Origin of the sequence: Streptomyces sp. NPDC059816 (assembly GCF_042732055.1) — a bacterium.
GTDB lineage: Bacteria > Actinomycetota > Actinomycetes > Streptomycetales > Streptomycetaceae > Streptomyces.
The window spans coordinates 121,026-225,841 of sequence record NZ_JBHWIQ010000014.1 but is presented as its reverse complement, the minus strand read 5'-3'; the positions used below and the strand labels follow the sequence as shown (position 1 = coordinate 225,841).

Below are 104,816 nucleotides of genomic sequence, written 5' to 3'. Positions count from 1 at the left end.
CCCGAACCCCCACCACGACCCCCGCCACATGAACGGGACCGACACACCCAAAACCGACAGCACGGGATTGACGAACGACATAGAGGCACCCCCCCGACACTGATCGATGTAGCGTGCATCGATCCAGGGTGCCCGGTCGGACCTCCACCGCATCGGACCGCGGTGCCCGAGAGGCACGCACCCGACCCCAGGAGCCCCGCCCATGACCACCGAACCCGTGCCGCGGTACGCCGACCGACTCGACCTGGGGGAGGGCCCCCGATCCGTCGACGGCAGGGTCGTCCTGGTCGACATCCCCACCGGGCGCCTGCTGGCCGTCCCCGACGACCCCGCGGCACCCTTGGAGACCGTCCTCCGCCTCGACGTGCCCCTCGGCGCGGTGGCACCCGTCGCCGGCCGCCCCGGCACCTGGATCGCCGCCGCGGACACCGGGATCTGCCTGCTCACCCCGGACGGCGTCCCCACCTGGCTCGCCCGCCCCGAGGACGGCTCCCCCGAGCGGATGCGGATGAACGACGGCACCGCCGATCCGCACGGCCGCTTCTGGGCCGGCAGCATGGCCCACGACGCCGTGGTGGGCGCGTCCTCCCTGTACCGGGTCGATCCGGACGGCACGGTGACCCGGGCCGTCACCGGACTGACGGTCCCCAACGGCCCCGCCTTCACCGCGGACGGCACGCTCATGTACCTCGCGGACAGTACGAAGGGCGTGATCCGCCGCTACCCGGTCGACCCGGCGACCGGCCACCTCGGCCCTCCGCAGCTCTTCGCCACCTTCACCGAGGGACTGCCCGACGGCATGACCGTCGACATGGAGGGCGCCCTGTGGGTGGCGCTCTGGGGCACCGGGGCCGTGCACCGCTACCGGGCCGACGGCAGCCGCAGCCATCTGCTGCGCCTGCCGGCCGTCCAACCCGCCGGGGTCTGCCTGCACGGCGACGTCCTGTACGTCACCACCGCCCGGGCCGGCCTCGCGGACCCGGGCCCCTACGACGGGGCGGTGTTCACCGTCCGCACCGCGGTGCCGGGCACCCCGGCCGCCGCCTACCGGCCATCCCCAACTGCCGTGTAACAACTGGGCGTCGGGGCTCCCGGTACGCCTGCGGCGCAGGGGGTGCCCCGGAGTACGGTGCGCTGGTCGTCACCCCCGCCCAGGGGGAACACGGACCGTTCGTGGAGGCTTCATGAAGCAGACAACCCGTGCGTGGCAACGCTCGGGCGTACTGGTGGCCGGTACAGCCGTCGGGCTGTTGGGGGTCGGCCTCGCGGCCGCCCCGGCCACCGCCCACACCCCGGTGTGGAGCGTGACCTGTTCGGAGGTGACCGTCGACCTCACCGACTACGCGGACGACGAGAAGGTCACCAACACCGTGACCATCACCGCGGACGGCAAGGACGTACTGCCCACCAAGAAGTTCGGCAAGACGTTCTCGGACCGGCTGACGCTGCCCGAGCACACAGCGGAGATCGAGGTCAGGCTGGTCGTCAAGGCCGGCGACGGCAAGCAGTTCGACGTGGACGAGACGAAGACCGCGCCGGTGTGCGCGTCCCCGTCCCCCTCGGGCTCCCCCGAGCCGTCCGGCAGTTCGAAGCCCTCCCCGACGCCGACCGTGACCACCTCGACCAGCGCCGAGCCCACCGAGCCCGGCTCGTCCGAGTCGGCGCGGCCCTCGCAGCCCCCGGCCTCCGCGGAGCCCACGGAACCCGAAGGCTCCGACTCCGCCCGGCCCGCACCGCGGACCAGCGAGCCCGCGGACGAGGACCTGGCGGCCACCGGCGGCTCCAGCACCACCCCCTGGATAGCCGGCGCGGCCGTTCTCGTGCTGCTCGCCGGCGGCGGCATCGTGTTCGCCGCCCGCAAGCGCCGGACCCCCCGCGGCTGAGGCCCCGCACCCATCCACCGGTGCCCCGCGGCCCGTGCGGTCGCGGGGCACCGTCACGTCCGGACCACGAACCCCGCCGGGCGCCGGGCCGGTCCGTTTCCGGAAATCACGTTGCACGAAACCGCGGTGCGACGGAGCATGCTGCGCGGACCGCAACCACCGACGGACGGAAGTCAACGCGTGACGCTGAACGACGAAGAGCGGCAGGTCCTCACCGACGCCGAGGGACAGCCGTTGCTCACCTACGTGCGGGGCGAACGGGCCGGACGCCCCTGGGCCGACCTGGTACGGGTGACCGGCGCCGCCGACCCGATACCGGTGGTGCTCGCCGCCCTGTCCGGCTGGGTGGTGTCCGGCAGCGTGCACCTGGGCGAGGAACTGATCCGCCACGGGGCACGGACCCTGCGGCACGCCCACGGCATGCGACGCGACCTCACGGCCGAACCACCCACCGCCGTGCCCCTGCCGCACGGGGCGCGCGCGGTCCCCTGCGACCGCACCCCCCGCGCCCTGCTGCCCGCCTGGCGGGCGGCCTTCGGCCCCGACCACCCCGACCACCACCCGGGCACCGACGAGGAGGCGTACGCGGAGCGCCTCGTACCGCTGCTCGACGGCACGGTGCTGGGCCCGGTGCTCCCGAGCAGCGTCCTCGCGGTGGACCCCGAGGACCGGGTGGTGGCGGGCGTCATCGTGACCGACCGCGGCGGACAGCCGTGGATCGCCGAGGTGTTCCGCGCCCCGGGCGACCGGTACGCGGGACTCGGCGCCGCACTGTTGCGCCACGCCTTGGCCGATGCCGTCGACCGCGGTCTGACGAGCGTCGAACTGGCCGTCACCGACGGCAACCCCGCCCGCCGCGGGTACGAACGCCTCGGCTTCGTCCGCACGTCCACCGCACTCACCGTCGTGGTCCCGTAGCCGACGGGTGCCCGGCGCCCGCGGACCGCCACGAACCGCGGCGTCGGTCGTTTGACCGGGCACGTCCCACCGACCGAACCGGGAGAGCACCCAGTGAAGTTCCGCCACGCCACGTTGGCCGCCGCGACCGGCGCCCTGATGATGTGCGGTGCCGTGACCGCCGAGGCAGCCGACGGCACGCCCCGCGTCACCACCAGCGACAACGACCGGGGCCGGTTCGTCGACCTGAAGAAGGAGACGGCGAACCTGACCCGCGACATGGACCGCAAGGCCGTCGCCCCGGTCCACATGGCCGGATACCTGCTGACGCCCCGCCCGTCGCGGTGACGGCCCCGCGGTACGCAGTGACGACCGGCACTTAGGACGGCTCGGGCAGCGGTTCCCCGGTCTCCACCAGCGTCTTGAGGCCCGACAGCACCAGCGGCCAGCCCTCGCTGACCATCGCGACGACCGTGCTGTCGGGCACCGGTCCCTCATGGACGACCGTCAGTCTCACCACCTCGCCCAGGGGTTCCAGGGCGAACGACACCGTCGAGCGCCCCTCGGCGACCAAGCGCTCGTGCACCGTGCTGCCCAGACCGACGGATGCCGCGAACGCGGGGGTGAACGTGTGCCAGGTGTACGCGAGCCGGCGGTACGGGGTGGCGTCGATGACCACCTGCTCCGGGTCCTCGATCACCGTGCCGTCCGCGAGGACCCAGGTCATGGGGGAACCGGTCCGCCAGTCCGACCGCAGCTCCACCTGCCAGTAGCGCCGGGTCAGGGCCGGATCGGTGAGGGCCCGCCACAGCTGCTCGGCTCCGGCCCTGATGTAGGTGGTGTGGACGAACCGGTCGTTCTTCATGGCGTCTCCGTACGGCCCGGGAACTGCATCGTAAGGACGCGGACCCCGCCCCGCACGTCCGGTGCGGGCGCCGTCGCGCCTGCGGGTGCCGTCGCCGTCGGGCCGCCCTAGGCTGGTGCCGCTCGCCCCGGGCGCGCCCGGGAACGGAAGCGGGAGCAGGGCCAGGGAGGTTCGTCATGCCGCGTCCCGTCTGGTCGGGAGCCATCACCTTCGGCCTGGTCACCATCGCGGTCAAGGTGCTGCCTGCGACGGAGAGCCACACCATCGCCTTCCACCAGTACCACCGCACGGACATGGCCAGGGTCCGGGTCAAGAAGGTGTGCGCGGTCGACGGGCAGGCCCTGACCGCGGACGAGATCGGACGCGGGTTCGAGACCCCCGACGGCGACACCATCGAGATCACCGACGAGGAACTCGACGCGATTCCGCTCCCCACGGCCAAGGCCATCGAGATCGCCGGCTTCGTGCCCGCCGCGAGCATCGATCCCCTGCGCATCGGGGAGGGCTACTACCTCCAGAGCGGCGGCGAGGTGGCGGCGAAGCCCTACGTACTGCTGCGCCGGGCACTGGAGCGCAACGCCAAGGTCGCCGTCGCGAAGTTCGCCTGGCACGGCCGGGAACGCCTCGGGCTGCTGCGGGTCAAGGACGACGTCCTGGTCCTGCACGCCATGAAGTGGCCCGACGAGATCCGCTCCCCGAAGGAACTCGCGCCCACCGACGTGGAGATCGACGACCGGGAGATCGACGCGGCCGTCAGCCTGGTCAACGCCATGCCCGCGACCGACCCCGCCTCGTTCACCGACGCCTACCAGGAGGCCCTGGAAGAGGTCATCAGGGCCAAGTCCGGCGACGCCGGGACACCCGCCCCGAGCACGGCCGCGCCGGAACCGGGCGGCGAGGTGCTGGACCTGATGTCCGCACTGGAACAGTCCCTGGAACGGACGGGCACGGCGGGCCGGGGCGAGGGGCGGGCGGCGACGGTCCACGAACTTCCGCGTCGCCCGACCCGTGGCGGCGGGAAGCGGCGCAAGGCCGCCGGCTCCTGATCCGAGCCCCCCGCGCGGGTGCGGTACACCGCCCGAACGGGCGCATTTCCCGCAACTCGTAGCGCCGTCCGTGGCCTCCCGTGCCTATCGTCGAAGGGCCGTCGCACGTCCGACGGCCCGTTGGACAGGTGCCGGAGATCCGTCCCGGAAACGGAGGTCCCCGGCGGACCCCTAGGTCAGGAGGCCGGTGCTCATGGTGAAACCCGGGTGGCGGAACACCATGGTCGGCGAACTCTCGGCCGAGTTCGCGGGGACCTTCATCCTCATCCTCTTCGGCTGCGGCGTCGTCGCCCAGGTCGTCGCGGCGGGCATCGGTGACCACGACAGCATCGCCTGGGCCTGGGGGCTCGGCGTCACGCTCGGCATCTACGTCGCGGCCCGCCTCAGCGGTGCACACCTCAACCCCGCGGTCACGCTGGCGCTCGCCGCGTTCAAGGGGTTCGAGTGGCACAAGGTGCTGCCGTACGCACTGGCCCAGACCGCCGGTGCGTTCGTCGCCGCGCTGCTCGTCCGGTGGAACTACAGCGAGGTCCTGGCCATGGCCGACCCCGGGCACACCCTGAAGACGCAGGTCGTCTTCTCGACGCTGCCCGGCAACGGCGTGCTGCCGATCAGCGAGTTCGGTGCCCTGCGCGACCAGATCATCGGCACCGCGATCCTGCTGTTCGTGATCTTCGCGGTCACCGACCTCCTCAACACCCCGCCGGGCGCCAACCTCGGCGCATTGATCATCGGACTGCTGATCGTCGCCATCGGCATGGCCTGGGGCACCGACGCCGGGTACGCGATCAACCCGGCCCGTGACCTCGGACCACGGCTCGCCAGTTTCCTCACCGGCTACGGCGACGCCTGGCGGGACCAGTACGGCAACTTCTACTTCTGGGTGCCCATCGTCGGCCCCCTCATCGGCGGGGTGCTGGGCGCCGCGTTGTACAAGGTCCTCGTCGGACGCTACCTGCCGCAGGCCGACGAGGAACCCCAGGAACCGGGGCAGGTCCCCGCGGCCGAAGGTCCTGGCTGAGCCGTTAGGGTGGCTCCCGCGGGCGGCCCGCCCGAACAGCGGCACCACCGCCCCCGGCGGGCGGTCCCCGCTCGTACGGGTACGCACGGCGTGCCCGTGGCCCGCCGACCAGGAGCAGCGCGTGATCGCCCCGCCCGCGCGTGAACCCGTCGACCCGGACATCGCCCCCGCGGACCGCGCCGCGCCCGTGCGCCGGGTGGTCGCGGCCGTGGCGTGTGGCGGAGCCGTCGGTGCCGGTGCCCGGTACGGTGCCGTGCTGCTGTGGCCGACCCCGGCCGGTGCGTTCCCCTGGACCACCCTGACCGTGAACGCGGTCGGTTGCGCACTGATCGGCGTGCTGATGGCCGCGTTGACCGCCGCCCGGACGCCGGGGCCGTTGGTGCGGCCGTTCCTCGGGACCGGGGTGCTGGGGGGATTCACCACCTTCTCCGCGTACGCCGTGGACGTACAGCAACTCGTGCGGCAGGGGGAGGGCACACGGGCGGCCGGGTACCTCCTGCTCACCCCGCTGTGCGCGCTCGCCGCGGTGTGGGCGGGCGCCCGGCTCACCCGGTGGGCGCTGCGACGGGGGCGGTCGTGACGGGGTCCGGGGGAGCCGCGGAGTGGCTGCTCGTCCTGCTGGGGGCCGCGGTCGGTGCGCCGCTGCGCTATCTGACGGACCGGGCGGTCCGGGCCCGGCACGACACCCTCTTCCCCTGGGGCACCTTCGCGGTGAACGTCGTCGGCTCGCTGGTGCTCGGGCTGCTGACGGGAGCGGTCCTCGCCGGGGCGGGGGACTCGCGCCTGTACGCACTGCTCGGAACCGGATTCTGCGGGGCACTCACCACGTACTCCACCTTCGCCTACGAGACCCTGCGGCTCGCCGAGGAGGGTGCGTCGGGGCGGGCCGTCCTCAACGTGCTGGGGAGCACGGCGGCCGGGGTGGGCGCGGCCTTCGCGGGGGTGGCGGTGGCGACCGCGCTCTGAGGAAGGCCCCCACCGGCACGTCGACTCCCCGTGTGGTGTGAGGAAGGTGACGCTCCGCCAAGTGAACCATTCGCGTTCCGTGCGCGTATGAGCAGGTGAGACCGGACCGCACCAGCGGCCACGGCCGGGTGCGGTACCCGGCCGGGACCGCCGGCACGATCGTTCCGGGTGGACGCGCCCCGCGGAGGCCCGCATGCCCATCAGTCGAGACACCGACGTCGCCGTGCCCGAACCGGAGGGCGGCCCGCCGCTGTCGGTGCCGAGTGCGCTCCAGCGCTGGGCGGTCACCGCGCGGGACAGAGCGGTCGTCACCGCTCTGGTGGAAGAAGGCGGACTCCTGTCGCGCGAGGACGTCTGCCGGGTCCTCGTCCGGGACGACGGGCCCGGCGGCACCCGATGCGACTGGGTGCGACTCGCGGGACATCTGGACAGCCTGGAACTGGCCCCTTCGGAGCGGGTGTTCCTCGCCCTGCTGCTCTCCATGGCGGGCGCCCGGCAGGTCGAGCTCTCCCTCGTCCAGGACCTCGACGAGGGCCGGCTCGCGATCGTGCTGCGCGCACTCGTCCGCCTCTCCGGCAACAGCCGGATCGCGGTGGGCACCCGGGTGTGACCCGACCGGAACAGGACAAGTCGCCCTGAGCACGGGGGAGATGGGGTGGCCCATCCCACAGGAGGCGATCTGAACGCCCCACGCGTCCCCTGCGTATCACACGGCGTTCAGACGTCCCGCGGTCCGTCACCGCCACCGCAGTTTCGGTGGCCGTGCCGACCGCGTTCCCCAGGAGGTCACCCCGTTGAATCACCGACGCATCCCCCCGCGCAAGGCCGTACTCGCAGGAGCCGCGGTGGTCGCGCTCGCCGCCGCCGCCGTCGTCCTGCCGAACGCCAGCGCCTCCCCCGAGGCGGCGCCGCCCGCTCCCGGCCCCAGACAACTCACCCCCCTCGCCGCCTCGGAGCTCGCCTCCCGACTCACCGCGACGCTCGGCGGGGACCACGGCGGCTCGTACTACGACGTGGACCGGCAACAACTCGTCGTCAACGTCGTCCGTGCGGACGACGCCGCCGTCCAGGAGGCGCGCGAGTCCGGCGCGGTCATCCGCGGCGTCGACCACAGCATCAACCAACTGAAACGGGCATCGGGAGAGTTGAAGGAGCGGGCCACCATCCCCGGCACCTCCTGGGCCGTTGACCCGGTGACCAACCGGATACGCGTCACCGCCGACCGCACCGTCACGGGCGAACGGTGGGACCGGCTGACGCGGGCCGTCGCCGGGCTCGGCGACTCAGTCGCCCGGATCGAACGGTCGACGGGCGAGTTCGCCCCCTTCGTCGAAGGGGGCGACGCCATCTTCGGCGGCGGTTCCCGATGTTCGCTCGGCTTCAACGTCACCACCAGGGAGGGGACCCCGGGCTTCCTCACCGCCGGCCACTGCGCGGTTGCCGCGGCCCGGTGGAGCGACGACAACGGCACCGTGCTGGGCAGCGTCCGGGCGGCCACCTTCCCGGGCGCCGGCGACCTCGCCCTCGTCGGGTACGACGACCCGGGCGTCCGGGCGCCGAGCAGCGTCAACACCGGCCAGGGGCGAAGCGTGGCCATCGACCGGGCCGCCGACGCCACCGTGGGGCAGTCGGTGCAACGGATGGGCAGCACCACGGGGTTGCGCAACGGTCGGGTGACCGGTCTGAACGCCACCGTGAACTATCCCGAGGGCACCGTCTCCGGGCTCATCCAGACCGACGTCTGCGCAGAGCCCGGGGACAGCGGCGGCCCGCTGTTCACCGGGGAGGGCGCCGCCGTCGGACTCACCTCGGGCGGCAGCGGCAACTGCACCAGCGGCGGGGTCACCTTCTTCCAGCCGGTCACCACGGCGCTGGCGGCGTTCGGGGCACGGATCGGTGCCCCGAACGGCAACGAGGGACAGCAGCCCGGCGACCCGACCGACGCGGCGAGCCCGCCGAACCAGGAGACGGGTCCGCCGCCCGTGGACGAGGAGCCCGCCCAGGACGACGACTGACCAACGCTCCACCCGGACGGCGCCGCGGACCCGGCCGCACGTGTCAACTCCCGGCGCCCGCCGTGACCCGACGCAGGACGCGCAACAAGTACCCCTTGCGATCGAGGGGGTTGAGGTCGGTGCGCTCCCGGCCCGGGGGCGCACCCGCGACCGGCCGGTAGTGGCCGAACGCCGACTCCAGGACCCCCTCCCCGCCGGTCAGGGTCGGCAACTGCCGTTCCAGATGGTGGAGTCCGGCTGCCGGCACGTCCCCCTCCAGCACGCACTGGGCGTCCGTGAGGCGGGGCGTGTCGGGCCGGGCGCCGAGCCCGGTCAGCAAGCCCCACACCGGGGCGAAGGCGTCGGCCGGAACCTCCAGCCGGAACCGGTGCACCGGCTCCAGGACCTCCGTCCCGGCCCGGCGCAACGCCGCGACCAGGACCAGCGGGGTCAACTGGCGGAAGTCCCCGGCGGTGCTCGACATCGCCTTGTCGAAGGTGGCGTGCGCATGGCTCTGCCGTGGTGCGTAGGCCGAGGTCGTGAGGACGACGACAGCGTCCGCGACACGCCACCCGTGCAGACCCTGGAGCAGCGTCTCGCGCACCGACTCCTCCACCGCCTTGATGAAGGCCAGCGGCAGCGAACCGAGTTCGATCCCCAGCCGGAACTCCACCCCGGTGCCTTCCGGGGCGGGCTCCACCCGCAGCCCCACGGTGGCCAGGAAGGGGTTCCCCTCCGGTCCCGCGCTCCTGCCCTGCTCCCGGTCCAGCCGTTCGACGGCCTTGCCGGTGCCCAGCAGCCGCTCCCGATGAATCGTCGTGGAGTCACGGAAGGTCACCGCCACCCCGAACTCCTCGGCCAGCGTCGCCTGGATGACCTCCTTCTGCACCTCGCCGTAGAGCGAAACGGACACCTCGTGACGGATGTCGTCCTGCCGGAGGTTGATCAGCGGGTCCTGTTCGGCCAGCAGGGTGAGGGCGCTGTGCAAGGCCCCCCGGTCCCGGTCCCGCACCGGCGTGACCACCGTCTCCAGGGTCGGCGGGGCGAACTGGTGGCCGTGTCCCCCGGCGGGCGACGGGCCCGAGCCGTGGGGCCCGGGGCCGGCGGCGGTCAGACGGTCGCCGACCCGGACGCCGCTGAGCCCCCGTAGCAGCGCGATCCGTCCCGCGGTCGCGTCCGCGCCCCGCCGGAACCCACCCTCCTCGAAGACCTCGACGGCCGTCACCTTGGCCTCGGTGCTGCGCCCGTGCGCGTCGGCGCACACCAGCCGGTCCCGGCCGCGGACCGTTCCGGAGAACAGCCGGGCGTAGGCGATCCGCTCCCCGGCCGGCCCGCGCTCCACCTTGAAGACCGTGCCCGACACCGGCCCGTTCGAGGGCCCCTCGGTGGCGGGCAGCAGTTCCGGCAGGGCGTCGACCAGCGCGTCGATGCCGGTGCCCGTCACGGCCGAGCCGAAGAACACCGGATGGACCCGGCCCGCGCGGGTCTGGGACGCGAGGGACCCGCGCAGCAGGTCGTAGGGGACACCGCGCTCGTCGTCGACGTACCGGGCGAGCAGTGCGTCGTCCCGTTCGGTGAGGAGTTCCAGGAGGTCCGCGCGGAAGGGTGCGTCCGCCGCACCGAACGCCCGCACGCGAGCCCGTCGGGTGCCCGGCGCGCTCACGGTGGCCGCCGCGACCGACGAGGGCGTCAGTCGCGCGGACACCTCGTGCAGCACCCGATCGGGGTCGGCGCCCGCGCGGTCCACCTTGTTCACGAAGACGAGCGTCGGGATGCCGAGCCGGGTCAGGGTCCGCATCAGCACCCGGGTCTGTGCCTGGACGCCCTCGACGGACGACACGACCAGCACGGCCCCGTCGAGCACGCCGAGCACCCGTTCCACCTCGGCGATGAAGTCGGGGTGACCGGGGGTGTCGAGCAGGTTGACCGTGACGTCCCCGAGGGTGAAGGAGACCACCGCCGACTTGATGGTGATGCCGCGCCGGCGCTCCAGCTCCAGCGAATCGGTCTGTGTGGTGCCGTCGTCGACGCGACCGATCTCGTCGATGACCCCGGCGGCGTACAGCAGCCGCTCGGTCAGGCTCGTCTTACCGGCGTCGATGTGCGCCAGGATTCCCAGGTTGAGCGTACGCACGGAGCTTTCCGTCCCTGTGGTCGTTGGACATGACCTTCTCGCTGGACGTGAGAGCTCCTCGCATGACCGCCTCCTGGGTCGACCGGTGGTGAGGACCGAGTTCAGCAGTCCGCCCGGGGACCGGGCAACCGGTTTTCCGCCCGGCGTCCGCGTGCTGCCGGGCCGGCTCCGGACAGCGGAAGGTGCCCGGTGGGACGTGTGACCCCGTCCCACCGGGCACCGGCGCGGCGCGCCCGAGTAGCGCGTGCGGACCGTCAGTCGTCGTCGAGACCCCGGTCGATGGCGCGGATCCCCTCACCGTCGGCCGTGTCGCCGTCGAGCGACCAGACCATGGCCCCGCCGAGCCCCCGGTCCACCACGTACTCCGCCTTGGTGCGCAGCACCTGCGGGTCGTCGTACGTCCACAGGGAGTTGCCGTCGAACAGCCAGGCGTGGCCGTTCTTCTTGTCCCGGTACACCTTGTACGTGCCCGAGGCCGCGAGCTTCTTGAGCTCCTTGTAGTCCTCGTACCCTGCCTGGTGCTTGGCGGGCGCCGGACCCGTGTTCGGCTGGTGCAGGCCGTCGCCGCCGCCCGACACCCCGGTCCAGCCCTGGCCGTACAGGGGCATGCCGACGACCAGCTTGTCGGCGGGTGCCCCGCGCCGCAGCCAGTCGTTGACCGTCTGGTCCACGCTGAAGTCGTCCTTGGCGTACAGGGCGGACTGCTGGTTCGTGGTCTTCTCGCCGGACACGTGGAAGTCGTAGCCCTGGAGGTTCACGAAGTCGAAGTCCCGCATGATCTTGCGGACCTCGAAGCCCGCGTCGATCTTCGCCGGAGCGGTGGGCACGAACGCCGACAGCTCGTAGTGCTTGCGCTGCTGGCCCTGCTTCTGCTGCGCCTTCGCGTATCCGTCCAGCTCGGTGCGGAACTCGCGGATGAGCGCGGTGAAGTTCTTCTTGTCCTCGGGGGTGTAGGGCGTGTCGTCCTCGCCCGAGGAACCGGGCCACTCCCAGTCGACGTCGATGCCGTCGAAGACGCCGGCCGCGGCCCCCTCGCCGCCGCGGGTGCCGTCCTGCGGCAGGTTGCCCTTGATGTAGAGGTCGACGCAGGACTTGACGAACGCCTTGCGCTTGGCCGGGGTGCTCACGGCGTTGGAGAAGTGCGTGGACCAGCTCCAGCCGCCCAGCGAGATCATGACCTTGAGGCCCGGGTGCTTCTTCTTCAGCTCGACGAGCTGGTTGAAGTTGCCGGCCAGCCGCTGGTCGTAGGTGTCCGCGACGCCGTCGACGGAGTTCGCCGCGTCGATGGGACGGACGTAGTCCGCCCACGGGTCGCCCTCACCGGGCACGCTGTCGAGGAAGCACTTGCCTTGGGGGGAGACGTTCCCGAAGGCGTAGTTGATGTGGGTGAGCCGTGCCGCCGCACCGCTCTTGTCCAGGTCCTGGACCTGGAAGTCGCGCCCGTAGACGCCCCACTGGGTGAAGTAGCCGATCCGCCTCAGCTCGCTCTGCTGGTTCTTCTTGTCGTTCTGCGAACTGCTGGAATCGGCCGAGGCGGGGGCCGTGACCAGCAGCGAAACCGGAAGAGACGTGGCGCAGGCGGCTATCGCCAGCCGCGCGAGAATTCTTCGACGCATGCCGGGAAGTTATTGGTCTGGACCATCAGGGTCAAGAGGTTGAACCAGTGAACCGCGGCCGGAGTCGGATCGTCCGCTCGCCGGGCCGCACGAACACCGACGTCCCGCCCGACCTACCCCAACCCCGTTGCCGTCATGCCGATGTGACGCCTCATCAGTTTGAATGCGGTGTTCGGCGGCGGTGTGCCGGGCGGGCAGCAACGACCACCGGGACCTCCCCGGCGAGGGGCCGGCACACCGTGCGGGGCCGGGGGCGGGCGACCGTCGCGCCGGTTCACGGGGCGACGCCCAGCAGGAAGCGGAGAACCCTCCTACGATGGAGCGTGGCGCCCGGAAGGTGCCGCGGTCATCAACCGGGGGGCGGGAGACGCATGCCGGAACCCTCCGCCGTGACACGCACCGTGATCCTCACCGTGGACGACGACCCGGGAGTCTCCCGGGCGGTCGCTCGTGACCTGCGGCGACGCTACGGCGCGGACCACCGCATCGTGCGCGCCGAGTCCGGCGAGACGGCCCTGGAAGCGCTGCGCGAGCTGAAGCTGCGCGGGGACCAGGTCGCCGTACTGCTCGCCGACTACCGGATGCCCCAGATGAACGGCATCGAGTTCCTCGAACAGGCACTCGACGTCTTCCCCGCCGCCCGCCGCGTCCTCCTCACCGCCTACGCCGACACCGGAGCGGCGATCGACGCGATCAACGTCGTCGACCTCGACCACTACCTGCTCAAGCCCTGGGACCCGCCCGAGGAGAAGCTGTACCCCGTCCTCGACGAGCTGCTGGAGTCCTGGCGGCACGCCGACCACCGCACCGTTGCGACCACCAAGGTCGTCGGACACCGCTGGTCGGCGCGGTGCTCCGAGGTCCGGGAGTTCCTCGCCCGCAACCAGGTCCCCTACCGCTGGTACTCCTCCGACGAGCCCGAGGGGCGCCGGCTCCTCGCGGCGGCCGGGGTCGACGCCCTACGACTGCCGCTGGTGATCACCGCGGACGGCACGACCCTGGTGGAACCGCCGGACCAGGAGCTCGCCGCCCGCGTCGGCCTCGCCACCACCCCGGCCGCCGACTTCTACGACCTGATCGTCATCGGCGGCGGTCCCGCCGGCCTCGGCGCCGCCGTGTACGGCGCGTCGGAAGGGCTGCGGACCGTCCTCGTGGAGCGATCGGCGACCGGCGGCCAGGCCGGACAGAGCTCCCGCATCGAGAACTACCTCGGCTTCCCCGACGGGGTCTCCGGCTCCCAGCTCACCGACCGGGCCCGCCGCCAGGCGACCCGGTTCGGCGCCGAGATCCTCACCGCCCGCGAGGTCACCGCCCTGGAGGTGACCGGAGCCGCCCGGTCGGTCCGGTTCTCCGACGGCAGCGCCATCGCCGCCCACAGCGTGCTGCTCGCCACCGGCGTGTCGTACCGGCAACTCGACGCGCCGGGCGTGGCCGACTTCACCGGCCGCGGCGTCTACTACGGGTCGGCCCTCACCGAAGCCGCGGCCTGCCAGGACCATGACGTGTACGTCGTCGGCGGCGCCAACTCGGCCGGTCAGGCGGCCGTGTACCTGTCCCGCAGCGCCCAGTCCGTCACCCTGCTCGTCCGGGGCGCATCGCTGGCCGCTTCCATGTCGCACTACCTGGTCCAACAGGTCCAGGACGCCCCGAACATCTCCGTGCGCACCGGCACCGTCGTGGAGTCCGCCCACGGCACCGGCCACCTCGAAGGGATCACCCTGCGCGACACCCGTACCGACCGCACCGAACGGGTCGACGCGCAGTGGCTGTTCGTGTTCATCGGCGCCGCCCCGCTCACCGACTGGTTGGACGGCACCGTCGCCCGGGACGCCCGCGGGTTCATCCTGGCCGGACCGGACCTCTCCCCGGACGGCACCCCGCCGACCGGCTGGGAACTCGACCGCCCGCCCTACCACCTGGAGACCGCGGTGCCGGGCGTGTTCGTCGCCGGGGACGCCCGCGCCGAGTCAGCGAAACGCGTCGCCTCCGCCGTGGGCGAGGGCGCCATGGCCGTGATGCTGGTGCACCGGTACCTGGAGCAGTCATGAACGAAGGACCGACCCCCCTGCCGTGCGAGACGGAGGAACTGCGCGGGCTGTTCCTCTTCGAGAAGCTGACCCCCGGACAACTGGACCGGCTGTGCGACGAAGGCACGGTCGAACGCCACCCGACGGGACCGGTGTACACCGAGGGGGAGCCGGCGACCTGCTTCTACGTCCTGCTGGACGGCACGGTGGTGCTCTCCCGGCGGGTCGGCGCCGACGACGTCGAGATCACCCGCACCTCCGCACCCGGGGTCTACGCGGGAGCCTTCCAGTCCTATCTGGGGGACCGGGTGCCGCAGCGGTACAACAGCTCGCTGCGGGTCACCGAGCCGTCCCGCTTCTTCGTCCTGCCCGCCGACACGTTCGCCGCGGTCATGCACGAGTGGTTCCCCATGGCGGTGCACCTGCTGGAGGGCGTGTTCTTCGGCAACCGCACCGCCCAACAGGCGATCGGACAGCGGGAGCGCCTGCTCGCCCTCGGCTCCCTGTCCGCCGGTCTCACCCACGAGCTGAACAACCCCGCGGCGGCTGCCGTACGCGCCACCGCCTCCCTGCGCGAACGCGTCGCCGGAATGCGGCACAAGCTCGCCGTGCTCGCCGCCGGCCCGTACCACCGGGACACCCTGGCGGCCCTGGTCGGACTCCAGGAGCGCACCGCCGACCGGGTCGCCAAGGCCCCCGCCCTCACCCCGTTGGAGGCCACCGACCGCGAGGACGCCATCGGCGACTGGCTGGACGAGCACGGCGTCCCGGACGGCTGGCAGCTCGCTCCCGTCTTCGTCCAGGCGGGGCTGGACACCGACTGGCTCGACGAGATCGCGGCCACGGTGCAGGAGGGCGCCCTCGAAGGCGCCGTCCGCTGGCTGAACTACACCGTCGAGACGGAACTCCTGATGAACGAGATCGGGGACTCCGCGACCCGGATCTCCGACCTCGTCGGGGCGGCCCGACAGTACTCCCAGCTCGATCGCGCACCGCACCAGAACGCCGATGTGCACGAACTCCTCGACTCCACCCTGCTGATGCTCGGCGGGAAGATGGGCCCCGGCGTCACCGTCGTCAAGGAGTACGACACCACCCTCCCGAGGATCCCCGCCTTCCCCGGTGAGCTGAACCAGGTGTGGACCAACCTGATCGACAACGCCGTCGCCGCGATGCGCAGCGCACACCGGGAGGACGACCCCGACCAGGGGCGGTTGACCGTGCGGACCGCACGCGACGGGGACCAGCTCCTCGTCGAGTTCGCGGACACCGGCCCGGGCGTCCCGCCCGAGATCAGGGACCGGATCTTCGACCCGTTCTTCACCACGAAGCCGGTCGGGGAGGGCACCGGACTCGGCCTCGACATCTCCTGGCGGATCGTCGTCAACAAACACCACGGGGACCTCAGGGTCGCCCGCGCGGAACCGGGCGACACGCGGTTCCAGGTGCGGCTGCCCCTGACCCCGGCGGAGCCCGACACGCCGGGTACCCCCCAGCCCCCCGAGGAGACACCATGACCGTGCCCGAAGGAATCGACCCCACCGCGGAGCCGTCCGGCACCGGCTGCGCCGAATGCGAGGACAGCGGCGGCTGGTGGTTCCACCTGCGCCGGTGCGCCCGGTGCGGACACATCGGCTGCTGTGACAGCTCCCCCGCGCAACACGCCACTGCACACGCCCGGGCCACCGGACACCCCCTGATACGGAGCTTCGAGCCCGGCGAGCAGTGGTTCTGGAACTACAAGACCGAGCAGATGTACGAGTCGGGGCCGGCGCTCGCACCGCCCGAGTCCCACCCCGAGGACCAGGCCGCGCCGGGCCCGGCCGGCCGCGTCCCCCCGAACTGGGCCGACACGCTGCGCTGATCCGTCATCCCTTGGGTGCTGCCCAGCGGGCGGGTTCGCCGCCCGCACACAAGGATGGGGGTGACGGCCGGTCGCCCGGGCAGCCGGAGCGGCGTACGGACGAGCGGTCCAGGAAGGACGGTCACCGTGGCACGACCCAGGATTCTCGTGGTGGGCGCGGGTTTCGCCGGGGTGGAGTGCGTCCGCAGACTGGAGCGGCGGCTGACGCCCGGGGAAGCGGACATCACCCTCGTCACCCCGTTCTCGTACCAGCTGTACCTGCCCCTGTTGCCGCAGGTCGCCTCGGGGGTCCTGACCCCGCAGTCCATCGCGGTGTCACTGCGGCGCAGCCGTAGGCACCGCACCCGGATCATCCCCGGTGGCGCCATCGGGGTCGATCCGGCGGCCAAGGTCTGCGTGATCCGCAAGATCACCGACGAGGTCGTCAACGTGCCCTACGACATCATCGTCCTGGCACCGGGCAGCGTCACCCGCACGTTCGACATCCCCGGACTGGTGGACCACGCCCGCGGGATGAAGACCCTGGCCGAGGCCACCTACATCCGGGACCACGTCATCGCCCAGCTCGACCTCGCCGATGCCAGTCACGACGAGGAGGAACGGGCCTCCCGACTCCAGTTCGTCGTGGTCGGCGGCGGGTACGCAGGCACCGAGACCGCCGCCTGCCTCCGACGCATCACCACCGGCGCCGTGCGACGCTACCCACGGCTCGACGCCCGGCAGATCAAGTGGCACCTCATCGACATCGCGCCGAAGCTCATGCCCGAGCTCGGCGACAAGCTGGGGCTCGACGCCCTGGCGATCCTGCGCCGACGCGGGATCGAGGTCTCCCTCGGCGTCTCGGTGGCCGAGGCGGCGGCCGACAAGGTGACCCTGACCGACGGCCGGGTCCTGCCGTGCCGCACCCTCATCTGGACCGCCGGGGTGGCCGCCAGCCCCCTGATCGCCACGCTGGGCGCCGAGACGGTGCGCGGACGGCTCGCCGTGCGCGCCGACATGACCCTGCCCGGCACCGACGGCGTCTTCGCCCTCGGTGACGCCGGCGCCGTCCCCGACGTCGCCAAGGGCGGCGACGCGGTGTGTCCCCCCACGGCGCAGCACGCCTCGCGCCAGGGCAGCAAGGTCGCCGACAACGTCATCGCCACGCTGCGCGGCCAGCCGCTCAAGCCCTACGAACACCGGGACCTCGGGCTCGTGGTCGACCTGGGCGGCAAGGACGCCGTGTCCAAGCCGCTCGGCGTCGAACTGCGGGGCCTGCCCGCCCAGGTGGTGGCCCGCGGCTACCACTGGTCGGCGCTGCGCACCAACGTGGCCAAGACACGGGTGCTGACCAACTGGGTGCTCAACGCGGTCGCCGGGGACGACTTCGTCCGCACCGGATTCCTCGCGCGGACCCCGGCCGCCCTGCGGGACTTCGAGCACACCGATGCGTACCTGACCCCGGAGCAGGTCCGTGAGCACACGGCCGCGCTGCGGGCGACCGGGGCGTGAGCACCCGCCGCGGGGGCGTTCGACGCCCTGCACCGCGGCAACCGCCCGTCCTGCCTCAGGCGCCCGGCACCCGGTCCAGGAAGCCGAACACCGACCGGATCCTGTCGTCCTCGTCGAGCACCATCACATCGGACCCGGCGGCCGGCGCCGACCCGTCCACCGGGTTCACCAGCTCCCAGGAGAACCGGGCCGTGTCGTGGTGGCCGTCCACGGTGCCCGTCTGCCGGAACACCAGCCCGGGGAACTGCGCGTGGACCCCGTTGATCGCCGCGGCCAGCTGCTCGTGCCCGGTCACGTCCGCCAGCGGGTCCGTGTAGGTGCCGTCCTCGGTCCAGGCGGCGGCGACCGCCCGGGCGACCTCCTGGGGCGAGCCCGCGTTCCACGCCTCGAAGTAACGGGCGGCGGCGGTCTCGTAGCGGTTCGCGGTCATCGCGGGGCCTTTCGTCGGGCCCGGTCCCAAGGTCGGACCGGGGTGTGCCGTGCGGTGGTCCCCACGATGCCCGCCGCGCACCCCGGGGGCGATTACCCGCGAGGTAATCGCCCCCGGGCGCAGGGCCGTTCGCTCAGTGGTCGCCGCCGAGCAGCCACTCGCCCGGCAGCGCGGAGCGGACCGCGTCCAGCGCCGCGGCGTCCCGGGCGCGGGCCCACAGCCAGTCCGTGCCGTCCGCGCGCAGCAGCACTCCGTCCCCGGTGAACCAGCGCACGGGCGGCCCGTCCGGCACCGCCCACACGGGGTACGGGACGAGGGGGAGCGGGGTGAACCGTTCCGCCAGGGCCGTGGTCGTGGGCGCGTCCAGATGACGGTTGTCGGTGGGCCCGTCGGGCGCGAGGAGCCGATCGGACAGCACCATCTCGACGCAGGCCAGCGAGAACCGGTCGAGGAAGGGCCGCCACTCCTGCTCGTCGGTCGCCCGGAACCACACCGGGGGGTCGGCGTCCGCCGGGCCGCCGGACGCCTCGGCCTCGCGCGACACCGGTACCCCCCATTCGACCGTGTACTGGTTCTCCACCCGGACGATGAGTACCGAACCGCTCTCGTCGGTCTCCCACTGTGCGGGCCGCAGCAACCGGTCCTGTGCGCGGACCAGGTCGTCCCGGCGCCCGAAGAGCGCGTACGCCGCGTGCACGGCGGCCGGTAGCCGGATGTCCAACCGGCCGGCGTGCTCCCGGAGCTCACCGGCGGGCCAACCGTCGTCGGGCGTGAGGGGGACCGCCCACCGCTCGGCGAACCACCTGATGAAGTCCCAGGCCCCCTCGGCCCCACCGGCCGCTGCGGCGAGCGCGGGCCGCGGGTCGTAGTCGTCTCCCATGATCGTCAGCCTAGTAGCGGGCGATCATGACACGGGGCCGGATGCCGGGATCGTTCCGAGGACCGTCGGACCCGGCGGGGCCACCCGATCGTGCGGGAGGGGCGGGGCGTCGGTCAGTGGGCCGCGGGCTCACCGATGGGCGAAAGCGGACAATCTGCATAGACTGGCGAGGTCACAGCCAGGACCGGACGTGCGGCGGAGTTGAATCATGGCGTCGAACCGCCCCGCGGACCCGCCGGACGACCTGTTGGCCCGCCTCGGCTCCCTCACGGCCGAGGCGAGGACGCGGGCGGAGGCGCACCGCACCCAGGTGGAACTGGCACTCGCCCTCCAGCGCGGCATGCTGCCCGGTGAGCTGCCCGCCGCCCCGGGGCTGAGCGTGGCGGCCCGCTACGCCCCCGCCTTCGCGGGCCTGAACGTCGGGGGCGACTGGTACGACGGCTTCGTGCTGCCCGACGGCAGCATCGGCTACTCCATCGGCGACGTCCAGGGGCACACCATCGAGGCCGCCGCCTTCATGGGGCAGGTCCGGGTCGGTCTGCGGGCGCTGGCGTCGGTGACCAGTGACCCGGGGGAGCTGCTGGGCCGCACCAACGACCTGCTGCTGTCGCTCGGCGGCTCGCTCTTCGCCACCTGCACGATGGTCCGCTTCGACCCGGTCGCCTGGGAGCTGGACAGCGCCCGCGCCGGCCACGTGCCGTTGGTCCGGGCCACCGCCGACGGCGCCTCCGGCGTGGTCGAGGACGAGGGAGGGCTGCCGCTCGGCATCGAGTCGGGCGTCACCTATCCGGTCACCCGGTACCGGCTCACCGGGCGGGGCGCCTTCGTCCTGGTCACCGACGGGGTGGTGGAGGGCCCTTCGCTCGCCGTCGACGAAGGACTGGCCCAGGTGGCCACCCTCGCCGGGGTGGGCGTCGGCGCCGCTCTGGGCGCCGAGTCCCTGGCCACGTCGGTGATGCGGATCGCCGACTCGATCGGCCATGACGACGACGCCGCGGTCCTGGTCATCAGCCACGACGCTCCGCCGCAGGGGGCGGCGCCGGGGGGCGGGGAAGGGGAGGGGCGCATCTGACGCCCGGGGCGCCGGCTCCGAGCGCTGGTCCGGACGGGTCCGGGGCGGACCCGCCGGGGCGGACGAGCCGGGGTGGGCCCGGTCCGCGGCCCCTCGTGGGGTGGGCCCGCTGCGGGCCGAGCGTGTCACGACGGGCCGACCGGCGGCGCGCGGTGTCTCATGGCTGGCGTGGCGAACAACCAGTCCAAGGGCCGACGGGCCGTGGTGCTCGTACTCCAGAACCTCGCCGTCGCGGCCTGCTACTACGTCGGTGGACGCCTCGGTCTGCTGAAGGCGCTGGTGGTCGAGGGCTCCGTGGTCAGCCCCATCTGGCCGCCGACCGGCATCGCACTCGCGGCGCTGCTGACGTTCGGACCGGCGGTCTGGCCGGGCGTCGCGCTCGGTGCCCTGCTCGTCGTCGAGTACATCAGCACCCCGTTGCAGCCCAGTGCCATCGGCATCCTGGCCGGGAACACGCTCGCCCCGCTGTGCGCGTACGTCCTCCTGCGCGCGGTCGGCTTCCGCAACGAGCTGGACCGGCTGCGGGACGGCTTGGCGCTGGTGTTCCTGGGTGCGCTCGTCGGCATGCTCGTGAGCGCCACCGGAGGGGTGGGACAGTTGCTGTTCAGCGGCCGGATCCACGCCTCGGACTTCTGGCCGGTGTGGTCGGCGTGGTGGACCGGGGACGCGCTCGGTGTGCTCGTGGTCACCCCGGTCCTGCTCATCCTGTGGCGGGCCCGCTGGCCGCTGCCGTTCGACCGCTGGCCCGAGGCGCTCGCACTGGCGGTCTGCGCGGGGTTCGTCGCGCCCTTCGTGGCGACCAGTGAGCTCAGTCTGCTCTTCCTCGTGTACCCGCTGCTGATCTGGGCCGCGGTGCGCTTCCAACTGCCCGGTGCCGCCCTGTGCGCCCTGTTCGTGTCGGTGGTGACGGCGATCGCCGCGGCCGACGGCGACGGCCCCTTCGAGGGCCACAGCCAGTTCGAGGTGATGATCAACCTCCAGGCGTTCAACGGCTCGGTCGCCCTGACCGCCCTGCTGCTGGCCGCGCTCGTCACCGAGCAGCGCACGATACGGCTGCGCGTCGAGCAGGCGGTCGTGGAGCTCGCCGAGGTGGTCGAGCAGCTGGCGCCCGGCTGGGGCGGCGGGCGGCGGCGACCGCCCAGGGAGGAATGAGCGCAGGTCGGGCGAAGTGCCGCAGCTCACCACGAGACCGGAACAAAGCCGGCGGGTGCATCGTTCACCTAGATGTGGACGCGGAGGGAGCAGTGTCCCCGGGCCCAACCTTTCGCCCACGAGGACGATCGTTCGGCTGAAGCCTCGTGGAGCCCCCCGCCGAGAGGCGACCGCCCTCCGTGTCCCCCTTGGTCCGCCCCGGCTGGTCCCCCCCCCGTCCAGTCGGGGCTCCCTTTTGCGCCATCCCGGTCGGGTGGTGGGTGCTGTGTGCACCGTTCGCGTCCCGGCTCAGGTGCGTCGAGCCCCGGTGTTCGAGGTCTCGCACGGGGGGTCGCTACGCCCCGGACGGGCGGTCGCGGTCCTTCGCTCCTGCAATGACGCACAGCGTGCGCCCGTGGCCGGAACTTGTCTGTGTGCGGGGTCAGTTCCCCGGCGGTCGACCGGTCTTCGACCCGTCTTTGTCTAGACCTATTTTGTCTAGACCTCTTGCCTAGCCGATGATCCGCGGGCTACGTTTCCGGCTGTTCGGAAGTACTTCAAGTTTCCTTCAATTCCCTTGACGAGCAAGGCTGGAAGGAGCATGTCCGCATGCAGGACCGGAGTTTGTCCAGACGAACCGTTCTCGCCTCCGCGACCGTAGTCGCGGCGGCAGCCACGGGCGTCGTGGGAGTAACGGCCACCCCCGCACTCGCCAGCAAGCGTGACGCGGGCCTCAAGACGCTCATCTCGAAGATGAGCGTAGAGGCGAAGATCGGCCAGCTGTTCGTGCCGTACTTCTACGGTACGTCGGCCGACAACCCCAACCAGTTCGACCGGGAGCGCAACCTCCGGGAACTGGGCGTCGCCACCGCCGCGGAGCTCATCGCCAAGTACCACATCGGCGGTGTCATCTACTTCTCCGGCTGGGCGAACAACATTCAGGACCCCCACCAGGTCGCGGAGTTGACGAACGGCATCCAGCGTGCCTCGCTCGGCCTCGACACGGGGATCCCCTCCCTGATCTCCATCGACCAGGAGCACGGTGCGAACGTCCGCATCGGCAGCGGCGCCACCCAACTCCCCGGCGCCATGGCGCTCGGCGCGGGCCGGAGCCTGTCCGACGCGCGCACCGCCGGCCGGATATCGGGCACCGAACTCGCGGCGCTCGGCATCCACCAGAACTACGCCCCGGTCGCCGACGTCAACGTCAACCCGGCCAACCCCATCATCAACGTGCGCTCGTTCGGCGCGGACGCCAACGCCGTCGGACGCATGGTGGCAGCCCAGGTGAAGGGCTACCAGGGGGCCGGTGTCGTGGCGTGCGCCAAGCACTTCCCCGGGCACGGCGACACCGGCGAGGACAGCCACACCGGGCTCCCCGTGATCACCCACACCCGCGAGGAGTGGGACCGGATCGACGCCCCGCCGTTCAAGGCGGCCATCGCCGCCGGCGTCGACTCGATCATGACCGCGCACCTCCAGGTCCCCGCGCTCGACCCGAGCAACGAGCCCGCGACCCTCTCGCCCAAGATCCTCCAGGGCGTGCTGCGCGGCGAGCTCGGCTTCGACGGGGTGATCGTCACCGACGCCCTCAACATGCGGGGCGTGCGCACCAAGTACGGCGACGACCGCGTCCCCGTCCTCGCCCTCAAGGCCGGCGTCGACCAGCTCCTGTTCCCGCCGAACATCGACGTGGCCTACAACGGCGTCCTGGCCGCCGTGCGGTCCGGCGAGATCACCGTGGCACGGCTCGAAGAGTCGGTGCTGCGCATCCTGCGCCTCAAGCACAAGGTGGGCCTGCTCGACGGCAACCCCTACATCTCCCCGCGCGAGGTCGACCGCGTCGTCGGTGCCGCCAAGCACAAGGCAGCCGCCGGCCGGATCGCCGAACGCACCACCACCCTGCTCGTCAACAAGGACGAGACGCTCCCGCTGCGCCGCAAGCAGAAGAAGCTGCTGGTGGTCGGTGCGAGCCCGGCCTTCCCCACCGACGCCAACCGCACCTCGGTGCCGGAGCTGGCCAAGGCGTTCGACGAACTCGGCCTCACCACGACCGCCCTCGCCACCGGCCGGGCCCCGGACGCGGCGAAGATCGACGAAGCGGTCGCCGCGGCCCAGGGCCGGGACGCCGTGGTGGTCCTCACCGACAACGTCAGCGCCACCAGCGCCCAGCGCACCCTGGTGTCCCGACTGATCGCGACCGGTGTCCCCGTGATCCACCTCGCGGTCCGCAACCCCTACGACATCGCCCACCTCAGCGGTGTCCGGGCCTCCCTCGTGTCCTACTGCTGGGCCGAGGTGGAACTGCGGGCCGCCGCCCGGGTCATCGCGGGCCGTGTCGAACCGCGCGGCAAACTGCCCGTGCCGATCCAGCGGGCCGACGACCCGACGAAGGTGCTCTTCCGCTCCGGCCACGGTCTGTCGTACGACGACTGACCCGGCACGGTCGCCACGGGTCGACCACCGGGCGCCGGACGGCGCTCCACCCCACGGGCGGAGGCCGGTGACACGCACACCGCGTCCCGTACCGCCCCCCACTGCCGTGCCCCACCCCCGCACGCACGCCTGACCCGGCGGAGTCGGAACCCCCACCGGGGACTCCGGCTCCGCCCAGGTCGTTCCCGGCCCGCCGCACCGCGAGGCCCGGCGCCCGCGCCGGCCCGGACAGCGCTCGGCCCCGGCACCCTTCACGGGTACCGGGGCCTCGTCGCTGGCGACGGCCGGTGCTACGCGGCCGTGCTCGGCTGGAGGTAGCGCTCCAGCAGGTCGTCCAGACTCACCAGCCCGGCGAGCCCGCCCGACGCGTCCCGGACCACCGCCAACGATGCGCGACGCCTGCGCAACTGCTCCACGGCGTACGCCACCGTGTCGTGCTGCGCCAGCTCCGGCAGCGGCCGGGCCAGCTCCCGTGCGGTCGTCGCGCGCTCCCGGGCCCGGGCGACCAGCGCGTCCCGGGTGTGCACCGACCCCACGACCCGATCCGCCTCGCGGACCAGCAGCCGCGTCCGGTCGGCCGCCGAGGCCACTCCGAGGATCGTGCCGGGGCCGGCGGAACCGTCCACCCAGGTGATGTCCGCCGCGGGCACCAGCAACTCCGCCACCGGTGTCAGCGGCTCCGTGAGCGACCTGGTGATCAACTCCGAGTCGGCCGCACTGATGAGACCCGTGCGCCGCGACTCCGCGACCAGGTCCGCCAGCTGTTCGCGGTCGTGCACCGGAACCAGCTCGTCCCGCGGGGTGACCCGGCACAGCCGCACCAGGGCGTTGCTGACCGCGTTGAGCACCCGGATCAGCGGACGCACGGCCTTCACCACCGCCCGGAAGGGCGGCGACAGCAGCATGGCCGACCGCTCGGGGTGCGCGATGGCCCAGGACTTGGGGGCCATCTCACCGACCACCATGTGCAGGAACACCACCACGACGATCGCCACGGCGAAGGACACCCCGTAGCTCAGGCCGGTCGGAAGGCCCCAGCCGGTCAGGACCGGGTCCAGCGCGTGGGACACCGCGGGCTTGGAGATCGAGCCCAGGCCCAGGGTGGTCACCGTGATGCCGAGCTGGGCGCCCGCCAACATCAGCGACAGCTCCCGCATCCCGGCGAGCGCGGCCTTGGCGCCGCGCCGCCCCTCGGCGGCGGCCTTCTCCATCCGGTGCCGCTTCGCGGCGACCAGGGCGAACTCCGCGGCGACGAAGAACCCGCTGCCGATCAGCAGCAGCAGGGTCAGGAACAGGGCGACGGACAGACTCATGCCGTCACCTCCTCATCCGAGTGGCGCAGGGCGGCGCCGTCGTGGCCGCCCCGCTGCGGGGCGTTGCCGGACGGCGTGGACTCCTGCGGTGCGGGCCGGTGCTCGATGCGCACCCGCTCCGGCACGTGCCGGTTCAGGGTGCGCACCTCGATGAGCGCGGCGCTGCCGTCCGGCAGGGCCACGTCCACCCGGTCACCGATCGCGGGGAAGCGCCCCAGCCGGTCCACCACGAGGCCGGCGACCGTGTCGAAGTCGTCCTCCTCGGGCAGCGGCACGTCGATGACCGGCGCGACCTCGTCGATGCGCCGACCGGCGTCGACCAGCCAGCCGGACCCGTGGGGCACCGCGAGCGCGGTGACCCGGTCCGTCTCGTCGGCGATGTCACCGACGAGCTCCTCGGCGATGTCCTCGTAGGTGACGACACCCGCCACCCCGCCGTGCTCGTCCAGCACGACGGCGAACTCGTCGTCCGCCTCCCGCATCCGGGTCACCGCGCCGGGCAGCGGCAAGGTGTCCGGCAGCAGCAGCGGACGGCGGGCCAGCTCGCCCGCGGTGAGCACCGCGAGCCGCTCGGCGGGCAGTCGGGACAGCTCCCGCACCCCGAGGACCCCGGCGACGTCGTCCGGGTGGTCACCGAGCACCGGATACGTCGAGTGCCCGTGGCGTGCGATCAGCTCCACGGCGTCCGCCCCGGAGGCGTCCCGGCGGATGAAGACGGTGTCCGCACGCGGCACCATCACCTCGCCCATGGTGCGCTCGGAGAACTCCAGGGCGTGATCGAGCAGCTCCGCCGTGTCACGGGGCAGCGCGCCCCGCTCGTGCGACTCGTCGATCAGCTGACCCAGCTCCTCCAGCGTCGCCCCGTGGTGCAGCTCCTCGACCGGCTCGATGCCGATCCGGCGCAGCAGCCAGGCGGCGGCCCCGTCGAAGACGTGGATGACCGGGCCGACCACCTTCAGATAGGCGAGGGTGGAGGGCGCCAACGACTTCGCGAGCCGCTCGGGCACCGCGATCGCCAGGTTCTTCGGGGCCAGCTCGCCGAGGACCATCTGCACCACGGTCGCGACCACGAAGGCCAGGGCGACCGAGATCCCGTCCACGGCGGCGTCGGGCACCCCCACCCCCGAAACCAGGGGCCGGATGACCGCCGACACGGACGGCCCGGTGAGGAAGCCGACGATCAGGCCCGTCACCGTGATGCCCAGCTGGGCACCGGAGAGCATGAAGGACAGCCGGCTCATGACCTTCAGGGCGCGCGCCGCGCGCCGGTCACCCGCTTCCGCCTCCCGCGCCAGCGCGAGCCGGTCGGCGGAGACGTAGGTGAACTCCTGGAGGACGAAATAGCCCGTGCCGACGGTGAGCAGGAGTACCGCCAACAGGCCGAGTGCGGCATTCATCGAACACCACCCCGCCGGGTGCCGCGATCACGCGTGAGAGGGCGGGATGGTTCGGGACTGTGTCCCGGAGGGTCGGGGTCCGTCGTCTGGGCGGACAAGTGGCCACTCCTCATAGGTGGTCGTTCTGTGGGTGCTCCCTACAACGAGCACCTCACGATCATTGTTCCCGAACCCTCCGAGAACCGATGAGGGACCCCCGCCGGGGTACCGAAGAGCGGCCCTGACCTGCGCTTCAGTACCCCGCGGGAGCCGTCGGCGGGGTCAGCCGGCGGGGGTCGGCCCCGGTTCGACGGCGTCGGGCACCGGGGTGGCGGCGCTCGCGGATGCCCGCTGCCGCGCCACCGCGAGCGCCACCGCCCCGGTGACCACGGCCGCCGCCAGCAGGGCCGCGCTCACCCATACGGGGGAGCGGTAGCCCAGCCCGGCGGCGATCGTCAGCCCGCCGGCCCAGGGGCCGAACGACGCGCCGACGTTGAACGCCGCGGTGGCGCTCGCCCCCGCCAGCATCGGCGCACCGGCCCCCGCGTAGAGCACCCGGGTCACCAGCGTCGAGCCGATCGCGAACGCCAGCGCGCCCTGGACCAGCACCAGGACCAGCACCACCGCCGGCCGGCCCGCGCCCAGCGCGAGCACCACCCAACCGGCGAGGTGCACCACCGTGCCCACCGCCAGGAGCGGCACCGGCCGGGTGTCGGCGAGGCGACCGGCCGCAGTGACCCCCGCGAAGGAACCGATGCCGAACAGCACCAGCACGGCGGGGACCCAGCGCTCCGGGATTCCGGACACCTCGGTGACCAGCGGCGCGAGGTAGGTGAAGCTGCCGAACGTGGCGCCGTTCACCAGGGCGCACAGGGCCAACAGCACCAGGGGCTGACGGCGCCCCAGGACCCGCAGCTCGGCCCGGACGTCCCGGAACCCGGGGACCTCTCCGCCGCCCCGTCCGGCCGGGACGGAACGCCAGACGGCCACCACCGCGGGCGCCGACAGCGCCACCACGGCCCAGAACGCCGAGCGCCAGCCCCAGTGCTGGCCGAGCAGCGCCCCGCCGGGCACCCCCGCCACGCAGGCCAGGGTCACCCCGCCGAGCAGGACCGCCGTCGCCCGGCCCTTGGCGTGCGGCGGGACCAGGGCGGCGGCGGCCGTGAACGCCACGGCCAGGAACCCCGCGTTGGCGAGCGCCGCGATGACGCGGGTCACCAACAGCACCGGGAAGCTGACGGTCAGCGCCCCCACGGCGTGCGCGGCGAGGAAGACCACCAGGAACACCAGCAGCGCGTCACGGCGGGACCAGCGCATGGCGGCGACCGCCATCAGGGGGGCGCCGATCACCATGCCCACGGCGAACGCCGAGGTCAGCGCCCCGGCGGCCGGGAGCGTGACGCCCAGGTCACGGGCGATGTCCGCGAGGAGGCCGGACAACATGAACTCGGACGTGCCCATGGCGAAGACCGCCAGTCCGAGGAAGTAGAGAGCAAGAGGCACCGCAGAACTCCACAGCCGTTTCGAGATCCAACAGGAAACGAGACCGGCGGTCCGCGGGGTGGCGTCGGCGCCCCGGCACCGGGGGTGCGGGGGGCGCGGCGGGAAGCCACCGGGGACGGCCGGTGGCTAGCCTCTGTCGGACTCGGGGCTGTTCACGCGGGGCAGCCTAGGAGGACGCGCGGCCTCCCGTCCACCGCATTACCCGGCTGTCCGGGCGACCGCCCCGCGATCCGCCGGCCCCCGGTGCGGCGGTTGTTCGGGTGCGGGCCGCACCGGCGCGGGCCGGATGCCCCGACGCTCCGGCGAGCCGGGCGTCACCAACACCGGTCGGCCGTAGTGCCGCACGCCCAGCGGCTCACCGGACAGCAGGGTGTAGGTGGCAGCCTCCCCGGTGATCTCCACCCGAAGCCGTCGCCCCACCACCTCCAGCGTGAACGCGAGCCGGCTGAACCGCTCCGGCAGCCGGGGCGAGAAGTTCGGGGTGCTCCCCAGCAGCCGCATCCCCCCGAACCCGGCCACCAGCGCCATCCAGGTCCCGGCGAGGGAGGCGATGTGGAGTCCGTCGCGGGTGTTGTTCTCCAGGTCGTCCAGATCCATCAGCGCCGCCTCCGCCACGTACTGGTAGGCGAGCGCCAGATGTCCCGCCTGGGCGGCGATCACCGCCTGGCAGCACGCCGACAGCGACGAGTCCCGTACGGTCAACGGCTCGTAGTAGGCGAAGTTGCGGGCCGTGTGCTCCTCGTCGAAGTACTCGCTGCACTTGTACATCGCCAGCACCAGGTCGGCCTGTTTGACGACCTGCTTGCGGTAGATGTCGAAGTACGGGAAGTGCAGCATCAACGGGTACTGGTCGGCCCGGGTGTCCGCGAAGTCCCACACCTGGTGCCGGGTGAACCCGGACGACTGCTCGTGCACCCCGAGTTCGTCGTTGTACGGGACGTGCATCGCCTCGGCCGCGTCCCGCCAGGCGGCACTCTCCTCGTCGTCCACCCCCAGCGCCGCCGCCTGCTGCGGATGGCGCTCGACCGCGTCCGCCGCGGCCAACAGGTTCGCCCGGGCCATCAGATTGGTGTACGTGTTGTCGTCCTGCACGGCGCTGTACTCGTCCGGGCCGGTGACCCCGTCGAGGTGGAACGCGCCGTGGTGGTCGTGGTGGCCCAGCGAACGCCACAACCGGGCCGTCTCCACCAGGAGTTCCACTCCGGTGTCCCGTTCGAAGGGCTCGTCGCCGGTGACCGCCACGTACCGGCTGACCGCGTCCGCGATGTCCGCATTGACGTGGAACGCCGCCGTACCGGCCGGCCAGTACGCCGAGCCCTCCGAGCCGTCGATGGTGCGCCAGGGGAACGCGGCGCCCTGGAAGCCCAGTTGGGCGGCCCGCTCCTTCGCGGCCGGTAGGGTGTTCTGCCGCCAGCGCAACGCCTCCGCCACCGCGAACGGGGAGGTGTAGGTGAGCAGGGGGAGCACGAAGATCTCGGTGTCCCAGAAGGCGTGGCCGTCGTACCCGGAGCCGGTGAGCCCCTTCGCCGGGATCGCCCGCTGCTCGGCCCGGGCGCCTGCCTGGAGGACGTGGAACAGGGCGAACCGCACCGCCTGTTGGATCTCCTCGTCCCCGTCGACCTCCACGTCCGAACGCGCCCAGAAGTCGTCCAGGTAGGTGCGCTGTTCCGCGACCAGCCCGTCCCAGCCGACGTTCATCGCCGCGGCGAGCGCCGCGTCGACCTGGTCGCTGACCGCGGGGAGCGAGCGGGTGCTCGACCAGCCGTACGCCACCACCTTGTCGAGCCGCAGGGTGTCGCCGGGCGCGAGCGTGGAGGCCAGGGTGAGGCGGGCGACGTCCTCACGGCTCTCCCTGCTCGTCGTGGTGGGCCGCGGCCCGGTGACCACGTGGTCGGCCGCCGCCCCCACCCGCAGGTCACTGGTCCGGGTGCGGTGCACCAGGCCCAGCCGCGCGCCCGTCGCGAAGTGCGACTCGGGTTCGAGCGGGGACTCCAACGCCACCGAGGCCCGCGGGTCGCCGTTCGCCCCGGGCAGCTGTTCGTTGGCGACGAGCTCGGACTGGATGACGATCCGCACCTCCGAGTCGACGGCCTCGACCTCGTAGCGCACCGCGGCGATGGCCCGTTGGGTGAACGACACCAGACGCGTCGAACGCACCCGGACCGAGCAGCCCGCCGGGGACACCCACTCGCACACCCGCGTCAGCACGCCCGCCCGCAGGTCCAGGGTCCGCTCGTGGGACACCAGCCGCCCGTACCGCAGGTCGAAGGGTTCGTCGTCGACGAGCAGCCGGATGACCTTGCCGTTGGTGACGTTGATGACGGTCTGGCCGGACTCCGGATAGCCGTATCCGGCCTCCGCGTACGGCAGCGGGTGCAGTTCGTACACCCCGTTCAGATACGAACCGGGCAGCCCGTGCGGTTCCCCCTCGTCCAGATTGCCCCGCCAGCCCACGTGCCCGTTCGACAGGGCGAACACCGATTCGCTCTGCGGCAGCACGTCGAGGTTCAGCGACCGTTCGCACAGGGACCAGGGCTCCACCGTGTACGAGGAATGGGTGATCATGCGCGCGTCTCCAACTCGGCGAGGTCCCGCACCACCGTGTCCGCCCCGTGGGCCCGCAGCGCGTCCGCCTGGCCGACCCGGTCGACCCCCACCACGTACCCGAAGTGACCCGAACGGCCGGCGTCCATTCCGGCGAGCGCGTCCTCGAACACCGCCGCACCGGCGGGCTCCGCCCCGAGGTCGGCCGCCGCCGCGAGGAACGTGTCCGGCCGCGGTTTGCCGGGCAGTCCCCGCCGCGCCGCCACCACTCCGTCGATCCGTACGTCGAACCGGTCCTCCGCGCCGACCGCCCGCAGGACGTCCCGACAGTTGGTGCTGGAGGAGACGACCGCGGTGCGCAGCCCCGCGGAGCGCACCGCGTCGAGGTAGCGCAGCGAACCCTCGTACGCCTCCACCCCACCCGATCTGATCCTTGCCAGCAGGAGGGCGTTCTTGCGGTTGCCCAGCCCCTGCACGCTCACTTCCCGCGGGGCGTCCCCGCCCGTGCCCTCCGGCAGGGTGATGCCGCGGGAGGCCAGGAAGGACCGGACGCCGTCGGCCCGGGGGCGGCCGTCCACGTAGCGGTCGTAGTCCTCCTGGGTGAAGGGCCGGAAATCGGGCCCGTCGCGCTCGCGCAGGAAGGCGTCGAACGTCTCCCGCCACGCGGCGGCGTGCACCACGGCGGTCTTCGTGATCACGCCGTCCAGGTCGAACAGACAGGCGACGATGGTGTCCGGGAGACCCAGCCCTGCACGTGTCCCCATGGCGAGAACCTCCGGGTCCGGAACGCCGAAGCGGTGGTCGCCGCCATCGTAAGGCGGTCCCCGTCCCCCCACCCGTCGGCGGCCCGGACCGTCGCCCCGTCTCAGCCCGCGCCGGCCGCCCGGGGCGCCGCCGCGACCGGACACCCGCCCGCACCGAGGAAGTGGAAGTCGGGACGGGGGTGCATCAGGAACTCGTGGTGCGAGATGTTCCAGGCATAGGCCCCCGCCATCTGGAACACCACCCGGTCCCCGGCCCGCAGCCCCGCCGCGGGGACCCGCCGGGCGAGCACGTCCTTGGGCGTGCACAACTGGCCGACCAGGGTGACCGGGCCGCGGCCCGCGGCGGGCCGCGGCCACGGGTGCGGCCAGGGCCCCACGGGCAGCACCGTGCACGGCTGGTCGTGCCCCTTGGTGGCGGGGGTGCGCAGATGGTGGGTGCCGCCGCGGACCACTGCGAAGTCCTCGCCGTGGCTGTGCTTGACGTCCAGCACCTCCGTCGCGTACCAGCCGCAGTACGCGGTGAGCGCCCGGCCGGGCTCCACCCGCAGGGTCAGCCCCGGATGCTCCGCGAGCAGCGCGGCGAGGGCCGTGCCGTACGCCGTCCAGTCGAACCGGACCTCGGGCCGCGCGTAGTCGACGGCCATCCCACCGCCGACGTTGACCTCGCGCAGCCGCACCCGGTGCCCGTCGGCGAGCGCCGCGGACCAGCGCACCACCTCCCGGGCGACCGAGGCGAGGGCGCCGGCGTCGAGGCCGCTCACCAGATGGGCGTGCGTCCCCCACCACTCCAACTGGGGGAACGCGCCCCGGGCCAGGAGGCCGAGGACCGCATCGGCCTCGGCGGGGTCGATGCCGAAGGGGCTGGGGCCGCCGCCCATGGTGAGCGAGCTGCCGGTCAGGGCGTCCTCGGCGACCGCCAGGTTGAACCGCGTCAGCACCGGCACCCGCACCCCGGGCGCGGTGCGGGCGGCGAGGGCGGCGAGCATCCGCAGTTCGTGCGCGCTCTCGACGTGGAACCGCGGCACTGGCCCGCCCGTCGCCGCGCCGGCGAGGGCGGCCGTCACCTCCGCCGGGGTCTTGCCGGGCCCGCCGAACGCCAACGGGCGGTCCGGCACCGCTGTCGCCACGTGCGCGAGCTCACCGCCGGAGGCCACCTCGAACCCGTCGACCAGCGGGGCCAGGGCACCGAGGATCGCGGGTTCCGGATTGGCCTTCGCGGCGTAGTACAGCTCCACCCGCTCCGGCAGCGCCGCCCGGACGGCGGCCGTGTGCGCGCGCAGCGCGTCCAGGTCGTAGAGGTAGGCGGGCAGGCCGTCGACGGGCAGGTCCAGGACCCGTTCGCGGACCGCCCTGGTGGGGGCGGTCACCGGGCGCTCCAGTCGGTGTCGGTGCGGCTCGCCCCGGACAGGACGTCCTCGGCCAGCGGTGAGGGCACGTGCACGTACCCCGCGTCCCGGTCCGCGGAGCGGTCCCACCGCGCCAGCAGGTTCGCCTTGGCGGGCAGCGGCACCCCGGCGAGGAGGGCGCGCAGCCGCGGCGGGCAGCCGTGTTCGCGGGCGTACTCCTCGACGGTGGCGCGCAGCCGGGCCCACAACGCCCGCTCCCGGTCGGGGTGGAGGTCGGCGAGGGCGGCCAGCACCTCCGCCGCGTGGTTGACGAACAGGCAGTACACGACGCGGTCCCAGCCGCGGTGCGCCTCGTAGGTCAGCGGGCCCGCGACCTCCGGCGGCAGCTCGGCGAGGGTCCGTGCGTGGTGCTCGGGGACGAGCTTGGTGCCCTCCAGGTCCCGGAAGAGCAACTGCACGGGCGTGCCGTCGCCGTCCACGCAGACGATGACGTTCTGGAGGTGCGGTTCCAGGACGACGCCGTGGTCGAAGTAGGCGGCCAACACCGGAGGCACCAACAGCCGCAGGTACGCGGACCACCAGCGCAGCGCGGTGTCGGGGTCCGAGTCGGCCAGCAGACGGGACACCTGCGCCGGACCGGTCGGGTACTCGTCGGCGACGGCCGCGGCCAGCAACGGGGTGGCACCGGGGCGCAGGTGGTGCTCCAGGCCCTCGCGGACGATCACCCCGAAGCCCTCCAGCAGCGACCGGTCGGGGTGCCCGTCGGGCCCGGGCAGGGCGAGCGAACGGTACGCGGGTTCCCGGAGCACCGCCGTGCCGGGGAAGCGGGCCGCCAGGTCGGCGAGGACGGGGGCGAGCGCCCGGGTCAGGGCGACCGCGCCGGTCAGCTCGTAGGCGGCGTTCTTGCGCAGGCAGTTGGTGATGCGGACGTTGAGACTGAACTTCAGGAACCCGTCGTCGGTGTGCAGGGTGCGCACCGACGCGGTGGGCCGCACGTCCACGGCTCCGGGGCCGAGGTCCACGACGTTGCCGCGGTCGAGGGCGGCGCGCAGCACCGGGTGGTCGGCCAGCATCTCGTACTGCCAGGGGTGGGCGGGCAGCAGCCGGAATCCCTCGGGCACGCTCCGCAGCCGGTCCAGCGGGTCGGTCGCGGACGGCTCGGTCCGTTCCTCGGCGACCAGTTCCTGACGGACGGCCAGCATGCGCAGCGGGAAGGCCGCCCCCGCTTCCGGTGCGTAGGCCGCCCAACGGGCCGGATCGCCGCTGTGCGCCTTGGGCGTGGGGTGGAAGCGGTGGCCGAGGAGCAGGGACTGCTCGGAGTCGAGGTACACGGCGAGCGGATCGTCGCCCAGGGCCCGGGGGGTGGGGCGCGGCGCGGCGAGGGCGGCGCGGACTCCGCGGTGGCTCGCGCCCACCTGGGAGAGGAACTCGTCGTTGTGGGCGCCGGTGCGCAGGGACAGCTCGGCCCGGGTGTACTCGGCCAGGCGCAGCCAGTCGACCTCGGACCAGCCGTCTCCGGTGTCCTCGCCGCCGCGGGCGAGCCGTTCGGTGACGGGTCCGGTGAAGCGGTGCGCGCCGAGCAGGGAGGTGCGGCGCAGGGCCACGCGCAGCAGGACGCCCAGCCGGGGGAGCCGGAGCAGCAGGTGGTCGCCGATGACGGACGCCTGCCGTTCGGGCCCCGACACCTCGCGGAGCAGGCAGTTGAGGAGGGTGTGCGCCACGGCGAGGTCCGCGCCGGGCAGGTCCGGGACGGGCTCCGCGGTGCGCGGCAGGCCGGAAAGAGTGCTGGGCATCAGCGGATTACGCCCCTCGCAGGAGGTAGTTGGGACCGGTGGTGTAGTGCTTGTTGATGTCCTGTGCGCCCGAGCGCTGTTTGGTGAGCAGCGTCCCCGCGGTCACCATCGCCTTCACGGGCAGGCGCGCGGCGTCGAGTATGTGGGCGCGCAGGGCCGCACCGGGTTGTCCGGGGCCGGTGCCGAGACGTTCGACGGCTTCGCCGAGCCGGTCGCGCACCAGGGCGAGGAGCCGGTCGAGCGGGGCGCTGCCGTGCCGGGCCAGGGCGAAGGCGGGTGCCCCCGCGCACAGGTGGACGGTGATGGTGGTGAAGAGGTCGAGCACGGCGCGGTCGTCCTGCCCGGTGATCCGGGTGTCGTCGAAGCCGCTCAGGTCATGTGCACCGAGCGTCGCCCGGAGCCGTCCGGTGTGGACCCGGGGACCGTCGTTGTCCTTGAACAACAGGCGTAGGGGCGGCCGTTGCGGTCGGTCGTCGAAGGCCAGGGAGATGTTCTGCTGGTGCGACTCCAGCGCTATGCCGTAGCCGAAGAGGGTGGTCTGCCAGTCGAACAGCAGGGTGAGGACGGCGTCGAGGAGGGCGACGGGGTCACCGCCGTGGAAGCGGTCGGCGAGCCGGTCGATGACGAGCCCGCCGCCGGGCGCCGGCGCCGTGAGTGCGGCCATCGGCACCACCACCGAACCGTCGAGCCCTTCCGGCCAGCGCCGTCGCAGCACGGCCAGCATCTCGTGGCCGGCATGGGCGTAGCGGGTCTCGTCGGCGTGCAGCACGGTGGTGTCGAAGCGCGGCTCGCGCGCGGCGACGGCCGCCAGCAGCCGTTGGCAGGCGGCGCCGTCGCGCAGGGTGCCCGGCTTGATGGTCCGGCGGTTGAGCCGACCGAGGGTCGCCGTGGCCAGCGGCACCTTGAGGTGGGTGCCGGGGTGCGCGGTGAGGGCGACGGTCCGCATCGACAGGGTGGGCACCACCTCCGCGTACGGCTGCTCGGCGAGCACCGCCCGGTCGTCCAGGCCGGCCTCCTTGAGGGCGCCGTGCAGCGGGGCGCCCGCGGTGAGGGGGTGCACCGGCAGTGCGATGTGGTCGGCGTCCAGGGAACGGGGCAGTCCGAGCGTCGAGGGCGCCGGCCAGCCCGGGGCGGCCGTGAGGCCCTCGTCCACCACGTCCACCCGGGGTAGGGCCAGCCATCGCAGCCGGAACTTGGGGTGGAACTCCGGCGCGTACGTTCGCACATGACGGTCCGTCAGGCCGAGCCGGCCGCGTCCGGTCGGGTACACGGGGTGGTCGAGTCGGGCGGCCAGGGTGTCGAACGGCAGCGGGTCGGTCCAGTGGGCGGGGTCGGGGCCGTACGCGCCGGCGAGCCGGGTGACGACCTCGGTCCGGGTGTCTCGGTGCAGCAGTTCGGCCGCGAGGCACTGGCGGCACTCGTCGGCGAAGGCGTCGAAGCCGGGCCGGTCCGCCGGGTCGGCGAGGTCCCCGAGGGCGGCCAGTACGGCGTCGGTGGTGTCGAGGTCCGTGGCCGGGCCGGGTTCCTCGCGGCGCAGCAGGGGCAGCCGGGCGGCGAACTCGCACTGGAAACCGTCGGGCTCCACCGGCAGGGCGAGTGCACCGCCGGGGTGCTCCCGACGGAGCCAACTGCCGTCCGGGCGCTCCACCCGGGTGCTGCGGGTGCGCAGCCCGACCACGTCCTCGCGCAGCAGCGCGGTCAGGATCCGTAGGAGGTGCCGGTCGCGGTGCGCGCGGGTCCCTGCGGTCACGGTGTGATCTCCCAGTGGTGGTGGGCGAGGAAGTCCTCGACGGCCCGGTCGACGGCGCCCTGGTCGCGCCCCGTGGCGCGGACCACTCCGAGGAGGTCCCGGTTGGTGTGGTGGACCTCGTGGCGTTCCCCCAGGGCCCGCAGCGGACGGTACGTCAGCCGGACGCCGTCGGCGTCCAGATCGATCCGCCGGGGGGCGGCGGTCAGGGTGCCGGCACGGCGCGCGTACGGGTAGTCGAGCCGGGCGGCGCCGTCGGTGCGGGCCCCGAGGTCGGCGGGGAGCGGTTCACCCAGATGGGTAAGGAGGACGTGGGCGAACAGGGGAATCCCGAGGAGGTCGGCGAGCAGGAGGTCGCACTGGTCGCCTATGGCCCGGTAATTCACCTCGATGATGCGGGCCCGGCCGCTGCCGTCCACCACGAATTCGGTGTGGCAGGCGCCGAAACCGACCCCCAGCGCATCGAGCTGCGTCAGTATCTGCTCCACCACGGCCGGGGGGTGCGCCGGGACGTAGGTGAGGCGTTCCTCGATGAAGTACGGGGCGGGGGACAGGCCGGTGCGGAACCCGCCGAGCACATGGCGGGTGCTGCCGTCGCCGAGCGTCTCCAGGGTGTACAGCTCGCCTTCCAGGTACTCCTCCACCACCAGCGCGGTGCCGGGGCGGCGGGCCCGGATCTCCTCGCAGCGGGTGAGCAGCTCGTCCGGGGTCTCCACCCGGACGACGTCCTCGCTGGCCACCCCTTCGCGCGGTTTCACCACACAGGGGTAGGGCAGTGCCGCGGCGCCGCGCAGGGCGTCGGCGGGTGTCGTCCTCGCGGGAACCTCCAGGCAGCGCACGCGGTCGACCCCGGTGGTGCGCAGATGGCGTCGCAGCAGCGCCTTGTCCTTGGTGCGCAGGGCGGTGCGCCAGTCCTTGGCCGGGAGCCCGAAGTAGTCGGCGGCGAGCGCGGTCTGGGTCTGGAGGTGGTCGCTGTTGGTGAAGATCGCGTCCGGCCGTTCGTGGGCCGAGACCACGCTGATCACCTCCCGGAAGTCCCGGACGTCGCACGGGAGGACCTCCAGGTCCGGGTGGCGCGCGCGATGGGCCTCGGGCTGGTCGGTGAGAACGGTGACGCGCAGTCCCAGGGAGCGCGCGGCCGGGAGGAATCCCTCGGTCACCGAGTCGGTGGGATTCAGTGCGAGCAGGTACATCCGCATCATCGGGAACACGAGCCGAGAGCTTAGGTTAGGCATGCCTAAGGGTGTCAATTCGTCCGGGCGCCATGTCGATTGGCTTTCTACCCTGCTGGTGCTAGTAAGGTGAGCCTTCCCTAAAAATCCTTGCGGGTCTGCCGCCACCCCGCGGTGATTTTCTCATGCCCCCACCCCGTATTCCGTACGGTGTTCTAGGAGTACCCGTGTTCCTGGCCCCGGCGTCGGCCCCGACCGCCCCTGCCGTGAGCTCCTCCGTTCTGCTGGCCGCCACGTACCGGCGTCTCGCCGCCGCGTGTCCCGCCCTGGACGTGACCTGCGCCGAACCCTCGTCATCAGCCGGCCAGGGCTGGATCGACGGTGCCGAACTCGCCTGCCGCGAAGACTTCCTGAACGCCTGGTTGGAAGGGCACGCGGCCCGCATCCGCACCCGCTACGCCCACGAGCCGCGGCCGGACGTCGTCGCCTCCCGTGCGCTGCACGCCTACCTGTGGTCCGCGGCCGTCCTCATCAGCGGTCCCTGGTACCTCGAACGGCGGGTGCCGAGGGTGAGTCCGCGCGATCTGCGGATCAGCCGTACGAGTGAGGCGTACGAGATCGTTCCCGCCTCCTTCAGCTGTCTGTCCGACGACCCCGCCGCCGGGCTGCCCGGGGTCCGCGTCCTGCCCCACGAGGAGGCGCTGCGGGCCGAGTTGCGCGCCGCCGTCGCCGATCACGTGCGTCCGCTGCTGGCCGCCACGGGCCCCCGCGTCCGTCGCGGTCCCCGGGCCCTGTGGGGGATGGTCGGCGACGACCTGGTCTCGGCCGTCTGGTACCTGGGCCGGATGCACGGTGACGAGGCCCGCGGGGTGCGGGAGGCCGAGGAGTTGTTGCCCTCGGCCGTCAGCCCCTACCCCGGCGGCGCGGCCTTCCGGACGCTCACCACCCGCAACGGACGTGAGCACCCGACGCGCACCCGCCTCGGCTGCTGCCTCTACTACGCGATCCGTCCCGCCGAGGCGTGCGCCACCTGCCCGCGCACCTGTGACGCCGAACGGGTGCGCAGGATCGAGGACGGGGTCTGACGCCCGGGCGGGAGCGCGGGTCCGTTCCGCCTCCCGCCCGACCGGCTCACTGTCGGGCCGTCAGTCGTTCGTCGTCGGTCTTCGCCGCTGGCGCGTCCCGCCGCCCGCTTCCGGTGACCGGGTCGGCCGGGGGCCGGGTGGCCGGCAGGCGGCGCAATCGCGTCAGCACGAGGACCGCGAGTGCGGTGGTGACCGCTCCGCTGAGCGCCGCGGTCGTGTGCAGTCCGTCCGCGAAGGCCGCCCGGGCCGCCGCCAGCAGGTCGTCGGCGAGCAGGTCGGGTAGGGACTCCGCGGCGCGGACGGCCCCGCCGAGGGTGTCGCGGGCGGCCCGGGCGGCTTCGTCGGGCACGGCCTCGGGGATCGTGTCCGCGACCTCGGACCGGTAGACGGCGGTGCCGACGCTGCCGATGACGGCGATGCCCATGGCCAGCCCGAACTCGCTGCCCGTCTCCGACAGGGCGGAGGCCGAGCCGGCCCGCTCCGGGGGCGAACTGCTGATGATCAGGTCCGTGGTGAGGGTCATCGCCGGGCCCAGGCCGAAGGAGAGCAGCACGAATCCGGTCACCACGAGGGGCAACCCGTCGCCCGGTCCGTCGGGGGAGACCAGGAACAGGGTGACGAACGCCGCCGTCGAGACGAGCAGCGCCGCGGCCATCACCACGGCCGGTCGGACCCGTCGTACGAGGAGCGGCGCGAGCATCGACCCGGCGATGCCGAACACGGTCGACGGAAGGGTCCACAGTCCTGCCCGCAAGGGTGAAAGGCCCACCACCAGTTGGAGGTACTGGCCCACGAACAACTGGGTGCCCGCCATGGCGAAGATCGCGAACGCCTGGGTCGACATGGCCAGCGAGAACGTGCGGTTCTTGAACAGTCCGAGGTCCAACAGCGGCTGACGGAGGGTCCGCTGTCGCCGGACGAACGCGGAGCCCACCAGCGCCCCGCCCGCGAGCGCGGCCAGGGCCGCCGCATCGGGACCGTGTTCGGCCAACCGCTTCACCCCGTACACGGTGGGCAGGACCGTCGCCAGCGACAGGGCCACGCTGATCAGGTCCGTCCGGCCGGCGCCGGGCTCGCGGTACTCGGGCAGGAACCGGGGGCCGAGGACGAGCAGCACCAGCATCACGGGGACGCCGAGCAGGAACACCGAGCCCCACCAGAAGTGCTCCAGCAGCGCCCCGCCCACCAGGGGGCCGAGGGCGCCGCCGGCCGTGAACCCGGTCATCCAGACGCCGATCGCGACGGTCCGCTGACCCGGGTCGGGGAACAGCTGACGGATCAGCGACAGGGTCGAGGGCATCAAGGTGGCGCCCGCGATGCCGAGGAGGGCCCGGCTGAGGATCAGCAGCTCCGCGGTGGGGGAGAAGGCGGCCAGCACGGAGACGACACCGAAGGCCGCGCCGCCGATCAGCAACAGTCGCCGCCGCCCGATCCGGTCGCCCACGGCGCCCATGGTGATGAGCCATCCGGCGATCAGGAACCCGTAGATGTCCAGGATCCACAGGAGTTGGGCGCTGGAGGGGTTGAGGTCGGCGGTGAGCGACGGGACCGCGAGGTGCAGCACGGTCAGGTCCATCGCTATCAGCAGGGTGGGCAGGAACAGGACCGCGAGCCCCGTCCACGCCCGCCGTCCCGCCCGTGGGGGTGCCGGGTCGATCGGGGTGGGTGTCGTGCCGTCCATGGACGTGCGCCTCCTTGCGTCGGGATGCGGGCGACGCTAGGGGCTGAAGTTAAGTTGAGGTCAAATACGGCCGGCTGCCGGCTGTCGGATGCGGTCCCTCGTTCTGGCCCGCGTTCGGGATGCGGAATTCCGGCCGCCCGTGCAGTGGTGAGTCGTACCGCCCGCCCCGATGTTGTAAGGTAAGCCTTACCTTAGTGTGTATGGGGGTTGCGGTGCGCGCGGCTGCGTTCGTGCTGCCCGATGAGTCCCTCTGGAGCGCTGGGCGATCCGGAGCCGTCGACGAGCCCGCCCTGACGTTGCGTCAGGGCGGGCCGACGCTCCGGACCACGAACCTGCGGCGGGGCGTCCTCCTGTTCGGTCCCTGAGGAGGGCCCTCGCCGTAGTGGAACCGTCAGCGGGCGGGGTGTCCGCGGTCACGTCCCGTCGGCGCCCCGCCCGGCCGCGCGGTCCGTGGCCATCCGGGCGGGGTCGCCTCGGAGCGGGTCAGACGCCGAACGCCGCGGGGTACCGGATGGTGCCGGTGGGAACTGCTCGGGTGTCGTCCAGGACCAGGGCCATCATGGCCTCGTCGGGCACCTCGAACGGGGCGCGGATGTCGAAGCGGGACGCCGGGGTGAAGCCGAAGCGCGGGTAGTAGTCGGCGTGCCCGAGGACCAGCACGAGACCTTCACCCGTGGCTCGGGCGGCATCCAGGGCGGCGCGGACGGCGGCGGATCCGGCGCCGGTGCGCTGGGCCGAGGGTCGTACCGCGCAGGGCGCCAGGGCGAGGGCGGGCCCGCCGTCGACATGGCACCGGGTGAGCAGTGCGTGTCCGACCGGGGTCCCGTCGGGGCCGGCGGCGATCATGGACAGGCCGTCGATCCACGCCTGCGGATCGGCGCGCAGCGCGTCGACGAGGTCGGCCTCCGCTGCGGTGGGGAAGGCGGCCAGGTTGATCTCGCGGACGGCGGCGACGTCCTCGGTGCTCCGGGAGTTCTCGGGGCGGGTGGTCCAGGTGGTCATGGTGTTCTCGTTCTCGAAGAGGTGAGGGGTTTCGTCGAGGGCGCCCGAGGTGTGGGCGGCGCGGGTGCGGCTGCGATGTCCGCACGGCACGTCGACCGCCGGCCGGAGTGCGGCCGGGGTCTCGGGCGCGCCGGGCTGCGGAGCGGTCGGCGCATCGGTGCGAGGAGCGCGCTCCGGCGTTTCGGCCGTCCGCGCGGCTGGCGCTCCCGGAATGCCGGGCGGCCCGGTCGGAGCGTGGAAGGAAAGGGGCGGGGGCAACGTGGAGACCTTTGAAAAGGGGACCCCGGTGACCATGAGGTCGCACCCCGTGGGCCGTGGGGCCGGGGGTGGGTGTCAGGTCAGACCGGGACCCGGGACGTGAGGATGGTCCGGCGGGCACTGCACACGGCAGTGGCCTCTGCGACGGTCATCAACTCACCTCCCTCTTCTGCTCCCGCAGTCGACGCGGTCGTCCCTGCTCGATCAACGCTAGCACGCTTGTTCCCCCGTGCCGGGCGGAGCCGTGGTGGGGAACGGGCCGGTCGCGGGGGGTCGGCCCCGCCTCGTGACGCCCGACAGGTTAACTTAGGCTTACCTAAGTTCGCATGTCCGCTCCTGGCGGTCAGCGTCCGCGGTAGCCATTCCTCTGGGGGAGTTGACACACATGTATCAGGATCCGGACGAGTTCGCGCTCCTCGCCGCACAGGCGGGTGTTCCTTTCGCTGACCGGCTCGCCCCGGGCTCCGCCGCGTTCCAGACGGCCGACGTGGTGGAGATCCACGGCCCGTTGGACGAGGAACTGTTCGGCGCCGCGCTCACTCGCGTCGTGGTGGAGGCCGAGACCCTGCGGACCGTCGTGCGCGAGCACGCCGGCGGGCCCCGGCAGTGGGTCGCCCCCGCCCCCGCCGACGCCCCGCTGCACCGACTGGACCTGCGCGCGGACCCCGCCCCGCTCGCCGCCGCCCGGGCCTGGACCCATGCCGACCTGACCCGCCCCGGCGCCGCACCGAACCCGACCGCCGGCCCCGCAGACCACGCGGCCGGTGCCCCCGGGGCGAGCGGTACGTCCGTCGCCCCGGACGGCCGAGGAGCGGACCCCGCCCCCCTGATGACCCAGGCCCTCATCCGCCTCGCGGACGACCACTACTGGTGGTACCAGCGGGCCCACCACCTCGCCGCCGACTCCCATGCGCTCCACCTCGTCGGACGCCGCACCGCCGAGGTGTACACCGCGCTCGCCACCGGACAGGAACCCCCGCGGACCCGCTTCGCCCCGCTGCGCGAGGTGGTCGAGGAGGAATCCCGCTATCTGAACGGCGAACGGTACGCCGCCGACCGGGAGTTCTGGACCGAACGACTGGCCGGGACGGAGGTGCCCGTCACCCTCGGCGGCCCGCCCACCGGCGGGCCCGCGACCGTCCTGCGCGGTCACACCGACCTCCCGCCCGGAACCTTTCACCGGCTCGCCGAGGCCGCGGCGACCAGCAGGGCGACCTGGGCCGAACTCGTCGTCGCCGCGACCGCCCTGCACCTCCACCGCGGCACCGGCGCCCGGACCGTCGTCCTCGGCCTGGCGCTGGCCAACCGGCGCGGTCCGGCCGCCCTGCACACCCCCGCCACGGCGGTGAACGTCCTCCCGCTGCGGCTCGCCGTCCACCCGCAGGACACCGGCGCCGAACTCCTGCGCCGCGTCGTCCTGGAGATCCGGGCGGTCCGCCGTCACCAGCGCTACCCCCACTCCGACCTGCGTCAGGACCTCGGCCGCACTGGCGCCGACCGCCCCCTGACCGGCCCGGTGATCAGCATCAAACCGGGCGGTACCGCACTCGACTTCGCCTCGTCCCCCGGCACTGTGCACCACCTGGCCAGCGGGCCCGTGGAGGACCTGACGATCGGAGCCGCCCCCGGCGTCGACGGCAGACTGCACCTGTCCGTCGACGCCCATGCCGGCCGGTACGACGAGCCGGCGGTCACCCGGCACCGCGCCACCCTCGGCCACCTGTTGGCCGCCTACGCCGACCTGCTGCTGACCGACCCGCAGCGGCCCGTGGGCACGCTCGACCTCCTGCCCCGCGACGAGGTGTGGGCCGTCACCCGCGGGCGCGCCGAAGCCCCCGCCCGGCGCACCCTCCCCGCCGCACTCACCGACCGCGTCGCCCGGACCCCCGACGCCATCGCCGTACGCGCGGTGGACGCCACCCTCACCTTCGCCGAACTGGAGTCCGCGGCCAGTGGCCTCGGCGCCGAACTCGCCCGGCTCGGGGGCGAGCACGGGCAGCCCACCCCGGCACCCCTGCCTGTGGGATGGGCACCTCCGCCGGCCGCGCCGAAGGCGTCCTCGTGAGCCACGCCGCCCTCGCCAACCGCTACGAGGGCCACGGGACCGACCACATCGCGCCCGCGGTCGCCCGCACCGGACGGGCGCGACTGCGGCTCGCCCACAGCGCGTCGTTCGCCTCCGACGCGGCCTGGGACCCGCTGCTCTGGATGGTCCACGGGCATGAACTGCACCTCCTGGACGAGGCCACGCACCGCGACCCGGCGGCCCTCACCGCGTACGTGCACCGCGAGCGCATCGACCACCTGGCCGTCACCCCGTCCCAGGCCGCCGCCCTGATCGCCGAGGGGCTGCTTGACGAGGGCCACCACCGGCCGGCCGTGCTGACCATCGACGGCGAGCCCGTCCCGGAGCCGCTGCGGCAGTGCGTCCCCACGGTGGCCGGGCTGCACACGGTGCACCAGTACGGCCCGACCGGGGCCCCCGGCGTCGCCTACTCCTGGCGCGTCGGCGAACCGGGCGACGCACGGGGGCCGGTGCTCGGGCGGCCCGTGCGGGGCTCCCGCGCCTACGTCCTCGACGCCGCGCTGCGCCCCGCCCCGCCCGGGACGACGGGAGAGCTGTACCTCGCGGGACCGTGCCTCGCCGTCGGATTCCTCGGTCGACCCGACCGCACCGCACAACGGTTCGTGGCCGACCCGTTCGGAGCGCTGCACGGCCACCCGGGCAGCCGGATGTACCGCACCGGCGACCTGGCGCGCCGCCGCGCCGACGGAACCGTGGAACTCCTCGCCCCCGAAGCCCCCACAGTCCCCGGAACCCCCGTCGCCCCTGACGCTGCTGATGCCCTCGGAACCCCCGTCGGCCGTGGCGACCGTCGCGCACCGACCCGGTCGGTCCCCGAATGCGGCACCGAGCTCCGGCGGCGCGTCCTCGGCGCCGATGCCCCCCCGTACCGAGGCGGTGCTGCACCAGGCCCCCCTCGGGTGCACCCTCCCCGAGGTCTACGACGCGGTCGCCCGCCGGTACCCGGACCGCGTCGCCGTCTCCCATCGGGGTGCCACCCTCTCCTACGCCCAACTGTGCGCGCGTGCACGCCCCTTGGCCCGCATGCTGGCCGTCCGGGGCATCGGGCCCGGATCGGTGGTGGCGCTCGCCCTGCCCCGCTCCACCGACCTGGTCACCGGAATCCTCGCGGTGACCTACGCCGGGGCGGCGTACCTCCCCCTGGACCCCGACCACCCGGCCGGTCGCCTCTCCTGCGCGCTGGCCGACATCGCCCCGGCGGCCGTGGTCACCGATTCGGTCACGGTGCCCCGGCTCCCCGACCACGACCTGCCGATCCTCTGCACCGACTCCTCCTTCGTCGACCGGTACGCCACCCGGCCGCTCACCCAGGCCGAACGGACCCGTCCGCTCACCCCGGACGACCCGGTGTGCGTCATCCACGCCCCGGACTCCGCCGGCGGACCGGAGGGCGTGACCGTCACCCATCACGACGTCACCCGACTCCTCGCCATCACCGACCACGGCTTCCGCCCCGACGACGTGTGGACCCGTTTCCCCTCCTACGCCTTCGACTTCTGCGTGTGGGAGTTGTGGGGAGCCCTGCTGAACGGCGGCCGGGTCGCCGTCGACGCCGCCGTGACGGTCCGCGCCGATGCCACCTGTTCCCGCCGGGACACGGTCGCCCCGTCCGCGCCGTCCGCCCACCTCACCCGCGTGCTCAGCGAGCGACTGACCGAACTGGAGAAGTGACCCCGACATGAGCGACCCCGACCCGAGCAACGCCCCCACCCACCCCTTCGGCGCCGAGGGCGAGCCCGGCGGCGCGGGGCCCGCGGAGTTCACGGTCCTCGCCAACGACTGGGGTGAGCACTCCTTGTGGCCCGTCTTCGCCGAGGTCCCGGACGGGTGGCACACCGTGTACGGGCCCGCCGTCCGGCAGGACGCCCTGGAATGGATCACCGAGCACTGGATCGGCCCGTCCACGAACTGAGCTGCTGTCGCAGGGGGATGGGGGTGGTACGGGGCGCACGCGTCCCGCCCCATCTCGTACCGGCCGCCGACGGGTCCGGTCATGAGGGTGCGTCATGTGGTGCACCCCTTCGGGATGTGGTGCGCGCTCCGGCAATTCGCCCTCGATCGGGCCGGATCGAGGGCCCACCCTCGCTTCGGCCGAGGGTTTCACCCCTACCAAGTGAGGTTAGCCCAACCGAATATGTGTGCCGGTTCACTGGGGGATCGGTCGGGTGTTCAAGCGTAATGAGTTAGGTTAGGCTCGCCTAAGTGAGGGGGGAGATTGCTCATGCCTGAACACCGACCCGAACACCGTACGGACTTCGTGGGCCGCATCGCTCTCGTGACCGGCGCCGGACAGGGTATAGGGGCCGCCGTCGCGGTCTCGCTGGCGACGCTGGGAACCGAAGTGATCGCCACCGACCGCTCCGCGCACGGGGTCGACGAACTCGCCGCCTCCTGGCGGGAACGAAGCGGTGCGGACGGGCCGGAGGGGCCGCACGCCCGCCCCGGATCGATCACCCCGATGGTCCTCGACGTCACGGACGGCGCCGCCGTGGACGCCGCCGTCAAGGTCATCGAGGACGAACACGGCCCGCTCGGCCTGCTCGTGAACGTCGCCGGCGTACTGAGGCCGGGCCCCGTCGCCGAACTCACCGACGACGACTGGGCGCAGACCTTCGCCGTCAACACCACCGGTGTCTTCCACACCTCCCGCGCCGCGGTCGGACCCATGACCGCCCGCGGCAGCGGATGCATCATCACCGTCGGCTCCAACGCCGCCGGCATTCCACGCACCGGCATGGCCGCCTACGCCGCCTCCAAGGCCGCGGCCACCATGTTCACCAAGTGCCTCGGGCTGGAGGTCGCCCGCAGCGGTGTCCGGTGCAACATCGTCGCCCCCGGCTCCACGGACACCGCCATGCAGCGCGCCCTGTGGACCGACGGCGACGCCCCCCGGCGGGTCATCGCCGGGGACCCCCGCACGTACCGCACCGGGATACCCCTCGGACGGATAGCCGAGCCCCAGGACATCGCCGACGCGGTGGTCTTCCTCGCCTCCGACCGCGCCCGCCACATCACCATGCAGGAGCTGTACGTCGATGGCGGCGCCACCCTCAGGTAGCCGGCGCCCCGTCCCCCCACCCCACCTCCGTGCACGCACGGAGCACCCGAGAAATGGAGCCCCCGTGTCGACGGCATCCGAAGTCGCCACGCACGTCCCCCTGGCCGGACAGGCCCTCACCGTGACCGCCGACGCCGCGGTCCGCCCCGGCACGTCACCCGACCCTGCGTACCCCACGCTCGGTGCGGCGACCTCCCTGCTCCACGCGTACCGCACCGGGTCCAGATTCCTCGCCACCCCCACCCGCACCCTCCTCGGCCACGGCACCCGCGCCGAAGTCCCCCACGACGACAGACCGTTGCCCGTCAGGGTCGCCGAGGCGCTGACCGCGGGCCGAGCCGACGGCCACGGCACGCCCCTGGTGCTCGGCGCCGTCCCCTTCGACCAACACGCCCCGGCCGCCCTCGCGATCCCCGCGGAACTGCGCACCGGACCCGCCCTCGCCTCGGACCCGATGATCGCGCTGCCCGCCGAGCGCCCCGACCCCGTCGACTGGGGGATACGCCAGGTACCCGAGCCGGACGAGTACGCCGCCGGGGTCGCGGACGCCGTCGACCGCATGTGGCAGGGCGAGTTCAGCAAGGTCGTCCTCGCCCGCACCCTCGAACTGACCGCGCCCGGCCCGCTGGACCTGCCCGGCATGGTCGACCGGCTGGCGCGCCGCGACCCCTCCGGCTACACCTTCGCCCTGCCCGTCGGCCCCGGCCGCACCCTGCTGGGTGCCAGTCCGGAGCTCCTGGTGTCCCGCAGAGGGACCCGGGTCGTCGCCAACCCCCTCGCCGGGTCCACCCCGCGCGGCGCCGACCTCGCCGAAGACGTCCGCAGGGCCGCAGCCCTCCTCGAATCCGCCAAGGACCTGCACGAACACGCCGTCGTCGTCGACGCGGTGTACACCGCGCTCGCTCCCTTCTGCCGTGACCTCGTGGTCCCCGAACGGCCCACCCTCGTGCGGACCGCCACCATGTGGCACCTGTCGAGCACGGTCACCGCCACCCTCGCCGACCCGACGACCTCGGCCCTCGAACTGGCCTGCGCCCTGCACCCCACCCCCGCCGTCTGCGGCACCCCCACCGCGCTCGCCCGCCGCGTCATCGCGGACACCGAGCCGTTCGACCGGGGCTACTTCACCGGGATGGTCGGCTGGGGCGACGCGGACGGCGACGGCGAATGGGTCGTCACCATCCGCTGCGCCGAGGCCGAGGCCAACCGGCTGCGCCTGTACGCGGGCGCCGGAGTCGTCGCCGCCTCCCAGCCGCAGGCCGAGACGGAGGAGACCGGAGCGAAGTTCCGCACCTTCCTCAGCGCCGTCGGGGCGGAGCTATGACGTCACGTCACCCGATGTACCCGGCGGCCGAGTTCGCCGCCCGGAATCCGACGGCGGAGCGGTCGCACTCCGTGTCCGCCCGCTGATCCCCGCCGCTTGCCTCCGCTTCCCTCTGCTCCCTGTCGCTCACTCGAACGGAACCACCGACACCATGGCCCTGCCCGCCATCACCCCCTATCCGATGCCCACCCCGGGGGAGTTGCCCGCCAACCGGGTCGACTGGAAGATCGACCCCGACCGCGCGGTGCTGCTCGTGCACGACCTCCAGAACTACTTCCTCTCGGCCTTCGACACCTCCGCGTCTCCCGTCACCGAACTCCTCGCCCACACCGCGCGGTTGCGCCAGTGGGCCGCCGAGGCATCGGTCCCCGTCGTGTACACCGCCCAGCCGGGCGGCCAGACACCTGCCGAGCGAGGACTCCAACAGGACTTCTGGGGGCCCGGTCTGCCCGCCGACCCGCACGCCGCCGCCATCGCGGACGCGGTGGCTCCCGGCCCCGGTGACACGGTCCTCACCAAGTGGAAGTACAGCGCCTTCGTCCGTACCGACCTCCTGGAGCGACTGCGGGAACTCGGTCGCGACCAACTCGTCATCACCGGTGTCTACGCACACATCGGCGTCATGATCACCGCCTGCGACGCCTGGATGCAGGACGTGCAGGCGTTCGTCGTCGCGGATGCGGTGGCCGACTTCTCGGCCGACGATCACGCTGCCGCGCTGCGCTGGGCAGCCGGAAAGTGCGCGGTGGTCACGACGACCGGGGCGGTCCTGGGAGAGGGCTGACCGCGGTGCGCACCGCTGGGGGCACGGGGCCGGCCCGCTTCGGCGGCTGACCCCCGTGGCCCGGACCGGCCCGCCGGACGATGCCGGAGGTACCCGTTCCACGGCGGGCCGGTCCGCGGCCCGTTGCGGGCCCGAAGGGGGGGCGTTCGGGGGTGGGGCCGCGGTCTTGACCGTCCCTGGTGGTAAATCTGACGAGATCCTCACACCCATAAACGTATGATTCACCGTATGTCCACGATCCCCGACCCCGCCCGGTCCGGCGCGGCCCTGCGCTCCGCCGACGACATCAACGAGGACATCCGTGCGCTGTGGGCGCGCGCGGGCGGCAGACTCAGCACCGAACAGCGACGGCAGTACCAGTGCCTGGTCATGGAGTGGTCCGCCGCTCGGCAGGCAGCACGCCAGTCCCCGCCCGCCCGGGACCCCCGGGCCGTGACCGGCGACATCGCCGTGCCGGGGTGCGGGAGCCACGCCGCCTGAGCGTGCCCGCCCCGGGCCGCCCGTCCTCCGGGAGCACCCGGATGCCGGACCGGGCTCCGGGGGGCGGGTCGCACGGCGCTCCCGTTCCGCTCCGGCGATGAACTTCCGCCGGAGGGCCCAGGGCAGTGCCCTGTCCCCGGTGCAGACCACGTAGGTACGGGGCACCGAGCCCCAGCCGTCAGCGGTCAACCGGGTCGTGCCGCGGGCGATGCCTGCCGGCGCGTCCGGTGCGCCCCTAAGACGGCGGCATCGGCCCTGAAACGGCCCCGATCAGACTGCCCGCGTTCTCGGGCGCCCCTTGGTACGCGTCCCCAGCTATGTCCGAGCCCGACATGAACGCGGCCAGGTACACGGCACGGCCGGCCAACTCCGGCGCCCGTTGTGCGGCTCGGGTCAGCACCGCGCCGCCCATGCTGTGGGCCACCACCGTGACCGGGCGCCCGCCACCGATCCGCGCCGACCGGGCGACCGGCAACGCACCCGCCGGCAGCGGTGGACGGGGTGGGAGGGGCGCGAGGGACCCGAGCGTCAGCCTGGCCTGCGGGTAGCTGGTCGACCGGGACGACTTCCGCCGAGTAGCGGTGGGCACCCGTGCCCTCGCGCGCACCGTCCGAGCCTCCTGGTGCACGCGCGGACGCACGGATCGGGCGTGCGGTTTGCACGGGGAAGGCGGGGCTCCGAATGGTGACAACCGCGACTGGCCGCCCCGGATCGGGCTGTGGAAACGTTTCTCCTGTCCCCGCCGAACGAATCCGTGAGGAGCGTGTGTGAACCCCGAGTACGCCGCGTACACCCAAGCGGACGCCGACTTCTACGACTCCCCCCGGCACGGTGCGGGGAAGTCCACCGAGGGACCCGAGCTGTTCGCCGCAGCCCGGGCTGCGGCGCCCGAGGGCTGGCAGGCCGAATGGCACGGGGACTGGCTCTCGTTCAGCCCGCAGGGCCTGCGGTTGCCCGCCCAGGGCTGGAAGATCCACATATCGGCCGCGGCCGACAACGCCGAACGCGTCCTCGACCGGGTCATCGCCCACTGCGTCGAACGACGGCTCCCCCTGAAGTTCGTCCCCGGCCCCCGTCTGCTGCTCCTGCGCAACGCGAAGTACGCCGACCGCGCCGGCAGCGGCAAGTTCATCACCGTCTACCCGCCCTCCGAAGAGCAGTTCCCCGTGGTGGCCGACGCCTTGGTGGACCTGCTTGCCAAAGAGCACGGGCCGTACGTCCTCAGCGATCTGCGACTGGGTGACGGACCGGTGTACGTCCGCTACGGCGCCTTCGCCCGACGCTTCTGCCTCGACGCCGAAGGCCGTACGGTGCCCGCGGTCGCCGACCCCGACGGCACCCTCGTCCCGGACCTGCGCGGACCGTCCTTCCGGGTCCCGCCGTGGGTGACCCCGCCGCCTTTCCTCGCACGGCACCTCGCCGCCCGCACCGGCGCCGACGCACTGCCGTACATCGTGGAGGGCGCACTGCACTTCTCCAACGGCGGAGGCGTCTACCGGGCGCGCGACCCCCACACGGGCCGGCGGGTCGTCCTCAAGGAGGGGCGCCCGCACGCCGGCCTCGCCGCCGACGGGGCCGACGCGGTGCAACGCCTCGACCGGGAGCGCACCGCGCTGGAACAGCTCGCCGGGCTCGACTGCGTGCCCGAACTGCTCGGCTCCTTCACCGTCGAGGGACACCGCTTCCTCGCCCTGGAGTACGTACCGGGCACCACGCTGAACACCGTCCTCGCCCGACGCTTCCCGCTGTCCCGGGCCACCGCCACCGCCGCCGAACTCGCCGAGCACGCGGCCTGGGCCCGCGACATGCACGCACGGGTGGCCGACGCGGTGCACGCCGTGCACGAGCGCGGGCTCGTCATCAGCGATCTGCACCTGAGCAACATCATGGTCTCCGAGGACGGCACCCGCGTCGTCCTCCTCGACTTCGAGGCTGCCTCGCCCGCCGTCGAGCGACGCCGTCAGATCGTCGCCAATCCCTCCTTCGTCGCCCCACCGGGCCGACGCGGGACGGACATCGACACCTATGCGCTCGCCTGTCTGCGGCTCGCCCTGCTCACCCCGTTGACCGTGCTGTTCTCCATCGACCGCGCCAAGGCCCGCCACCTGGTACGGGAGATCACCAGGATCTTCCCCGTCACCGAGGACGAACTCGCCCCCGCGCTCACGGAGATCCTGCGCGACCCCGACCCCGACCCCGACGCTGCCACCCGTCCGGTGCGCCCGCTCAGGTCCGCCGGACCCGCCGCGGCACAACCCGACGCCCCGGACGTACCGGAACCGGCGGACTGGCCCCGCAGCCGGGACTCGATGGTCCGTGCCCTGACCGCGGCCTGCACACCCGATCGCGAGGACCGGTGTTTCCCGGGCGACATCGCCCAGTTCCTCACCCCGGTCGGAGGCCAGAGCTTCGGCTACGGCGCCGCCGGCGTGCTGCACGCCCTGCACGAGACCGGAGCCACGCCCTGCCCCCAGGCCACCGAGTGGCTGCTGGACCGCGCCAAGGAACCCGTGTCCGGCACCCCGATCGGCTTCTACGACGGACTCGCCGGCATCGCCTGGACGCTCCACCGGCTCGGCCACCGCGAACAGGGCCTCGCCCTGGCCCGGCTGATCGCCCGTGAGCCGCTCGACGGCAGATCCGCCGACCTGCACGGCGGACACACGGGCCTCGCCCTCGCCCTCGACGACCTCTGCCGCGCCACCGACGGGGCCGAAGCCGCGGCCCTGCGCACCGCCGCCGAACGCTGCACCGAACTCGCCGCGCGCACCGTCCGGGACGCCTCCCCGACCCGCCGCACCGGACTGCTCCACGGCGCCAGCGGCCCGGCCCTCCTCTTCGTGCGCCGCTACGAGACCACCGGCGACGCCGGGTACCTCGACCTGGCCGCCACCGCACTGCGCCAGGACCTCGACCGCTGCCGCACCGGCACCGACGGCGCCCTCCTCGTCCTCGACGGCAAGCGCACCCTGCCCTACCTCGGCGGCGGCAGCGCCGGCATCGCGATGGTCCTCGACGACTTCCTCGCCCACCGCGACGACCCCGAACTGCGCGCCGCCCGCGAGCAGATCGAACCGGGACTGCGGTCCGCCTTCTACATCCAACCCGGACTCTTCCGGGGCGTCGCCGGACTGTTGCTGCAACTCGCCCGCACCCCCTGCGGCGATCCGGCCGAACGGCAACGGACCCGTGAACGGCACGCCCGACTGCTCGGGCTGCACTCCGTGCCGTACGCGGGCGCACTCGCCTTCCCCGGCGAACAGATGATGCGCCGCTCCATGGACCTGGCCACCGGCACCGCCGGCTGTCTGCTCGCCCTCGGCGCCGCCTTCGGCGACCGCCCCGCCTCGCTGCCCTTCCTCCCGCCGCTCACGCGGCCCACAGACCGGCCCCCGCCAGGGGCCGTACCCCAATGAGATCCATCCGTCCCCAGAAAGGACCCGTCATGGCGCTTCTCGACCTCCAGGCCCTGGACACCCCCGAAGAGGAGTTCGAGGGACCGGCCACCGGCAGCCAGGTGAGCCTGCTGATCTGTGAGTACAGCTCGCTGAGTGTCGTCCTCTGCACCCCGTGACGCTCCGCCGGGAGACCGCTCGATGAGCCGACGCGCCGGTCCGGCCGACGCGACCGCCCGTCCCTCCCGGCCATGAGTCGCCGGTCCCGGGCCCACCAAGGCCCGGGACCGGTCGTCGTACGGCGGTCCGACGGCGGAGCGCCCCACCGGCGCTCCGCCGTTGGACCGTTGCGGCCGACCCGGCACCGCCTCCGCACGGCGAACGCCATCCGCGGCGAAAGGACCCCGGCGTGCCCCCCAGCCACCCCCCGGACCCCGACGGTCCCCGGGCCGCCCTCCCCCCGCCCGCCCGGTCGCCGCTCGCGGTGGTCCTGCTCTGCTCCCTGGGCGGCGCCCTCGCCGCGCTCGCCCTGCCCGCCGTCCTCGGGCACGCCCTCGACCGGCTCCTCGACTCCGGCCGCGTCCCCTGGCCCGCCCTGCTGCTCGCCGCGGCCCTGACCGCGACCGAGGTACTGCTCGACAGCACGGTCGCCGTGGTGGGCGGCAGCACCACGGCCCGGTACGCGGCCCGACTGCGGATCGACGTCCTCGACCGGGTGCTGCGCGCCGAGCCCCGCCGCGCCCAGGAGTTCCCGGCCGGCGACCTCACCACCCGACTCACGGCGAACGCCGCCGAGGCCGCGGCCGTGCCGGTGACCCTCGCCACCGCCGCGGGCACGGTCCTGCTCCCGCTCGGCGGCGTCCTGTGCCTGTTCCTCATCGATCCCTGGACCGCACTGGCGCTGGTCACCGGGCTGCCGCTGTTCGTCCTGCTGTTGCGGTCCCTGGTCAGGGACACCGCCAGCGCGGCCACCGACTACCAGCGGGAGCAGGCCGCGATCGCCGCCCGGCTCACCGAGACGATCGACGGCATCGACACGGTGCGCGCCGCGGGGACTGCCGACCACGAGCGGACCCGCGCCCTCGAACCCCTCCGACGCCTCGCCCGGCACGGCCGGCGGACCTGGCGCGTCCAGGGCCGCGCCGCCGCCGGCGCCGGGGCACTGCTGCCGCTGCTGACCCTGTTGGTGCTCGCCGTCGGCGGGCTGCGCCTGGCCCACGGCGCGCTCAGCACCGGTGACCTGCTGGCCGTCGCCCGCTACGCCGTCCTCGCCGTGGGCCTGGGAGCCCTGACCGGCGCGCTCGCCGCGGTGTCCCGGGGCCGCGCCGCCGCCACCCGCATCACCGCACTGCGGGACCTGCCCGCACCACCGCACCGCGGACTCTCCCTGCCCCCCGGGGGCACCGGGGAACTGCGGTTGCACGGGGTCGGCGTCGTCCGCGACGGCCGGCCGCTGCTGGACGGCGTCGACCTGATCGTGCCCGGTGGCACCACGGTCGCCGTCGTCGGCCCCTCGGGCGCCGGGAAGTCCCTGCTGGCCGCGCTCGCCGGCCGCCTCCTCGACCCCGACACCGGGACGGTCACCCTCGACGGCGTCCCCCTCGACGGAGTCGATCCGCGCGCCCTGCGCAGCGAGGTCGCCTTCGCCTTCGCCCGGCCGGCCCTCCTCGGCCCGACCGTCGCCGCAGCCATCGCCTTCGGCACGGAACCCGAACCCGACGCGCACCGGGTGCACACCGCGGCCCGCGCCGCCGCGGCCGACGGTTTCATCGGCCTCCTCCCGCAGCGCTACGACACGCCCCTCGACCAGGCGCCCCTGTCCGGCGGCGAGCGCCAACGCCTGGGCCTGGCGCGGGCCTTCGCCCGCCGCGGACGGCTCCTGATCCTCGACGACGCCACCTCCAGCCTCGACACCGCCACCGAACGCCTCGTCCAGCGGGCACTGGCCGGCGAGAGCGGACACCGCACCCGGATCGTCGTCGCCCACCGCATCTCCTCGGCCGCCGCGGCGGACCGGGTGCTCTGGTTGGACGGCGGCCGGGTCCGTGCCCACGGCCACCACGCCGAGCTGTGGCGCGACCCCGCCTACCGGGCCGTCTTCCGCCCCGGCACACCGGCCGCGCCGCCCGCCCCCACCACCCCCGCCGCGCCGCCCGCCCGGCACGCCCCGTCGGGGGACGCGCGGTGAGCGGCCGGGGCGCGCTCGCCCGGGTGAGCGCGCAGGCGCGGCCGTTCCTGCGCGCCCGGCTCCCGGCAGTGGCCCGGCTGTCCGCCTGGTCCCTCCTGGAGTTCGCCCAGACCTTCATCGGCGGTTACGCCGTCGCCCGCGCGCTCGACGGCGGATTCCTCGCCGGCACCCCCACCACCGGACTCCTCTGGCTCTCCCTCGCCGCACTGGCCGTGCTGCCCGCGGCCCTCGCCACCCGCGGTGTCTTCCGCGGACTCGCCGACCTGGTGGAACCCCTGCGCGACGGACTCGTCCGCCGCGCCGTCACCCACGGCATCGCCGGGGCGCTCACCGCCCCCGCCACCGCGACCACCACCCGGTCCGTCTCCCGGGTGACCCACCAGAGCGAGATCGCCCGCGACGGCTGGGCCGGACTCGTCCTGTCCCTGCGGTCGTTCGTGTTCACCGCCGTCGGTGCCCTGGCGGGCATGGCGGTCCTGTCGCCCCGACTGCTGCTCGTCGCGGTGCCACCGGTGCTCATCGGATGCGGGTTGTTCCTCGCCACCCTCGCTCCCATGGCCGTGCGGCAGCGCACCTACCTCGACACCGACGAGGCGTTCGCCGCCCACACCGGACGCACCGCCTCGGCCGTGCGGGACATCGCGGCCACCGGAGGCGCCCCGACCGTCCTCGACGGGGCCGGTCGCCTCAGCCACGAACAGAGCCGGGCGGCCCGTTCCCTCGCCCGTTGGGCCGCCGTGCGCATCATCGCGCTCGGGATCTGCGGAGCCCTGCCGCCCCTCCTGCTGCTGCTCACCGCCCCCTGGCTGCTGCGCCACGGGCTCACCACCGGGGGACTGGTCGGCGCGTTCGCCTACCTCACCCAGTCGCTGGCCCCGGCGGTGCACGCCTTGCTCACCGTCCTCGGCACCGCCGGTGGACGCCTCGTCGTGGTGCTCGACCGCTTCACCGCTCCCGATCGGCTACCGCCCTCGCCGGCCCGGCACCCCGCGTACGGCCGCCCGCTGCCCACGGGCGGGGCCACCGCGGAACTGCGGGCCGTCACCTTCGGCTACGGGCCCGCCGCCCGCACCGTCGTCGACCGGCTCGACCTCACGCTGCGCCCGGGCGAGCGGCTGGCCGTCGTGGGCCCGAGCGGCAGCGGCAAGTCCACCCTCGCCGCCCTCCTCGCCGGGGTGCTCACACCCGATCGGGGCGAAGTGCGGTGGCTCGGACGCCCGTTGACGGCACCCGACAGCCCCGAGCCCGGTGCGGTGCGCACCCTGTTGCCGCAGCGCGGGTACGTCTTCACCGGGACGGTCCGCGACAATCTCAGATACCTGTGCCCGGGGGCGGCCGACCGGGACCTCGTCGAGGCCGCGGACCAGCTGGGCGCGACCCGGCTCCTGGACCGACTCGGCGGTCTCGACGCACCCCTCGATCCGGCCCGGCTGTCGGAGGGCGAACGCCAGCTGCTGGCCCTGGTGCGGGCCGGGCTGTCCACCGCCCCGCTGCTCATCCTGGACGAAGCCACCAGCCAACTGGACCCCGCGGCCGAGATCCGGGCCGAGGAGGCGCTCGCCCGTCGTCCCGGCACCCTGGTCGTCATCGCCCACCGGCTCGGCTCCGCCCAGCGGGCCGACCGGGTGCTCGTCCTGGACGGGGGAACGGCGGTGTGCGGGCCGCCGCACGACATGCCGCACCGCTCCGCTTTGTACCGGGACCTGACCGGACACTGGACGCCCGCACCGACGGAGGCGGACGTCGTGCCTCTGACCGGCGGGGCGCCGACCTGCGACCGGGCGGGGTGAGGGCGGTCGGACGGGAGGACCCGCGGCGCACGCCGGCCCGGCCGCCCCCGGCCGACGAGGAACGGGTGGTGGTGCCCGGACCCGGCGCGGTCCCCGACCGGTCACAGCCAGCCGAACTCCCTGGACAGCCTGATGGCGTCGAGCCGGTTCCGTGCCCCGGTCTTGCGGATCGCCGCGGCGAGGTAGTTGCGCACCGTTCCGCTGGCCAGACACAGGGAACGGGCGATGGAGGCCACCGACTCCCCGTCCGCCGCCAGGGCGAGCACCCGCAACTCCCGTGCGGAAAGGGGGACGTCAGTGGCCTGGAGGAGACTGAACGCGAGCGATTCGTCGATGTGTCGACCACCCGCCGCGACCTTGCGCACCACCTCGCAGAGGTGGTCGACCGGACCGCACTTGTCGATGTAGCCGGTGGCGCCCGCCTCGAACGCCCGCCGCAGATCACCGGTGCGGTTGCTCCGGGCGAGGACGGCCAAGGCCATCTCGCTCTGCGTGCGCGGGGTGCGCAACGATTCCACGAGTCTCAGGACGTCCCGGGAATCCGGACAGTCCAGGTCCGTGACCAGTATGTCCAGGGACGCCTCCGCCAGTGCCGAGGGCACTCCGCCCTTGTCCGTGGCGTGTATGTACAGTTCGCTGTCCTCGCTGAGCAGGGAAACCAAGGAGGCGCGCCACAGGGACACCGCGTGCACCAGCAGAACCTTCGTCATGAGCTGCTCCTCAACGCCGTTCCCACCGAACGCCGCGGCCGGGCCCGCCGCGCGCGTGATCCCGATCATCCGCACCCAGCACACCAGGGGCGCGCGCCGGGCATCTCCCGTTTTCGGCGAGTGGCCAGATGACTGGATGCACGAGGGCGCAACGAAAGAGCGTGCCCGACCAGGCCGTGCGCCCCTACGGTCACCGCCTGCCCCGAATGGGCGGGGGTGCGCATACTGCGGCGCTTTTGGCGGGAACTCGATTCCGGCCGGTCACGGATCACCCGAGGTGGCCGGTGCGATCGTCGAACGAACGGTGCCGAGTCAGGGCGAACCACCCTGCGGAGAGTGGCGAATTGACGAAGGTGCGCCCCTGCGGCGGCGATGGTACGGGCTGCTGCCGCCCGGGCCCCGGGACGCGGAACCGCCCCGTGCCGGCCGGGTGGGCGGAACGGGGCGAGCAGCGGGCGACGACCCGGTGGACCCCGGCTTCGTCGGCGGGGTCCCGCGGGTCGGGGGTCGGGGGCGCGCCGCGTCAGTCGGTGGCGGTGAACGCGAGCCGGGCCGCTCGGCGCCAACGATTGGCGGGTATCGCGGGGCGCAGTGCCGCGAGCGCGCCGCAGTACTTGGTGAAGACCGCGGGGCGGATGCCCCGTGCGTGCAGGAACCGGTCGGCCTCGGTCAGCTTGCCCGCGTTCTTCGTCTCCACCAGGACCAGTCCCGGATCGCAGCGCACCGCCGTGCCCGCGCGCACGTCCGTGCAGCGCAACCCGGCGTCACAGGTGACCCGTTCCCCCCGGGAGACCAAGGTGGCCCGCCGGTAGTCCGTCGTGATCGACGGATGGAGTCGCCGCGGAGCCTCGATGCCGTACGCGGAGCGCAGCCGGTCCGCGAGGAAGTCACGGAACGGGGCGTCCAGCGGGGTGGCGCCCTCGCCCAGCGGACGGCGGTGCTTGACGGTCTCGCCGCGTCCGCTCTTGAGTTTGATCTCGAACTGCCGTTCCCCGGAGTCCTGGTAGACGCGCTCACGGATCTTGAAGCGCAGCCGGCGCCCCCGACGGTGGTCCTCGAAACAGCGCAGCTCCGGAGTGTCGTAGTAGACGGAGTGGTACCGGAACCAGCGGCGGCCGTCGATGGTGAGGGCGCGGAACGGTCCCCCGGTCCGGTCCGGTGCGGTGAGGTGGGCGGCCAACTCGGCGAACACCTCGACGGGCACCAGATAGGCGTGGTCGAAGCGGGCGAGGAGTTCGGCACTCGCCAGCACCTCGGGCAGGGAGATGGACGCGGCGGCGAGCACGGGGTCCGCCACGAGGGCCAGTTCGGGGGCGGGTGTGTCGTCGCGGGGGCGCGGGGCCTCCCGGATGGTCACGGCCTCCTCGGCGGGTCCGTACACGCCCAGGGTGTCGGTGTTGTAGCGGCTCGGGCGGAACGTGCCCGCGTTCGGTACGACCTTGTTGCGGGTGACGGCGCAGGGGTCGCCGGCCGCCAGGGTGACCGGGGTGGGCAAGGGGGCCAGGGGCGGGGCCGGCGAACTCACGCGGCCTCCAGGGCGGACTCCGGGGCGGGCGCGGCGGCGATCTTCCCGCGGGGCTCCAGCGGCTCGCGGTAGCGGACGTCCACGACGGTGAGGTCCCGCACGTAGTCCACCTCCATCACGGTCCAGTTCATCGGTTCGCCGAGTCTGCTGACGAGTGCGGCGCGCAGTTCCACGGGCCCGTCGTACACGGCGTCCAGGACGACGACGGTGCGGCGGGAGCGGGCGAACAGTCGGGGGTGGTCGGCCAGGTAGACCACGGCGAGGAGCACTGCGGCGAACGCCGCCGCGTGGGTGAGCCGCAGGTTCGGCAGTCCGCAGATGAGGCCGAGCACCAGGGTGGTGAAGTAGTAGGCGACTTCCTCGTGCTGGATGGCGTCGGACCGCAGTCGGATGATCGAGAGCACGCCGAAGAGCCCGAAACCGAGGGCCATGCCCCCCGATCCGCCGACCTGCGCGAGGGCCGCGACCACGGTGAACAGGGCGACGTTGAGGGCCAGGTACGCGGGCAGCAGATCACGGCGCCGGTGTCTCGGGTAGTACACGGCGAACGTCAACAGGCTGACCGCCGCGAGGTCCACGGCGAGATGAACCGCCAGATGTCGTAAGGACTCCATGGAAACCTTCCAGCAAAGGGAATGTGAGAGGGGTCGGAATGCTGGAACTCTAAGGGAACATCGGGTAAACGAGTCGGCAAGGGAGGTTCTGTCTATGGAAAAGAGGTGGAACTCGAATCGCGATATGCGGACGCCCTGCTATCGACCCGGCGGGTGAGAGGATTCTCATCTACGTGGCGAAATCCGCTACGCTTTTCGGCCGGTTGTCGACAAGTCGCAGGAAATTCCGTCGTGAAAGTGAAGGAGTTCGACTCTGATATCCTGCGAAGATTTCGCGACTCGATCTGGGAATTTCCGGGTGGCCCTCCCGGACCGTCGTGGCGGCGCTCGTATCAGGCCAGCGGCGCCACCACGACGGCCGCCCGGTCAGGAAGCGGTGAACGGCACCGTCCGCCAGGGTCCTTCCGGATGGGCCGTCAACTCGTGGTGCGCGGCCAGCACCGTGGTGTACCAGGAGCCGAACGCCTCCTCGTCGAAGTGCAGGCACCGCCCGAGCACGTAGCCCGCGGAGAACTCCGCCCAGGAGCGGTACATGCTCCGGGCGGCCCGGGCGACCCGTTCCAGGGCCGTGTGCATCTCCGCTTCCGCCGCGTAGCGGGCGCCCCGCCCCCAGCGCGCCATCTGGGAGGCCCGCCCCAGGTCCCAGGCGGCGACGGTGCGTACCGTCCCGTCCGGCGGCAGCAGACCGTCCGCCCGGAACCTGGCCTCGTAGCGGAGTACCGAACCGACCAACGACCGCATGCAGGTCACCAGTTCGGTGAACTCGGAGCCTTCGGTGTCCCTCCCTTCCTGGGCGGCGCCGGACCGTACCGCCCGTTCCACCTCGTCCCGCCACCGGGACGGATCGACCAAGCCGTCCGCGCGGTCGGCATGCAGGGCGGTACGTGCTTCCAGGACGAAGTCCCACACCCAGGGGCTCACCTCCCGGGCCAGCAGCCGTTCCTGCATCGCGAGCCAGTCCTCCCGGCCCCGGACGCCCCAACTGTCGGCGATCCGGTCCACCTCGCCCGAGTACCCCGTACCGCCGTGCCAGTGCGCGGTGTTCCAGGCGTCGCCGTTCTGGAAGCACAGGTGGGCCCCGCACGCGAGTCCGTGCAACAGGTCGCCCGGGCCGGGGCCGCCGGTGCGCAGGGTCACCACGCGGTCCGCCAACGCCGTCGGTTCGAAGAGTTCCTGGTGGAGATCCAGCCAGGTGTCCCGCTCCTCGGAATCGGTGGAGAAGTACTGCTCGCACGGAGTCGCGGCATTGACCGCGAGTACGTCGACATGGTCCGGCAGGTCATAGGCGAGGGCACCCAACGTGGTGTGCTCGTAGACGAGGAACGGATGCGTGCGCGGCAACAGGCCCCCCGTGTACACCTGGGCCACGGTCCGTCCGTCCGGTACTTGGAACGTCAGCAGCGGCAAATCCCCGGTGCCGCATTTCGGTTGCGCCATCGCCGCGTCGAGTCGCACCGGGTAGTACACGCCCTCCAGGGCCAGCGTGCGGAGATACGCGTAGCCGTTGTCCGCCCGGCTCAGTGCGTACAGTCGCTGCTCGACGTCGGTGGGAGCGATCCATCGTCTCCCGTCGGACGGTGGTTCCACGTTCGGGAAGAACTCCTCGTGGATCTCCTCCTCGAATCCCGTGAGTTCGGCGACGCTCGTGGCGCCCGACTCCTCGGGTGCTGCCCCCCTGCTCATGCCCAACCCCTCTTCCCGGGCGCTCCCCGCGCCCCCGCTCCGGTCGCTCACCTGGCCGTTCGTACGCTAGCGGCCCGTCCACGGCGGTTGGCCCGCACGGCCGCCGGACGGCGGGGTCCGGACCGCCGTCGACCCGTCGCCCCGGGGGTGGTCGGCCGTCCGTCCGGCGGCCGGATGCCCCTTGTATACGATCTTCACGACGCGGGCGCGGTGGTCGGCGGGTCGGGCGGGCCGGCCCGGGTGACGTCCGCGCCCCGCCTGACCTTCGACGCCCCCCCACGCACCATCGGAGAGTTCACCCCCATGCAGGTCACCGACCGGAGGTCCGTGCGTGTCACGGTCCGCTGCCTCGTCGCAGCCGTCCCCCTGGCCGCCGTCACCGGCACGTCATCGCCCGCCCTCGCCCACCCGGGGTTCGTGCACGGCACCCCGGGCTCCGGCGCGGTGCTCGCCACCCCTCCGGACCGGGTGACCCTGACCTTCAGCGGCCCCATGAGTCAGGACTACGCCCAACTCGCCGTCTCCACCCGGCACGGCGGTTCGCTCGCCACCAGCGTGCCGCAGGTGTCGGGGGAGCAGGCCACGGTGGAGCTGGAGGGCTTCGCCCCCGCCGGGCACTACCGGGTCGGGTACCGGGTGCTGTCCGCGCAGGGCCACCCCGTTTCCGGCTCGTACACCTTCACCGTGCGCTCCGCCCGTCCCGGGCCCGGTGCGACCACGCCCAGCGGCTCCGCTGCGGTCGCGCGGACCGCGAGACACCACGCACTGGGCGAAGGGGCGTCCCCGGCCCGGTCCGTCCCCCTCCTCGCCGGGGTCGGCGCGGCGTTGGTGACCGTCACGGCGGTGGGTGTCCGCGTGGCCCTGCGGCGACGGTCGGACACCCCGGGCGAGGGGCCCTGACCGCATCCGTGTCCGACAACCGTCGGCCGAGGAGGCTCCGTTGTCCCCGTCCGCCCCACGTGTCACCGTCGGTGCGAACACGGTGACCGCCGGTGGGGCGGCCCGGTCGGGGAGGAGTCTCGATGAGGACACGCAGGTCCGGATGGATCGCGACGGTGGCACTGATCACGTCCGGGGCGACGCTGGCCGTCGGCGCACTGGCTTCGACGGCCCAGGCGGCCGAGTCCCGCCCCGGTGCGACCGCCGGCACCCGGGTCGAGGTGGGCTTCCAGAGCGATCCCACACCGGAGGAGCAGCAACGGCTGCGGGAGATCGCGGGTGCGATCTGGACCCCGCAACTCGCCGCCGGCTGGAACATGAACGCCGAGGTCGCGAACGTGCTTTCGCAGGCGACGGAGCGCATCCTCACCTGTTCCGCCGCGTTCGCCCTGGTGCCCCGGCCTCCGGGGTTCATCCCGGGCCTCGGCTATCTGGTGCAGTACTGGAAGAACCTGAAGGACTACTTCCTGGCGGTGAAGGACAACCGCACGTACCGCGCCTGCGTGGTGTCCACCGCCGCGTACTACCGCTCGATCATCGAGATGGCCTCCGCGGGCATCTGACCCGGGGCCGCGCGACACCCGGTGCCGCGCGGCCCGCTCGCTCCGGCCACTGAAGGGCCACTCGGCTACTTCACGGCCACGATCATCGACTCGGGCCCCGACAGATGGGTCACCCGGCTCTCGGTGAACCCGGTGGCGGCCAGCCACTCCTGGCACTCGGGGCCCGTGTACTCGAAGCCGCCGGGGGTCTCCAGCAGCATCGTCAGGCTCATCAGGAGGCCGTGCACGTTCTCCTTCCGCTCGTCGTCGAGCAGGGACTCGTAGACGATGAGGCTGCCTCCCGCCGGCAGCGCCTCGTACGCCTTCTCCAGCAGGCTCCGGGCCTTGGACCGCGAGAACCCGCTGATGATGTGGCCCAGGATCAGGACGTCGGCGCGGGGGAGCGGCTCGGCGAAGAAGTCGCCGGGCCGAAAGTCCAGCCGCTCGCCGAGCCCCGAGGCGTCGAGGCGGCGCCGGAATCCGGAAGCCACCGCAGGGAGGTCGAAACCGATGCCGTGCAGATGCGGGTGGCGGTGCAGCAGATGGGTGAGCACCGCGCCCTCGGCGCAACCGACGTCCGCCACGGTCCGGTACGGGGACCAGTCGAAGGTCTCCGCCAAGGCGTGCGCGGAACCCATGGACAGGCCGGTCATCGCCTCCTGGAAGACGGCGAGGCGCTCGGGGTCCGCGTAGAGGTGGGCGTACATGCCGTCGTCGTTCTCGGTGCTGCCGTTCTGCGGCTCTCCGCTGCGCAGCGCCGCTTCGAGGTTCCCCCACAGCCCGTACGTCCGGCTGTCGTTCATCTCCAGGAAGCCGCCGGCGTACGCCGGTCTGCCCCGGACGAGGTAGTAGTCGGCGGCCGGGGCGTTGCGGTAGCCGTCCGTACCGCGTTCGAGCGCGCCCAGGGCGACCAGGGTGTCGAAGAAGTCGTGTGCGGAGCGCGGATGCAGGTCCAGCCGGTCCCGCAGTTCGTCGCCGCTCACGGGGCCTTCGGCCAGGGCGGTGAAGAGGCCCACGCGGGCGGCGACGAGCAGCACCTTCGAGGCCATGAATCCGGAGGCGAGTTGCATCAGGTGGTCGATCGGCGGGGCGTCCGCGGGATCGGCGAAGGGGTGGGTCACGGTCGGCTCCTCGTGGCGGTCGTCGTGCGTCAGGCACCGCACGCACAGGCCCTTGCCTACCCCGTCGAGTGAGCAGTCAGGCACGCTCCGTGATGTGCTCTGGTGTGCGTGGGGTCGTTGTGCGCCGCTGGGGCGAGCCGTGGGCGCCGACCGCCGCCCACGCCCCGGCGGGCGCCCCGCGCTCCGGCGCAGCTCAGTCCCGGGGTGCGTGGCACCGCTCTGACCTGCTGTTCGGTGTCGTCAAACAGCAAGTAACGGTTTGACTTTTACCCTGCCTTTACGATTGTGTGCGGGTCTCACCATCAAGACCCCGGGGGTTTCACCATGCGTCGCTCCATCCGTGCCACGGCCGTGTCGGCCGTGACCGTCGCCGGCCTCGTGTTCGGACTCGGCGCCTGCTCCGAGGCCGCGGACGCGGTCAAGGAGAAGAAGGACCAGGCCGTCGACGAGGCCGTCGACAAGGCGATGAACGAGGAGTACGAGGTCACCTACGAGGTCACCGGGAAGAGCGTCGACTCCATCAAGTACGCGTCCGGCGGCGGCACCGCGGGCAACCCGAAGACGACGACGGAGAAGAAGCCGTCCCTCCCCTGGACGAAGACCGTGAAGCTGCGCGGCATCATCCCGCCCTCCGTGCTGCCGCTGGCCCTCGACGCGGGCGGCGACGGCGCCGTGACCTGCAAGATCCTCTACAAGGGCAAGCCGATCGCGGAGGAGTCCGGCAAGGGCGTCGCCAGCGCCGCCGGTTGTGTGGCGATCTCGCCCCTCGTCTGACGACACGCCCCCGCCCCGGGGGCCGGGAGAACCGCCCGCGGCCGGGTACCGGAACGACTCCGGTACCCGGCCGCGTCGTTGTGTCGTCCCTGTGAAATGTCCGGCCGCCCCGTTCACCCGGCACCGGCCCGATGGGATGCTGACCGCCCCTCCGGCACGGTGCCGGCACCGTGCCGGAGGCCCGCGAACACCGTGACGTCAGGGGTGCTGCCGTGTCCGTCGTGCTCGACCAGGAGACCCGCAGGTTGCTGGACGGGAGGAACTTCGCCACCGTCGCGACCCTGAACCCCGACGGCGGGCCGCACACCTCGTTGGTCTGGGTCACCAGGGACCTGGACACGGTGCTGCTCTCCACCACCGCCGGGCGCCGCAAGGCGCGCAACCTCGCCCGCGATCCGCGGATCAGCCTCACCGTCTTCGACCAGGCGGACCCGTACCGAACGGTGGACATCCGGGGAACGGTCGAACTCGTCGAGGACCCGCACAAGGACCTGCCGAGGGAACTCGCCCGGCAGTACCTCGGTACGGACCCGCCGCCGGAGTCGGACGACGTGCTGCGGCTCGTCGTCCGGGTGACCCCGCTGAAGGTCACCTCCTTCTCGGTCTGACCGGCACGCCCGGCCGCCCGCGTTCCCCGTACGGGTGCGACCGCCCGGTTACGTCTCCCGGGCCCTGACCCCCCACCGGGCGTACACCACGGCCCCCACGGCGAAGAGGACGACGGCCGTCACCCAGGCGCCGCCCCGTTCGCCGTGCGACACGGGCCAGTTGACGGCGTCCCAGACGCGTCCGCCGCCCGACCGGTCCAACAGGTGCACCCCGCACAACCAGACCAGCGGGGGCAGCCAGCTCAGCCGGGCACCCAGGAACACCGCGGACAGGGCCGCCACCCCCGCCGTCCCCAGCGTGTTGCGGGCCATCACCGCCGTCCCGTACTCCTGCGCCGGGCCGTGGACGGCGACCGCCAGGAAGAGCGCGGCGACGGCGGACAGCAGGGTGACGTGGGCGAGCCGGCGCGGCCACCAGGGACGCGCCGCGGTCCGGTCCAGCCCGTCCGCGTACACGTGCAGGCTCGTCCCGACGACACTCGCCGCCGCCAGCGGGCCGAACAGCGCCAGGGCCATCCGCACGTCCAGGTGGTGATCCGCCCACCGGACCCCGAGGGTGATCAGGACCAGGGCACCGAGACTTCCGGGGAGCTTCCGGGAGCGGGCGTACAGCCATCCGCCGGCCGGAGCGCCGCGCCGAGGAACGGGCGCCGCGGAGTGAAGGCGTGCGCTCACAGCGGCGGCACCCGCCCCGGCGCGCACGCTGCCCGCGCGGCGAAGTAGCCGGCCAGCCAGGTGCGTCGATCGGCCGGCGCCATGGCGTCGAGTCGCGTCACCGCCGCCTCGCGCGCATCGAGCGCGGCCAACTCCTCCGGCGCGCCCGCCGACCAGCCGCGCTGACGCTCCGTCTCCCGGGCCCGCGCCGGGTTCGGCAGGAGCCACAGCGCCACCGTCGAGCCCGCCGTCGCCAACCGGTCCTGACGACCGGCCCGGCACGACGCCGGGTCACCGGTCAGTTCGTAGGTGACCGTGGTCAGGTATCCCTCGGGGTCCGACAGCCGCCCGCGCACCACAGTGTTGCCCGACTCCAGACGCGGCAGCACCGCGTCGTCGGAGCGTCCCCCGCCCCGGACGTCCCACAGCCGGGGCACTCCGACGACGCCGCGCAACCGCCCGTCGAGCGGCGCGAGGGCCTGCTCCACCTCCGGCAGCACCTGCGCGTACAGGCGGTTGGTGCAGATCCGGGGCACCGTCGCGGTGGCGCACACCGCCTGCCGGGACAACGGATCGGGCTGCCACACCCGGTCACCGGTCCGCACCAGCGGCACCGCGGCCACCACCACGGCGACGAGCGGCACCAGCGCCAGGTACCGGCGCCGGGCGCCGCGGGCCAGTACGGCGGTCAGCACGAGGCCGCCCCAGCACACGGTCACCACCCACGGCTGCCACCCCACGGCGACGGAGTCCGCCGGCAGTTGACTCCCGCCCAGCGGCGCCAGATGACGCGCCCCGGACGGCACGGACGAGACGAACAGCACCAGCACGCCGAAGAGCGGGGGAGCCAGTCGGTGCGGCAACAGCGCTCCGCAGACGTGGCCGAGCACCGACACCGACACCAGGAACACCGCGTCCGTGAGGGCCGGGCCGAGCTGCGGTGCGCCGTCCCCCGCGTACGGAAGGGTCGCCAACAGGCACCCCAGCGCAGCGACCAGGTAGCCGACGGCCGCCCAGAGCGCACCGGGCAGCGCCGCGAGGGCCAGTTGGGGCAAGGGCCCCCGGGCAGCCCCGGCCCGCAGTTCGACGGTGCGCCTGCGGTGCTCCCGGGCGCCCTGGAAGCAGCCCGCGGCCCCCGCCAACGGGGCGGCGAATATGGCCGCCGCATGCCGCAGCACCACCTGGGTCTCCCACCAACTGCCCTGCCACGAAGAGGAGGTGAGCAGCAGGGCGAGACCGGTCGCCGAGGCGACCGTGAGCCCCGTCCACGGGGCGATCCCGCGCAGCGACTCGACCCGCAGCGGATGGACGTGCCGGGGCGCCCGGCGCCCGGCGGGAGGTCCCGCAGCCGGTCGGGAACGGGTGTCGACGGCGCTCACCGGCGTCCCCCGATCCGCCCTCGGAGCCGCCCGCGCTCCGACGCTTCGCCGTGCTTCGCCACCCCGGTCGCCGACCGTTCCCGGTGGCGCCGCAGTGCCGCGGTGTACCCGCGTTCCCACGGGCTGGCCCCGCCGGGTTCCGCGCGCCCGGACCCCCGCGCCCCGTCGCCCGTCACCTCGGACGTACCCAGCGCGGCCAGGCCCTGTGTCGTTCCGCGGTGCGCCACCCGGCCGGACTCGATCAGCGTCACCTCGGTGCACGCCGCCGCCACGTCCTCGACCAGGTGCGTCGACACGATCACCGTGGCCGACCGGCCCACCTCCATGAGCAATGCGCGGAAGTCCACGCGCTGTTCGGGGTCCAGGCCGGCCGTCGGTTCGTCGAGCAGCACCAGCGGGGGATCGTTCACGATGGCCTGCGCGATGCCGACCCGACGGACCATGCCGCCCGACAGCGTCCGCACCTTGTCGTCGATGCGGTCGCCCAGCCCGACCCGGTCCACCGCGTCCTCCACCGCCCCCGCGACCGTGCGCCGCGGCATCTCCTTCAGCCACGCCACATAGGTGACGAACTCACGGACGGTGAACCCGGGGTAGTAGCCGAACTCCTGCGGTAGGTACCCCAGTCGGCGCCGCACCCAGGTGCGTCCCGCGGAGTCCGACACCTCACGGCCCAGCAGCTCGACCCGGCCGGTGGAGGCCGCGGCGACGGTCGCCAGCACCCGGATGAGGGACGTCTTGCCCGCTCCGTTGGGGCCCAGCAAGCCGTGCACTCCGGTACCGAATTCCAGGTCCACACCGTCGAGTGCCACCGTGCGGCGGTGCCGCACGGTCAGCCCGGTGGTCACGACCGAACGGGTCGCCGACCCGTCCTGCGCCTCGCTTTGAAGGGTGGCGTTCATGTGCGCTCCAGATGGTCGAAGGACGAGCGGCGTACGGCGACCAGAGCTGCGCACAGCAGCGCCGCCACCGCCCAACCGGCTTGCTGCGCGGGATCCGTGGCGTACCGCGACAAGGACAGGGACAGTCGATCGGTGACGCCGTCGGAGCGGTACGACAGCGACGGCAGGAAGGCCGCCGCCAGCCAGGCGCCGCCCAGCACCGCCGCGGCCGGACGGCAGCCGGTGAACGAGCCGAGCGCGAGGGTCGCCGTCGTCAGGGCCAGCGCGGGCAGCAACCAGGTCGCCGCCCCCGGGACCCCGGGGGCGGACGGCAGCAGCGCCCCCACGGCGGTCAACAGCGGCACGCTCACCACGAGCACCGCGACGGTCCGGGTCAGCAACAGCCGCAGTCCCCCCGAACCGGTCGCCACGGTGATCTCGTGGAGCGGATCGCTGCGCGGGCCGTAGGACAGGGCGACCCCGATCACCGGCAACGCGGGCGCCAGGACCAACAGCAGCGGACGGGCCTGTGTCGCGAGTCCGGCGCCGTGCGCGAGCACCAGCGCCGCCACCGCGACCAGGACGACCCCCACGAGCCACGAACCGCGCACCGCGGGCCCCGCCGCCCACAGGATCCGGGTCGTGGCCCGTGCCCCGCGCAGCGGCTGCGGCAGCCGCTGCGGTGCCCGGCCCGCTTCCGCGTCGTGCACCTCGGTCCGGGTGCCCGCCTCGGCGAGTGCCGTCGAGAGGAGCTCCGCACGGACGTCGGCGAGCAGGGCCGCCGCGGAGCCTTCCCGTGCCGCCGCCGAAACCCGCGCCGCGCACCCCGGGCACCCTTCCACGTGCTTCTCCACGGACCACGCCTCGGCGTCCAGGACGCCGCCGTCGACGTACCGGGCGGCGAGCGCGCCGCTCACGTGCCAGGTGCCGCCGTGGTCCGACCGCTGCCCGTGTTGTTCCTGTCCGCCGTTCATGCGGTGCCTCCGATCGGTCGGGACTGCGGGGCGCACTCGGCCAGTGCGGCGCGCAGCGCGCGGCGGGCCCGGGACGCCCGGGTCTTGACGGTCCCTTCGGGGATGCCGAGCAGCCGGGCGGTCTCGCGCACCGTCAGCCCGTCGACCACGGTGGCGCGCAGCACCTCGCGCAGTTCGGGGGAGATGCGCTCCAACGCCGCGCCGACGTCGCCGTACTCCAGCCCCGCCAACACCCGTTCCTCGGCGGACGGTGCGCGGTCGGCGCGGGGCGCGGGGTGCGGCTCGACCCGTTCACGACGCGACTGTGCCCGCTGCGCGTCCACCAGTCGCCGCGCGGCGATCACCCACAGCCATCCGCCCGCCTCGCCCCCGCGGTGGGAGCGCGCCGAGCGCCACACCGTGACGAAGGTGTCCTGGAGCACCTCCCGCACGGTCTCCGCATCGGCACAGCGGCGGCTCAGTCGGGTGTGGAGCCAGCCCGCGTGCCGGTCGTACAGCATGCCGAGGGCGTCGGCGTCCCCACGGGCGACGGCCCGCAGCAACTCCGTGTCGTCCTCGGTTCCGGCCCCATCGGGGCGCATCGACCTCATGCCCTCCCTATCGCTCGCGGCGCCCCCTTCGGTTCACCCGCCCGCCGACGCCGGCACCCGGGGTGTCCGCGGGCCCGCGTCCCCGCACGTCACCGGCCCGGAGAGGGACCACCGACCGGTGGTTATGCTGCGGCACATGGACATCGTGATACCGCTCTTCGACAACTTCGAGCCGCTCGACGCGATCGGGCCGTACGAGATCCTCGGTTACGTACCCGGAGCCATCGTGCGGTTCGTCACGAAGGAACCCGGTTTGGTGCAGGACGTGTTGGGCTCCCTGCCGGTGCACGTCCCGACCGGTTACGCCGAGGTGGAGCGGTGCGACGTCCTGCTGGTCCCGGGCGGGGGCAGCTTCCTGACCATGGTGGACGACACCGCGTTCCTGGACTGGGTGCGCCGGGTCCACGCCGGCACCCGCTTCACCACCTCGGTCTGCACCGGCTCCCTGGTGCTCGGCGCGGCCGGCCTGTTGGAGGGCCTGACCGCCACCACCCACTGGGACGCGGTCGCGGATCTGGAAGCGTACGGCGCCCGTTACACCGCCGAGCGGGTGGTCCGGCAGGACAGGGTGATCACCTCGGCCGGGGTCTCCTCCGGCATCGACATGGCCGTCCAGCTGGCCGCCCTGCTCACCGACGAGCTGACCGCACAGGCGATCCAGCTGTACACGGAGTACGACCCGCAACCCCCCTTCGACACCGGCTCGGTGGCCAAGGCCCCGGCGGCGGTGCTCGAACGGGCCCGCACCCTGGGCTAGCCCGTGGGTGGTGGTGCGCTTCAGCCGGCGAGCGCGGCGGTGATCTGACGGGTGGTCTGCGCCGCCACCCGGGGGTCGTGTGCGGCGTACGCGGTGTGGGCGTTCAGTCCGGTGGCCAGGGCCCAGCCGCGGCCCCGCGTCCAGGTCGCATCGTCGACCCCGAGTTCCGTGCGGAACACGGCTCGGCTCCGCGCGGACAGCAGGGTGAAGGCGACCATCAGGTCACAGGCCGGGTCGCCGACCCCCAGCCCGCCGAAGTCGATCACGGCGCTGAGGCGTCCCGCCGAGGTCAGCAGGTTTCCGGTGTGGAAGTCGCCGTGGAACCAGACCGGCGGACGGTCCCAGCCGGGTGCCGCCAGCGCCGCGTCCCACAGCGCGGTCATCGCCGTCCGGGCCGTCCGGTCGAAGGATGCGGACACCGCGGCGATCGCGGCGCGGGTCGCCCGGTCGCGGTCCGTCAGGGACCAGCCGGGAAGGTCGGGGTGCCCCGCCTCGGCCGGCACCCGGTGCAGCGCCTTCAGGAACCGGGCCAACTCGGCGGCCGCCCCGGTCGAGTCCCCGAGCGCGGTCACCGTGGCCACCTCGCCGTCCAGCCAGCGCGTCACCGACCAGGGCCACGGATAGCCGAGGCCGGGCGTGCCGAGCGCGACCGGCACGGGTACCGCCAGCGGAAGTCGTGGAGCGAGCCGGGGCAGCCACACGGACTCCTTGGCCCCCTGGCCGACGGCGTCCTGGTGCCGGGGCAGACGTACGGTCAAGGCGTCGCCCAGTCGATGGATGACATGGTCCGAACCGGCGGGTTCGTACGGGACGAGCGGTAGTCCGGCCCACTGCGGGAACTGCGTGTCGACCAACTGCTCGACCAGCGCGGTGGTGATCAGCGGGCGGGTGTCCGGGTCGGCGCCGAGGCCCAAGGACTGCTCCTGTCGCGGGCCCACTCCAGGCGGTGGGCGATGCCTTCATGGCACCACCTCGCAGGTGCGCCCGTCGAGCGCATTTCCCGGAGCCGCCCGGTCGAACGCTGTGCCGCCCGGCCGAACGCCGCGCCGTCAGGCCGTTTCAGGGACGGCGTCGGCCGTCGATGGCCAGGGGGTGAGCGTCGTGGAGCCGCACATCAGGGCCGCCACGTCGTGCCACCGTGCGATGGGCCCGGCCCGGGCCCCGGCCGCGGAAGCCCTCCGCGTACGACTCGCACGCACCGCACGGCGGGTGCTCGACGAAGGACGCCGAGCTCGACGTTCGCGCCCTGCGAAGTGCGCGGAGCGTACAACCATCAGCGGGTCCCGTTGGTCTCCCCAGTGATCACATGGTGATCACGTACACGAGGAGATCGTCATCAGCACCGTCCGCAAGACCCTCGCCGCCACCGCCGTCGTCCCCCTCGTTCTCGTCGGGTCCGCAGCCTGCGGCACCATGGAGAACCTGTCGGCAGGTCAGAAGCTCGACCGCGCCTTCGACCGGCTCGGCAAGGAACACTCGCTGTCCTTCGAGCTCGACCTCGACACCGACGTCGCCACGCTCAAGGGCCTCGACGCCGCCGAGACCGCGCCGGAGGACCGGATACCCGACGAGATCGCCGAGCTGATCAGCGGCGGGCGGATCTCCGTTTCGGTGGAGTCGAAGAAGCCGCTTGCCGAGTCCGGCGAGAAGGACCTCAAGGGCTTCGCCATGGAGGTCAGCGGTCCCGACAGCACCCTGCTGGAGTACCGCATGATCGGCGACTACGTGTACGGCCGCGCCGATTTCGAGCAGTTCGGCCAGCTGACGGGCTCCGCGATGCCGTCCGTGGAACTGCTGTCCCCCGGCGCTGAGCTGCCCAAGGGTGCCGAGGACCTGGAGAAGTTCCTGGGCGGGGACTGGGTCAAGGTCTCCACCAAGGAGTTCAAGGAGGCCGGCCTCTTCGCCGGCGGGCCCGACACCGGCGGTGCCCCCGACTCCGGCCGCCCCAGCGACCTGCCCACCTTCGACGCCTCGACCCAGAAGAAGCTGCTCAAGGCCGTGGGCGACGTCATCTCCAACGAGGTGGGCTTCACCACGGCGGACGGCAAGGACGGTGCCGAGCGCATCACCGCCACGGCCTCCCTGCGCACCCTCGCCACCTCGCTGATCGACGAGATCCGCCCGTTGGCGAAGGAGTTCCCGGCGGGCTTCGAACTGCCGACGGCCAAGGAACTCAAGGAACTGCCCCGGAAGAAGGGTTCCGCCGACTTCACCCTGAAGAACGGCGACCTGACCGAGGTGTCCTTCGACCTCACCCAGCTCGACAAGAAGCTCAAGGGCGAGAAGCTCGGACTGGTGCTGCGCCTCGGCGAGGGCGAAATGCCGACGGCCCCGTCCGGCGCCACCGAGCTGGACCTGGCCGAACTGCAGAAGGCCATGATGCCGGACTTCGAGGCCGACACGCTTCCGCTGGACGCCTGACCGCGCACGGCCGAGCCCGCCCCCGGTGACCCGCCCGGTGCCCGCGGTCACCGGGCGGGCTCGCGGCCGACGCCGCTCGTCCTGCCGGGACAGGGCCGTCCGCGGGTCGCTCACCGTCGTGCCCCCCGGTCGAGCCCCTGCGCGCCCCCGCCGGACCGGGCGAGCCTCCGGCAGCGGGGACCGGGGCCGCGCGATCGTGTCCTGCGGGCCGGGAAGCCCGGTCCCCCCACTCTCCGCAGGAGGCACCACCATGCGTCGAATCGCGCGCCTCGCCGTCGCTGCCGCGCTGACCTCGGGGTTGGCCGCAGTGCCGGCCCCCGCGTCCGCCGCACCGACGGCCCTCAGCCACTTCACCGGCTCCCACTGCCCCTCGAAGAGCCTCTGCCTCTACCGCGACCACGACTTCAGCGGCGGTGGCGTCGCCATCCGGGCCGGGGACCACATCGGATTCCTCGGGGAGCACGGCGTCAACGACCGGATGTCCTCCTGGTCCAACGACAGCGGAGCCACCTGCACCTGGTGGTCGGACGCGCACCAGCGCGGCGCGCCGCACCTCATGTACCACGGCTACCGCGTCAACGTCCGCACCGCCGAGAACGACACCGCGTCCTCCGTGCACTGCTGACGGGGGCGGGTTGCGCGGGGCGTCAACGGTCCTGCCGCCGACGTCCCGCGCCCGTCCGGTCGTACCCGTCCGTCGGGACGACAGCCGTTCAGTGCTCGGTGAGCATGCCGGAGCGGAGCTCCTTGAGGGTGCGCGAGAGCAGCCGGGAGACGTGCATCTGCGAGATGCCGAGCCGGTCCCCGATGGCGGCCTGCGTCATCTCGCAGCCGAAGCGCATTTCAAGGATCAGACGGTCCCGCTCCCCGAGCTGCTCCAGGAGCGGAGCGAGTGCCCGGAGGTCCTCCACCAGCTCCATCGCCGGATCGGTGTCCCCGAGGACATCGGCGTAGGAGCGGGTCTCCTTGCCGCCCCCGGGGCCGTCCTCCGTCTCGGTCCGCGGCGTGTCGAGGGAGCTGGCCGTGTAGCCGTTCGCGGCCACCAACCCCTCGACGACCTCCTCCTCGTCGAGGTCGAGCGCACCCGCCAGTTCCTGCACCGTCGGTTCCCGGTCGAGCACGCCGGCGAGTTCGTCCCTGGCCCGGGCGATCTCCGTGCGCCGTTCCTGGAGCCGGCGCGGGACGTGGACGGCCCAACTGGTGTCCCGGAAGAACCGCTTGATCTCCCCGACGATGTAGGGGATCGCGAACGAGGTGAACTCCACCTCACGGCTCAGGTCGAAACGGTCGATCGCCTTGATCAGGCCGATCATGCCGACCTGGACGATGTCCTCCATCTCCCCGCCGCCCCGGTTGCGGAAGCGGCCCGCCGCGTAGCGGACCAGGGAGAGGTTCATCTCGATGAGGGTGTTGCGTGCGTACTGGTACTCGTGGGTCCCCTCCTCCAGGATCGCGAGCCGGTCGAAGAAGACCCTCGACAACTGCTTCGCGTCCCGCGGCGCCACCCGGGCCGGGTCGGGGACGTACGGCAACTCCTGCGTCTGCTCCGGAGCCGTCCCGTCCGTGGCGGCGGACCGGTCGGTGGCACGGTACGCGGTCGGGGTGCTGCTCGGCATCTTGTGGATCCCTTCGCGGAAGTCGGCGGGCCGGACGTGAGGCTGCGCCTGCCCCCGTGCCCCGATCGCACACCTCGGTATGGCACGGTTCACAGCACCGGCACCCCGGTCCGCCTTCAGGACGGGACGTCAGCGGGGTCCGCGTCGGGCCGCTGGAACCGGAAGTACCGTTCGTACAGGCGCTGGTACGCCCCACCGTCCGCCAGTAGCGTCGCGTGGTCACCTTCCTCGACGATCCGGCCGTCCTCGACGACGGCGATCCGATCGGCCTTGCGGACCGTGGGGAGCCGGTGCGCGACGACGAGGGTGGTGCGGTCCGCCGCGAGTGCGTCCAGCCCCTCCTGGACGAGAGCCCCGGTCAGCGGGTCGATGCTCGCCGTGGCCTCGTCGAGGATCAGCACCGGCGCGTCCTGGAGGAAGACCCTGGCCAGCCCCACGAGTTGGCGTTGACCGGCCGACAGGTTCCGCCCGCCCTCGTCGACGAACGTGTCCAGCCCTGCGGGCAGTTGGGCCAGCCAGTCACCGCCGGCCACCGCCCGGGCCGCCGCCTCGACCGCGTCCCGTCCGGCCCCGGGCCGCCCCCGGGCGATGTTGTCCGCGACGCTCCCCGTGAACAGGAACGGGGTCTGGGTGACCACACCGAGGTGACGCCGGTACTCCACCGGATCGAACCCGCGCACGTCCCGGCCGTCGACGGTGACGCTGCCCCGCTGGAACTCGTAGGCGCGGGTGACCACCCGGACCAGACTGGACTTCCCGGCCCCCGAGTGGCCGACCAGGGCCACCGTCTCCCCGGCCCGTACGGTGAGGTCGACCCCCTTGAGGACGGGACGCGTGCGGTCGTACCCGAAGTGGACGTCACGCAGCACGATCTCCCCCCGCAGCCGGGGCACGGGCGCGCCACCGGTCCGGTGCACCGTCGGGTTCCGGTCCAGGAGGGCGAACACCCGCTCGCCCGCGGCCAACCCCTGCTGGAGCTGACTCCAACTGGCCGCGATGCCGGTGAGCGGTGCCCAGAACAGTGCCAGGGCCTCCAGGAACAGCACCCACTCACCGACCGTCACCCCGCCCCGGCCCACCAGGTGGCCCCCCACCAGCACCACGGCGACCGTGCCCAGCCCGGTGAGGGAGATGAGCAGGGGGAACACCCCGCTGAACAGCCGGTTCAGCCGTACGCTCGCACGGAACCACCGTGCGTCCACCGCGCGCAGCCCGGCTTCGGCAGCCCGCTGCTGCCGGTAGTTCCGTGCCACGGTGACCCCCCGCAGGGTCTCCTGCACGAAGCCCTGGACGTCGGCCAGGGCCTGCTGCTGGCGGCGGGAGGCGTCACGGGCGGCACGCCGGAAGATCAGGCTCACCACCACGATCAGCGCGGCCACCGCGGTCGTCACCAGGGCGAGCGGCACTTGGATGACGAACAGCGCGCCCATCAGCAGCAGGACCGTCAACACCTGCCCGAGGGACCCGAGGACCAGGGTGGTGAGCTGCGCGAACGCCTGGGTGTCGTTGACGACCCGGCTGACCACCGCACCCGTGGGACGGGCGTCGTGGAAGGCCATGCCCTGGCGCAGTGCCGCGGCGAACGCGTGCTCCCGCAGCCGCAGCACCACCGCGCCGACCACGACCGCGGTCCGGCGTTCCTGGAGGAACGTGCACAGCCAGGACACACCACCCGCGCCGACCAGCGCTCCCACCAGCAGGCCGACGGCCCCGTTGCCGCCGTCCGTCCAGGCCGCGTCCACGGCCCGAGCCAACAGGACGGGCAGGGCGCTCCCGGTGACCGCGGCGGCGACCACGGCGAACGTCACGAACACCACCGCGGAGCCCTGCCCGCGGAAGTACGGAGCGGTGCGGCGCACCAGTTCCCGATCTCCGTAGCGCCGGCCGTCGTCGCCGGTGCGCCGACCGCCCGGAGCGTCGGAACGTTCCCGGCCGGCGCGGGTCTCCTCGGGCGCGTCGATGCCGTCCAGCAGATGTGCCATCAGGGGGCCTCCTCCGTGGTGCGGGCGGGGAGCGGGTCGCTCGGCGCCGGGACGTCGGGGTCGTGCGGTGCCCGCGGGTCGTGCGGGGTGCGCGACCAACTCGGTTCCTCGCGGTACGGCGCGAAGATCCGCCGGTAGTAAGGGCACTCCCGGATCAACCGGTCATGGGTGCCCTGGCTGACGATCCGGCCCGCGTCCAGCACGAGGACGTGATCGGCCGCCCGGATCTGGGACAGCCTGGGGGTGACCAGGACGGTGGTGCGCCCCGCCGAGGCCTGGTGCAGTGCTCGCTGGAGTTCGTGTGCGGTGGTGCTGTCGACGGCGCTCGTCGCGTCGTCCACCGCGAGGACCCGCGGATCGGTCAGCAGGGCGCGGGCCAGGGCGAGGCGTTGGCGTTGCCCTCCGGACAGCGTGCCCCCGCGCTCCCCGAGGACGGTGTCGTAACCGTTCTCGGTGGCCGTGACGAAGTCATGGGCGCGGGCCGCCCGCGCGGCCGACTCCAGTCGGTCCCGGTCGACCTCGCCCTCCACCCCGATGCCGATGTTCTCGGCGATGCTGCGGGAGAAGAGCACCACGTCCTGTTCGACGACGGCGACCTGGGCGCGCAGTGAGGTCGTGTCCCAGTCGGCGGTGCTCACCCCGTCGACCAGCACCCGCCCGGAGTCGGGTACGTAGGTGCGGTTCAGCAGGTTCAGCAGGGTGGACTTGCCGCTGCCCGTGGCGCCGACGACGGCCACGGTCGTGCCGGGCGGCACGCGGAAGGACACCCGGCGCAGTACCGGCCGGGCGGGGTCGTAGCCGAAGCTGACGTCCTCCAGGGCGAGTGCGCCGATGACCGGTGCGCTGTGTGCACCACCCCGTTCGTCGTGGTCGCCGGGGTCGTTGACGACCTCCAGGATGCGCCTGGCCCCCGCGGCGCCCAGGTGGAGGAGCCCCAGACTGAAGGAGGCGAGTTGGCTCGGGTCCCGCAGGGTGCCCATCAGCCCCAGTACGGCGACGAGTTCACCGAGGCTGAGGGTGCCCGCGCGCAGCAGCGTCACGGAGTGCAGCAGGGCGCCCGCGGTGGCGAGGGTCAGCAGCAGCGGCGGCAGGGACAGCGCTTGGACGCGTGCCTGGCGGACCGTGGCCCTGCGGTGGTGCGCGGCCAGTTCGGCGAACCGGGCCCGTTCCCGGTCGGCGCCGCCGGTCGACTCGACCACTTCGATCCCGGCGAAGCTCTCGGTGGCCTGCGCGGTCAGCGCACCGAAGGACTCACGGGCCGCATCAGAAACGGGCCCCAGCCGCCGCCCGTGGGCGACCACAAAGAGGGCGAACAGGGCGACGAACGCGACGGGGGACCACAGCAGACGCGGGTCGATCAGGCCGATGAAGACGATCGGCAGGAGGACGTTCAGTGCCAGGTCGACGGCGAGGTCCCCGCCGGGCGACACCATCAGGTTCAGCGACTCGGCGTCCGCGGTGGCCCGCGCCGACAGGTCGCCGACCCGCCGCCGGTTGAAGTAGCCCTGCCCCTTGCGGAGCAGACTGCCGAAGACCTGGGCGCGCGCGGCACGTTCGAGGCCGCTGGCGAAGGACTCCAGTGCGTAGGTGGATGCGATGCCCGCGACGCCCCGCACGACCACGAGGGCCAGGAGCACCCAGACGACGGTGGTCAGGTCGTCACCGGCTCCGGTGCCCGCCCGGTCGGGCGCCACCACTGCGTCGAAGGCCAGACCGGTCGTGACGGGGATCGCTGCGGTGAGGGACTGCCAGAGCAGACTGCCCGTGAGGTGGACGGCGATGAACCCGCGGAAGGGCCGTGCGCGGGCGAGGAGCCAGCGGCCCACTCCGTCCCGGCGGCCGGGAGGGGCGCCGGCCGGGGCGGGGCCGACGCGGTGCGGGGAGGTTAATGACGGAGTCGGGAAAGCGTTTTCGTCGGTCGTGGTGCATCGATCATCGGTCATGGTCCATCGATTTCCTTTCGCCCGTGCCATCGAAATTCCCGACAGCACGAAAAAGGGTTCGGGAAAGTGAGTCGAGTCGACCCGGATGAATTCGGGTCGGTGCGTGGCATGCCTGGGTGGGCGCCGGCGCTCATGTCGGCGAGCGGGCGCGGCCCGCGCCAAAAGGCGGCCTGACCAGCGAATGTGTGGCCTCGGCGGTATGGGGGCGAGCCGGTGCGAAGGGGTCTGGGTGGTCTCCTGGGCCAAGGGTCGGGGTGCCGAAATGCTCCGCGGATTCGACGGGCGGCCGGGTCGTCGCCCTAGGGAAAGTACTTGTTTTCAGCGAAAAACAAAAGCCGGACCTCATGGTGAATCCGGAGGTGAATTCAATCAGTGCCGTGAGCGGTCGGCCGAGCCCACCGATCGGCCGAGCCGGCAGAGCGACGCGGGCCCGCCACACGGCCCCGGGCCCGCCGGACGGGTGGGCGCGATCCGGCCGGGCCGGTCCCGGCGCACGCCACCTCACCCATACGCCGTCTCACCCGAACGGCTCCTCGCCCTTTGACGCGCCCCGTACCCGGCCGGATCGTGGCGAGTGCCCCCTGCGTGGGCGGAAGGGCTGGTCGGCAATGGCGGACAAGCGGGCCGAACGCATCGCGCGACTCATCGCACCCCTCCGGGTGCCGCCGGGCACCGAGGTGGACCTGGCCAGGGACTACGACCCCCGCTACAAGGCCCACCTCAAGAAGCGGGAGGGAAGGGAACTGCTGGCAGTCGGGGTGGAACTCCTGGCCGAGTACCAGGCGCGGTTGGCGGCCCAGGACACGTACGGCGTCCTGTTCTGCCTCCAGGCGCTGGACGCCGGCGGCAAGGACGGCACCATCCGCCATGTGATGAGCGGGATCAACCCGCAGGGCGTCCACGTCAGCAGCTTCAAAGTGCCCTCCGCCGAGGAACTGGACCACGACTACCTGTGGCGGTACGCGCGGCGACTGCCCGCCCGCGGGGACATCGCGGTGTTCAACCGCTCGCACTACGAGGAGGTCCTCGTCGTCCGGGTGCACCCCGACGTCCTGGACCGGCAGCAGCTGCCGCCGAAGGCGCGCGGCAAGGGCATCTGGAAGCGGCGCTACCGCGAGATCAACGACTGGGAGCGCCACCTCACCGACAACGGGATCGCCGTGGTGAAGATCTTCCTCAACCTGTCCCGGGAGGAGCAGCGCACCCGCTTCCTCAAACGCATCGACCTGCCGGAGAAGAACTGGAAGTTCTCCGCGGCCGACGTCCGCGAACGCCGGTACTGGGACGACTACCAGCGGGCGTTCTCGGAGATGCTGTCGGCCACCAGCACCAAGCGGGCGCCCTGGTACGTGGTCCCCGCGGACCGCAAGTGGTTCGCACGGATCTGCGCATCGGCGGTGCTCGTGCACACCCTGATGGAGATCGACCCGCAGTACCCCGTGATCGGTGAGCGGGCCCGTGAGGACCTGCGCACCGCCCGCCGCGAGCTGGAGGAGCAGGCGCCCGAGGGGGCCCCGGCGGACCCGTACGCCGCCGGACGCGACCGGCGCGCCCGGACGAAGGAGTGACGATGGCCGCACAGCCGGAACCCGTCGGCCCGCACCCCGTCACCGCGTCGGGCTGGTACGCGCGCTCCCCGCAGGAGGTGGTCGCGGCGTTCGACGTGGACCCCGCGGTCGGGCTCACCGCCGACCGGGCCGCCGGACTCCTGGCGGCGAACGGGCCCAACGCCCTGCCGGAGGAACATCCGCCGCCGGCCTGGCGACGGTTCCTCGACCAGTACCGCAGCTACATGCAGATCATCCTGGTGGTGGCCGCGGCGGTGTCCTTCGCGATCGCCCAGTGGAGCACCGCGATCCTGCTGGTGCTGCTGACCCTGCTCAACGCGGTCGTCGGCCTGCGGCAGGAGGGCAAGGCGGAGAGCGCGATGAACGCGCTCAAGTCGATGATGAAGGCGACCGCCCGGGTGCGGCGCGACGCCGCCGAATCGGAGATCCCCGCCGAACAGCTCGTCGGCGGGGACATCGTGCTCATCGCCGCGGGTGACCAGGTTCCGGCCGACGGACGGATCCTCACGGCGAACTCGCTCCAGATCGACGAGTCCGCCCTCACCGGGGAAAGCGTGCCCGCGACCAAGGACGCCGGCACCCTGCCCGCCGGCAGCCCGGGGCCGGGCGAACAGTCCAACATGGCCTTCATGAACACCCCCGTCACCCACGGCAGCGGCGTTCTGGTCATCACCGGCACCGGCGCGGACACCGAACTCGGCAAGATCTCCGGGATGCTCTCCGCCACCCGGACGGAGGACTCGCCGCTCACCCGGCAGCTGAACAACCTGACCCTGTGGATCGCCGCGGCAGCCGGCCTCACCATGATCGTGATGTTCGCCCTCGGACGCACCCGGGGGCAGGCGTGGGACACGCTGTTCGTCAGCGCGGTCTCCCTCGCCATCGCGGCCATCCCCGAGGCCCTGCCCACGGTGACCCAGGTGATCCTCTCCGTCGGCGGCCTCAACCTGGCCCGACGGCACGCCATCGTCAAGGAACTGCCCTCGGTCGAGACCCTGGGATTCACCTCGGCGATCAACTCCGACAAGACCGGCACCCTGACCATGAACCAGATGACCGCCGTGGAGGTGGTCACCGCGACCGACCGGTACACCGTGTCGGGCACCGGCTACGGACTGGAGGGCAAGGTCCACCACGCCGTCGGTTCCAGTGCGACCATCGACGACGCGATCCTCCCGTTCCTGATCGCGAGCGACGCGCAACTCGTCGACGGCACGGTGGTGGGCGACCCCACTGAGGGCGCCCTGCTCGTCCTGGGACACAAGGCCGGGCTCGCGATCGACGACACCCGCGCCCGGTTCCCCCGACTGGCGACCCTGCCGTTCGATCCGGACTACAAACTGATGGCCACCTTCAACTCGGCGGTCGACGACACCGGCCGCCCGGTGGTGCGCTGCTTCGTCAAGGGCGCCGCGCCGGCCGTGACCGCGCGGGCGGCCAGCGCGATGGTCACCGGCGGACCGGACGTGCCGTGGGACGCGGGGCTCGACCGGCGCGCCCAGGAGGAGACCCGTCGCATGGGGGACGAGGGCCACCGGGTGATGGCCGCCGCCACCCGCGACCTCGACCCCGCCGCCTTCGACCCCGGCGGCGACCTCCTGGACCACGTCACCGACCTGCGGATGACGGCCCTGGTCGGCATGGTCGACCCGCCGCGCGCCGAATCCAGGGCGGCGGTCGCCAGCGCCCAGGACGCCCACGTCCGGGTCCGCATGGTCACCGGTGACGACGTCACCACGGGCGCCGCGATCGCCCGGCAGCTCGGCATCCCCGGCGAGGCGGTCCTCGGCGCGGACTTCGCGGCCCTCCCCGAGGAACAGCGGCTCGCCCGCATCGAATCCATCGGCGTCGTGGGACGGGTGGCCCCCGAACACAAGGTGCTGCTCGCCGAAACGCTGAAGAAGAAGGGCGACGTGGTGGCGATGACCGGCGACGGCGTCAACGACGCACCCGCCATCAAGGCCGCCGACATCGGCATCGCCATGGGCAGCGGCACCGACGTCGCGAAGAACGCCGGCCGGATGATCCTCTCCGACGACAACTTCGCCACGATCGTGTTCGCCGTGGAGGAGGGCCGCAAGCTCTACGACAACCTCACCAAGTACATCCGCTTCGTCCTCCTGCTGCTGGTCGCGTTCGTGCTCACCTTCCTCGGCGCGACCGTCCTCAACATCGCCGCCGGCCAACCCTTCACCCCCGCCCAGGTGTTGTGGATCCACTTCATCGTCAACGCCCCGTTCGGCTTCGCCCTGGGCTTCGACCGGGAGAGCCCCGGACTGATGCGCAGGCTCCCGCGCCCCCGCGGCGAATCGGTGCTGACCGGGCCGCTGCTCGTCACCGTCGCTCTCGCCGGGCTGGTCGTGACCGTCCTGCTGCTCGCCCTGATCAAGCTGGGCGAGCACCGGTTCGACAGCGTCGCGACCGGCAGTTCGATGGCGTTCACGGCGTTCGCCCTGTGCCTGATCGTCGCCGCCTTCGAATGCCGCAGCGAGACCGCTTCGGTGGTGCGCGCCTCCACCTTCGACAGCAAGCAGATGAACTGGGCGGCCCTGGCCGAGTTCGCGCTCGCCGTGCTGGTGACCCAGATGGACGGCTTCCGCCGGCTCCTCGGCACCACCCGGCTCGATCTCGGGCAGTTCGGTTGGGCGCTGCTGGCCGCGCTCGTCCTATTCGTGGCCTGGGAGACGGGCAAGCTCATCGCCCGCGCAGTGCGCCGCCCCTCCCGGACCGGGCCCACCGACCGTCCCGCTCAGCGTGGTTCCGCCACCGGACCGTAGGTGTCGTCCAGGGTCCGGCGGGCCGTCCACCCCTGTTGCTGCGCCTTCTGGACGTCGAGCACCACCGACCGGGCGAGCTGGTCCACCGCGTACCGGGTCAGCGGCGGCTCGGAGTGCCGACGCACCCGGGACAGCGTCTCGCCCGCCAGTGCCGCAGCGTGCGCCAGGGGCAGCGGAACCCGGCCGATCCGCGCCCGCACGCCGTGCGCGCGCAGCACCCTCGCGACCGCCTCGTCCCGTCGGTACGCCACCGGGTCGGCGATGTTGTAGGCGCCCGGCGGCCACCCGGCCGCCACCACGCACGCCTCGGCCAGGTTCTCCACCGCGGTCAGACTGAGCGGTACGTCGTCACCCGGCAACAGCAGCAGACCGCGCCGTACCCGGGCCAACAGCCGGGGCACCAGATGCGGGTCCCCGTCCCCGTAGACCGCGCGCGGGCGCAGCACCACCGCCCCCGCGGCGAGGGCCAGGGCCTCGCCGGCCGCCTTGCTGCGCCCGTACGCGTTGAGCTGTCCGCGCACCGGGTGGTCCTCCGTGATCGGGGACCGGGTGGCCCGCGGTTCGTACACACTGGCGCTACTCACCCAGACCACCGGGCGTCCCGCAGCGGCCTCCAGCAGCCGGGCCGTGCCCTCGACGTTCACCGCGTGCATCAGCCGCTCCGCGGGCGAGCCGGGCACCGGATCGCCGACCGCCGCCGCACAGTGGACGACGACCTCCGCGCCGCCGAGGTCGGGAACCCCGCGGGTGGCGTCCCAGGGGAGGTGTCGACCGACCGGCCCCGGGCGGCGTCCCACGCACCGCACCGCCATCCCCAAGGCCGCGGCGGCGACGGCGACGTGCGAGCCGCAGAACCCACTCGCCCCGGTCACGGCGACCACCGTCACGACTGCTCCCCGCGCCCGTCGTGGGCGCCGGACCGGACGGTGAGCGACCGCCAGCCGGGCAGTGCGGCCCGCCGGTCCACCCGGGCCCGCACCACGGTGGGCCGGTGCGGGGCCAGCGCGGCGAGCACGTCGTCGAGTTGGGTCCGGGCCAGCCGGGCGCCCGGGCAGGCGTGCGGGCCGGCTCCGAACACCAGCTGCGCCACGGCGGGTTCGACCGGGTGGTGGGCATCGGGCGGGGCGCTGTGTGCGCGCACCGCGTGCCGGGCCACCAGGAGCAGCCGGTCCCCGGCCCGTACCGGTCGGCCGCCCAACCGGGCGTCGGCCGCCGCCACTCGCGGCAGCAGTGGGGAGGGCGCGGTGACCCGGAGCAGTTCGGTGACCAGGGCGGGCCGCAGCCGGTCGTCGGCCGCCTGGTCCCACAGCCGGGCGTCCGCGCACCACGCCGCCGCCCGGGGCAGAGCGGCGACGGTGGTGGTGACGGCGGCCACGGCGAGCACCGACCGGAGCGCGGCGTCCGACCGGTGCCCGCCCGGGTCGAGCAGGGACTCCAGCCGGGCGGCGGCCTCGGCGGCGGCCCGCGTCCGATGGGGGAACCGGGGCCCCGGGAGGTGGTCGCGGACCGCGGCGGCGGCGGCGACCGTCGCCGCCGCGGCGAGGTCCCGTGGGTCGGCGGTGCTCCCCAGCAGGGCGCACACCGTCGCCCCGGACAGGACCCGGGCCACCTCCACCAGGTCCACGGCCCCACCGGCACCGAGCGGGGCCAGCTCCTGTTCCAGCAACTTCCGCCATACGGGCCGTAGTTGCGCCACCCCGGCCGCGCCGAGATCCGCTGCGACGGCCCGGCGGGCCCCCCGGTGCTCCGCCCCCGTCTGGTCGAACAGCGTTCCGCCGTCGGAGAGTTCACGAGCGGCGCCGCCCGTGGTGCCGGCGGCGGTCCGGTCCAGGGGGACGCGCGTCAGCGCCTCCCGGTAGGGGACGCCGTCCTGGACGAGGACCGCGCGGCCCAGGCGGGTGACCGGGCGGCCACGGGTGGCGGCCAGCAGCGCGAACAGCACCGGATGGGAACGGGTGTAGACGCGCCGGTCACGTCGTCGGGCGGCGCGGGTTCCCGGGGGAGCGGCGGTCGGGGGAGCGGTCATCGGACGTCCGTCTCGTACGTTTCGGTGGGAACCGTCCGGTCCCCGCGGGGCGGACGGTCGGGGTGCCGGCGCCGTCATCGGACGGGCACCCCGGGGTGGTCGGCGGCGAGCCGGGCGGTGGCCGCCCGGTCGGGTTTGTGGGACCGGCCGGACAGCGGGACCTCGGTGAGCAGCAAGGTGTCCGGGCGGGCGGTCCCCATCCGGTCGAACACCTCGGCGAGCGCGGTGCGCACCCGGCGCGGGTCGGCCCCCCGCCCGCTCTGCACGACGGCGACCAGGCGTTCGTCGCCGTCCCCCGCCGGAACGCCGACGAGGAGGGCGAGTTCGACGCCCGGGACGTGCAGGGAGGGCTCGTACAGTCCGGGGTAGATGTTCTCCGCCCGGCGCAGCACCATGTCCTTGCAGCGCCCCGCCAGCACGATCCGTCCGCCTTCGATGCGGGCCCGGTCCCCGGTGGCGACGCGGGGGTCGGGCTCCGTACCGAGGTAGCGGTGTCGTGCGGCGGGGCCGGCCAGCAGCAGTTCCCCGTCGGCCGAGACGGTGGCCGACACTCCGGGCAGCGGCGCCCCCACCAGGTCGCCGGAGCCGGTGAAGGCTGCCTTGTCCGCCTGTTCCACGGCCGCGGCGGGGAACAGTTCGGTGAGCGCGTACACCCCCCACGCCTGGTGGGCTCCGGCGGCCTTGACCCGGGTGAGCAGATCCTCGCTGGCCGGGGCCGAGCCGGTCCACACCCGCCCGCCGAAGCGGGCCCCGGCAGCGAGCGCCGCTCGCAGCTGAGGTGGCGTCAGATAGGTGGACTGGGGGTCCAGTCGGCGCAGTTGTCGGGCCAGCGCCCGGGGCCCGCGCACGGGCAGTGCGACCGGTGCGCCGGCGGCCAGGGACGGCACGAGAACGAAGAACGTCCCGCCGAGCACCGGCGCGCCGGGCACGGGGCGCACCAGGTCCGTGACCGCCGCCATGCCCGCGGCCAGCGAGGACCGGGTGTGCACCACGGCCCGCGGACGGTCGGTGGTGCCGGAGGTGAAGACGATCACGGCGTCCCCGTCGCCCCCGTCGTGCCGGGGCGGTCTGCTGCTGCCGGACGTTCCGCGCAGGGCGGGTGCGCAGCCCGGTAGGCGGGGGCCGACCGTGGCCACCGGACCCCACTGGGCCAGGTCCGGCAGGACGAGACGGGCCCGGCGGGCCAGGGCCCTGCCCCACCCGGCGGCGGCCTGCGCGACGGCGTCGGCCAGGACGAGGTCCGGGCGGGCCAGGGCGAGCCGGGCCCGCAGTACGTCCGGACCGGCGCCCGGATCGAGTACGGCGACGCGTGCTCCGACGCGGTGCGCGGCCAGCAGTACGGCCAGGGCCCTCGGCCCGGGGCGCACCGCGACCCCGATCGTGCCGCCGCGCCCGACGCCCCGGGCCCACAGGCCCTCGGCGTACCGGTCGGCGAGGTCCGCCAGGTCACCCCGGGTGATCCGGGTGCGGACCGTGCCGCGGCGGGTGGTGCCGAGCACGGCGGGGCGGTCCGGGGCGGCCCGCAGTGCGTGATCGAGTCGGTCGAGCATCAGCGCGGGTCCTCTCCGTGACCACCGGGACCCCGGTCGAGGTACCAGCGCGCGGTGCCGAGGACGCCGTAGGCGCGCAGCCGTCGGGTGGAGTTCTCCACCACCATGTCGCGGGCGTGCACGATGGCCGTGGTGTGGCGCCGCACCCGGTTGAGGAAGAGCCGGTCCGTGGGGGAGGGCCGCCGGGGCATCCCACCGACCGCCTCGTACAGCCGGGCGGTGACGGCCATGTTGTTGCCCGCGTGCATCCGGTACGCACAGCGGTAGCCGTGGCTGCGGCGGTGCGCGGGACGCACCCGGCCGAAGAACGCGGCCGTGACGACCAGCGCGCGGAACGCGGTCCGGCCGAGCGGTCCGTGTTCGTCGCGCCGGGCCTCGATCCGGCCGCAGACCAGACCCGCCCCGCGGTCCGCCGCGGCCCGGGCGGCGGCCGTCCAGCCGGGGTGCGGCAGACAGTCGGCGTCGGTGCGGGCGAGGAGCCGGGCCCCGCGCTCGATCGCGAACCGGAAGCCGGTGTCCACCGCGCAGCCCACGCCCTTGTCCGGTTCGTGGAGCACGTGCACGGGGAACGGCGCGCGCCGGGCGAAGGCGCGGGCGATCTCGGCGGTGTCGTCCCCGGAGGCGTTGTCCACCACGACGAGGGTGAAGTCCCGGTGGTGTTGGGCGGCCAGCGCCTCCAGGGTGTCGCCGATGCGCGCGGCCTCGCAGTAGGCGGGCACCACCACCCACAGGTCGCTCACGCCTTCTCCCAGACCATCGTCATGATGCTGACGCCACCGCCCAGGCCCACGAAAAGCACCCGGTCGCCGGGCGACAACCCGTCGTGCACGCGGTCGAGTTGGACGCCGAGGGTGGCGCTGGCCAGATTGCCGAGTTCGCCGACGGTGACCACCAGTCGGTCCCGGGGGACCCCGGTCAACTCCGCGAAGCGTTCCAGGTAGGGCGCGGTGACCTGGTGGACCAGGACGTGTCGGAAGTCCGTCCACTCCAGTCCGGTCCGGGCGCGCATCCGGTCCAGCACCTCGGTGCCGACGTCCTCGAACACCTCCCGCAACGCGCTCCCCTCCCCGCGGAAGTAGGTGTGTTCGTCGCCCCGCGGGTGGCGTGAGCCGCCGCCCGGTATGCCGCCGACCCGCCAGTGCTCGGAGTGGGTGACGGTGTCCACGTCGAGGATGCCGCCCGAGGCCACCTCCTCCAGGACGACCGCCGCACCGGCGTCCCCGAAGGTGTAGCCGGCGAACGCGTCACGGAACCCGGCCAGGTCGGCGGGGTCGTGGCGCACGGCGCGGCTGGGCGTCTCGCCGGTCACCACCAGGGCGCGCCGGGCCCGCCCGGCGAGGATCATCGCGCGGGCGGTGTCGATGCCGTTGACGAAGCTGTTGCAGGCGTTGGTGAGGTCCAGTGCGTGGGCGCGGGAGCCCAGTTCGTCCTGCACGATGTGTGCGGTCGCGGGCTCGGCCATGTCGCGCGAGGCGGAGGCGAACAGCAACAGGTCGATGTCCGCGGGGTCCAGGGCGGCCCGGCGCAGGGCGACCCGGGCGGCGGCCGAGGCCAGGGTGGAGGCGAACTCGTCGGGGCCCGCGGCCCTGCGGGTCGCGATCCCGGTGGCCCGGGTGAAGACCCCGTCGGGCAGCGGCAGTCCACTGGCCGCGGCCACCCGCTGCCGCAACTGCTCGGATTCCACGACCCGGTGCGGGAGGAAGGCGCCCACGGAGGTGATGCCCACCCGCGGTGCCCCGGCCCGGTGGGCGTTCGGTCTGTTCATGGCGGGAACGCTACGGAGCGTCCGGGGCGGGGCGCGTGAGCTGTCGTACTCAATCCGCCCTGGGGGAATCCGCCAGTCCGCCTGGGGGCCGGCGGGTGGAACCGGTCGGTCAGCGGGAGCCGCTCCAGGGGGCCGGCACGAAGGTCCAGGTGACCTCGGCGGGCCCCGGGCCCGCGTTGCGCCAGGTGTGCGGTTCGCGGCCGGAGAAGGTCAGGGTGTCCCCGGCCGCCAGGGTCTCCGTGCGGTCCGTGAACTGCACCGCGACCTCGCCGCTGACGATGTGCAGCACCTCGACGTCGCAGTTGATCGTGTAGAGCCGTTCGCCCCCGTGCGCGCCCGGTTCGAGGCGGGAACGCAGGATCTGGATCTTCGACTGGGCACGGGGCGTGACCATGCGGTCGACGACGCCCTGGCCGCCCATGTTCAGGTGCGGGGCATCCGCCAGTCGGACGACCTCGGTGTCGGCGTCCTCGAAGAGCGAACCGACCGGCAGTGACAGCACCTGACACAGGGTGACCAGGGTGGTGACGCTCGGCGAGGTCTCGTCGCGCTCGACCCGGCTGAGGAATCCCCTGGTCAGGCCGGTGGCGGCGGCAACCTGCTCGATGGTGAGGCCCTGGGCCTTGCGGGATGCCCGCAGGCGCGCTCCCACGCGGACCGGATCGCCGGACGGCGTCGGGTGCAGCGCTCTCATCGAACTCCTCGCGTCGCTCGGACGACTCACGGACGACCCTTGACAGGGTGGTGACCCAGGGCAACACTACCCGGAATACAAGTTGCCTAATAAGCATTCTTTGTTGTGTATAGGTAACTTCCCTCCTGGAACAGATCCGAGATCCCGATGAACTCCGTCGAACCCCCGATCGGCCCCCCGGACGCGAGTGCCAGCCCCCGGTACGCGGGCCTCGCGACCTTCGCGCGGCTCCCCCGCCTCGAAGACGTACCGCGCGCGGACATCGCCGTCGTCGGTGTCCCGTTCGACAGCGGCGTCAGCTACCGACCGGGCGCGCGCTTCGGACCGGCACACATCCGTGAGGCGTCCAGGCTGCTGCGGCCGTACAACCCGGCGCAGGACGTGGAACCCTTCGCGGCCCAGCAGATCGCCGACGCGGGCGGCATCGCCGCCAACCCGTTCAGCCTCGACGAGGCGGTCACCCAGATCCACACCGCCGCCCGGGAGCTGACCGCGGACGGCACCCGCCTGCTCACCCTCGGCGGCGACCACACCATTGCGCTCCCGCTGCTGCGCGCCGTCGCCGAACGGCACGGCCCGGTCGCCGTTCTCCACTTCGACGCGCACCTCGACACCTGGGACACCTACTTCGGTGCCCCGGTCACCCACGGCACGCCCTTCCGCCGCGCGTCCGAGGAGGGGCTCATCGACCTCACCGCGAGCCTCCACGTGGGCACCCGCGGACCCCTGTACTCCCGCCAGGACCTCCGGGACGACGAGCGCCTCGGGTTCGCCGTCATCTCCAGCCCCGAGATCGAGGCCGAGGGCCTGGCCCGCGCGATCGAGCGCATGCTGGACCGCCTGGGCGACCGCCCCGTCTACCTGTCCATCGACATCGACGTCCTCGACCCGGCACACGCCCCCGGCACCGGGACCCCCGAGGCCGGCGGCATGACCAGCCGCGAACTCCTCGCGATGATCCGCGCCCTGCGCGCGGTGCGGCTGGTCGGCGCGGACGTCGTCGAGGTGGCCCCCGCCTACGACCACGCCCAGCTCACCGCCGTCGCCGCGGCCCACGCCGCGTACGAGATCCTCTCCGCGATGACGCCCGACCACCTGCCCCCGCCGGACGCCCGGCACCACGAGCGATAGGGGATGGCCATGTCCTCCTCGGAAACCGCGACCCAGCGCGAATCCGCGATCGAGCAGCACTCGATCGACTACGTGCCCAGCTCCGAGCGGCACGGCAAGGTGTGGCACCAGGGACCGTTCTGGTTCACCGGGAACTTCGTCCTCCCCACGATGGTCGCCGGGTTCGTCGGCGCCTCGATGGGGTTGAGCGTCTGGTACAGCGTGCTGGCCATCGTGCTCGGCGTCGGCGCCGGCACGTTCTTCATGGCCTTCCACGCCAACCAGGGCCCGCGGATGGGCCTGCCGCAGATGATCCAGTCGAGGGCCCAGTTCGGTAGCCGCGGCTCCACCGTGCCGTTCGCCGCCACCGTGTTCGTCTACGTCGGCTTCCTGGTCTTCGACACGGTCCTCGCCGAACAGGGCCTCGGCCTCCTGCTGCCCGACGGCAAGCTCTTCTGGTACCCGGTGCTGATCGCGGTCTCCATCGTCATCGCCGTGGTCGGCCACGACCTGCTGCACTTCGTGCAGCGTTGGCTGACGTACCTGCTCGTCGTGGTGTTCGCGATCCTCACGGTCGTGGCGATCGTCCACTTCGGCGGCAACCCCGTGGGCGCGGACGTGCCCGCCGCCACCGCGGGCTGGGACCTGACGGCCTTCCTGGTCCAGTTCTCCCTCGCCGCCGGCTACAACATCAGCTACTCGGTCTACGTGTCCGACTACACCCGCTACCTCCCGGCGAACGCCCCCGCGCGCAAGCTGATCACCGCCGTCTACGCGGGCGCCGCGTTCTCCGCCGTCTGGTTGATGTCACTCGGCGCGATCCTCGCCAGCTACCTCCCCGACCCGGACCCGATCCTCGCCCTGCGCGAGGTCGGCGACCTGCTCTTCCCCGGCTTCGGCCTGATCGTCGTGATGACCTCGGTGCTCGCACTGATCTCCATCATGGGCGTCAACGCCTACGGGGCGATGCTCACCGGAGCCAGCGCGCTCGACGGCTTCCGCAAGGTGCGCCCGACGGTGCGGCTGAGGATCATCGGACTCGTGGTCGTCGGCCTCGTGTCCCTGGTGGTGGCCCTGCTGATCCCGGACGACTACATCGGCAGCTTCAACAACTTCGTGCTGATGATGCTGTACTTCCTCGTCCCGTGGACCGCGGTGAACCTGGTCGACTTCTACTTCGTGCGCCGCGGCAAGTACGCCATCGCCGAGATCCTCAAGCCGGACGGGATCTACGGCCGCTGGGCCTGGCGGGGCGTCACCGCCTACGTCCTCGGGTTCGTCGCGATGATCCCGTTCTTCTCCACCACCTTCTACGTCGGCCCGGTCGCGGACGCACTCGGCGGCGCGGACTTCTCGTTCGTCGTCGGTCTGACCGTCTCCGGCGTGCTGTACCTGCTGTTCTCGCGGAACCTGGACCGTGACGCCGAGGCCGCCGCCCGGGTGGCCAGCGAAGCCGAACTGGAGGGACCCGCCCGATGACCCAGCACCCACCCCGGTCCGCAGCACCCGAGCGCACGGCGGTCACGGTCGCCGTCTGCCAGATCGCCCCGCAGGTCGGTGACGCCGAAGGCAACCGGCGACGCATCCGCGCGGCCGTCGAGGAGGCCGCGGACCGGGGTGCGCGCATCGTGGTCCTGCCGGAGCTGGCCAACACCGGCTACGTCTTCACCGACGCGGACGAACTGCTCGCGGCGGCCGAACCGCTGGACGGCCCCACCCTCAGGGAGTGGGAGGCGCTCGCGGCCCGCCGGGACCTGGTCATCGTCAGCGGATTCGCGGAACTGGGGGAGGACGGCCGGGCCTACAACGCGGCCGTCCTCGTCGACGCCACCGGACTGCGTGCCGCCTACCGCAAGGCCCATCTGTGGAACGGCGAGAAGACCTGGGGCTTCACCCCCGGGGACGCGCCCCCGCCCGTGGTCGACACCGCCCACGGCCGGATCGGCTTCATGGTCTGCTACGACCTGGAGTTCCCCGAATGGGTGCGGCTGGCGGCCCTGGCCGGCGCCGAACTGCTCTGCGGACCCGTCAACTGGCCGCTGTACCCGCGCCCGGAGGGCGAACGACCCGGCGAGGTCGTCCGCGTCCAGGCCGACGCCGCCGTCAACCGGATGTTCGTCGCGGTCGCCGACCGCACCGGCACCGAACGGGGACAGGACTGGCTCGGCGGCAGCGCGATCATCGACGCCGACGGCTACCCGGTGGCCCCGCTGCGCCTGGGCGAGGAAGCGGTGGTCACCGCGACGCTCGACCTCACCCAGGCCCGGAACAAGGCCATCAGCGAACGCAACGACGTCCACGCGGACCGTCGGCCCGCGCTGTACGCCCCACCCCCCGGACGCCCGGGACCCGGAGCACAGGAGCAGCCATGAGCACCACGGTCGCCATCGTCCAACAGCCACCGGCCCTGCTGGACCTCGACACCTCCCTGCGCCGCGCCACGGCCCATGTGACCGAGGCCGCGCGGGCCGGTGCGGACCTCGTCGTCTTCCCCGAGACCTGGCTCACCTGCTACCCGGCGTGGGTGTTCGGCCTCGCGGGCTGGCGGGACGCGGAAGCGCGGCACTGGCACGCCCGGCTGCTCGACCAGAGCCCCGTCCTGGACCACGAGGGCGGGGACGACGCGCTCGTACCCGTCCGGACGGCGGCCCGGGAGCACGGGGTGACCGTCGTCCTGGGACTCAACGAGCGGGCGGCCCGGTCCTCCGGGTCCCTGTACAACTCCCTGGTCACCATCGGCCCGGACGGCGGCACGCTCAACGTGCACCGCAAGCTCACCCCGACGCACACCGAACGCATCGTCTGGGCGGCGGGCGACGGGGCGGGACTGCGGGTCGTGGACACCCCGGCCGGACGGGTGGGGTCCCTGGTGTGCTGGGAGCACTTCCACCCCCTGGCCCGGCACGCGCTGCACGCGCAGAACGAGGAGATCCACGTCGCCGCCTGGCCCGACATGCCGGAGAGCCATCTGATCGCCGCGCGTTCCTACGCGCTGGAGGGCCGCTGCTTCGTGGTCTCGGCCGGGCTGGTGCTCTCCACCGACGACGTGCCGGCCGACCTGCTGGACGCCTACCGGGCGGGCGTCGGCCCGGACGCCCCGGCCGACGGGCCGCTCTTCACCGGCGGTTCGAGCATCGTGGGGCCGGACGGTTCCTGGATCGTCGAACCGGTCTACGACGAGGCCCGCCTCATCACGGCCACCCTGGACACGGGACGCCGCTACGAGGAGGCCCTCGACCTGGACGTGGCCGGTCACTACGGCCGTCCCGACGTGTTCACCCTGTCCGTCGACCGGTCCCGGCGCGGCAGCGGGGTCGCCTTCACGGAGTGACACCCGGCGGGGTGCGACGAGGGCGGGGGACGTGGCAGCGAGGCCGCGCCCCCCGCCCTCGTCCGTGCTGGAGTGCGATCGGCCCGCCCGGATAGCCATGTGGGAATCCGTCTGTTCATGGTAACTTTTGGTGCTTGTTGTGAGCTATTGGGGTGACGAGGAGTGGGGCGGTCTCCTGGCCGCCGGGTGCCCGGACGTCCACCCCACGGACGTGTCCGTCCCGGACCGGCCGGCACTCCACGAAACGGGGGACCCGCATGACCGCCGCCGACACCGGACGACCGGCCGACGCGGGATGGGACCGGGCGCGCTGCGAGCGTGCCGCCGACGCCCTGCTGAGCGCCGTAACCCGTCATGCCTCGCCCTCCTTCGCCCGCATCGAACTACCCGGCCGGACCTCCTGGTCGGGCCCCGAATCGGACGCCCTGGAAGGCTTCGCCCGGACCTTCCTCCTCGCGGCACTGCGCATCGCCGGGGCCCGGGGCACCGGCCCCGAGGCGACCGCCCTGCTCGACCGGTACGCCTCCGGGCTGACGGCCGGCGCCGACCCGGACCACCCCGAAGCCTGGCCCAGGATCTCCGCGGACCGCGGTCAACCCATGGTCGAGGCCGCATCCGTCGCACTGGCCCTGCACCTGACCCGCCCCTGGCTCTGGGACGCACTGGACCCGGGCGCCCGGGAACACGTCCTCGACTGGCTCGGCGGATTCGTCGGACGCCGCACCGTCCCCAACAACTGGATGCTCTTCCAGACCCTGGTGGAGGAGTTCCTGTCCTCCGCCGGCGCCGAGCACCGCCACGACGAGATCGTGCGCGGCCTCGACGCGCTGGAGTGCTGGTACCTGGGCGACGGCTGGTACACCGACGGCGACGGACGCCGCATCGACCACTACAACGGCTGGGCGCTGCACCTGTATCCGCTGATGTGGACCCGCATGGCCAGCGGGGGACCGCGCGGGGCGCTCGCCGAGGAACGGGCCGCCACCTACCGCCAGCGGCTGCACCGCTTCCTCACGGACTACGTCCACCTGGTCGGCGCCGACGGCGCCCCCCTCCACCAGGGCCGCTCCCTCACCTACCGCTTCGCCGCCGCCGCACCGCTGTGGACCGGCGCCCTCTTCGACTGCTCCCCCCTCGCCCCCGGGCTCACCCGCCGCGCCGCCACCGGCGTGCTGCGGCACTTCGCGGAGCGCGGCGCCCCCGGACCCGACGGACTGCTGTCCCTCGGGTGGTACGACGCGTTCCTGCCCATGACCCAGCACTACTCGGGCCCCGCCTCGCCCTACTGGGCGGCCAAGGGCTTCCTCGGACTCCTGCTGCCCGCCACCCATCCGGTGTGGACGGCGCCCGAAGAGCCGCTGCCCGTCGAACGGACGGACACCCTGACCCGGGTCGCCCCGGCGAACTGGCTCGTCCAGGGCACGGCGGTCGACGGCATCGTCCGGCTGCACAACCACGGCAGCGACGGTGCGGGACTCGGTTCGCACGGCGACGACCCGTTCTACGCCCGCCTCGCGTACTCCACCACGACCGGCCCCTGGATCGAGCCCTCCGAGCACCGGCCCGACAACCAACTGGTCCTCACCGCGCCCGACGGCACCACCCTGCGCCGCGGCCCGCTCACCCCGCTCGGCACCGTGCGCGGCGACACCTGGGCCACGGCCGGCTCCTGGTACGTGCCGCTGCGCCCCGGTACGGGCGACACCTTGACGCCGGAACCCGACGTCCGGGTGGAGACCCACACCGTCGCCCACGGCCGGTTCGAGATACGGCTGCACGCGGTCACCGCCCCCGCGGGCTGGCGGGTCCGGGAGGGCGGCCACCCGCTGGCCGCCGCCTCCCCGCCGGCGACCGGAACCGCCCGCTGGGCCAGCGCCGTGCGCGTCGACGGCACCGTCAGCGCCCTCGCCCCGCTGCACGGTCACGACCGACTCGGCGTCAGCGAGGCCGAGGGCGTGAACGCACTGGGCCGCCACGCCGCCCTCCCGTACCTGGCGGCGGACCACCCCGGTGGCACCACCCTGTACGCGAGTTGCGCGGTCCTCAGCGCAGCCCCCCTCGACCTGGCCGCCCCGCCGCCCCTCACCCTGCGGGTCCGGGAGACCCGGGTGGAGATCGACCTGCCGGACGGCCGCACCGTCCGCTTCGACCGGCCCCGGGACACCGCCGGCCCCCGACTCGTTCCGCGCCCCGCCTGAGCGGGGCCGGCCGGTCACGACGGTGGGCGGACCGGTCCTGTTACCTTCTCCCGTCGGCCCTCGTCATAGGTGCGAGGACCGAAACGATTCGGTCCTCGCACCAGCGAGCGAATCGAGAACCGGATGCTGACCAACCTCATGTACGTGACGGTCTACGTCACCGATCAGGACCGCGCGCTGGAGTTCTACACCGAGGGGCTCGGCCTGGAGAAGCGGGTCGACTTCCCGGGGCCCGACGGACGCTTCCTCACCGTCAGCGTTCCCGACAGCCCGGTGCAGATCATCCTGTGGTCGCATGCGGCGGCCGCGGGGCAGCCGGGTGACCTGGGCCCACAGGCCTCGCCCGGTCCGCTGGTCCTCGAATCCGACGATGTGCGCAAGGACTTCGAGATCCTGCGCCGGCGCGGCGTCGTCTTCGAACAGTCCGAACCCGAGGTCTATCCGTTCGGGGTCCGCGTCGAGGCGGTGGACCCGGACGGCAACCGGGTCTCGCTCCGTCAGCAGCGAAAGCCGTGACCGCCCGCCCGGCCGACCCCTTGACCGAGGCGTTCGAAGCCCAGCGCGAACGGTTGCGCGCCGTCGCGTACCGCGTGCTGGGTACGCACGCCGACGCCGAGGACGTGGTCCAAGAAGCCTGGATGCGCCTCGTCCGCCAGGACGCGGCGACCGTCGGCAACCTCGCGGGCTGGCTGACCACCGTGGTCGGCCGCATCAGCCTGGACCTCCTGAGGACCCGCCGGGCCCGCCCCGAAACCGTCTACGGGAAGGAGTGCGCGGACCTCGTGGTGACGCCCGCCGACGACCCCGCGCCCGACGAGCAGGCGGCGCTGGCCGATGCGGTCGGCCTCGCCCTGCTCGTCGTGCTCGACTCGCTCACCCCGAGCGAACGCCTGGCGTTCGTCCTCCACGACACGTTCGCGGTCCCGTTCCGCGAGATCGGCCAGATCCTGGGCAAGTCCGCCGAAGCCGCCAAGATGACCGCCAGCCGCGCCCGCCGCAAGGTCCAAACCGCGGACCGGTCGACGGCCCCCGGCCGCGAGCACCGAGAGGTCGTCCGGGCCTTCCGCGCCGCCGCTCTCGGCGGCGACTTCGAAGCACTCCTGCGCGTCCTCGACCCGAACGTGAAGCTGACCGTCGACACTCCGGGCGGCGTGGTCGTCACCCTCGGCGCCACCGAGGTCGCCGCCGGCGCCCGCACGTTCTCGGGCGAGGTCACCCGCCACCGACCCGTGCTGGTCAACGGAGTCCCCGGCTACCTGTCCTGGCGCCCCGACGGAACCCCTCTCTCCGTCATCGCCTTCACCGTCACCGAAGGCCTGATCACCGGCATCCACATCGTCGTTGACCCGGCCAAACTCGCCTCGATACCGCTGGCCGCCCCGGCCTGAGCCAGCGCCGTCAGGGTCGGCCCGTGCAGGGGCACGGCCGGGTGCGCGAACGGACCGGACCGCGCACCCGGCCACCGTCCCACCCACGGGAGGGGACGGTCAGTCGCCGGGCGTCGGCTCCGGGCCGCCCAACACGTCGTCCAGCATCTCGGCGCGCGACCGCGGCCAGCCGAGCGCGTCGGGGCGCCGCTGCCAGGGGTGCGGCCCGGCCAGCGGACGGTACTCCACCCCGAGCGCGTCGAGCCGGGCCAGATGGTGGACCAGCCGCGGCTCGAACTCCGCGTAGTCACGCGGCCCGCGCGTCCACACGGCCTCGGCGAACGCGGCCAGCCGCGGGAAGGCCAAGTAGTCGAGGGCCCGCGGTCCGTCCACCGGCTCGGTCCACAACTGCGCCTGACCACCGAGGACATGACCCGTCTCGCTCAGCGACAGGCCCTCGGGAACCGGCTCGAAGGCATAGGCGTCCGCCAGGCCGATCACACAGCCCACCGGGATCGGCTCGTCCGGGTCGTCCGACTGGCGGTAGTCGAAGTAGACGTCGGTGAGCGGGCAGGCGATGACGTCGTGCCCGGCACGGGCCGCGGCGACCGCTCCGCCCGTGCCCCGCCACGACATCACGGTCGCGCCGTCCGCGAGGCCCCCGTCCAGGATCTCGTCCCAGCCCAACAGCGCCCGCCCGCGCGCGGTCAGGTACTCGTCGAAGTGCCGCACGAACCAGGACTGGAGGGCGTCCTCGTCGGCGAGACCCCGCTCGCGCATCCGCTGCTGGACCCGGGCGTCGCTGCGCCACTCGGTCTTCACGCACTCGTCCCCGCCGATGCAGACGTACCGGGAGTCGAACAGCTCCAGCACCTCGTCGAAGACGTTCCGGAAGAACGCGAGCGTCGACTCCTCCGCGTTCAGGACGTGTTCGCCCGGCCCCCAAGCGGTGCGGACCTCCACCGGGCCGTCGCCGTTGCCGAGTTCGGGGTACGCGGCGATCGCGGCCTGGGTGTGACCGGGGAGGTCGATCTCGGGTACCACGGTGATGGCGCGCTCCGCGGCGTACGCCACGATCTCGCGGATGTCGTCCTGGGTGTAGAAACCGCCGTGCGGGCGGTCCTCGTGACGACCGTGGCGCGACGACCCCACGGTGGACCCCTTGCGCCAGCCACCGGTCTCCGTGAGTGCGGGATAACGCTTGATCTCGATCCGCCACCCCTGATCGTCCGTCAGGTGAAGGTGCAGCACGTTGATCTTGTGCAGGGCCATCAGGTCGAGGTAACGCAGGACTTCCCGCTTGGGCAGGAAGTGCCGTGCCACGTCGATCAGGGTGCCGCGCCAACCGAACCGGGGTGCGTCGGCGACGGTGACGGCGGGCAGCCTCAGCGGCAGCGGCGCCCCCGCGCTGCGGTACACCGCGGGCGGCAGCAACTGGACCAGTGACTGCGCCGCGTAGAAGGCGCCGGGATGCGCGCTCGCTTCGGCCAGCACCCCGCCCGGGGTGACCGTGAGCCGGTACGCCTCCTCGGCGAGGTCCGGGGCGTGCCGGAAGCGGACCGCCGGTCCGTCCCCCTGTGCGGGCGCGGGGGCGCCGAGCGCGGGGGCGAGGGTGCCCCGGAGCCACTGGGCGGCCCGCTCCAAGCGTGGGTCGGCGGTGATCGGGGTGGTGGACGTGATCGTGAACGCGCCCTCACCGGGGTCGAGTTCAGCCGGACGGGGGATGAGCATCGCGACTCCAACGTCGGTCGGGCGGCGGTCCGGGTCCGTGCGACGGACGGGGACCGGGTACGGGGTGCGTGGACGTGCGGCCGGTGCGCGTCGGGGTCGATCCGGCGCGGACCGGCCGCACGGGTCACGCGGACCGGGCGAGGGCGTCCGGGCGCACCGGGTCGGCGAAGGGCAGACCCGCCGCGTAGCGGGCGAGTTCGTCGACGGCGGCCCGTGCCATGCGGGTCAACTCGTTGCCGAGCGATCCGGCCACATGCGGGGTGAGCAGCACGTTCGGCAGCTCGTACAGGGGTGAGGACGCGGGCAGCACCTCGGGATGGGTGACGTCGAGCACGGCGTTCAACCGGCCGCTGACCAGTTCCGCCGTGAGCGCCTCGGTGTCCACCAGGGACCCGCGCGCCGTGTTGATCAGCGTCGCCCCGTCCGGCATCCGCCCCAGCTGCTCCGCGTCGAACAGGTGGTGGGTGTCGGGCAGTTGCGGGGCGTGGATGGTGACCACGTCACTGGAGTGCGCGAGCACGTCCAGGTCCACCGTGCGGACCTGGAGCGTCGCGGCCTGCTCGGCGTCGACGTACGGGTCGTACAGCAGGACCTCCAGGTCGTACGGGCGGAGCAGTTCGATCACCCGGCGGCCGATGCGGGAGGCACCCACGACACCGACCGTCCGTCGGTAGTTGCCGCCGCGACCGATGGTGTCGATGGGGCTGATCCAGGTGCGCTTGGCCCGGTACGCGGCGGCGGCGGGCAGCACGCCCTTGCCGGCCAGCAGGACCATCGCGACCGTGTACTCGGCGACCGGCACGGCGTTCGCCCCCGCGGCGGAGGCGACCGTGATGCCGCGCTGCCAGCACGCGTCCGTGATGTGGTGCTTCACCGACCCGGCGGCGTGCACGACGGTGCGCAGCCGGGGCATCAGCTCCAGTGCCCGTGCGTCCAGTGGCGGGCACTCCCATCCGGTCAACAGCGCCTCGGCGCCGGCGAGGGCGGGTGCCACCGCGGGGTCGTGGAAGTCGGTGACGACGAGGGCCGGGTCGGTGTCCGCGACCCGGGTCAGCAGGGTCAGCGTCTCGTCGTCGAACAGGGCGTCGCGCACCTCGGGCGCCATCGCGAGAACGGTCCGCGGGCGGTGGGGGGACGTGGCGGCGTCGGTCACTTGACGGCTCCGGCGGTCAGGCCCGAGCGCCAGTAGCGTTGCAGGCAGAGGAAGGCCAGGACGAGGGGCAGGATCGACACGAGCGAGCCGGTGATCAACAGTGCGTACTGCTCCGGGTACTGAGACAGGTTGGCGTTCCAGTTGAACAGGCCGAGGCCGACCGGATACAGGTTCTGGTCGTTGAGCATCACCAGCGGCAGGAAGAAGCTGTTCCAACTGCCGGTGAAGGAGAACAGGAACACCGTCATGAACGCGGGCTTCAGCATCGGCAGTGCGATCGAGACGAAGGTGCGGATCTCCCCGGCGCCGTCCATCCGGGCCGCCTCCAGCGTCTCGCCCGGTACGTACCCCTCGGAGAACACCCGGGAGAGGTAGACGCCGAACGGGTTCGCCAGGGACGGGATCAGCACCGCCCAGTAGGTGTTGACGAGGTCCACCTTGGAGGCGAGCAGGTAGATCGGCAGCGAGACGACGGTCGCCGGCACCAACAGGCCGAGCAGGACGAAGCCGTAGATCCGTTCCTTGCCCGCGAAGTGGTACTTGTCGAAGGCGTAGCCCGCCGCGACGCACAGCATCGTGGAGAGCACCGAGCCCACCAGGGAGTACAGCGCGCTGTTGGCGAGCCAGCGTCCGAAGACGCCGTCCTGGTAGGTGAACAGGTCCGACAGGTTGGACAGCAGGCTGAAGTCGCCGAGCTGGAAACCGGGCTTGCCGAAGAGGTCGCCGTTGTCCTTCGTGGCGGCGAACAGCAGCCACAGGACCGGCATCAGCGTGTAGAACGACATCACGATCAGCACGGAGTTGACCGCGGCGCGCGAGAAGCGCTGGGTGCGGGGCCGCCGTCCGGAGCCGGACGGCTCCCCGGCGGGTGACGTCGCCGTCGAAGCGGTCCGACGGGTGTCCTTGGGGGTCAAGGTGGTCACGTTCACGCCTCCTTCCACCGGTTGCCGAGCTTGGTGACGACGAACGACAGGGCGATGCCGAGCAGGGCCAGCAACAGGGACGCGGCGGCGGCGAGGCCGAAGTCGTGCTTGGAGAAGGCGGCCTGGTAGATGAACATCGTCGGTGACCATTCGGGCGACAGCCCCTGGGCGTGCAGCCGGAACGTCTCGGGCTCGGTGAACAGCTGGATCGCGCCGATGCAGGTGAACAGGGTGGTCAGCACCACCGAGGAGCGGATCATCGGCAGCTTCACGGACAACGCGGTGCGCAGCCCGCCGGCGCCGTCGACGATCGCGGCCTCCAGCGTCTCGCGCGGAATGGCCTGGAGCGCCGCGTAGAAGATGACCATGTTGTAGCCGATCCACTGCCAGGCGGCGGCGTTGACCATGGAGAACAGGATCGCGTTCGGCCCCAGGAAGTCGGCCTCCGTGCCGAACCACTCCAGGAACTGGTGGATCGGGCTGAGCCCCGGCGTGTAGAGGAAGACCCAGATGATCGCGGCGATCAGTCCGGGCACCGCGTGCGGCAGGAACGCCGCGAGCTGGAAGAAGCGCTTGGCCCGGGCGAGCGCCGAGTCGATCAACAGCGCCAGGAACAGGGCCCCGCCGATCATCACCGGGATGTACACGGCGCAGTAGGCGGCGATGTGCACGAACCCCTGTTGGAAGCCGGGGTCGGTGAGGGCGCGGGTGTAGTTGCCCAGGCCGGCGAAGAGGGTTTCGGTGCCCCCGAAGCCGAGCCCCGAGGACTGCTCACGGAACAGGCTCAGATAGGCCGCGTAGCCGATCGGGACGATCAGGGTGAGGACGAAGAGCAGGAGGAACGGGCCTATCAGCAGGGTCGCGGCGACGCGCTGCCCGCGGCGGGCAGCGGCGGACGCGCCGCCTGAGAGCCTTGTGGTCACCAGGGGCTCCTTGGTGGGTGACGAGGTGTGCGGGGAGTGAGGGGCCGGGGAACCGGGCCCCGCCGGACCGGGGGTCCGGGCGGGCCCGGTGGGTCCCGGCGGGCCTCACTCGGCGAGCTTGAGCCCGCGGTCCTTGATGAGCTTCTCGGCGGTGGCCTGGCCCTTGGCGAGGGCGGCGGAGAAGTTCCCGTCGGAGGCCTTGCCGAGCGCCGCCGTCAACTCGACCGAGGTGGCGTTGTGGACGGGGCTCCACACCCAGCCGGCGTTGATGTTCGGCACCTGCTCGGAGGCCGCGGCGTAGAGGTCCTGACCGTCGAAGTACGCGGTGTCGAAGGACTGCTTGGCGACGTCGCGGAGCTTCTCGTCGGCGGGCAGCGCGGAGGAGGTGCCGGCCGCGAGCCGGGCCTTGACCGCCTCGTCGGAGGTCGTCGCCCAGGTGACGAACTCCGCGGCGGCGGCGGCCTTCTTGCTGTCCTTGACCACGGCGAAGGAGGAGCCGCCCACCATGCCGGTCTTGCCGTCCCCCCAACCGGGCAGCGCCACCGAGGCCCACTTGCCCGCCTGGTCCGGCTGCTCCGTCTTGAGGGCGCCCGCGCCCCAGGAGGCGCTGATCCGGGTGTACACGCGGTGGTCGGCGGTGGCCTTGGTCGACTCGGGGCTCCACGCCTTGTGGTTGAAGACCAGGTCGTCCTTGACCAGTCCGCCCCAGAATTCGGCGACCTTGTTGGTGGCCGCGTCGTTGATGTCGACCTTCCAGGAGTCGCCCTCGGCGGTGTACCAGGTGGCGCCCGCCTGCTGGGCGAGGGCGGCCCAGGTGGCCGTGTCGTCGCTCCAGAACGCGGTGATCCGGGCCTTGGAGTCGGCCTTCTTGATCTTCTCGGCGGCCTCGGCGTACTCGGTCCAGGTCTTGGGGACCGGGATCTTGTGCTTCTCGAACAGGTCCTTGCGGTAGTACATCATCTGCGGGGCGACGTCGAACGGGGCCGCCCACTGTTTGCCGCCGAGGGTGACGAGGTCCTGCACCTGCTGGGGGGCCTTCTTCACCGTGTCGCCGAGCAGTTCGGAGGAATCGGCGATGAGGCCCTGGGTGACCAGGTCGGGCAGCGCCTGGTACTCGACGTTCATGACGTCGGGCGCGTTGCCCGCCTTCACCCCCTTGGCGAGCTTGTCGTAGCCGCCCGCGAGCCCGGCCGGCACCTCGGAGAAGCGCACGCGGACGTTCTTCTGTGACTTGTTGAACGCCTCGGCGGTTTCCTTGGTGCCCGGCATCCATGACCAGTAGTCGATCGTCACCGGCTTGTCCGGGCTTCCGGCGGAGCCCGACGCGTCCTCGTCGCCGCTGCCGCAGGCGGCGACGAGGGCCAGCGAGGCCACGGCTGCCACGAGGGCTATGGGGGACTTGATGGAGGTGGGCTTCATTGCACTACTCCTCGAAAAAGGCCGATCGATGACGGCGAGTTGGCGAACATCTTTCGACCAAAAACGATCAGGGTCAAGAGTGAATGAGCGAACGATCATCTCGGAACGGTTTCGATCGCTCGACGGTCGATCAGGAGGACTATGTCCGGACACGGGTGTGCAAACGAACGGAAGAGCACATCAGCCCAGGTCGGGAGCGTCCCGGAACTCCACCACCGGGGACGGGGGAGCGTCGTCCAGCTCCAGCACCACGACCTCGTTGCGTCCGGCGCGCACCAACGGCCAGGGGACGTACAGGGTCCGTTGCGGCCCGCGGTCCCAGTACCGGCCCAGACAGAACCCGTTGACCCAGACGTAACCCTTGGTCCAGCCGGGCAGCGCGAGGTACCCGTCAGCGGGCTCCACCGCCTCGAAGTGCCCCCGGTGGAAGACGGGCCCCGGCCCCTCGCCGGCCGCACCCCAGGGCAGACCCTCGGGCGTGCCGTGCCCCAGCTCCACGGCCCGCGCCGACCAGCCGTGCAGGGCCTGTTGGGTGTGCAGCACCCGACGCACCCCCTTGCGGTCGCCGAGGCCCATCCCGTAGTTCACCCGCCCCATGGACTCCACCAGCAGTCCCACCCGTGCCCCGCCGGCCGGCACCGACACCTCGGGCACCTGCTGCTCGCCGTCCCGCTCCAGGACGCCCCTGAGCCGTCCGTCCACGTACAGGTGGGCCCGGTCGGCGAGTCCCTGCACGGACAGCGGATAGGGGCCGCGCGGCCCCGGGACGGTCGTCTCGTAGAGGACGAGTCCGTGCGCGAGGCCCAACTCCTCGAACGAGGGCGGCTCGGGGGACCGCACCGGCTCCCCGGTGCCCAGTCGGTCGAGCACGTCGAACAGGCGGACGGAACCGGTGAGCTCCACCCGTCCCGACGGCAACAGCTCAGGAAGCGGCAGGGGTTCGGGCGGCGGGGCGTCCGCGTAGCGGCTCAACACCTCCCGGAAGGCGTGGAACTTCTCCGTCACCGCGCCGCGCTCGTCGACGGGGGCGTCGTAGTCGTAGGAGGTGACGGTCGGTGCGTAGCGCTCGCCGGTGACGGGGTCCTTGGTGTTGGCCCCGGCCCAGGTGGCGAAGTTGGTCCCGCCGTGGGCCATGTACAGGTTCACCTGCCCGCCCGCCGCCAGGATCTCGTCGAGCGCCGCCGCCGCGTCCTCGGGGGCGCGGACGACGTGTTCGTCCCCCCAGTGGTCGAACCAGCCGCACCAGAATTCCATGCACACCGGCGGATCGTCCGGCCGCACCGCCGCCAGCTGGGCGAACGCCTCGCCGGCCCGACTGCCGAAGTTGACGGTGGCCAGGTGGCCCGACACCGAGCCGCCGGTCAGGAAGAAGTCGTCGGGCCCGTCGGAGGTGAACAGGGGGACGTCGACGCCCCGTTCCCGCATCAGCTCCGCCACGTGGAGCAGATAGCCGGTGTCGGTGCCGTACGAACCGTACTCGTTCTCGATCTGCATCATCAGCACGTTGCCGCCCCGGGTGACCTGGTGCGGGACGAGCCGGGGCAGCAGTTCGTCGAACCACCGCTCCACCCGGGCGAGGAAGCCCGGGTCCTGGCAGCGCAGCGCCCGTACCTCGGGGTCGGCGAGCAGCCACCAGGGCAGCCCGCCGTTCTCCCACTCGGCGCAGATGTACGGGGAGGGCCGCACGATCGCGTGCAGTCCGGCCTCCCGGGTGGCGGTCAGGAACCGGTCCAGGTCGGCCAGGCCCGAGAAGTCGTAGCTGCCCGGCCGCGGTTCGTGGAGGTTCCACGGAACGTAGGTCTCGACGCAGTTGAGGCCCATCGCGCGCAATTGGCCCAACCGGTGGGGCCACTGCTCGGGCAGCGTACGGAAGTAGTGCAGGGCACCCGACAGCAGGCGCACCGGTCTGCCGTCGAGGGAGAACCCTTCGGGGGACACACGGAACATCGGGAACTCCTGGGGAGGAATCGGGTGTCTACGGGGGCGTCGGAGGGCAGGGCGGTGGTGGGGGCCGGCGGGTGGGGGGGCGCCCCCCCCCCCCGGGGTGGCCCCCCCCCCCCCCGGGGCGATGGGGGTGTGGGGGGGGGGGGGGTGCGGGCAGGCTCACCAAAACATTCGGGCCCCCA

Annotated in this window: 88 protein-coding genes and 1 pseudogene; 47 read left to right on the top strand and 42 right to left on the bottom strand. The window is 73.0% G+C overall.

Going from position 1 to position 104,816, the window contains the following annotated elements:
• The first annotated feature begins 202 nt into the window (after positions 1-202).
• The 4 genes from ACFV88_RS20215 to ACFV88_RS20200 all read left to right on the top strand — a co-directional run bounded on the left by ACFV88_RS20215 (position 203) and on the right by ACFV88_RS20200 (position 3,128).
• Complete coding sequence (locus ACFV88_RS20215; RefSeq protein ID WP_385493016.1) at positions 203-1,072, top strand: SMP-30/gluconolactonase/LRE family protein; 870 nt, start codon at positions 203-205, stop codon at positions 1,070-1,072.
• Between the two features lie 112 nt (positions 1,073-1,184).
• Positions 1,185-1,883 carry an LAETG motif-containing sortase-dependent surface protein gene (locus ACFV88_RS20210; RefSeq protein ID WP_385493013.1) on the top strand — a complete coding sequence of 233 codons (699 nt, stop codon included), beginning with the start codon at positions 1,185-1,187 and terminating at the stop codon, positions 1,881-1,883.
• 180 nt (positions 1,884-2,063) lie between these two features.
• Positions 2,064-2,801, top strand: a complete 738-nt coding sequence (locus ACFV88_RS20205) for a GNAT family N-acetyltransferase (RefSeq protein WP_385493012.1) — start codon at positions 2,064-2,066, stop codon at positions 2,799-2,801.
• Positions 2,802-2,894: 93 nt separating this feature from the next.
• Positions 2,895-3,128 (top strand): hypothetical protein, encoded by a 234-nt coding sequence (locus tag ACFV88_RS20200; protein ID WP_385493011.1) that lies wholly within the window; start codon positions 2,895-2,897, stop codon positions 3,126-3,128.
• 31 nt (positions 3,129-3,159) lie between these two features.
• On the opposite strand, the gene ACFV88_RS20195 is transcribed toward ACFV88_RS20200, so the two are convergent.
• A complete protein-coding gene (locus tag ACFV88_RS20195; protein ID WP_385493009.1) occupies positions 3,160-3,645 on the bottom strand; it encodes an SRPBCC family protein in 486 nt (161 codons plus the stop codon).
• A gap of 176 nt (positions 3,646-3,821) precedes the next feature.
• Between ACFV88_RS20195 and ACFV88_RS20190 the strand changes: the two genes are divergently transcribed.
• From ACFV88_RS20190 to ACFV88_RS20165, 6 genes are all read left to right on the top strand, one after another.
• Positions 3,822-4,691 (top strand): Ku protein, encoded by an 870-nt coding sequence (locus ACFV88_RS20190; RefSeq protein WP_385493008.1) that lies wholly within the window; start codon positions 3,822-3,824, stop codon positions 4,689-4,691.
• A 193-nt stretch (positions 4,692-4,884) separates the two neighbouring features.
• Positions 4,885-5,712, top strand: a complete 828-nt coding sequence (locus ACFV88_RS20185; RefSeq protein ID WP_385493006.1) for an MIP/aquaporin family protein — start codon at positions 4,885-4,887, stop codon at positions 5,710-5,712.
• A gap of 121 nt (positions 5,713-5,833) precedes the next feature.
• Positions 5,834-6,292 (top strand): fluoride efflux transporter CrcB, encoded by a 459-nt coding sequence (crcB, locus tag ACFV88_RS20180; protein ID WP_385493004.1) that lies wholly within the window; start codon positions 5,834-5,836, stop codon positions 6,290-6,292.
• Entirely contained in the window at positions 6,289-6,678 is a 390-nt protein-coding gene (gene crcB, locus ACFV88_RS20175; RefSeq protein ID WP_385493003.1) for a fluoride efflux transporter CrcB, read from the top strand. Before crcB (ACFV88_RS20180) ends, crcB (ACFV88_RS20175) begins: the two co-directional genes overlap by 4 nt.
• Positions 6,679-6,871: 193 nt before the next feature.
• Complete coding sequence (locus ACFV88_RS20170; protein ID WP_385493001.1) at positions 6,872-7,288, top strand: hypothetical protein; 417 nt, start codon at positions 6,872-6,874, stop codon at positions 7,286-7,288.
• 184 nt (positions 7,289-7,472) lie between these two features.
• The gene (locus tag ACFV88_RS20165) at positions 7,473-8,693 is read left to right on the top strand and encodes a S1 family peptidase (protein WP_385493000.1); all 1,221 of its coding nucleotides are present in this window, start codon (positions 7,473-7,475) and stop codon (positions 8,691-8,693) included.
• A 43-nt stretch (positions 8,694-8,736) separates the two neighbouring features.
• Here the strand turns inward: ACFV88_RS20165 and ACFV88_RS20160 are convergent, their stop codons facing one another.
• Complete coding sequence (locus ACFV88_RS20160; RefSeq protein ID WP_385492998.1) at positions 8,737-10,806, bottom strand: GTP-binding protein; 2,070 nt, start codon at positions 10,804-10,806, stop codon at positions 8,737-8,739.
• Positions 10,807-11,060: 254 nt separating this feature from the next.
• Positions 11,061-12,422, bottom strand: coding sequence for a glycoside hydrolase family 18 protein (locus tag ACFV88_RS20155; RefSeq protein WP_385492997.1), 1,362 nt, complete (start codon positions 12,420-12,422; stop codon positions 11,061-11,063).
• A 371-nt stretch (positions 12,423-12,793) separates the two neighbouring features.
• Here ACFV88_RS20155 and ACFV88_RS20150 point away from each other — a divergent pair, with 371 nt between their 5' ends.
• The 4 genes from ACFV88_RS20150 to ACFV88_RS20135 all read left to right on the top strand — a co-directional run bounded on the left by ACFV88_RS20150 (position 12,794) and on the right by ACFV88_RS20135 (position 17,804).
• Positions 12,794-14,470, top strand: a complete 1,677-nt coding sequence (locus ACFV88_RS20150) for an FAD-dependent oxidoreductase (RefSeq protein WP_385492996.1) — start codon at positions 12,794-12,796, stop codon at positions 14,468-14,470.
• Positions 14,467-15,966 carry an ATP-binding protein gene (locus ACFV88_RS20145; RefSeq protein ID WP_385492995.1) on the top strand — a complete coding sequence of 500 codons (1,500 nt, stop codon included), beginning with the start codon at positions 14,467-14,469 and terminating at the stop codon, positions 15,964-15,966. Before ACFV88_RS20150 ends, ACFV88_RS20145 begins: the two co-directional genes overlap by 4 nt.
• Positions 15,963-16,313 carry a UBP-type zinc finger domain-containing protein gene (locus tag ACFV88_RS20140; protein ID WP_385492994.1) on the top strand — a complete coding sequence of 117 codons (351 nt, stop codon included), beginning with the start codon at positions 15,963-15,965 and terminating at the stop codon, positions 16,311-16,313. The genes ACFV88_RS20145 and ACFV88_RS20140 overlap by 4 nt, the downstream gene beginning before the upstream one ends.
• Positions 16,314-16,439: 126 nt before the next feature.
• Positions 16,440-17,804, top strand: coding sequence for an NAD(P)/FAD-dependent oxidoreductase (locus ACFV88_RS20135; RefSeq protein WP_385492993.1), 1,365 nt, complete (start codon positions 16,440-16,442; stop codon positions 17,802-17,804).
• Between the two features lie 55 nt (positions 17,805-17,859).
• Here ACFV88_RS20135 and ACFV88_RS20130 read toward each other — a convergent pair whose 3' ends face one another.
• Positions 17,860-18,234, bottom strand: a complete 375-nt coding sequence (locus ACFV88_RS20130; RefSeq protein ID WP_385492991.1) for a nuclear transport factor 2 family protein — start codon at positions 18,232-18,234, stop codon at positions 17,860-17,862.
• 133 nt (positions 18,235-18,367) lie between these two features.
• The gene (locus ACFV88_RS20125) at positions 18,368-19,114 is read right to left on the bottom strand and encodes a hypothetical protein (protein ID WP_385492990.1); all 747 of its coding nucleotides are present in this window, start codon (positions 19,112-19,114) and stop codon (positions 18,368-18,370) included.
• A gap of 208 nt (positions 19,115-19,322) precedes the next feature.
• On the opposite strand from ACFV88_RS20125, the gene ACFV88_RS20120 reads away from it, so the two are divergent.
• The 3 genes from ACFV88_RS20120 to ACFV88_RS20110 all read left to right on the top strand — a co-directional run bounded on the left by ACFV88_RS20120 (position 19,323) and on the right by ACFV88_RS20110 (position 23,753).
• On the top strand, positions 19,323-20,186 hold the full coding sequence (locus ACFV88_RS20120; protein WP_385492988.1) for a PP2C family protein-serine/threonine phosphatase: 864 nt from the start codon (positions 19,323-19,325) through the stop codon (positions 20,184-20,186).
• Positions 20,187-20,345: 159 nt separating this feature from the next.
• A complete protein-coding gene (locus tag ACFV88_RS20115; RefSeq protein ID WP_385492987.1) occupies positions 20,346-21,338 on the top strand; it encodes an MASE1 domain-containing protein in 993 nt (330 codons plus the stop codon).
• A gap of 588 nt (positions 21,339-21,926) precedes the next feature.
• The gene (locus ACFV88_RS20110; RefSeq protein ID WP_385492986.1) at positions 21,927-23,753 is read left to right on the top strand and encodes a glycoside hydrolase family 3 protein; all 1,827 of its coding nucleotides are present in this window, start codon (positions 21,927-21,929) and stop codon (positions 23,751-23,753) included.
• Between the two features lie 290 nt (positions 23,754-24,043).
• Here ACFV88_RS20110 and ACFV88_RS20105 read toward each other — a convergent pair whose 3' ends face one another.
• The 9 genes from ACFV88_RS20105 to ACFV88_RS20065 form a co-directional block, all read right to left on the bottom strand.
• Positions 24,044-25,066 (bottom strand): hemolysin family protein, encoded by a 1,023-nt coding sequence (locus tag ACFV88_RS20105; protein WP_385492985.1) that lies wholly within the window; start codon positions 25,064-25,066, stop codon positions 24,044-24,046.
• Complete coding sequence (locus ACFV88_RS20100) at positions 25,063-26,463, bottom strand: hemolysin family protein (protein WP_385492984.1); 1,401 nt, start codon at positions 26,461-26,463, stop codon at positions 25,063-25,065. Before ACFV88_RS20100 ends, ACFV88_RS20105 begins: the two co-directional genes overlap by 4 nt.
• A gap of 261 nt (positions 26,464-26,724) precedes the next feature.
• Positions 26,725-27,945: a Cmx/CmrA family chloramphenicol efflux MFS transporter gene (locus ACFV88_RS20095; RefSeq protein WP_385492983.1), complete on the bottom strand. Its 1,221-nt coding sequence runs from the start codon at positions 27,943-27,945 to the stop codon at positions 26,725-26,727.
• A gap of 198 nt (positions 27,946-28,143) precedes the next feature.
• The gene (locus tag ACFV88_RS20090) at positions 28,144-30,510 is read right to left on the bottom strand and encodes a glycoside hydrolase family 65 protein (RefSeq protein ID WP_385492982.1); all 2,367 of its coding nucleotides are present in this window, start codon (positions 30,508-30,510) and stop codon (positions 28,144-28,146) included.
• A complete protein-coding gene (locus ACFV88_RS20085; protein ID WP_385492981.1) occupies positions 30,507-31,253 on the bottom strand; it encodes an HAD family hydrolase in 747 nt (248 codons plus the stop codon). The genes ACFV88_RS20090 and ACFV88_RS20085 overlap by 4 nt, the downstream gene beginning before the upstream one ends.
• A 101-nt stretch (positions 31,254-31,354) precedes the next feature.
• Entirely contained in the window at positions 31,355-32,620 is a 1,266-nt protein-coding gene (locus tag ACFV88_RS20080; RefSeq protein ID WP_385492980.1) for a type III PLP-dependent enzyme, read from the bottom strand.
• Positions 32,617-34,392, bottom strand: a complete 1,776-nt coding sequence (locus tag ACFV88_RS20075; RefSeq protein ID WP_385492979.1) for an IucA/IucC family protein — start codon at positions 34,390-34,392, stop codon at positions 32,617-32,619. Before ACFV88_RS20075 ends, ACFV88_RS20080 begins: the two co-directional genes overlap by 4 nt.
• Positions 34,393-34,399: 7 nt before the next feature.
• Positions 34,400-36,142 (bottom strand): IucA/IucC family protein, encoded by a 1,743-nt coding sequence (locus ACFV88_RS20070; RefSeq protein ID WP_385492978.1) that lies wholly within the window; start codon positions 36,140-36,142, stop codon positions 34,400-34,402.
• Complete coding sequence (locus ACFV88_RS20065; RefSeq protein ID WP_385493024.1) at positions 36,139-37,338, bottom strand: acetyl-CoA carboxylase biotin carboxylase subunit family protein; 1,200 nt, start codon at positions 37,336-37,338, stop codon at positions 36,139-36,141. Before ACFV88_RS20065 ends, ACFV88_RS20070 begins: the two co-directional genes overlap by 4 nt.
• 200 nt (positions 37,339-37,538) lie before the next feature.
• Between ACFV88_RS20065 and ACFV88_RS20060 the strand changes: the two genes are divergently transcribed.
• Complete coding sequence (locus ACFV88_RS20060; RefSeq protein WP_385492976.1) at positions 37,539-38,396, top strand: (2Fe-2S)-binding protein; 858 nt, start codon at positions 37,539-37,541, stop codon at positions 38,394-38,396.
• Between the two features lie 46 nt (positions 38,397-38,442).
• Here ACFV88_RS20060 and ACFV88_RS20055 read toward each other — a convergent pair whose 3' ends face one another.
• Entirely contained in the window at positions 38,443-40,077 is a 1,635-nt protein-coding gene (locus ACFV88_RS20055) for an MFS transporter (protein WP_385492975.1), read from the bottom strand.
• Positions 40,078-40,277: 200 nt separating this feature from the next.
• On the opposite strand from ACFV88_RS20055, the gene ACFV88_RS20050 reads away from it, so the two are divergent.
• Positions 40,278-40,442 (top strand): hypothetical protein, encoded by a 165-nt coding sequence (locus tag ACFV88_RS20050; RefSeq protein WP_385492973.1) that lies wholly within the window; start codon positions 40,278-40,280, stop codon positions 40,440-40,442.
• Positions 40,443-40,560: 118 nt separating this feature from the next.
• Here the strand turns inward: ACFV88_RS20050 and ACFV88_RS20045 are convergent, their stop codons facing one another.
• Positions 40,561-41,079 carry a GNAT family N-acetyltransferase gene (locus tag ACFV88_RS20045; protein ID WP_385492972.1) on the bottom strand — a complete coding sequence of 173 codons (519 nt, stop codon included), beginning with the start codon at positions 41,077-41,079 and terminating at the stop codon, positions 40,561-40,563.
• Positions 41,080-41,722: 643 nt separating this feature from the next.
• Here ACFV88_RS20045 and ACFV88_RS20040 point away from each other — a divergent pair.
• The 12 genes and pseudogenes from ACFV88_RS20040 (at position 41,723) to ACFV88_RS19985 (ending at position 56,442) form a co-directional block, all read left to right on the top strand.
• Positions 41,723-43,402: a condensation domain-containing protein gene (locus tag ACFV88_RS20040; protein WP_385492970.1), complete on the top strand. Its 1,680-nt coding sequence runs from the start codon at positions 41,723-41,725 to the stop codon at positions 43,400-43,402.
• Positions 43,363-43,932 (top strand): annotated as a pseudogene (locus tag ACFV88_RS20035) (AMP-binding protein); the annotation flags it as partial. The gene ACFV88_RS20040 and the pseudogene ACFV88_RS20035, both read left to right, overlap by 40 nt.
• 346 nt (positions 43,933-44,278) lie before the next feature.
• Positions 44,279-45,094 (top strand): AMP-binding protein, encoded by an 816-nt coding sequence (locus ACFV88_RS20030; protein WP_385492969.1) that lies wholly within the window; start codon positions 44,279-44,281, stop codon positions 45,092-45,094.
• Positions 45,095-45,101: 7 nt separating this feature from the next.
• Entirely contained in the window at positions 45,102-45,335 is a 234-nt protein-coding gene (locus ACFV88_RS20025) for an MbtH family NRPS accessory protein (protein WP_385492967.1), read from the top strand.
• A gap of 309 nt (positions 45,336-45,644) precedes the next feature.
• Complete coding sequence (locus tag ACFV88_RS20020) at positions 45,645-46,481, top strand: 2,3-dihydro-2,3-dihydroxybenzoate dehydrogenase (protein WP_385492966.1); 837 nt, start codon at positions 45,645-45,647, stop codon at positions 46,479-46,481.
• A gap of 64 nt (positions 46,482-46,545) precedes the next feature.
• Positions 46,546-47,805, top strand: a complete 1,260-nt coding sequence (dhbC, locus tag ACFV88_RS20015; RefSeq protein WP_385492964.1) for an isochorismate synthase DhbC — start codon at positions 46,546-46,548, stop codon at positions 47,803-47,805.
• Between the two features lie 151 nt (positions 47,806-47,956).
• Entirely contained in the window at positions 47,957-48,589 is a 633-nt protein-coding gene (locus ACFV88_RS20010) for an isochorismatase family protein (protein WP_385492962.1), read from the top strand.
• Between the two features lie 228 nt (positions 48,590-48,817).
• Positions 48,818-49,069 (top strand): hypothetical protein, encoded by a 252-nt coding sequence (locus ACFV88_RS20005; RefSeq protein WP_385492960.1) that lies wholly within the window; start codon positions 48,818-48,820, stop codon positions 49,067-49,069.
• Positions 49,070-49,836: 767 nt separating this feature from the next.
• Complete coding sequence (gene lanKC, locus ACFV88_RS20000; protein ID WP_385492958.1) at positions 49,837-52,485, top strand: class III lanthionine synthetase LanKC; 2,649 nt, start codon at positions 49,837-49,839, stop codon at positions 52,483-52,485.
• Positions 52,486-52,514: 29 nt separating this feature from the next.
• Positions 52,515-52,643, top strand: coding sequence for a SapB/AmfS family lanthipeptide (locus ACFV88_RS19995; RefSeq protein ID WP_385492957.1), 129 nt, complete (start codon positions 52,515-52,517; stop codon positions 52,641-52,643).
• Between the two features lie 230 nt (positions 52,644-52,873).
• A complete protein-coding gene (locus ACFV88_RS19990; RefSeq protein WP_385492955.1) occupies positions 52,874-54,652 on the top strand; it encodes an ABC transporter ATP-binding protein in 1,779 nt (592 codons plus the stop codon).
• On the top strand, positions 54,649-56,442 hold the full coding sequence (locus ACFV88_RS19985) for an ATP-binding cassette domain-containing protein (protein ID WP_385492953.1): 1,794 nt from the start codon (positions 54,649-54,651) through the stop codon (positions 56,440-56,442). The genes ACFV88_RS19990 and ACFV88_RS19985 overlap by 4 nt, the downstream gene beginning before the upstream one ends.
• A 101-nt stretch (positions 56,443-56,543) precedes the next feature.
• Here ACFV88_RS19985 and ACFV88_RS19980 read toward each other — a convergent pair whose 3' ends face one another.
• From ACFV88_RS19980 to ACFV88_RS19965, 4 genes are all read right to left on the bottom strand, one after another.
• On the bottom strand, positions 56,544-57,152 hold the full coding sequence (locus ACFV88_RS19980) for a LuxR C-terminal-related transcriptional regulator (RefSeq protein ID WP_385492951.1): 609 nt from the start codon (positions 57,150-57,152) through the stop codon (positions 56,544-56,546).
• 523 nt (positions 57,153-57,675) lie between these two features.
• On the bottom strand, positions 57,676-58,677 hold the full coding sequence (locus ACFV88_RS19975; protein WP_385492949.1) for a VTC domain-containing protein: 1,002 nt from the start codon (positions 58,675-58,677) through the stop codon (positions 57,676-57,678).
• The gene (locus tag ACFV88_RS19970) at positions 58,674-59,291 is read right to left on the bottom strand and encodes a DUF4956 domain-containing protein (protein WP_385492947.1); all 618 of its coding nucleotides are present in this window, start codon (positions 59,289-59,291) and stop codon (positions 58,674-58,676) included. Before ACFV88_RS19970 ends, ACFV88_RS19975 begins: the two co-directional genes overlap by 4 nt.
• Before the next feature lie 366 nt (positions 59,292-59,657).
• Positions 59,658-60,974: a DUF1266 domain-containing protein gene (locus ACFV88_RS19965; protein WP_385492946.1), complete on the bottom strand. Its 1,317-nt coding sequence runs from the start codon at positions 60,972-60,974 to the stop codon at positions 59,658-59,660.
• A gap of 174 nt (positions 60,975-61,148) precedes the next feature.
• On the opposite strand from ACFV88_RS19965, the gene ACFV88_RS19960 reads away from it, so the two are divergent.
• Positions 61,149-61,874: a copper resistance protein CopC gene (locus ACFV88_RS19960; protein ID WP_385492944.1), complete on the top strand. Its 726-nt coding sequence runs from the start codon at positions 61,149-61,151 to the stop codon at positions 61,872-61,874.
• 122 nt (positions 61,875-61,996) lie between these two features.
• Entirely contained in the window at positions 61,997-62,476 is a 480-nt protein-coding gene (locus ACFV88_RS19955) for a hypothetical protein (RefSeq protein ID WP_385492943.1), read from the top strand.
• Between the two features lie 65 nt (positions 62,477-62,541).
• Here the strand turns inward: ACFV88_RS19955 and ACFV88_RS19950 are convergent, their stop codons facing one another.
• On the bottom strand, positions 62,542-63,576 hold the full coding sequence (locus ACFV88_RS19950; protein WP_385492941.1) for a methyltransferase: 1,035 nt from the start codon (positions 63,574-63,576) through the stop codon (positions 62,542-62,544).
• A gap of 324 nt (positions 63,577-63,900) precedes the next feature.
• On the opposite strand from ACFV88_RS19950, the gene ACFV88_RS19945 reads away from it, so the two are divergent.
• Positions 63,901-64,350 (top strand): hypothetical protein, encoded by a 450-nt coding sequence (locus ACFV88_RS19945; protein WP_385492939.1) that lies wholly within the window; start codon positions 63,901-63,903, stop codon positions 64,348-64,350.
• Positions 64,351-64,562: 212 nt separating this feature from the next.
• Positions 64,563-64,958: a PPOX class F420-dependent oxidoreductase gene (locus ACFV88_RS19940; RefSeq protein ID WP_385492938.1), complete on the top strand. Its 396-nt coding sequence runs from the start codon at positions 64,563-64,565 to the stop codon at positions 64,956-64,958.
• A gap of 48 nt (positions 64,959-65,006) precedes the next feature.
• Here the strand turns inward: ACFV88_RS19940 and ACFV88_RS19935 are convergent, their stop codons facing one another.
• From ACFV88_RS19935 to ACFV88_RS19915, 5 genes are read right to left on the bottom strand one after another with little or no spacing between them, the layout of a single operon-like run.
• Entirely contained in the window at positions 65,007-65,633 is a 627-nt protein-coding gene (locus ACFV88_RS19935; protein ID WP_385492936.1) for a hypothetical protein, read from the bottom strand.
• On the bottom strand, positions 65,630-66,991 hold the full coding sequence (locus tag ACFV88_RS19930) for a hypothetical protein (protein ID WP_385492935.1): 1,362 nt from the start codon (positions 66,989-66,991) through the stop codon (positions 65,630-65,632). The genes ACFV88_RS19935 and ACFV88_RS19930 overlap by 4 nt, the downstream gene beginning before the upstream one ends.
• Positions 66,988-67,893, bottom strand: coding sequence for an ABC transporter ATP-binding protein (locus ACFV88_RS19925; protein ID WP_385492934.1), 906 nt, complete (start codon positions 67,891-67,893; stop codon positions 66,988-66,990). Before ACFV88_RS19925 ends, ACFV88_RS19930 begins: the two co-directional genes overlap by 4 nt.
• Positions 67,890-68,846: a zf-HC2 domain-containing protein gene (locus ACFV88_RS19920; RefSeq protein WP_385492932.1), complete on the bottom strand. Its 957-nt coding sequence runs from the start codon at positions 68,844-68,846 to the stop codon at positions 67,890-67,892. Before ACFV88_RS19920 ends, ACFV88_RS19925 begins: the two co-directional genes overlap by 4 nt.
• Positions 68,843-69,436 carry an RNA polymerase sigma factor gene (locus ACFV88_RS19915; protein ID WP_385492931.1) on the bottom strand — a complete coding sequence of 198 codons (594 nt, stop codon included), beginning with the start codon at positions 69,434-69,436 and terminating at the stop codon, positions 68,843-68,845. Before ACFV88_RS19915 ends, ACFV88_RS19920 begins: the two co-directional genes overlap by 4 nt.
• Positions 69,437-69,572: 136 nt before the next feature.
• Between ACFV88_RS19915 and ACFV88_RS19910 the strand changes: the two genes are divergently transcribed.
• The gene (locus ACFV88_RS19910; RefSeq protein WP_385492930.1) at positions 69,573-70,193 is read left to right on the top strand and encodes a DJ-1/PfpI family protein; all 621 of its coding nucleotides are present in this window, start codon (positions 69,573-69,575) and stop codon (positions 70,191-70,193) included.
• 20 nt (positions 70,194-70,213) lie between these two features.
• On the opposite strand, the gene ACFV88_RS19905 is transcribed toward ACFV88_RS19910, so the two are convergent.
• Entirely contained in the window at positions 70,214-71,107 is an 894-nt protein-coding gene (locus ACFV88_RS19905; protein WP_385492929.1) for an aminoglycoside phosphotransferase family protein, read from the bottom strand.
• Positions 71,108-71,606: 499 nt separating this feature from the next.
• Between ACFV88_RS19905 and ACFV88_RS19900 the strand changes: the two genes are divergently transcribed.
• Entirely contained in the window at positions 71,607-72,614 is a 1,008-nt protein-coding gene (locus tag ACFV88_RS19900; RefSeq protein ID WP_385492928.1) for a hypothetical protein, read from the top strand.
• 250 nt (positions 72,615-72,864) lie between these two features.
• Positions 72,865-73,239, top strand: a complete 375-nt coding sequence (locus ACFV88_RS19895) for a peptidase inhibitor family I36 protein (protein WP_385492926.1) — start codon at positions 72,865-72,867, stop codon at positions 73,237-73,239.
• Between the two features lie 88 nt (positions 73,240-73,327).
• On the opposite strand, the gene ACFV88_RS19890 is transcribed toward ACFV88_RS19895, so the two are convergent.
• From ACFV88_RS19890 to ACFV88_RS19880, 3 genes are all read right to left on the bottom strand, one after another.
• Positions 73,328-74,230 (bottom strand): SigB/SigF/SigG family RNA polymerase sigma factor, encoded by a 903-nt coding sequence (locus ACFV88_RS19890; RefSeq protein ID WP_385492925.1) that lies wholly within the window; start codon positions 74,228-74,230, stop codon positions 73,328-73,330.
• Positions 74,231-74,346: 116 nt separating this feature from the next.
• Positions 74,347-76,212: an ABC transporter ATP-binding protein gene (locus tag ACFV88_RS19885; protein ID WP_385492924.1), complete on the bottom strand. Its 1,866-nt coding sequence runs from the start codon at positions 76,210-76,212 to the stop codon at positions 74,347-74,349.
• A complete protein-coding gene (locus tag ACFV88_RS19880) occupies positions 76,212-78,038 on the bottom strand; it encodes an ABC transporter ATP-binding protein (RefSeq protein WP_385492923.1) in 1,827 nt (608 codons plus the stop codon). The genes ACFV88_RS19885 and ACFV88_RS19880 overlap by 1 nt, the downstream gene beginning before the upstream one ends.
• A gap of 725 nt (positions 78,039-78,763) precedes the next feature.
• On the opposite strand from ACFV88_RS19880, the gene ACFV88_RS19875 reads away from it, so the two are divergent.
• Both ACFV88_RS19875 and ACFV88_RS19870 read left to right on the top strand, forming a co-directional pair.
• On the top strand, positions 78,764-79,723 hold the full coding sequence (locus ACFV88_RS19875; RefSeq protein WP_385492922.1) for a polyphosphate kinase 2 family protein: 960 nt from the start codon (positions 78,764-78,766) through the stop codon (positions 79,721-79,723).
• Between the two features lie 2 nt (positions 79,724-79,725).
• Positions 79,726-82,500 (top strand): cation-translocating P-type ATPase, encoded by a 2,775-nt coding sequence (locus tag ACFV88_RS19870; RefSeq protein ID WP_385492921.1) that lies wholly within the window; start codon positions 79,726-79,728, stop codon positions 82,498-82,500.
• On the opposite strand, the gene ACFV88_RS19865 is transcribed toward ACFV88_RS19870, so the two are convergent.
• From ACFV88_RS19865 to ACFV88_RS19840, 6 genes are all read right to left on the bottom strand, one after another.
• Positions 82,473-83,387 (bottom strand): NAD-dependent epimerase/dehydratase family protein, encoded by a 915-nt coding sequence (locus tag ACFV88_RS19865; RefSeq protein WP_385492920.1) that lies wholly within the window; start codon positions 83,385-83,387, stop codon positions 82,473-82,475. The genes ACFV88_RS19870 and ACFV88_RS19865 overlap by 28 nt on opposite strands.
• The gene (locus tag ACFV88_RS19860) at positions 83,384-84,526 is read right to left on the bottom strand and encodes a cytochrome P450 (protein ID WP_385492919.1); all 1,143 of its coding nucleotides are present in this window, start codon (positions 84,524-84,526) and stop codon (positions 83,384-83,386) included. Before ACFV88_RS19860 ends, ACFV88_RS19865 begins: the two co-directional genes overlap by 4 nt.
• Positions 84,527-84,600: 74 nt before the next feature.
• A complete protein-coding gene (locus ACFV88_RS19855) occupies positions 84,601-86,076 on the bottom strand; it encodes an AMP-binding protein (protein ID WP_385492918.1) in 1,476 nt (491 codons plus the stop codon).
• Complete coding sequence (locus ACFV88_RS19850; protein ID WP_385492917.1) at positions 86,076-86,816, bottom strand: glycosyltransferase family 2 protein; 741 nt, start codon at positions 86,814-86,816, stop codon at positions 86,076-86,078. Before ACFV88_RS19850 ends, ACFV88_RS19855 begins: the two co-directional genes overlap by 1 nt.
• A complete protein-coding gene (locus tag ACFV88_RS19845) occupies positions 86,813-87,841 on the bottom strand; it encodes a 3-oxoacyl-ACP synthase III family protein (protein WP_385492915.1) in 1,029 nt (342 codons plus the stop codon). The genes ACFV88_RS19850 and ACFV88_RS19845 overlap by 4 nt, the downstream gene beginning before the upstream one ends.
• A gap of 109 nt (positions 87,842-87,950) precedes the next feature.
• Positions 87,951-88,535, bottom strand: coding sequence for a helix-turn-helix domain-containing protein (locus ACFV88_RS19840; protein ID WP_385492914.1), 585 nt, complete (start codon positions 88,533-88,535; stop codon positions 87,951-87,953).
• Between the two features lie 147 nt (positions 88,536-88,682).
• Between ACFV88_RS19840 and speB the strand changes: the two genes are divergently transcribed.
• From speB to ACFV88_RS19805, 7 genes are all read left to right on the top strand, one after another.
• Positions 88,683-89,666 (top strand): agmatinase, encoded by a 984-nt coding sequence (gene speB, locus ACFV88_RS19835; RefSeq protein ID WP_385492912.1) that lies wholly within the window; start codon positions 88,683-88,685, stop codon positions 89,664-89,666.
• A 9-nt stretch (positions 89,667-89,675) separates the two neighbouring features.
• Positions 89,676-91,124: a purine-cytosine permease family protein gene (locus tag ACFV88_RS19830; RefSeq protein ID WP_385492911.1), complete on the top strand. Its 1,449-nt coding sequence runs from the start codon at positions 89,676-89,678 to the stop codon at positions 91,122-91,124.
• Positions 91,121-92,017: a nitrilase-related carbon-nitrogen hydrolase gene (locus tag ACFV88_RS19825; RefSeq protein ID WP_385492910.1), complete on the top strand. Its 897-nt coding sequence runs from the start codon at positions 91,121-91,123 to the stop codon at positions 92,015-92,017. The genes ACFV88_RS19830 and ACFV88_RS19825 overlap by 4 nt, the downstream gene beginning before the upstream one ends.
• Positions 92,014-92,976: a carbon-nitrogen hydrolase family protein gene (locus tag ACFV88_RS19820; protein WP_385492908.1), complete on the top strand. Its 963-nt coding sequence runs from the start codon at positions 92,014-92,016 to the stop codon at positions 92,974-92,976. The genes ACFV88_RS19825 and ACFV88_RS19820 overlap by 4 nt, the downstream gene beginning before the upstream one ends.
• A gap of 257 nt (positions 92,977-93,233) precedes the next feature.
• Positions 93,234-95,174 carry a DUF2264 domain-containing protein gene (locus ACFV88_RS19815; protein ID WP_385492907.1) on the top strand — a complete coding sequence of 647 codons (1,941 nt, stop codon included), beginning with the start codon at positions 93,234-93,236 and terminating at the stop codon, positions 95,172-95,174.
• Positions 95,175-95,297: 123 nt separating this feature from the next.
• Positions 95,298-95,690, top strand: coding sequence for a VOC family protein (locus ACFV88_RS19810; RefSeq protein ID WP_385492906.1), 393 nt, complete (start codon positions 95,298-95,300; stop codon positions 95,688-95,690).
• Positions 95,687-96,562 (top strand): sigma-70 family RNA polymerase sigma factor, encoded by an 876-nt coding sequence (locus ACFV88_RS19805; protein ID WP_385492904.1) that lies wholly within the window; start codon positions 95,687-95,689, stop codon positions 96,560-96,562. Before ACFV88_RS19810 ends, ACFV88_RS19805 begins: the two co-directional genes overlap by 4 nt.
• Positions 96,563-96,661: 99 nt before the next feature.
• Here ACFV88_RS19805 and ACFV88_RS19800 read toward each other — a convergent pair whose 3' ends face one another.
• The 6 genes from ACFV88_RS19800 to ACFV88_RS19775 all read right to left on the bottom strand — a co-directional run bounded on the left by ACFV88_RS19800 (position 96,662) and on the right by ACFV88_RS19775 (position 104,637).
• Complete coding sequence (locus ACFV88_RS19800) at positions 96,662-98,272, bottom strand: beta-N-acetylhexosaminidase (protein ID WP_385492902.1); 1,611 nt, start codon at positions 98,270-98,272, stop codon at positions 96,662-96,664.
• A gap of 124 nt (positions 98,273-98,396) precedes the next feature.
• A complete protein-coding gene (locus ACFV88_RS19795) occupies positions 98,397-99,377 on the bottom strand; it encodes a hydroxyacid dehydrogenase (RefSeq protein ID WP_385492901.1) in 981 nt (326 codons plus the stop codon).
• Positions 99,378-99,421: 44 nt separating this feature from the next.
• Positions 99,422-100,339 carry a carbohydrate ABC transporter permease gene (locus tag ACFV88_RS19790; protein ID WP_385493022.1) on the bottom strand — a complete coding sequence of 306 codons (918 nt, stop codon included), beginning with the start codon at positions 100,337-100,339 and terminating at the stop codon, positions 99,422-99,424.
• 11 nt (positions 100,340-100,350) lie between these two features.
• Positions 100,351-101,199: a carbohydrate ABC transporter permease gene (locus ACFV88_RS19785; protein WP_385493021.1), complete on the bottom strand. Its 849-nt coding sequence runs from the start codon at positions 101,197-101,199 to the stop codon at positions 100,351-100,353.
• Between the two features lie 177 nt (positions 101,200-101,376).
• Positions 101,377-102,690, bottom strand: a complete 1,314-nt coding sequence (locus ACFV88_RS19780; protein ID WP_385492899.1) for an ABC transporter substrate-binding protein — start codon at positions 102,688-102,690, stop codon at positions 101,377-101,379.
• 180 nt (positions 102,691-102,870) lie between these two features.
• Entirely contained in the window at positions 102,871-104,637 is a 1,767-nt protein-coding gene (locus ACFV88_RS19775) for a beta-galactosidase family protein (RefSeq protein ID WP_385492898.1), read from the bottom strand.
• Between the last annotated feature and the right edge of the window lie 179 nt (positions 104,638-104,816).

Bases quoted from the DNA above. Each gene is read 5' to 3' on its own strand.
- ACFV88_RS20215 (WP_385493016.1), top strand. From the start codon at position 203: ATGACCACCGAACCCGTGCCGCGGTACGCCGACCGACTCGACCTGGGG.
- ACFV88_RS20210 (WP_385493013.1), top strand. From the start codon at position 1,185: ATGAAGCAGACAACCCGTGCGTGGCAACGCTCGGGCGTACTGGTGGCC.
- ACFV88_RS20195 (WP_385493009.1), bottom strand. From the start codon at position 3,645: ATGAAGAACGACCGGTTCGTCCACACCACCTACATCAGGGCCGGAGCC.
- ACFV88_RS20190 (WP_385493008.1), top strand. From the start codon at position 3,822: ATGCCGCGTCCCGTCTGGTCGGGAGCCATCACCTTCGGCCTGGTCACC.
- ACFV88_RS20185 (WP_385493006.1), top strand. From the start codon at position 4,885: ATGGTGAAACCCGGGTGGCGGAACACCATGGTCGGCGAACTCTCGGCC.
- ACFV88_RS20170 (WP_385493001.1), top strand. From the start codon at position 6,872: ATGCCCATCAGTCGAGACACCGACGTCGCCGTGCCCGAACCGGAGGGC.
- ACFV88_RS20155 (WP_385492997.1), bottom strand. From the start codon at position 12,422: ATGCGTCGAAGAATTCTCGCGCGGCTGGCGATAGCCGCCTGCGCCACG.
- ACFV88_RS20150 (WP_385492996.1), top strand. From the start codon at position 12,794: ATGCCGGAACCCTCCGCCGTGACACGCACCGTGATCCTCACCGTGGAC.
- ACFV88_RS20145 (WP_385492995.1), top strand. From the start codon at position 14,467: ATGAACGAAGGACCGACCCCCCTGCCGTGCGAGACGGAGGAACTGCGC.
- ACFV88_RS20140 (WP_385492994.1), top strand. From the start codon at position 15,963: ATGACCGTGCCCGAAGGAATCGACCCCACCGCGGAGCCGTCCGGCACC.
- ACFV88_RS20130 (WP_385492991.1), bottom strand. From the start codon at position 18,234: ATGACCGCGAACCGCTACGAGACCGCCGCCGCCCGTTACTTCGAGGCG.
- ACFV88_RS20125 (WP_385492990.1), bottom strand. From the start codon at position 19,114: ATGGGAGACGACTACGACCCGCGGCCCGCGCTCGCCGCAGCGGCCGGT.
- ACFV88_RS20120 (WP_385492988.1), top strand. From the start codon at position 19,323: ATGGCGTCGAACCGCCCCGCGGACCCGCCGGACGACCTGTTGGCCCGC.
- ACFV88_RS20115 (WP_385492987.1), top strand. From the start codon at position 20,346: ATGGCTGGCGTGGCGAACAACCAGTCCAAGGGCCGACGGGCCGTGGTG.
- ACFV88_RS20110 (WP_385492986.1), top strand. From the start codon at position 21,927: ATGCAGGACCGGAGTTTGTCCAGACGAACCGTTCTCGCCTCCGCGACC.
- ACFV88_RS20105 (WP_385492985.1), bottom strand. From the start codon at position 25,066: ATGAGTCTGTCCGTCGCCCTGTTCCTGACCCTGCTGCTGCTGATCGGC.
- ACFV88_RS20100 (WP_385492984.1), bottom strand. From the start codon at position 26,463: ATGAATGCCGCACTCGGCCTGTTGGCGGTACTCCTGCTCACCGTCGGC.
- ACFV88_RS20090 (WP_385492982.1), bottom strand. From the start codon at position 30,510: ATGATCACCCATTCCTCGTACACGGTGGAGCCCTGGTCCCTGTGCGAA.
- ACFV88_RS20085 (WP_385492981.1), bottom strand. From the start codon at position 31,253: ATGGGGACACGTGCAGGGCTGGGTCTCCCGGACACCATCGTCGCCTGT.
- ACFV88_RS20075 (WP_385492979.1), bottom strand. From the start codon at position 34,392: ATGCCCAGCACTCTTTCCGGCCTGCCGCGCACCGCGGAGCCCGTCCCG.
- ACFV88_RS20065 (WP_385493024.1), bottom strand. From the start codon at position 37,338: ATGCGGATGTACCTGCTCGCACTGAATCCCACCGACTCGGTGACCGAG.
- ACFV88_RS20055 (WP_385492975.1), bottom strand. From the start codon at position 40,077: ATGGACGGCACGACACCCACCCCGATCGACCCGGCACCCCCACGGGCG.
- ACFV88_RS20050 (WP_385492973.1), top strand. From the start codon at position 40,278: ATGGGGGTTGCGGTGCGCGCGGCTGCGTTCGTGCTGCCCGATGAGTCC.
- ACFV88_RS20045 (WP_385492972.1), bottom strand. From the start codon at position 41,079: ATGACCACCTGGACCACCCGCCCCGAGAACTCCCGGAGCACCGAGGAC.
- ACFV88_RS20040 (WP_385492970.1), top strand. From the start codon at position 41,723: ATGTATCAGGATCCGGACGAGTTCGCGCTCCTCGCCGCACAGGCGGGT.
- ACFV88_RS20030 (WP_385492969.1), top strand. From the start codon at position 44,279: ATGCCCCCCCGTACCGAGGCGGTGCTGCACCAGGCCCCCCTCGGGTGC.
- ACFV88_RS20025 (WP_385492967.1), top strand. From the start codon at position 45,102: ATGAGCGACCCCGACCCGAGCAACGCCCCCACCCACCCCTTCGGCGCC.
- ACFV88_RS20020 (WP_385492966.1), top strand. From the start codon at position 45,645: ATGCCTGAACACCGACCCGAACACCGTACGGACTTCGTGGGCCGCATC.
- ACFV88_RS20010 (WP_385492962.1), top strand. From the start codon at position 47,957: ATGGCCCTGCCCGCCATCACCCCCTATCCGATGCCCACCCCGGGGGAG.
- ACFV88_RS20005 (WP_385492960.1), top strand. From the start codon at position 48,818: ATGTCCACGATCCCCGACCCCGCCCGGTCCGGCGCGGCCCTGCGCTCC.
- ACFV88_RS19995 (WP_385492957.1), top strand. From the start codon at position 52,515: ATGGCGCTTCTCGACCTCCAGGCCCTGGACACCCCCGAAGAGGAGTTC.
- ACFV88_RS19980 (WP_385492951.1), bottom strand. From the start codon at position 57,152: ATGACGAAGGTTCTGCTGGTGCACGCGGTGTCCCTGTGGCGCGCCTCC.
- ACFV88_RS19970 (WP_385492947.1), bottom strand. From the start codon at position 59,291: ATGGAGTCCTTACGACATCTGGCGGTTCATCTCGCCGTGGACCTCGCG.
- ACFV88_RS19965 (WP_385492946.1), bottom strand. From the start codon at position 60,974: ATGAGCAGGGGGGCAGCACCCGAGGAGTCGGGCGCCACGAGCGTCGCC.
- ACFV88_RS19960 (WP_385492944.1), top strand. From the start codon at position 61,149: ATGCCCCTTGTATACGATCTTCACGACGCGGGCGCGGTGGTCGGCGGG.
- ACFV88_RS19955 (WP_385492943.1), top strand. From the start codon at position 61,997: ATGAGGACACGCAGGTCCGGATGGATCGCGACGGTGGCACTGATCACG.
- ACFV88_RS19945 (WP_385492939.1), top strand. From the start codon at position 63,901: ATGCGTCGCTCCATCCGTGCCACGGCCGTGTCGGCCGTGACCGTCGCC.
- ACFV88_RS19925 (WP_385492934.1), bottom strand. From the start codon at position 67,893: ATGAACGCCACCCTTCAAAGCGAGGCGCAGGACGGGTCGGCGACCCGT.
- ACFV88_RS19920 (WP_385492932.1), bottom strand. From the start codon at position 68,846: ATGAACGGCGGACAGGAACAACACGGGCAGCGGTCGGACCACGGCGGC.
- ACFV88_RS19915 (WP_385492931.1), bottom strand. From the start codon at position 69,436: ATGAGGTCGATGCGCCCCGATGGGGCCGGAACCGAGGACGACACGGAG.
- ACFV88_RS19910 (WP_385492930.1), top strand. From the start codon at position 69,573: ATGGACATCGTGATACCGCTCTTCGACAACTTCGAGCCGCTCGACGCG.
- ACFV88_RS19900 (WP_385492928.1), top strand. From the start codon at position 71,607: ATGGAGAACCTGTCGGCAGGTCAGAAGCTCGACCGCGCCTTCGACCGG.
- ACFV88_RS19895 (WP_385492926.1), top strand. From the start codon at position 72,865: ATGCGTCGAATCGCGCGCCTCGCCGTCGCTGCCGCGCTGACCTCGGGG.
- ACFV88_RS19890 (WP_385492925.1), bottom strand. From the start codon at position 74,230: ATGCCGAGCAGCACCCCGACCGCGTACCGTGCCACCGACCGGTCCGCC.
- ACFV88_RS19885 (WP_385492924.1), bottom strand. From the start codon at position 76,212: ATGGCACATCTGCTGGACGGCATCGACGCGCCCGAGGAGACCCGCGCC.
- ACFV88_RS19875 (WP_385492922.1), top strand. From the start codon at position 78,764: ATGGCGGACAAGCGGGCCGAACGCATCGCGCGACTCATCGCACCCCTC.
- ACFV88_RS19870 (WP_385492921.1), top strand. From the start codon at position 79,726: ATGGCCGCACAGCCGGAACCCGTCGGCCCGCACCCCGTCACCGCGTCG.
- ACFV88_RS19860 (WP_385492919.1), bottom strand. From the start codon at position 84,526: ATGACCGCTCCCCCGACCGCCGCTCCCCCGGGAACCCGCGCCGCCCGA.
- ACFV88_RS19855 (WP_385492918.1), bottom strand. From the start codon at position 86,076: ATGCTCGACCGACTCGATCACGCACTGCGGGCCGCCCCGGACCGCCCC.
- ACFV88_RS19845 (WP_385492915.1), bottom strand. From the start codon at position 87,841: ATGAACAGACCGAACGCCCACCGGGCCGGGGCACCGCGGGTGGGCATC.
- ACFV88_RS19840 (WP_385492914.1), bottom strand. From the start codon at position 88,535: ATGAGAGCGCTGCACCCGACGCCGTCCGGCGATCCGGTCCGCGTGGGA.
- speB (WP_385492912.1), top strand. From the start codon at position 88,683: ATGAACTCCGTCGAACCCCCGATCGGCCCCCCGGACGCGAGTGCCAGC.
- ACFV88_RS19830 (WP_385492911.1), top strand. From the start codon at position 89,676: ATGTCCTCCTCGGAAACCGCGACCCAGCGCGAATCCGCGATCGAGCAG.
- ACFV88_RS19825 (WP_385492910.1), top strand. From the start codon at position 91,121: ATGACCCAGCACCCACCCCGGTCCGCAGCACCCGAGCGCACGGCGGTC.
- ACFV88_RS19820 (WP_385492908.1), top strand. From the start codon at position 92,014: ATGAGCACCACGGTCGCCATCGTCCAACAGCCACCGGCCCTGCTGGAC.
- ACFV88_RS19815 (WP_385492907.1), top strand. From the start codon at position 93,234: ATGACCGCCGCCGACACCGGACGACCGGCCGACGCGGGATGGGACCGG.
- ACFV88_RS19810 (WP_385492906.1), top strand. From the start codon at position 95,298: ATGCTGACCAACCTCATGTACGTGACGGTCTACGTCACCGATCAGGAC.
- ACFV88_RS19800 (WP_385492902.1), bottom strand. From the start codon at position 98,272: ATGCTCATCCCCCGTCCGGCTGAACTCGACCCCGGTGAGGGCGCGTTC.
- ACFV88_RS19795 (WP_385492901.1), bottom strand. From the start codon at position 99,377: ATGGCGCCCGAGGTGCGCGACGCCCTGTTCGACGACGAGACGCTGACC.
- ACFV88_RS19780 (WP_385492899.1), bottom strand. From the start codon at position 102,690: ATGAAGCCCACCTCCATCAAGTCCCCCATAGCCCTCGTGGCAGCCGTG.
- ACFV88_RS19775 (WP_385492898.1), bottom strand. From the start codon at position 104,637: ATGTTCCGTGTGTCCCCCGAAGGGTTCTCCCTCGACGGCAGACCGGTG.